This is a genomic window from Pedobacter sp. GSP4 (assembly GCF_051857575.1).
In the GTDB taxonomy this organism is placed as follows: domain Bacteria; phylum Bacteroidota; class Bacteroidia; order Sphingobacteriales; family Sphingobacteriaceae; genus Pedobacter.
This window is the reverse complement of record NZ_JBPZIR010000003.1, coordinates 346,029-461,371: the sequence shown is the minus strand read 5'-3', so window position 1 is coordinate 461,371 and position 115,343 is coordinate 346,029. Positions and strand designations below refer to the sequence as shown.

99 protein-coding genes and 1 riboswitch (2 of these 100 cut by a window edge) are annotated in these 115,343 nt (G+C 38.3%); of the genes, 46 read left to right on the top strand and 53 right to left on the bottom strand.

Features of this window, described 5'->3' with window-relative positions:
• The 8 genes from ACS5PU_RS09175 to ACS5PU_RS09140 all read left to right on the top strand — a co-directional run.
• Nucleotides 1-194: the final stretch of an HYC_CC_PP family protein gene (locus ACS5PU_RS09175; protein ID WP_439458989.1), read on the top strand. 208 nt of this gene lie to the left of the window's left edge; only the last 194 of its 402 coding nucleotides appear in the window; its start codon lies off the left edge, out of view; the stop codon is at nt 192-194.
• A gap of 131 nt (nt 195-325) precedes the next feature.
• Nucleotides 326-862, top strand: coding sequence for a heavy-metal-associated domain-containing protein (locus ACS5PU_RS09170; protein ID WP_439458988.1), 537 nt, complete (start codon nt 326-328; stop codon nt 860-862).
• Between the two features lies 1 nt (nt 863).
• Nucleotides 864-1,676: a hypothetical protein gene (locus tag ACS5PU_RS09165; RefSeq protein ID WP_439458987.1), complete on the top strand. Its 813-nt coding sequence runs from the start codon at nt 864-866 to the stop codon at nt 1,674-1,676.
• Between the two features lie 13 nt (nt 1,677-1,689).
• The gene (locus tag ACS5PU_RS09160; protein WP_439458986.1) at nt 1,690-2,193 is read left to right on the top strand and encodes a DUF3347 domain-containing protein; all 504 of its coding nucleotides are present in this window, start codon (nt 1,690-1,692) and stop codon (nt 2,191-2,193) included.
• Nucleotides 2,193-2,753 carry a helix-turn-helix domain-containing protein gene (locus ACS5PU_RS09155; protein ID WP_439458985.1) on the top strand — a complete coding sequence of 187 codons (561 nt, stop codon included), beginning with the start codon at nt 2,193-2,195 and terminating at the stop codon, nt 2,751-2,753. The genes ACS5PU_RS09160 and ACS5PU_RS09155 overlap by 1 nt, the downstream gene beginning before the upstream one ends.
• Nucleotides 2,754-2,893: 140 nt before the next feature.
• Nucleotides 2,894-3,466, top strand: a complete 573-nt coding sequence (locus ACS5PU_RS09150; protein WP_439458984.1) for a YceI family protein — start codon at nt 2,894-2,896, stop codon at nt 3,464-3,466.
• Nucleotides 3,467-3,558: 92 nt separating this feature from the next.
• Complete coding sequence (gene ygiD / locus ACS5PU_RS09145; RefSeq protein WP_439458983.1) at nt 3,559-4,383, top strand: 4,5-DOPA dioxygenase extradiol; 825 nt, start codon at nt 3,559-3,561, stop codon at nt 4,381-4,383.
• Nucleotides 4,384-4,914: 531 nt separating this feature from the next.
• The gene (locus ACS5PU_RS09140) at nt 4,915-5,634 is read left to right on the top strand and encodes a heavy-metal-associated domain-containing protein (protein WP_439458982.1); all 720 of its coding nucleotides are present in this window, start codon (nt 4,915-4,917) and stop codon (nt 5,632-5,634) included.
• Here the strand turns inward: ACS5PU_RS09140 and ACS5PU_RS09135 are convergent, their stop codons facing one another.
• The 5 genes from ACS5PU_RS09135 to ACS5PU_RS09115 form a co-directional block, all read right to left on the bottom strand.
• The gene (locus ACS5PU_RS09135) at nt 5,635-6,048 is read right to left on the bottom strand and encodes a type II toxin-antitoxin system VapC family toxin (RefSeq protein WP_439458981.1); all 414 of its coding nucleotides are present in this window, start codon (nt 6,046-6,048) and stop codon (nt 5,635-5,637) included.
• Nucleotides 6,045-6,284 carry a DUF6364 family protein gene (locus ACS5PU_RS09130; protein ID WP_439458980.1) on the bottom strand — a complete coding sequence of 80 codons (240 nt, stop codon included), beginning with the start codon at nt 6,282-6,284 and terminating at the stop codon, nt 6,045-6,047. Before ACS5PU_RS09130 ends, ACS5PU_RS09135 begins: the two co-directional genes overlap by 4 nt.
• Nucleotides 6,285-6,352: 68 nt before the next feature.
• Nucleotides 6,353-6,826: a DUF6265 family protein gene (locus ACS5PU_RS09125; protein WP_439458979.1), complete on the bottom strand. Its 474-nt coding sequence runs from the start codon at nt 6,824-6,826 to the stop codon at nt 6,353-6,355.
• On the bottom strand, nt 6,823-7,347 hold the full coding sequence (locus ACS5PU_RS09120; protein ID WP_439458978.1) for a YfiT family bacillithiol transferase: 525 nt from the start codon (nt 7,345-7,347) through the stop codon (nt 6,823-6,825). The genes ACS5PU_RS09125 and ACS5PU_RS09120 overlap by 4 nt, the downstream gene beginning before the upstream one ends.
• A gap of 143 nt (nt 7,348-7,490) precedes the next feature.
• Nucleotides 7,491-8,888 carry an aldehyde dehydrogenase family protein gene (locus ACS5PU_RS09115; protein ID WP_439458977.1) on the bottom strand — a complete coding sequence of 466 codons (1,398 nt, stop codon included), beginning with the start codon at nt 8,886-8,888 and terminating at the stop codon, nt 7,491-7,493.
• Between the two features lie 117 nt (nt 8,889-9,005).
• Here ACS5PU_RS09115 and ACS5PU_RS09110 point away from each other — a divergent pair, with 117 nt between their 5' ends.
• The 5 genes from ACS5PU_RS09110 (at nt 9,006) to ACS5PU_RS09090 (ending at nt 14,232) form a co-directional block, all read left to right on the top strand.
• The gene (locus ACS5PU_RS09110) at nt 9,006-10,196 is read left to right on the top strand and encodes a hypothetical protein (RefSeq protein ID WP_439458976.1); all 1,191 of its coding nucleotides are present in this window, start codon (nt 9,006-9,008) and stop codon (nt 10,194-10,196) included.
• Between the two features lie 150 nt (nt 10,197-10,346).
• On the top strand, nt 10,347-12,731 hold the full coding sequence (locus ACS5PU_RS09105; protein ID WP_439458975.1) for a prolyl oligopeptidase family serine peptidase: 2,385 nt from the start codon (nt 10,347-10,349) through the stop codon (nt 12,729-12,731).
• A 243-nt stretch (nt 12,732-12,974) separates the two neighbouring features.
• Nucleotides 12,975-13,661: a peroxiredoxin gene (locus ACS5PU_RS09100; RefSeq protein WP_439458974.1), complete on the top strand. Its 687-nt coding sequence runs from the start codon at nt 12,975-12,977 to the stop codon at nt 13,659-13,661.
• Between the two features lie 14 nt (nt 13,662-13,675).
• Complete coding sequence (locus ACS5PU_RS09095; protein WP_439458973.1) at nt 13,676-13,984, top strand: thioredoxin family protein; 309 nt, start codon at nt 13,676-13,678, stop codon at nt 13,982-13,984.
• Nucleotides 13,984-14,232, top strand: coding sequence for a DUF6952 family protein (locus ACS5PU_RS09090; protein ID WP_010599336.1), 249 nt, complete (start codon nt 13,984-13,986; stop codon nt 14,230-14,232). Before ACS5PU_RS09095 ends, ACS5PU_RS09090 begins: the two co-directional genes overlap by 1 nt.
• 281 nt (nt 14,233-14,513) lie before the next feature.
• On the opposite strand, the gene ACS5PU_RS09085 is transcribed toward ACS5PU_RS09090, so the two are convergent.
• The 5 genes from ACS5PU_RS09085 to ACS5PU_RS09065 all read right to left on the bottom strand — a co-directional run bounded on the left by ACS5PU_RS09085 (nt 14,514) and on the right by ACS5PU_RS09065 (nt 21,947).
• The gene (locus tag ACS5PU_RS09085) at nt 14,514-17,099 is read right to left on the bottom strand and encodes a phosphoenolpyruvate carboxylase (RefSeq protein WP_439458972.1); all 2,586 of its coding nucleotides are present in this window, start codon (nt 17,097-17,099) and stop codon (nt 14,514-14,516) included.
• A gap of 262 nt (nt 17,100-17,361) precedes the next feature.
• Entirely contained in the window at nt 17,362-18,909 is a 1,548-nt protein-coding gene (locus ACS5PU_RS09080; RefSeq protein WP_439458971.1) for a DHA2 family efflux MFS transporter permease subunit, read from the bottom strand.
• A gap of 7 nt (nt 18,910-18,916) precedes the next feature.
• Nucleotides 18,917-19,996 (bottom strand): HlyD family secretion protein, encoded by a 1,080-nt coding sequence (locus ACS5PU_RS09075; RefSeq protein WP_439458970.1) that lies wholly within the window; start codon nt 19,994-19,996, stop codon nt 18,917-18,919.
• A gap of 8 nt (nt 19,997-20,004) precedes the next feature.
• Nucleotides 20,005-21,324: a TolC family protein gene (locus ACS5PU_RS09070; protein ID WP_439458969.1), complete on the bottom strand. Its 1,320-nt coding sequence runs from the start codon at nt 21,322-21,324 to the stop codon at nt 20,005-20,007.
• Nucleotides 21,321-21,947 carry a TetR/AcrR family transcriptional regulator gene (locus ACS5PU_RS09065; protein ID WP_439458968.1) on the bottom strand — a complete coding sequence of 209 codons (627 nt, stop codon included), beginning with the start codon at nt 21,945-21,947 and terminating at the stop codon, nt 21,321-21,323. The genes ACS5PU_RS09070 and ACS5PU_RS09065 overlap by 4 nt, the downstream gene beginning before the upstream one ends.
• 346 nt (nt 21,948-22,293) lie before the next feature.
• Here ACS5PU_RS09065 and ACS5PU_RS09060 point away from each other — a divergent pair, with 346 nt between their 5' ends.
• Entirely contained in the window at nt 22,294-22,479 is a 186-nt protein-coding gene (locus ACS5PU_RS09060; RefSeq protein WP_124558927.1) for a hypothetical protein, read from the top strand.
• A 53-nt stretch (nt 22,480-22,532) separates the two neighbouring features.
• The gene (locus ACS5PU_RS09055) at nt 22,533-23,117 is read left to right on the top strand and encodes a DUF2911 domain-containing protein (protein WP_439458967.1); all 585 of its coding nucleotides are present in this window, start codon (nt 22,533-22,535) and stop codon (nt 23,115-23,117) included.
• A gap of 53 nt (nt 23,118-23,170) precedes the next feature.
• Here ACS5PU_RS09055 and ACS5PU_RS09050 read toward each other — a convergent pair whose 3' ends face one another.
• From ACS5PU_RS09050 to ACS5PU_RS08955, 20 genes are all read right to left on the bottom strand, one after another.
• Nucleotides 23,171-23,629 (bottom strand): hypothetical protein, encoded by a 459-nt coding sequence (locus ACS5PU_RS09050; RefSeq protein WP_439458966.1) that lies wholly within the window; start codon nt 23,627-23,629, stop codon nt 23,171-23,173.
• Nucleotides 23,630-23,794: 165 nt separating this feature from the next.
• A complete protein-coding gene (locus ACS5PU_RS09045) occupies nt 23,795-25,252 on the bottom strand; it encodes a RagB/SusD family nutrient uptake outer membrane protein (protein WP_439458965.1) in 1,458 nt (485 codons plus the stop codon).
• Nucleotides 25,253-25,263: 11 nt separating this feature from the next.
• On the bottom strand, nt 25,264-28,377 hold the full coding sequence (locus ACS5PU_RS09040; RefSeq protein WP_439458964.1) for a SusC/RagA family TonB-linked outer membrane protein: 3,114 nt from the start codon (nt 28,375-28,377) through the stop codon (nt 25,264-25,266).
• 289 nt (nt 28,378-28,666) lie between these two features.
• Nucleotides 28,667-29,533, bottom strand: coding sequence for a helix-turn-helix transcriptional regulator (locus ACS5PU_RS09035; RefSeq protein ID WP_439458963.1), 867 nt, complete (start codon nt 29,531-29,533; stop codon nt 28,667-28,669).
• Between the two features lie 4 nt (nt 29,534-29,537).
• Nucleotides 29,538-29,903, bottom strand: coding sequence for a VOC family protein (locus ACS5PU_RS09030; protein WP_439458962.1), 366 nt, complete (start codon nt 29,901-29,903; stop codon nt 29,538-29,540).
• 105 nt (nt 29,904-30,008) lie between these two features.
• Nucleotides 30,009-30,635 (bottom strand): response regulator transcription factor, encoded by a 627-nt coding sequence (locus ACS5PU_RS09025; RefSeq protein WP_439458961.1) that lies wholly within the window; start codon nt 30,633-30,635, stop codon nt 30,009-30,011.
• 33 nt (nt 30,636-30,668) lie between these two features.
• On the bottom strand, nt 30,669-33,533 hold the full coding sequence (locus ACS5PU_RS09020) for a ligand-binding sensor domain-containing protein (protein WP_439458960.1): 2,865 nt from the start codon (nt 33,531-33,533) through the stop codon (nt 30,669-30,671).
• Nucleotides 33,534-33,642: 109 nt separating this feature from the next.
• Complete coding sequence (locus tag ACS5PU_RS09015; RefSeq protein WP_439458959.1) at nt 33,643-36,012, bottom strand: phosphocholine-specific phospholipase C; 2,370 nt, start codon at nt 36,010-36,012, stop codon at nt 33,643-33,645.
• A gap of 259 nt (nt 36,013-36,271) precedes the next feature.
• Complete coding sequence (locus ACS5PU_RS09010) at nt 36,272-37,777, bottom strand: glycerophosphodiester phosphodiesterase family protein (RefSeq protein WP_439458958.1); 1,506 nt, start codon at nt 37,775-37,777, stop codon at nt 36,272-36,274.
• A 237-nt stretch (nt 37,778-38,014) separates the two neighbouring features.
• Nucleotides 38,015-38,569: a hypothetical protein gene (locus ACS5PU_RS09005; RefSeq protein ID WP_439458957.1), complete on the bottom strand. Its 555-nt coding sequence runs from the start codon at nt 38,567-38,569 to the stop codon at nt 38,015-38,017.
• Between the two features lie 14 nt (nt 38,570-38,583).
• On the bottom strand, nt 38,584-39,075 hold the full coding sequence (locus ACS5PU_RS09000; RefSeq protein ID WP_439458956.1) for a thioredoxin family protein: 492 nt from the start codon (nt 39,073-39,075) through the stop codon (nt 38,584-38,586).
• A 4-nt stretch (nt 39,076-39,079) separates the two neighbouring features.
• Nucleotides 39,080-40,576: an aspartyl protease family protein gene (locus ACS5PU_RS08995; protein WP_439458955.1), complete on the bottom strand. Its 1,497-nt coding sequence runs from the start codon at nt 40,574-40,576 to the stop codon at nt 39,080-39,082.
• A gap of 19 nt (nt 40,577-40,595) precedes the next feature.
• A complete protein-coding gene (locus ACS5PU_RS08990) occupies nt 40,596-41,777 on the bottom strand; it encodes a TlpA family protein disulfide reductase (protein ID WP_439458954.1) in 1,182 nt (393 codons plus the stop codon).
• A 68-nt stretch (nt 41,778-41,845) separates the two neighbouring features.
• Nucleotides 41,846-43,225, bottom strand: coding sequence for a TlpA family protein disulfide reductase (locus tag ACS5PU_RS08985; protein WP_439458953.1), 1,380 nt, complete (start codon nt 43,223-43,225; stop codon nt 41,846-41,848).
• 41 nt (nt 43,226-43,266) lie between these two features.
• Nucleotides 43,267-44,790 (bottom strand): PKD-like family lipoprotein, encoded by a 1,524-nt coding sequence (locus ACS5PU_RS08980; protein ID WP_439458952.1) that lies wholly within the window; start codon nt 44,788-44,790, stop codon nt 43,267-43,269.
• A gap of 20 nt (nt 44,791-44,810) precedes the next feature.
• The gene (locus tag ACS5PU_RS08975; RefSeq protein WP_439458951.1) at nt 44,811-45,572 is read right to left on the bottom strand and encodes a DUF4843 domain-containing protein; all 762 of its coding nucleotides are present in this window, start codon (nt 45,570-45,572) and stop codon (nt 44,811-44,813) included.
• A 15-nt stretch (nt 45,573-45,587) separates the two neighbouring features.
• Nucleotides 45,588-47,021 carry a RagB/SusD family nutrient uptake outer membrane protein gene (locus ACS5PU_RS08970; RefSeq protein ID WP_439458950.1) on the bottom strand — a complete coding sequence of 478 codons (1,434 nt, stop codon included), beginning with the start codon at nt 47,019-47,021 and terminating at the stop codon, nt 45,588-45,590.
• Nucleotides 47,022-47,031: 10 nt separating this feature from the next.
• Nucleotides 47,032-50,124, bottom strand: a complete 3,093-nt coding sequence (locus tag ACS5PU_RS08965) for a SusC/RagA family TonB-linked outer membrane protein (RefSeq protein WP_439458949.1) — start codon at nt 50,122-50,124, stop codon at nt 47,032-47,034.
• Between the two features lie 40 nt (nt 50,125-50,164).
• Nucleotides 50,165-51,223, bottom strand: coding sequence for a FecR family protein (locus tag ACS5PU_RS08960; protein WP_439458948.1), 1,059 nt, complete (start codon nt 51,221-51,223; stop codon nt 50,165-50,167).
• A 150-nt stretch (nt 51,224-51,373) separates the two neighbouring features.
• Entirely contained in the window at nt 51,374-51,922 is a 549-nt protein-coding gene (locus tag ACS5PU_RS08955; RefSeq protein WP_439458947.1) for a sigma-70 family RNA polymerase sigma factor, read from the bottom strand.
• Between the two features lie 308 nt (nt 51,923-52,230).
• Here ACS5PU_RS08955 and ACS5PU_RS08950 point away from each other — a divergent pair, with 308 nt between their 5' ends.
• From ACS5PU_RS08950 to ACS5PU_RS08925, 6 genes are all read left to right on the top strand, one after another.
• On the top strand, nt 52,231-55,548 hold the full coding sequence (locus ACS5PU_RS08950; protein WP_439458946.1) for a DUF4175 family protein: 3,318 nt from the start codon (nt 52,231-52,233) through the stop codon (nt 55,546-55,548).
• 136 nt (nt 55,549-55,684) lie between these two features.
• Nucleotides 55,685-56,122: an rRNA maturation RNase YbeY gene (gene ybeY, locus ACS5PU_RS08945; protein WP_439458945.1), complete on the top strand. Its 438-nt coding sequence runs from the start codon at nt 55,685-55,687 to the stop codon at nt 56,120-56,122.
• A 359-nt stretch (nt 56,123-56,481) separates the two neighbouring features.
• A complete protein-coding gene (locus ACS5PU_RS08940) occupies nt 56,482-57,114 on the top strand; it encodes a GIN domain-containing protein (protein WP_439458944.1) in 633 nt (210 codons plus the stop codon).
• 242 nt (nt 57,115-57,356) lie between these two features.
• Entirely contained in the window at nt 57,357-59,219 is a 1,863-nt protein-coding gene (locus tag ACS5PU_RS08935) for an ABC-F family ATP-binding cassette domain-containing protein (RefSeq protein ID WP_439458943.1), read from the top strand.
• 179 nt (nt 59,220-59,398) lie between these two features.
• Nucleotides 59,399-61,261: a tRNA uridine-5-carboxymethylaminomethyl(34) synthesis enzyme MnmG gene (gene mnmG, locus ACS5PU_RS08930; protein WP_439458942.1), complete on the top strand. Its 1,863-nt coding sequence runs from the start codon at nt 59,399-59,401 to the stop codon at nt 61,259-61,261.
• 121 nt (nt 61,262-61,382) lie between these two features.
• Nucleotides 61,383-63,023, top strand: a complete 1,641-nt coding sequence (locus ACS5PU_RS08925; protein WP_439458941.1) for an Ig-like domain-containing protein — start codon at nt 61,383-61,385, stop codon at nt 63,021-63,023.
• Nucleotides 63,024-63,149: 126 nt separating this feature from the next.
• Here the strand turns inward: ACS5PU_RS08925 and ACS5PU_RS08920 are convergent, their stop codons facing one another.
• Together ACS5PU_RS08920 and nadB are read right to left on the bottom strand one after the other, a co-directional pair.
• The gene (locus ACS5PU_RS08920; protein ID WP_439458940.1) at nt 63,150-63,662 is read right to left on the bottom strand and encodes a gamma carbonic anhydrase family protein; all 513 of its coding nucleotides are present in this window, start codon (nt 63,660-63,662) and stop codon (nt 63,150-63,152) included.
• A gap of 109 nt (nt 63,663-63,771) precedes the next feature.
• The gene (gene nadB / locus ACS5PU_RS08915) at nt 63,772-65,358 is read right to left on the bottom strand and encodes an L-aspartate oxidase (protein ID WP_439458939.1); all 1,587 of its coding nucleotides are present in this window, start codon (nt 65,356-65,358) and stop codon (nt 63,772-63,774) included.
• Nucleotides 65,359-65,808: 450 nt separating this feature from the next.
• On the opposite strand from nadB, the gene nadA reads away from it, so the two are divergent.
• The 4 genes from nadA (at nt 65,809) to ACS5PU_RS08895 (ending at nt 70,000) form a co-directional block, all read left to right on the top strand.
• Nucleotides 65,809-66,807, top strand: coding sequence for a quinolinate synthase NadA (nadA, locus tag ACS5PU_RS08910; RefSeq protein WP_439458938.1), 999 nt, complete (start codon nt 65,809-65,811; stop codon nt 66,805-66,807).
• A 90-nt stretch (nt 66,808-66,897) separates the two neighbouring features.
• Nucleotides 66,898-68,136: a dicarboxylate/amino acid:cation symporter gene (locus ACS5PU_RS08905; protein ID WP_439458937.1), complete on the top strand. Its 1,239-nt coding sequence runs from the start codon at nt 66,898-66,900 to the stop codon at nt 68,134-68,136.
• Between the two features lie 108 nt (nt 68,137-68,244).
• Entirely contained in the window at nt 68,245-69,285 is a 1,041-nt protein-coding gene (gene thiL, locus ACS5PU_RS08900; protein ID WP_439458936.1) for a thiamine-phosphate kinase, read from the top strand.
• A 76-nt stretch (nt 69,286-69,361) separates the two neighbouring features.
• Complete coding sequence (locus ACS5PU_RS08895) at nt 69,362-70,000, top strand: outer membrane beta-barrel protein (RefSeq protein ID WP_439458935.1); 639 nt, start codon at nt 69,362-69,364, stop codon at nt 69,998-70,000.
• Between the two features lie 156 nt (nt 70,001-70,156).
• Here ACS5PU_RS08895 and ACS5PU_RS08890 read toward each other — a convergent pair whose 3' ends face one another.
• On the bottom strand, nt 70,157-71,530 hold the full coding sequence (locus ACS5PU_RS08890) for a DNA recombination protein RmuC (RefSeq protein WP_439458934.1): 1,374 nt from the start codon (nt 71,528-71,530) through the stop codon (nt 70,157-70,159).
• Nucleotides 71,531-71,648: 118 nt separating this feature from the next.
• Here ACS5PU_RS08890 and purU point away from each other — a divergent pair, with 118 nt between their 5' ends.
• The 3 genes from purU (at nt 71,649) to ACS5PU_RS08875 (ending at nt 74,327) form a co-directional block, all read left to right on the top strand.
• Nucleotides 71,649-72,488, top strand: coding sequence for a formyltetrahydrofolate deformylase (gene purU / locus ACS5PU_RS08885; RefSeq protein ID WP_439458933.1), 840 nt, complete (start codon nt 71,649-71,651; stop codon nt 72,486-72,488).
• Between the two features lie 140 nt (nt 72,489-72,628).
• Nucleotides 72,629-73,447 carry a hypothetical protein gene (locus ACS5PU_RS08880; protein ID WP_439458932.1) on the top strand — a complete coding sequence of 273 codons (819 nt, stop codon included), beginning with the start codon at nt 72,629-72,631 and terminating at the stop codon, nt 73,445-73,447.
• 52 nt (nt 73,448-73,499) lie between these two features.
• Nucleotides 73,500-74,327: a tetratricopeptide repeat protein gene (locus ACS5PU_RS08875; RefSeq protein ID WP_439458931.1), complete on the top strand. Its 828-nt coding sequence runs from the start codon at nt 73,500-73,502 to the stop codon at nt 74,325-74,327.
• Nucleotide 74,328: 1 nt separating this feature from the next.
• On the opposite strand, the gene ACS5PU_RS08870 is transcribed toward ACS5PU_RS08875, so the two are convergent.
• Nucleotides 74,329-75,465: an NAD(P)/FAD-dependent oxidoreductase gene (locus ACS5PU_RS08870; protein WP_439458930.1), complete on the bottom strand. Its 1,137-nt coding sequence runs from the start codon at nt 75,463-75,465 to the stop codon at nt 74,329-74,331.
• An 83-nt stretch (nt 75,466-75,548) separates the two neighbouring features.
• Here ACS5PU_RS08870 and ACS5PU_RS08865 point away from each other — a divergent pair, with 83 nt between their 5' ends.
• A complete protein-coding gene (locus ACS5PU_RS08865) occupies nt 75,549-76,244 on the top strand; it encodes a zinc metallopeptidase (protein WP_439459304.1) in 696 nt (231 codons plus the stop codon).
• A 378-nt stretch (nt 76,245-76,622) separates the two neighbouring features.
• Here ACS5PU_RS08865 and apaG read toward each other — a convergent pair whose 3' ends face one another.
• Complete coding sequence (gene apaG / locus ACS5PU_RS08860) at nt 76,623-77,009, bottom strand: Co2+/Mg2+ efflux protein ApaG (RefSeq protein ID WP_439458929.1); 387 nt, start codon at nt 77,007-77,009, stop codon at nt 76,623-76,625.
• Between the two features lie 36 nt (nt 77,010-77,045).
• A complete protein-coding gene (dusB, locus tag ACS5PU_RS08855) occupies nt 77,046-78,053 on the bottom strand; it encodes a tRNA dihydrouridine synthase DusB (protein ID WP_439458928.1) in 1,008 nt (335 codons plus the stop codon).
• Nucleotides 78,054-78,096: 43 nt separating this feature from the next.
• Here dusB and ACS5PU_RS08850 point away from each other — a divergent pair, with 43 nt between their 5' ends.
• The 5 genes from ACS5PU_RS08850 (at nt 78,097) to darG (ending at nt 81,844) form a co-directional block, all read left to right on the top strand.
• A complete protein-coding gene (locus tag ACS5PU_RS08850) occupies nt 78,097-79,023 on the top strand; it encodes a lysostaphin resistance A-like protein (RefSeq protein ID WP_439458927.1) in 927 nt (308 codons plus the stop codon).
• Nucleotides 79,004-79,210, top strand: coding sequence for a putative signal transducing protein (locus tag ACS5PU_RS08845; RefSeq protein ID WP_439458926.1), 207 nt, complete (start codon nt 79,004-79,006; stop codon nt 79,208-79,210). Before ACS5PU_RS08850 ends, ACS5PU_RS08845 begins: the two co-directional genes overlap by 20 nt.
• A 47-nt stretch (nt 79,211-79,257) precedes the next feature.
• Entirely contained in the window at nt 79,258-80,067 is an 810-nt protein-coding gene (locus tag ACS5PU_RS08840) for a phosphatidate cytidylyltransferase (protein WP_439458925.1), read from the top strand.
• A 115-nt stretch (nt 80,068-80,182) separates the two neighbouring features.
• Nucleotides 80,183-80,806, top strand: coding sequence for a type II toxin-antitoxin system toxin DNA ADP-ribosyl transferase DarT (gene darT / locus ACS5PU_RS08835; protein ID WP_439458924.1), 624 nt, complete (start codon nt 80,183-80,185; stop codon nt 80,804-80,806).
• Between the two features lie 3 nt (nt 80,807-80,809).
• Complete coding sequence (gene darG, locus ACS5PU_RS08830; RefSeq protein WP_439458923.1) at nt 80,810-81,844, top strand: type II toxin-antitoxin system antitoxin DNA ADP-ribosyl glycohydrolase DarG; 1,035 nt, start codon at nt 80,810-80,812, stop codon at nt 81,842-81,844.
• A gap of 17 nt (nt 81,845-81,861) precedes the next feature.
• On the opposite strand, the gene ACS5PU_RS08825 is transcribed toward darG, so the two are convergent.
• The 3 genes from ACS5PU_RS08825 to metE form a co-directional block, all read right to left on the bottom strand.
• Complete coding sequence (locus ACS5PU_RS08825; protein ID WP_439458922.1) at nt 81,862-82,530, bottom strand: class I SAM-dependent methyltransferase; 669 nt, start codon at nt 82,528-82,530, stop codon at nt 81,862-81,864.
• A 61-nt stretch (nt 82,531-82,591) separates the two neighbouring features.
• Nucleotides 82,592-82,978, bottom strand: coding sequence for an acyl-CoA thioesterase (locus ACS5PU_RS08820; protein ID WP_439458921.1), 387 nt, complete (start codon nt 82,976-82,978; stop codon nt 82,592-82,594).
• Nucleotides 82,979-83,066: 88 nt separating this feature from the next.
• The gene (gene metE / locus ACS5PU_RS08815; protein WP_439458920.1) at nt 83,067-85,400 is read right to left on the bottom strand and encodes a 5-methyltetrahydropteroyltriglutamate--homocysteine S-methyltransferase; all 2,334 of its coding nucleotides are present in this window, start codon (nt 85,398-85,400) and stop codon (nt 83,067-83,069) included.
• A 199-nt stretch (nt 85,401-85,599) separates the two neighbouring features.
• Nucleotides 85,600-85,800, bottom strand: a riboswitch (cobalamin riboswitch).
• Nucleotides 85,801-86,009: 209 nt separating this feature from the next.
• Here metE and ACS5PU_RS08810 point away from each other — a divergent pair.
• Together ACS5PU_RS08810 and ACS5PU_RS08805 are read left to right on the top strand one after the other, a co-directional pair.
• Complete coding sequence (locus ACS5PU_RS08810) at nt 86,010-88,706, top strand: M14 family metallopeptidase (protein WP_439458919.1); 2,697 nt, start codon at nt 86,010-86,012, stop codon at nt 88,704-88,706.
• A gap of 92 nt (nt 88,707-88,798) precedes the next feature.
• A complete protein-coding gene (locus tag ACS5PU_RS08805; RefSeq protein WP_439458918.1) occupies nt 88,799-89,515 on the top strand; it encodes a DsbA family oxidoreductase in 717 nt (238 codons plus the stop codon).
• 172 nt (nt 89,516-89,687) lie between these two features.
• Here ACS5PU_RS08805 and ACS5PU_RS08800 read toward each other — a convergent pair whose 3' ends face one another.
• The 3 genes from ACS5PU_RS08800 to mfd all read right to left on the bottom strand — a co-directional run bounded on the left by ACS5PU_RS08800 (nt 89,688) and on the right by mfd (nt 94,474).
• Nucleotides 89,688-89,906, bottom strand: a complete 219-nt coding sequence (locus ACS5PU_RS08800) for a DUF3820 family protein (protein WP_025141651.1) — start codon at nt 89,904-89,906, stop codon at nt 89,688-89,690.
• A complete protein-coding gene (locus tag ACS5PU_RS08795; protein ID WP_439458917.1) occupies nt 89,906-91,042 on the bottom strand; it encodes an ATP-binding protein in 1,137 nt (378 codons plus the stop codon). The genes ACS5PU_RS08800 and ACS5PU_RS08795 overlap by 1 nt, the downstream gene beginning before the upstream one ends.
• A gap of 93 nt (nt 91,043-91,135) precedes the next feature.
• Nucleotides 91,136-94,474, bottom strand: coding sequence for a transcription-repair coupling factor (gene mfd, locus ACS5PU_RS08790; protein ID WP_439458916.1), 3,339 nt, complete (start codon nt 94,472-94,474; stop codon nt 91,136-91,138).
• A gap of 231 nt (nt 94,475-94,705) precedes the next feature.
• On the opposite strand from mfd, the gene ACS5PU_RS08785 reads away from it, so the two are divergent.
• From ACS5PU_RS08785 to ACS5PU_RS08770, 4 genes are all read left to right on the top strand, one after another.
• Nucleotides 94,706-95,008 carry a DUF2752 domain-containing protein gene (locus ACS5PU_RS08785; protein WP_439458915.1) on the top strand — a complete coding sequence of 101 codons (303 nt, stop codon included), beginning with the start codon at nt 94,706-94,708 and terminating at the stop codon, nt 95,006-95,008.
• A gap of 5 nt (nt 95,009-95,013) precedes the next feature.
• Nucleotides 95,014-95,391: a TM2 domain-containing protein gene (locus ACS5PU_RS08780; RefSeq protein WP_439458914.1), complete on the top strand. Its 378-nt coding sequence runs from the start codon at nt 95,014-95,016 to the stop codon at nt 95,389-95,391.
• A 171-nt stretch (nt 95,392-95,562) separates the two neighbouring features.
• Complete coding sequence (locus tag ACS5PU_RS08775; RefSeq protein ID WP_439458913.1) at nt 95,563-96,660, top strand: Nif3-like dinuclear metal center hexameric protein; 1,098 nt, start codon at nt 95,563-95,565, stop codon at nt 96,658-96,660.
• A 111-nt stretch (nt 96,661-96,771) separates the two neighbouring features.
• A complete protein-coding gene (locus tag ACS5PU_RS08770; protein ID WP_439458912.1) occupies nt 96,772-97,980 on the top strand; it encodes a tyrosine-type recombinase/integrase in 1,209 nt (402 codons plus the stop codon).
• 44 nt (nt 97,981-98,024) lie between these two features.
• Here ACS5PU_RS08770 and ACS5PU_RS08765 read toward each other — a convergent pair whose 3' ends face one another.
• The 5 genes from ACS5PU_RS08765 to ACS5PU_RS08745 all read right to left on the bottom strand — a co-directional run bounded on the left by ACS5PU_RS08765 (nt 98,025) and on the right by ACS5PU_RS08745 (nt 103,765).
• Entirely contained in the window at nt 98,025-98,486 is a 462-nt protein-coding gene (locus ACS5PU_RS08765) for a JAB domain-containing protein (protein WP_439458911.1), read from the bottom strand.
• Nucleotides 98,487-98,718: 232 nt separating this feature from the next.
• On the bottom strand, nt 98,719-99,861 hold the full coding sequence (locus ACS5PU_RS08760) for a hypothetical protein (protein ID WP_439458910.1): 1,143 nt from the start codon (nt 99,859-99,861) through the stop codon (nt 98,719-98,721).
• Nucleotides 99,862-99,873: 12 nt separating this feature from the next.
• On the bottom strand, nt 99,874-101,904 hold the full coding sequence (locus tag ACS5PU_RS08755; protein WP_439458909.1) for a hypothetical protein: 2,031 nt from the start codon (nt 101,902-101,904) through the stop codon (nt 99,874-99,876).
• Between the two features lie 232 nt (nt 101,905-102,136).
• Complete coding sequence (locus ACS5PU_RS08750) at nt 102,137-102,826, bottom strand: hypothetical protein (RefSeq protein WP_439458908.1); 690 nt, start codon at nt 102,824-102,826, stop codon at nt 102,137-102,139.
• Entirely contained in the window at nt 102,827-103,765 is a 939-nt protein-coding gene (locus tag ACS5PU_RS08745) for a hypothetical protein (RefSeq protein WP_439458907.1), read from the bottom strand.
• A 292-nt stretch (nt 103,766-104,057) separates the two neighbouring features.
• Between ACS5PU_RS08745 and ACS5PU_RS08740 the strand changes: the two genes are divergently transcribed.
• Nucleotides 104,058-104,681 (top strand): hypothetical protein, encoded by a 624-nt coding sequence (locus tag ACS5PU_RS08740; protein ID WP_439458906.1) that lies wholly within the window; start codon nt 104,058-104,060, stop codon nt 104,679-104,681.
• Nucleotides 104,682-105,239: 558 nt separating this feature from the next.
• A complete protein-coding gene (locus ACS5PU_RS08735) occupies nt 105,240-105,791 on the top strand; it encodes a hypothetical protein (RefSeq protein ID WP_439458905.1) in 552 nt (183 codons plus the stop codon).
• 237 nt (nt 105,792-106,028) lie between these two features.
• Here the strand turns inward: ACS5PU_RS08735 and ACS5PU_RS08730 are convergent, their stop codons facing one another.
• Together ACS5PU_RS08730 and ACS5PU_RS08725 are read right to left on the bottom strand one after the other, a co-directional pair.
• The gene (locus ACS5PU_RS08730; RefSeq protein ID WP_439458904.1) at nt 106,029-106,565 is read right to left on the bottom strand and encodes a hypothetical protein; all 537 of its coding nucleotides are present in this window, start codon (nt 106,563-106,565) and stop codon (nt 106,029-106,031) included.
• 13 nt (nt 106,566-106,578) lie between these two features.
• Nucleotides 106,579-107,649, bottom strand: a complete 1,071-nt coding sequence (locus ACS5PU_RS08725; RefSeq protein WP_439458903.1) for a hypothetical protein — start codon at nt 107,647-107,649, stop codon at nt 106,579-106,581.
• Between the two features lie 121 nt (nt 107,650-107,770).
• Here ACS5PU_RS08725 and ACS5PU_RS08720 point away from each other — a divergent pair, with 121 nt between their 5' ends.
• Nucleotides 107,771-108,019 (top strand): helix-turn-helix domain-containing protein, encoded by a 249-nt coding sequence (locus ACS5PU_RS08720; RefSeq protein ID WP_439458902.1) that lies wholly within the window; start codon nt 107,771-107,773, stop codon nt 108,017-108,019.
• A gap of 88 nt (nt 108,020-108,107) precedes the next feature.
• On the opposite strand, the gene ACS5PU_RS08715 is transcribed toward ACS5PU_RS08720, so the two are convergent.
• The 4 genes from ACS5PU_RS08715 to ACS5PU_RS08700 all read right to left on the bottom strand — a co-directional run bounded on the left by ACS5PU_RS08715 (nt 108,108) and on the right by ACS5PU_RS08700 (nt 112,807).
• On the bottom strand, nt 108,108-108,623 hold the full coding sequence (locus ACS5PU_RS08715; protein WP_439458901.1) for a hypothetical protein: 516 nt from the start codon (nt 108,621-108,623) through the stop codon (nt 108,108-108,110).
• A gap of 609 nt (nt 108,624-109,232) precedes the next feature.
• Complete coding sequence (locus tag ACS5PU_RS08710; protein WP_439458900.1) at nt 109,233-111,077, bottom strand: DEAD/DEAH box helicase family protein; 1,845 nt, start codon at nt 111,075-111,077, stop codon at nt 109,233-109,235.
• Nucleotides 111,078-111,287: 210 nt separating this feature from the next.
• The gene (locus ACS5PU_RS08705; protein WP_439458899.1) at nt 111,288-111,833 is read right to left on the bottom strand and encodes a hypothetical protein; all 546 of its coding nucleotides are present in this window, start codon (nt 111,831-111,833) and stop codon (nt 111,288-111,290) included.
• A 122-nt stretch (nt 111,834-111,955) separates the two neighbouring features.
• On the bottom strand, nt 111,956-112,807 hold the full coding sequence (locus ACS5PU_RS08700) for a hypothetical protein (RefSeq protein WP_439458898.1): 852 nt from the start codon (nt 112,805-112,807) through the stop codon (nt 111,956-111,958).
• A gap of 106 nt (nt 112,808-112,913) precedes the next feature.
• On the opposite strand from ACS5PU_RS08700, the gene ACS5PU_RS08695 reads away from it, so the two are divergent.
• The 3 genes from ACS5PU_RS08695 to ACS5PU_RS08685 all read left to right on the top strand — a co-directional run.
• Nucleotides 112,914-113,240, top strand: coding sequence for a hypothetical protein (locus ACS5PU_RS08695; RefSeq protein WP_439458897.1), 327 nt, complete (start codon nt 112,914-112,916; stop codon nt 113,238-113,240).
• Between the two features lie 158 nt (nt 113,241-113,398).
• Nucleotides 113,399-114,142: a zinc ribbon domain-containing protein gene (locus ACS5PU_RS08690; protein ID WP_439458896.1), complete on the top strand. Its 744-nt coding sequence runs from the start codon at nt 113,399-113,401 to the stop codon at nt 114,140-114,142.
• 157 nt (nt 114,143-114,299) lie between these two features.
• Nucleotides 114,300-115,343, top strand: the 5' portion of a protein-coding gene (locus ACS5PU_RS08685) for a tetratricopeptide repeat protein (RefSeq protein ID WP_439458895.1). Its footprint extends 444 nt past the window's final position; the window shows 1,044 of its 1,488 coding nt (coding positions 1-1,044); it begins with the start codon at nt 114,300-114,302; the stop codon falls past the right edge of the window.

Below are 115,343 nucleotides of genomic sequence, written 5' to 3'. Positions count from 1 at the left end.
TTAAAGATAGTCACCAAACAGAGGCGCAGATACAGCTGCCTAAGTTATTTTCTATCCAGCTTTTTCTTCATCCGCCGGTTTTGGCCTTTTTAACCAACATTACACCTTCGTTTTTTAGTAAAATCCCAAACAGGGCACCGCCACTCTACTCGCGGGTTGCCTTACATGTTTTCAATTGCATTTTTAGGAATTAGGATTTTTTAACTTTTCCGTCAGTCTGTCCCGGAGATCTGGGATCAGGATCTATCTATCCCTAAGCCCAGGTATTAATGGGAAAACTGGGATAGAACGACACTAGTTTAATCTTATTCTAATTCAAAAAATCATGAAAACAATAAAAATATTCAGCATCATTATGCTATTCTTCGCCGCGAATGTTTCGGCACAACAAATATCTTCTGCAGATTTACAGGTAACAGGCCTAACCTGCTCTATGTGTTCGAATGCGACGCAAAAATCTTTAGAAACACTAAACTTCATTAGCAGCGTAAAACCCGATCTAAACAAAAACATCTTTGTGTTAACCTTTAAAAAAGATGCGAACATCAATCTGGACCTAGTACGTAAAAAAGTTCAGGATGCAGGCTTTTCTGTGGGCGGCTTAACGGCAAACTTCAGTTTTAACGATGTAAAAGTGGATGATAAAGGTCAGGCAGTTGTTGATGGCCGCGTTTACCGCTTTGTCAATGCAAAAAGCAAAACATTAAACGGAACGGTAAAAGCCAGTGTTGTAGATAAAGATTTCATTTCCGGATCGGCCTTCAAAAAACAGGCGGCAACAGCCAACTCTGATGCTTATGCAAGCGGAACAGGAATGGTTAACGGCAAAAAAACACGCATTTATCATTTAATCCTTTCTTAAAATGAAGCGTATATTCGTATTGGCGCTGATGCTATTTGGCGTTTATACCAACGGTTTTGGCCAGGAGCTCTATGTATTTACCGAGCCGGCAAGCAATATGCCAACCAAATCAATCGGGGTAAGAATTACCAACGAAGGGATGTTTAACAATCCGGGCTTTGTAAGCAGAACTATACCAGAGGTTATGATCGGATTTAATAAAAACCTGATGGCGCATGCACAGGCTTTCCTTTCGGATATGGACGGAAAGTACCGTTTAGAAGGGGGTAGCATTTATGCCAAATACAGGTTTTTATCCATTGATGAGGCGCACAGCCATTTTAGGGCATCTGCTTTTGGAAGGCTAAGTACAAGTAAACGGCCAACTTACACAAGAGATATTAACCTGGAAGGCGATAACAGCGGGCTGCAGGGCGGACTGATTTTTACGCAGCTTTTGCACAAACTTGCACTATCAGCAACTTTGGGCTATGCACATGCGTTCGAAAACAGCGACAGGCAGATTGCCGGAATGCCCCAGCCTAATAATATGTTGTCGTACAGCCTATCATCCGGTTATTTGGTATTGCCTGTGGTTTACAAAAATTACAAGGAGCCCAACTTTAATGTATATTTAGAGCTACTGGGCAAAACAGACCCAAGCAGCGGCCAATCTTATCTGGATGTGGCCCCGGCCATACAAATGATTTTAAACAGTAAAACCCGTATCGATTTGGGCTATCGTTTTCAGGCTACCGGAAACATGGACAACCGTTACACCAAAAACATGTACCTGCTCCGTGCAGAATTTAATTTCTTTAACGTTTTAAAATAAAAAATATAAACACATGAAAAAAATATTAGGAATAGTTGCCATCATCACAATCGCAACAACAGCTTTCACTTATGCACAAAGTAAAACAGATGCAACCTTAAACCAAGCTTTAACCGCTTATTACGATGTAAAAAATGCGCTGGCTACAGACAAGAAAGATTTAGCTATCGAAAAGGCGAAAGTTTTATCAGCAAAGATCAATGCCGTTAACCACAAAGATTTACCTGCCGATCAGCACAAAATTTTTATGGAGCAGGCTTCAATAATCAAAAGCAAGGCCGCGCAACTTGCCGGTTCAAACGATATTAAAACACAGAGAAAAGCTTTTGAAGGTATTTCTTATGCCATGATCAAAACTTTAAAAGGCTTAAAATTTAACAGCCAAACGGTTTATGTGCAACATTGCCCAATGGCCAAAGCCAGCTGGTTAAATGAAAAAGAAAATATCGAAAATCCATATTACGGCAGCATGATGTTTGATTGTGGGGATGTTTCTGAAACCATAAAATCGAACTAATGAAACTGCATATCAAAAACATGGTATGCAACCGTTGCAAAATGGTGGTTAAGGCTGAGCTGGAAAAGCTTGGCCTTAAACCATTATTGGTTGAACTGGGCGAAGTTACGCTTGCCGAAAAAATTTCTCCGGAGGATAAGGAAAAGATATCGGATAACCTGGGCCATTTTGGCTTTGAATTACTCGAGGATAAGAAAACGCAGGTTGCAGAGCAGATCAAAACTTCGATTATCAACTTGGTTCACTATGCAAAGGAGCCCTTAAAAATTAATCTTTCTGCTTACCTGAGCGAACAGCTTAACCTCGAATATCCACAGCTCAGTTCGTTTTTTTCGGAGGTGGAAAATCAAACTATCGAGAAATATTTTATTGCCCAGAAAATAGAAAAAGCCAAAGAGATGTTAACCTATGGCGAACTCACCCTGAGCGAAATTGCCTATCAACTTAACTACAGCAGCGTAGCCCATCTTTCGGCCCAATTTAAAAAAGTTACCGGCTTAACGCCATCAGCGTATAAAAGCACTTCGGCTGATAGCAGGAAAACGTTGGATGAGGTTTAAGGCCGTGTAAAATGGAAGAAGTAAATCAGTTGGCGGTTTTCAGTTCACAATATAGCCGTTTAATCTCCTAAACATTTCTTATCATACATCAACACCATACACCTGAATGTCAGCGTACTTTTGTTTAAAAAGGACAAGACATGAAAAAATTATTTTTATTTCTGATCGCTACCTCAATTAGTGTGGCATCATTTGCACAAACCAGCTGGAAAATTGATCCAATGCACTCGTTTGTTAATTTTTCGGTTAAACACATGGGCATCTCTTTTGTGGATGGCTCATTCAAAAAATTCGAAGGAACGGTTACCGCGGCCAAACCCGACTTAACTGATGCTAAAATTGCCTTTACAGTTGATGTAAACAGCATTACTACAGGTGTTGATATGAGAGATGGTCATTTAAAAACCGACGATTTCTTTAACGCAGAGAAATTTCCAACCATGAAATTCGAAAGCACTTCTTTCAAAAAATTAAGTGGCAACAATTACGAGTTAAATGGTAAATTAACCATCCGTGATGTAACCAAAGACGTAAAGTTTGCTGTTGTTTATGGTGGTACAGCTAAAGATCAGCAAGGCAATACCAAAGCTGGTTTCGGCGCAACTACAAGCATTAACCGTTTAGATTATAACATTAAATATGATCCAACCGGAGCTGGTGTGGCAAAAGATGTTGCTATTAAATTAAACTTAGAATTTGTTCAAGCAAAATAACAGATAAGCAAGTTAAAATAAACCTATCACGCTGAGCCTATCAAAATACCCAGCGATGCTTCGACAGGCTCAGCATGACAAGCAAAAATACCATGTCAGGATTATCTCAATTTAAAAACTTTACTCAACGTTTGCCACAAACGGATTTAATGCCTGCGTTATTTATTGGCCATGGTTCACCTATGAACGGTATTGAGCACAATGAGTTTAGCCAGAGTTGGGCGGATCTGGCGAGGCACATTCCTGCTCCCAAAGCTGTACTGGTTGTTTCGGCACACTGGTATACGCATGGCACATTTATAACGGCAATGGATTTCCCTTCCACGATACATGATTTTGGAGGCTTCCCACAGGCGCTTTTTGATGTTCAGTACCCAGCACCTGGTGATGCCAAACTTGCGGCAGAAATACTGGGCTTAATCCATTCCACAAATGTTGGTTTAGATCATGATTGGGGTTTGGACCATGGCACCTGGACAGTTGTAAGGCACATGTATCCAAACGCTGATATTCCGGTTTTACAGCTCAGTATCGATTATACCCAATCACCAGAACGGCATTATGAAATTGCCAGAGAAATTTACGCGCTCCGCAAAAAAGGTATACTGGTTATTGGGAGTGGCAATATGGTGCACAACCTGCGGATGTTAAGCTGGGAAATGATTAATGGCGGCGGCTACGATTGGGCCAATGAAATGAATGATAAATTCAAAAGTTTAATTGCCAACGGCGACCATAAACCTTTGATTAATTATAGAAATTTAGGTACTGATGCCATGTTGGCCATTCCTACACCCGAGCATTATTTACCATTGATTTATACTTTAGGCATGAAAAACGATAAGGAGGAAATTTCGTTCTTTAACGATAAGGCAGTTGGTGGTTCATTAACGATGACGTCTGTATTGGTGGGTTAGATCAGAGCAAATCTTAACTTTCTTAATCCTTTAATGGTCAAAAAACAGGCTCAAAAAAAACATTAAGAAATTAAGGTCATTAAGAAACAATGACCCTAACAGATAGAAAAAAAAAATTAACATTCTTAACTCTTTTAATCCCTTAATGGTCAAAAAATAGCTCCAAAAAAACATTAAGAAATTAAGGTCATTAAGAAACAATGCCTAACAGATAAAAAAAATTTAACAATCTTAACTCTCTTAACCCCTTAATGGTCAAAAAATAAGCCAACAAATAACCATTAAGAAATTAGGGTCATTAAGACACAATGCGCCTAACAGATAGAAAAAAAATTAGCCCTCAAATACCTTAACTTTCTTAACCCCTTAATGGTCAAAAAATAAGCCAACAAAGAACCATTAAGCAATTAAGGACATTAAGAAATAACATCTGCCTAACGCTTCGGCTACCTAAAATTCTGTAAAACTTTATGATTATTCTATAACGTTTGTGGGTTTATCAAGCGGTAAATTTGTATAAACATTTTAATCATGACTCATAACTATCAACTTACCGGCATGACCTGTGGCGGTTGCGAAAATAAAGTAAAAAATAACCTGCTCATCTTGCCCGATGTAACCTCTGTTGAGGTTTCGAAAGATACCAATTCTGCCACCATTAGCATGGACAAACACATCAGCTTAGCAACTTTGCAGCAAGCTTTGGGCGGCACCGACAGCAAATACCAAATTTCTGCTGCCCAGCATAGCGAAACACTTGAAGAAGCAAAATCCTGGGCCGAAACTTATAAACCTATCTTGTTAATTTTTGGTTACGTTACCGCCCTATCAATTGTAGTTTCGTGGCAAGGCACTGGCCTAAATTTTATGGTGTTTATGCGCATTTTTATGGCCGGTTTTTTCCTCACCTTCTCTTTCTTCAAAATGCTCAACCTAAAAGCCTTTGCCGAAAGTTATGCTATGTACGATATTGTAGCCAAAAAATTTAGTGCATGGGGTTATATCTATGCTTTTATCGAGCTGGGCCTAGGTTTGTCTTTTGCTCTAAACTTATCTCCCAACATTATTAACTGGATTACGCTGGTTGTAATGACCGTTAGTATACTAGGTGTTTTAGAAAGCGTTCTGAATAAGAAAAAAATTCAATGTGCCTGTTTGGGCGCAGTTTTTAACTTACCCATGAGCACTGTAACCATTGTAGAAGATGCAATTATGATTGCCATGAGCGCAACCATGTTAGTATTGATGTAATTATACTTTTGTTAACAGCTCATCAGGTGGAAAAACTGGAATCTCCGAATCCTTGAAATCTTTAATATTTCTGGTTACAATATAGTCCAGTTTTTCAATATTATAAGCGCAAAGCATTTGCAAGGCATCTTCAAAATCTTTATGTTTTGATTTTAGTCCTTTTTTAATCATATCCTGATCTATTGCAATGATCTGAAGATAGCTCAAAACATTATAAATCACATCTCTTAATTGCTTCTCTTCAAGATATTTCTTCAGCAAATAATGTGTTGTTGCGATTGAGTGTGATGAGGTAAAAAGTTGAATTTCGTTTCGTTCTGATTTTTCGAAAATTTCTATGGCAAATTTGCTGAATGGTTTTCTATCAGCAATTAAATCAACAATGATATTGGTATCGACAAATACCCTTTTCATAAATGCTTATTTTCAAAATAATTACGAAGTTCTGTTTCTTCATCAAAATTATCAGGCAATTTAACTGCTCCAACTATGCTTTTTAATTTTGATGATTTAATGGGCTGCTCATCAAGCGTAATGGTGTCTAAATACGTCTCGACCAACTCAGATAAACTCCTCCCTGTATGCTTTGCAAATGCCTTTGCTCTCTCTATGGTTGATTTTTCTACAGTCAATGTTAGTTTTGTTGTCATAACACGTGTGATATACCCAAATATACGTATCAGGATTTAAACAACAAAATCTCTTTATCTTGATATAGTTATTGCCTTTTATACCTAAACTCCGATTTTCGGCTTTTACCATTAAGCTCGCCTTCTATCCAGGCGAGCATTTCACTTTTGCCTTGGTTTTGGTAAACTATTTTCTGTGGGAAATCGTGCGCCTGATTTTCGAAAACGTAAATCCGGTCTTTTGAAGGCAGCAGTTTAAAACAAACTTCTTTTCCTCCATTTTGCCCAGTTACGGTTGAGCAATAAAAAATATCATCCCCTGTTTTTCTGATCTGTAATGTTTCGGTAAGTAAACTATCGCCTTTGGCATTTATCCGGTAGCTTTTGCCGCTGAGGGTTTTATCGGGGTTTTGAACCCACTGCTCTATAATTTTACCTTTGGCCGTTTGCATTTCCCACGAACCCAGCAGAAATGCAAAGGTTTTGGATGGTTCCTTTTGCGCTTTTGCAACATTGCTAAAGCCTACAATCAAGAAGATTAAGTTGAAGCATATTCTTTTCATTTGGTTACCGTATTTGTAATGTGCGCTAAATGATGTTTTCCGTGCCAGGCGTACATACCCAACATGTTGGCTAGGCTAAGTTCCTTTCCTTGGGCAGGATGTATATATCTGCGTTGATAATCTTCTATTTTTAATGTTTTTAGAAATGCAACCCAGCGCTGATGCAAGGCCGCTAACAGATCGAGTGATAATTTGATATCACCGAACTTTGCTTCTCCGGTTTCCGCCCAGCGCTCCTCGTAATATGGTCTGATTACCGGAATATCTTCGGTAATGGCCTGCTTAAAACGGATGTAGGCATTGATGTGACTATCTGGAACATGGTGCACAACTTGCCTCAAAGTCCATCCTCCAGGTCGGTAAGTTTGGTTTAATTCTTCATCGCTCAGGTTTTCGGTAGCCGTTTTAAGCTGATTGGGCAAAGCCTCAATTTCTGCAACCCATATATCAGCTTGCTTTTGGTCAAAAACTTCGGGCATATAAAATTGTCCAATAGGGTATTTAAGTTGTTCTAAATCCATAAAACCAAAATAAGGAGAATTATCCGGTTTTCTCCAAAGCAACGGCATATTAACCACAGAGCACACTGAGGAATACACAGAGAATACAAAGCCTTCGTGAGCTCGGTGAAAGCTCCTTTTCTCTGTGGTTGAAAATAGTGCTATTACATCAATTTTTTCAACCATTTTAACAAACCCATTTTCTTGCCGTAAGGTGGATAAATCAGTTTGGTTAAACCCAACTTAGACTGAAAAACGACAGCTCTTTCATGCGAAAAGGTTTTGAATCCAAAAATACCATGACAGCTTCCCATGCCGCTGCCATTTACCCCACCAAAAGGTAAATTCGGGTTACTGATATGAACCAGCACATCGTTTACACAGGTTCCACCTGCACTGGTTTCGTTAATGATTTGATTTTGATTCTCCCTGCTTGCCGAAAAAATATAGAGCGCCAGTGGTTTAGCTTTATTATTGATAAAATCAATTGCCTCAGGTAAGTCCGCATAAATAACAACGGGTAAAATTGGCCCAAAAATTTCTGCGCTCATCATTTCACTATCCGGCTCCACCGATGTTAAAATGGCAGGATTGATTGTTAAATCCTTAAAATCAGTTTCTCCGCCCCACTCCAACTTTGCACCCTCATTTACGGCACCTTTTATTAAGCCATTCAGGCGTTCAAACTGTTTTTCATTGATTATTTTCCCATAAACCTGTTTATTTAGGCTACCCTCTGTAAAAAATAGACTTTCAACAGCCGCCTTATAGTGGCTTACAAATGCCTGTTTCAACTCAGTTTTTATTAAAACATAATCTGGCGCAATGCAGGTTTGTCCGGCATTAACCAATTTACCCCAGGCAATTTTTTGAGCAGCTTGTTGCAAATCACAGGTTTCATCAACAACTGCTGGCGATTTGCCGCCGAGCTCTAAAGTAACGGATGTAAGGTTTTTTGCCGCCGCTGCCATCACTATTTTACCAATGGCGGTGCTGCCCGTAAAAAAGATATGATCGAAAGGAAGCTTTAACAGTGCCGTAGAAACTGAAGCGTCGCCCTCAAAACAGGCGATCTCATTGGGCTCAAAAGTATCAGCAATTAATTTACTGATTACCTTAGCGGTTGCACTGCTCAATTCAGACGGCTTAATGATGACGCAGTTTCCAGCAGCAATTGCCGAAACCAAAGGACTCATCACCAATTGCAAAGGATAATTCCAAGGTGCAATAATGAGGCATGTACCCTTAGGCTCATAATAAATTTTGTTCCTGGCAAAAAGGTTGCTCATGGTTCTGCCGGCAGATTTGGGCTTCATCCAACCCTGCAGTTTTTTTATGGCATGATCTATCTCGGCATAGGTAAAAAACAATTCGGTTACAGCAGTCTCGAAACGGTTTTTGCGCAAGTCTTTTTCCAATGCAGCAAATATACTTTCTTCCGCTTTTTCCAAAGCCTGTTTAAGGAGCCTCAGTTTTTTGATACGGGTTTTTGCATCTGTTTTACGCAATTCGAATTTGTGTATCTGCTGTAAACCGAAAATTGATCTGATCTGTTGTTCCATCGTTTCCAAATGTTAACAATTTAAATGAGGTTGTAGGTTAAATTTAGTTAAAATGCCTTCATTTCATTAAAAATTCATTCATTTAAAGCATATTGCAGCAAATTTTAATTTTTAAAGATGAAGAGATTGTTTTTTGTTTTCGCATTCATAATTCCCCTGGTTATCCATGCCCAAACCCTAAAAACAGATGTATTGGTAATTGGTAGTGGCGATGCCGCTTATGCAGCCGCATTTCAATCTTTCCGATCTGGGGTTAAAACCATCCTTCTTACCCAAAAAGTACAATTGAACCTTAAAAACATTTCGGAAACTAAACCCAAACAGGTTAAAGATTTATACCAGGCTTTTCTGAAACGCGAAATAGAAAACGCGAATAGTTTAGCCACGCCCAAGCCAAAAGCAGATAAAAAGGCCTTACCAAAAATCGCAGTTGTTGATAGTACTTTGCTTCTAAATGTAATCAACAATAGCCCATATACCGAAATTAAACGCGCTGGCAGTGGCTGGGAAGTGAAACTTACAAAAGACAAAAGCATTAGGGCAAAATTGCTGGTTATGGCCGATGCTCCTGATAAATTAATAGCCGCATTAAAGATCAGCACCTTAAACGCAACAGCCCCAACACAGCTTAACTATACTGAAAACCTTTACAGAACCACTGTAGCCAGCCTTTCTTCGGGCGGTGCATATTTCATATCCTTATATAACTTACTTATTCCCAACCAGGAAAACCTTTTATGCATTGCTGCAAATCAATTTGAGGCTGGTGCCGCAGCCGGAGCAACCGCAGCTTACGCGGCTTTTTTTGATACCAAAACCAGTTTATCGAACCTAAAAAGGATCCAGGGCGAATTATTGAGCTACAAACATGCGCTCATGCCATTTGAAGATGTAAAAGCAATAGACTCTAACTGGCTGGCGATCCAGAAAATTGGCATAACAGGTATTATTAAAGCCGAAATAAAACAAGATAAAGCCTATTTTAATCCAGAGCAGGAAGTTAGCTATAACGAGATTAAACAGCCCATCAAAGATTATTATTACAAAGCACAGCTCTGGTTTGACGATCATCAGAACATCCCCATCAACCTAGAAAACACAATAGCCATGGTTAGCTATGTGGGCAATAAATCTGTTGAGGCCACCAAGGCCGAACTGCAGAAAAAATGGAACAAAAATTACAGGTTTACCGCTAAATACGACCTTAAAAAAGTGCTGACCAGGCGCGAATTTGCCGTGATCATTAACGAGTATTTAAAACCTTTTGATGATGTTAACGTAGACAAAACCGGAAGGGTAATCAGATAGTTTATAAACCAAGGATAAAATAAATTTTGAACGGTTATCTGTGTTCATCCTATTTATCTGTGGTTACCCCCTACGATGAAGTTGTAACATTTCCATTTCCTTCTTGAAATAGGACGTGCATTGCCTAAATTGCACCCAAACCTAAAATTCATGAAGAAATATTTACTTTTCCTTTTGCTCTGCACAGGAGAATATACTTTTGCACAGCAAATTGCGCCACTTACTGTTGAAAAAATAATGCGCGACCCCAAATGGATGGGTGTTTCGCCAAGCAATTTCCGTTGGACCGCCGACAGCAAAACACTATACTTTAACTGGAATCCAGAAAATAAAGCGAAAGAAGAGCTGTTCAAAGTTTTGGCCACATCTACCAAACCTGTTAAAGCAGCTGAAAAGGAAGATGAAAAATTATTGAGTTTAAACTATACCTATAATACCGACCGCTCTTTGGGTTTAATTGAAAAAAGCGGCGATATTTATTTACAGAATTTTGAAACCAATAAAGAAACACGCCTAACCAGAACACAGGAAAGAGAAAACAGTCCGCTTTTTTTAACCAATGGAAACATTGTATATCAATTGGGCGATAACCTTTTCGAACTCAATTTAAAATCGGCAGAAACCAGGCAGTTAACCAACTTTGTTAAAGGCAAAAAAGCAGGCAGACCAGAAAATAAACCGGCTACCGAACAGGATAAATGGTTAAAAGCCCAGCAAACAGAACTTTTCGATATCATTAAAAAAAGAAATTCCGAAGCCAGAAACAACTCGCGCGGTGGAAGGGGCCGTTTTAATTCGGCAAATGCAGATTCCAAACCCCTAAAAGAGCTTTACACAGAAGATAAGTTTTTAAATGGCGTAACCATTAGTCCAGACGGGCATTTTATCTCCTATAAATTAACTGTACCTGCTCAGAACAACCACGGCACCATTGTTCCAAATTACATTACCTCATCTGGATACACAGAAGATATTCCAGGCAGAACGAAAGTCGGTGAAAACGAAAATACATCACAGGGTTTTATTTATGATACCCAGCGCGATACCGTTTATGCCATTCAAACCTCGACCATTGCAGGCATCAAAGATCTTCCCGATTACCTGAAAGATTATCCAAAGGAACTGGATACCCTTAAAAAGAAAAATGCCGATAGACCCGTTAACTTTTTCGGTCCTCTGTGGAATGATAACGGCAGCACGGCAATTGTTGTTGCAGCCTCTATCGATAACAAAGACCGTTGGATTTTGAAACTGGATGCAACAACAGGTAAATTTTCTTTGATAGACCGCCAGCGGGATGAAGCCTGGATTGGTGGCCCCGGCATTAGCGGCTTTTACCAGGGCAGCACCGGATGGATAGACAATAACCGTTTCTATTACCAGAGCGAGGCCACAGGATATTCGCATCTCTACGTTGCCAACGTGGTTACAGGCGATAAAAAACAACTAACATCTGGAAAATGGGAGGTACAATCGGTACAGCTTTCTAAAGATAGAAGCACCTTTTATTTTAAGGCAAACAAAGAACATCCTGGGATAACCAACTTTTTCAAAATTGGCGTAAATGGCGGGGAGCCGCAGCAGATTACGACCATGAAGGGCCTGAACGACATTACCCTCTCTCCTGACGAGAAGTACATTGCCATCAGTTATTCTTATATGGATAAACCGTCCGAATTATACCTTCAGCCAAATAAAGTTGGAACAAAAGCTGTTCAGGTTACCCAATCTACTTCAGCAGAGTTTAATTCTTATAAATGGCGTCAACCGGATATGGTAAGCTTTAAAAACCGTTATGGTGCCGATGTATATGCAAGAGTGTATAAATCAGACAATCCACATCCTAACCATCCTGCTGTTGTTTTTGTGCATGGTGCTGGTTATCTGCAAAATGTGCATTTCGGCTGGAGTACTTATTTCCGCGAGTTTATGTTCAACAATTTATTGGCCGATAATGGTTATACCGTTATTGATATCGACTACACTGGCAGTTCTGGTTATGGCCGCGATCACCGCACGGGCATTTACCGCCATATGGGCGGAAAAGATTTAACCGATCAGGTAGATGGTGTTAAATTTCTGGTAGAAAAATATGGTGTTAACCCGCAGCATGTTGGTTTGTACGGTGGTTCTTATGGCGGTTTTATTACATTAATGGCCATGTTCAACGAATCGGATGTTTTTGCAAGCGGTGCCGCCTTACGCTCGGTTACCGACTGGGCACATTACAACCATGGTTATACTTCGAACATTTTAAACGAACCTTTTAACGACCCAATTGCCTATAAAAGAAGTTCGCCGATTTACTTTGCAGATAAGTTAAAGGGCAACCTTTTAATGGCCCATGGCATGGTTGATGTGAATGTTCATTTTCAGGATATCGTGCGGATTACCCAACGTTTTATCGAGCTGGGCAAAAACAACTGGGAACTTGCCGTTTACCCTGTAGAGGATCATGGCTTTGTTGAACCAAGCAGTTGGACAGATGAGTACAAACGGATATTTAAACTGTACGAAAATACATTGAAGAAGTAGTTTTTAATAAAAATCCTTCATCTAGACCGGACCCGATAGCTATCGGGTGCAGTGGAGCGGAGAGATCTGTCTCGAGGTAGATTTTGCTTCGCAGAGCACTTACGTGGTTCTCGGCTGCGTTGCTCTCCGCTCGAAATGACGACAAAGCGCAAATAGAATCCCGCTATATTTCATAAAAATAATATAGTTTTCCTCTATATGGCCATCAATAAATACAATTAACAATTAGTTAAACGGGGTTGGTTGGCAATTGATTTAGCCTTACCTTTGTGGCACAAAATTAAAGACAAAAAAATTATGGCAATAGTAGGTAAAAAATTCCCGAGTGTTAGTATTGATGCAATGTCAGACATGGGCGATGACTTGAAAATCAACGTATTTGAAGAAGCTGTAAACAAAAATAGTAAAGTGTTATTATTCTGGTATCCAAAAGATTTTACTTTTGTTTGTCCTACAGAATTACACGCTTTCCAAGCTGCTTTACCTGAGTTTGAAAAAAGAAATACAATTGTAATCGGTGCATCTTGCGATACAAATGAAGTTCACTTCGCATGGTTAAACACACCTAAAGATAACGGTGGTATTGAAGGTGTTACCTATCCAATCTTAGCTGATACACACAGACAATTATCTGGCATATTAGATATTTTAGACCAAGAAGTTAATTACGACGAAGAAGGAAACGAATCATTCTCAGGTTCAAATGTTTCTTTCAGAGCTACTTATTTAATCGACGAAACTGGTAAAGTTTTCCACGAAAGCGTTAACGACATGCCACTGGGTAGAAACGTTAAAGAATATTTACGTTTGATCGATGCTTATGCACACGTTCAAAAACATGGCGAAGTTTGTCCTGCAAACTGGGAAGAAGGAAAAGAAGCAATGAATGCAAACAGAACTGGTGTTGCTGAATATTTAGCCGCTAACTAATAAAATAAAACGTTATGTTTTTAGAATTAACAGAAGATAATCTTCAACAATATTTGGCCGATAACTCAAAGGTTATGGTTCAGTATGCTGCATCTTGGTGCGGAAACTGCCGGATCATGAAACCTAAGTTTAAAAAACTGGCTGCTGAAAATGAAGATGTAGCTTTCTTGATTGTTGATGCCGAAAAACTTCCAAACTCACGCAAATTTGCAAACGTTGATAATTTACCAACTTTCGCAGCTTTTGAAGGTGGCCGCTTGGTAGATCAGGTGCAAACCAACAAAGCAGAAGGTTTATTAGAATTATTTAATAAGATAAAGTAATGAAGATTCCGGTAATAAGACAATTATTTCAAAACACCACTCCGGCACAACTGGAAACAACTTTAGAGGTTTTAGAGGCTTTTTGCGAATTTAGAGGCGTTAGCGAACACGAAGTGGATGTGGCTGGCGAAATGATTACCAATATTTGCGGCGCGCTTGAAGTACACCAAATGGTAAGCGAAGGTGCCGCAGAAAAGGATGCATTAAATGCTTTCGGCCAAAAGGTTATGGGTTCTATTGATCGATAATTGCTTAAAGCTTTAATCCCGCTTTTTCGAAATACAAAATCCTCCGTAGATGTAAATCTGCGGAGGATTTTTAGTTTGTAAACTACTTTTCATTCTGAACGTAGTGAAGAATCCATAAAAAAAACCCGGCGTTTCTCGGCTGCGCTACGCTCCTCACGAGACTGTTAGTCGGGATTATAATCATTACTAAGGAGAAAGAAAAAAGGTCTGTGCGGACACAGACCCTGGAGTATATTTTTAAGCCTCGCACGTTTTTGAAACCTGCGAGGTTTGGCAGAAAGTTAAGCTAAATTCCTCCCTGCATTTACGATACCGAATACGGTTCTTACCGCAAGTTTTTCTAAAGCATGCTGATCTTTTTCGTTCTGATCGTGCTGCAGTTTTTCCAAAGCGAAATGCTGGATCAATACCAAAGGCAAGATGATTTTCTCGCGCGTAGCGATTGATTTTTTATCTACGGGATAATTGGCCATCAAAGTGGGCTGCCCTGAGAGTTTTAAGAGCATCTCTTTGGTTAATTTAAACTCATTGTGTAGTTGAGTCCAAAAGGCGCCAAACTCTTTGTCGTTAGCTAAATGGGCGGTAATTACAAAGTCAGATTTGCTCATACTCATCATACAGTTATCTACTATGGTTTTCAGGTAATCAGACTCGTCGTAAACCTTAACCACTTTATCCCAGTTACCCGCTTTTTCCTGGCTTTTTAACGCAGTTCCCATTCCATAAAAGCCCGGAACGTTTTGCTTTAACATGCTCCATGCAGTAACAAAGCTGATCGCCCTTAAATCTTCGAGCTTCATTTCGCCACCACCATTTCTTTTTACCGGACGGCTACTGATATTAGCCTGCGATAATAATTTTAAAGGAGATAATTTTTCCAAGTAGCTCACAAATAACGGATGCTCGCGTAAATCGACAAAAGCCTTATAGCTTTCTTCAGCCATTTCATCAAGCAAAGCTTTATTATCGGCATCAAGCAAAATGTTGTGCTTTTCTTTCAGGCCAGAAGTAAGTCCGGCGTTAATTAGCTGCTCAATGTTAAACTCAGCGCTTTCTACCGAACCATATTGAGAGCTGATGGTTTGCCCCTGAACGGTTAGCTGCATATTTTTATTGGCAATTTCTTTACCCATAGAAGCATAAAAACGGTGTGTTTTACCTCCACCGCGTGCAGGCGGCCCCCCCCGGCCATCAAAAAATGCCAATTGGATATTGTGTTTTAAAGCCACGGCCGATAATGATGTTTTACCATTAAAAATAGACCAGTTGGCCATCAGGTAACCCCCGTCTTTAGTACTATCAGAATAGCCCAGCATAATGTGCTGTTTGTTGCCACGGTTGGCTAAATGTGCTTTGTAAAAAGGATTACTGTACAGTGTATCCATTATCTCAGCAGCACCTTTTAAATCGTTTACCGTTTCGAAAAGCGGCACAAAATCAATTGTTAAGGCATCTTTGCTCCAACCGTTCCAAAGGAAAAGCTCTATCAATTGCAGAATATCGCTAGCCTGCTGGCAATTGCTGATAATAAAACGGTGACAGGCTTTTTCGCCATTCCTTCTCTGTATGCCTTTAATTTCTTTGATAACCTCGATGGTATCTTTGGTTAGGGCATCAGCCTCATTTGCATAAACGATGGTTGCTTCTTTAAAAGAAATCAGATCCAGCTTTTCAGCTTCGCTAAGCTTGTCGTAATCGGCTGGGTATAATGAAGAAATCGGCTTATTGCTACGGCAGTAAGCATGTACGTTTCTTAGCACGCGGCTATCCTGGCGGATATCCAACGAAGCAAAATAATTACCATACAAATCGACTTTGCGGATCAGATCATTAACCAGATCAACAAACAGTCCATCATGCTCTTCTAAAAGCGTGTCTTTGATCTTGTTCAGGTTTTCTTTCAGCTCTTCCGAAATATCTTCAGGCTCGCAGGTTTGGTCAAAAGCATTGAGGTACAGCACATCATGCAATTTGGCAATGTTCTCTTCAACCCCCCTAAAGGTAATGCGACGTTTAATTACCCTGAAATCGCGGTAATAACAGCGGAAAAGGATCTGGCGCAACATTTTTGACACCTCCAAAGTAGTATCGGCGTGGATATTCGGGTTTCCATCCCTATCTCCTCCCGGCCAGAAACCCAGTTCTAAAATTTTCTTGGTTTCGAGGTTATATTCATCCAGGTTCTGATCTATCTCTTCCTGTATATTGGCCGCAGCAAAATAAAATGTATTTTCTAGGAACCAGGCCAGGTTAAGTGCTTCATCAACTGGTGTTGGCGATTTTTTATTAAAAAACGGCGTTTTACCCAATTGCTGTAACAGCGAATTCATTGAGGTAATATCGTTATCTCTAATGGCTTTGGTTAAATCGGTTATAATGGCCAAAACACTGCCCGGGTAAAACTGCGTAGGGTGAGCGGTTAATACCAAGCGGAGCGAAAGTTCATCAATCAGCTTTTCAATTTTCGACAATACAGGCTTGTTATCGGCATTTTTCTTTAAAATAAAGGCCAATGTACTCTGCTCATCTGTAGTATTCAGCTTGGTAAAGGATGCATCTTCTACGGCATCAAAAAGCACTACCTGGCGCTCTATGTACTGGATAAAACGGAACAACAGGTCAACAATATCCTTTCGGTCGGTATAACTGGTATACTTGGCAAAAAACTCTTCAATAATCTGTGCAGGTTTTTCTCCGTTTGCAATACCTTCTTCACAGCTTTTAAAGAACAGCGGAAGCAGTGTTCCGGTATCTTTAATTTTGTAAAAAGGCAAGGTGAGAAATAAACTGTTAAAGAGTTCAAATTTTGAGATTACCTCATTATTAAAAATAGATTCTCGTTGCGTTGTTAAACGAAGTTTGGGCATAGCTTATGCAATAGTTTTGTATACCGTAATACTACAAAAAATGCATAAGGTATTAAAATTCTAAGGCTTACAATTTGGAAAATTGTAGAATAAATTTTAATTTTAGAATCTTATTTGGCTACTTGGTAGCTAAGTAAGAACATTTGCAATGTTTAAGGGCATTGCATTGATTGTTAATTTTTTGGGTTAAAACAGCCGATGTAATAAAATACACCGGCTGTTTTTGTTTTTTACCATTTTTTAGGCTATTTCTTTGCCAATTTTAGTGCACATCTGTAGGAATGTTTGCATTTTTCTTAAACTTTTGCAAATAAAGCAACGGAATTGAGCACAACATGATCAATCCAGCCACCCAGTATGCATCATTATAGGTAAGCAATAATGTCTGTTTAATTACCGATCCCTCTATCGCTTTCATGGCCATTAATTTGGCATCAATAAATGAAGCTCCTTTTGCCATAAAATTATGCATCAAGCCGTTTAATTTTTGGGTAAATGCCGGGTTGTAATCGTTGATGTTTTCAATTAAGTTGCTTCGGTGAAAACCTTGACGGACGTGGATTAAAGTGGTTAACGCTGCGATCCCGAAAGATCCGCCCAATTGCCTGCTCATGTTGTTTAGTCCAGAGCCCTGTCCAATTTCCGGTCCGGATAAATCCTGCATGGCCAATGTGGTTAGCGGAACAAACAGCAAAGCCATTCCAAATCCTCTAATTACCAATGGCCAAAAGAAATCGCCTGTTCCTGAAGCCAAGGTTGATTTGCTAAGCATCCAACAGAAAACGAAGAATAAAAACATTCCGCCTGTGGCCATAAACTGAGCGGGTACCCCTTTTTTAAGCATAATACCAATAAATGGCATCATCATAATGGTACAGATACCGCCGGCAATAAACAGCTTTCCGGTTTGCAGTGGCGTAAAGCCCAGAAGATTTTGCGCAAAAACCGGGAAAACGAATACAGAGCCATATAAACCGAACCCTAGAACGAATGAAGTAAACATCCCGATAGAGAAGCTTCGTTTTTTCATGATTTTCAGGTTTACAATGGGGTGATCTGTACTGATTTCGCGCCAGATAAATAGCAGCAAACCAAAAACAGATGCCACAGCCAATGCCACAATGTATGGTGTTGCAAACCAATCTTCACTTTCGCCTTTTTCTAAAACCGTTTGTAAACTTCCAACCGCGATGGCCAATAATGCAATCCCCCACCAATCAACAGGTTTGCCCTGCCCATCCTTGGGGGTTTCGCGGATAAAGGTTATGGTACAGTACGCGGCGAGTATCCCGACGGGAATATTTACATAAAAAATCCACGGCCAATCTGCTATCTCTAAAATATAACCTCCAATGGTTGGTCCAACAGTTGGGCCCACAACCGCACCTAAACCAAATAGCGCTGTTGCAATACCTACATCTTCACGGGGCCAGGTTTCGATCAAGATGGCTTGAGCGGTAGAAATTAACCCCCCACCTGCTAAACCCTGTATAACCCTGAATAAAATTAACTCGTTAAGTGATGTTGCGTTTCCGCACAAGAATGAAACGAGTGTAAAAACGATGATGGAGGTTAAGAAATAATTTTTACGGCCGAAACGGCTGCCCAACCAGCCCGACATGGGCAGGATAATCACATTCGCAACGGCGTAACCAGTAGATAACCAGGCCACATCCTCGAGGGTTGCGCCCAGGTTTCCCTGTATTTGAGGAATCGCTACGTTTACAATGGTTGTATCGATCAGCTCCAATAATGAAGCTGTGATTACCGTAAACGTAATGATCCATTTTTTTAAACCTACTTCGGCCATTATAATATTAATTAGTAGAAACTGATGCTTTAACGCTCATTCCTGGACGCAATTTGGCTAACAGCTCTTTTGATGGATGAATTTTAATTTTTACCGGAACACGTTGAACAACTTTTACGAAGTTACCTGTTGCATTATCGGGAGGTAATAAAGATCCTTTTGCACCTGTAATTGGAGAGAAATTGTAAACTTCACCTTCAATTTTTTCATCAGGGTAAGCATCTACTTCGATTTCTACTTTAGAACCGGTTTTGATCTTTTCTAACTGTGTTTCTTTGAAGTTGGCTGTAACATAAATGCTTCCGTCGTTCACTACAGAGAATAATGACTGGCCAGCTTGTACCAACTGTCCTTTTTGCACATTCTTTTTAGAAACAATACCTGTTGCAGGCGATTTGATATCGGTATATGACAATTGAAGTTTTGCAAAATCAATATCGCTTTGGCGCTGACTGATTACCGTGTTGCTAACTGCCAATTGGGACTGTGTAGTACCCACTTGCTTAACCGCAGCATTGTATTGATCTTGTGCACCTTGGTATGCTGCCTGAGCTGCTTGTTTAGCTGCTTCAGCTGCTTCTTTAGATGCTTTTGACTGATCGAAAGCCTGTTGTGTTATCGAACCATCTTTAACCAGGTTGGCGTAACGGTTAAAATCTTTCTGCGCCAAGTTTAATTTAACAATTGCAGCCTGAACATTTGCCCTTGCGGTTTCTACATTTGCCTTTGCAGTACTTGTATTGGCTTGTGTGGCAACAATTTGCGATTGCGCTACACCAACGCCAGCACTTGCTCCTTTTTCTCCAGACTGTGCCTGCTCCAATTTAACCTTATAATCGTTGTCATCAAGCTTAACCAAAATCTGTCCTTCGGTTACATGTGTGTTCTCTTCAAAATTAATATCCTTAACATAACCGCCAACACGGGCAACAACAGGACTGATATCGCCATCAATCTGAGCATCGTCTGTATCTACGTGTTTGCTGTAATAATTCCACTCTACGATACCGAAAACGGCACCTATTACTAGTAAAACACCTAAAATGATGGGTACTACTAAATTCTTTTTTTTCTTTTCAGTTGTCATTGCTGTATTTATTGCGTTATTTTTCCTGTTGATTTTAATAAGGTATAGTAAGCCAGACCAGCGTCTGCTTTTGCTATCTCTAAATTTATTTTTGCTTGGTATAATAATGTTTCGGCGTCGATACGGTCTGTAACAGATGCTACATTGTTTTTATATTTCGAAGCCAATAGTTTATCGTTTTCTGTTGCCTGTGCAATTGAGGTTTCTAAAACCTGGATTTTATTTACCGCAACCTGGTAGCTCTGAAAGTTTTTGTTGATATCTGTTTTTAGCTGATCGGATAAAATATCTTTCTGAATGGTAATTGCACTCTGCTGAATTTTAGCTTCGTTCACTTTATTTTTGTTTGTCCAAAGGTTTCCGAAATTCCAAGAAACCGTTGCGCCCAATGTAATCGGCATTAAGTATTGGTTTGTTGGTGGAATAAAGTTACCGCTTGGGTTAATGTAATATAGGTTTGCCCCTACACCAACTGTAGGTAAAGTATTTGCCTTAATGGTTTTGATGTTGAAACCGGCTACTTTATTCTGTACATCAAGCTGTTTTAATTCTTGGCGGTTAGCCATTGCCAAACCGATATAATCGTTTAAAGAACCAGCTGCTTTTAAACCTGCACTCGGATCGGTAATTTTAACTTCTGTATCTTCTGGTAAGCCTAAAAGGATATCGAGGTTATAGTTAATTACCTTGCGGTTACTCTCAATATCCAGCTGGGTAAGCGTAACATTTGCCTGTTGCAACTGGAAACGCAGCACATCATTTTTGGTAACAATGCCCTGCTCAAAAAAGCGCTGGGCCTGTTTAATCTGTGCAGCAATAGATTCTAAATTCTGATCGACCACTTTCCTGCTCTGCAGTACTTTATACAAAGCGTAATAGGTGTTAATTACCGCGTAGGTAATGTCTTCTTTGCTTTTATCGGCATCTAAACGGGCTACTTCGGCCAATAACTTGGTCGATTCTTTGGCATATTTTAATTTACCGCCTCCGTAAACCAGTTCCTGTACCGCAGCAGTACCTACAAAAGCATCAGCTCTTTTGGGTAAATGTAAAGCTGATCCTCCCCCAGGTAGCTCAAAAGTGCTTGTCGGGATTTCGGCATGGTTGTACATAAAGCTAGCGCTTGCAGTAGGCAGTACATTATCTTTTACGACTTCCAGCTGCGCCACAGCCTGATCAATTTTATTCTGCGAGAGTTTTAAATTTTTACTGTTGGCTATGCCAAGTTCTATTGCTTGATTGATATTTAATTCTTTCGAACTCTGCGCAAACAAAGCCGCCGGAATTAATGATGCCGCAAGCATTAATCTAATTGATTTGGGTATCATTTTTTTGTTGTTAAATAAACTGTTGTTAGGTCTTGTAAGTGAGCAATTGCCCGCTCCTTAATCATTTTTTTATCTTTCGGGTTGTTTAAATCGAAGTTGGAGCACGATATGATCTTGTTCGGCGCAATAACAATATTGGTTATGGTGCCCATAATGGTGGCAATTACCATGCGTACATCAACCTGTTTAAAACTGCCGTCCTCAATGCCACCGGTTATAATGCGGTCGATAAGCTGCATGTTCTGGCTCATGGCATCTTTAATCTTATCGTACATTTCGGGCCTTTGGGTCAGCGAAAGCTCTCTGTGCATCATTTTATGGAATGCAGTGTTGTTGAGAATCCTGTTTACATAACCCTCAATAACCTTGTGGAGTTTCTCTATTGCCGATATCTTATCTTCGTTGATGATTTTTAACTGAGAGGCAAAACCAGCAATCCGCTCGTTCATAATCTCTACAAAAACTCCTTCTTTCGAACCGAAGTAATAATTTATCATTGCCATGTTCGCTCCAGATTCTTTTGCAATCTGGCGGGTAGAAGTACCTTCGTACCCCGTTTCGCAAAACAGCTTTTCTGCTGCTTCGAGTATGGCCTGCCTTTTATCTACTTTTTCTGTTTTCATTTCTTTTTGACAGCACAAAATTAATCAAACGATTGATTAATTTCCAAATGTTTGGATGCTTCTTTTACATTATCTTGATAAAACCCTGTTTTAATTTAAATAATGGCCAAAAATGGTTGTCGAAAAGATTATTATATCAGCTGAAGAAAATATTTTTACTTGTTTTTTCCTTGTTGACCGGCAAATTATAGAAGGCTAAACTTAGCGATGCGCACGCTGTTATTGAGCTTAATGCACCGATTTGTATAACAGATTGACAGAATTGATAATTAATTGGAACATTCGGGCTGAATGACAAATTAAAATTTAAAATAAATATTAACTTTGCCTCCAAATAACAAAAAACATGAGTGTACAAGAAAACAGCAGCAATAATTTTAACTGGTTATATTATGCTTTAGGTTTATTCTTCGGAGTTTTAACTGGAGCAATCATTACGCACAACTATATTTTCGCTTTGTTAGGTGGTGTTTTAGGTTTGTTAACCGCAGGCTTATTTTTAAATGCCATTGTAAAAGGAAGAAAATACTAGTTTCTTTACCATTTATATCCTTATTTAGGGTTAAAAATTTAATTCCACAGCAGATGAAAAACATCTTCATTGTTGTTTTCGCTCTTATATGCTTTGGTGCAAAGGCCCAACAGCCTGCCAGCACAGAGATAAAGTTTCCTGTTGCTGATCCAAGTCCGGCTGATATTGTTTATTTCCCGCTGAATGCCCCAAAGGCAAAAGCTGGAGATTTAACCAAACCGGTGATCAAAATTGTTTACTCCCGTCCACAGAAAAAAGGGCGTGATATTTTTGGTGTATTGGAACAGTTTGGAACGGTTTGGCGTTTTGGCGCCAACGAAAGTACGGAGGTACATTTCTTTAAAAAAGTGAGCATTGGAGGCAAGAAAATCAAAGCGGGTACCTACAGCCTGTTCGCCATCCCGAACAAAGAAACCTGGACCATTATTGTAAATGCCGAAACAGATAAATGGGGTGCTTTTACCTACAACCCCGCAAAAGATGTTGTTAGGGTAAACGTGCCTGTTAAGGCTTTGCCTAAACCGTTAGAGTATTTCTCGTTAACTTTTGTACCGATTAATGGTGGTGCAAACCTGGTTATCGGCTGGGACAGAACATTGGTAGAACTGCCCATTGAATTTAAAGATCCAAATAAATAAAACAACAAATGCCTGGTTTTTACCAGGCATTTGTTGTTTACTGCGGTTGAAATTTAAACCAGTTTTTTAACTTCACTATCGCTGGTAATAAACACTTTATATACTTGAGAAATTTTCCACTCGCCTTCTTTGGTTTTCTCGATGATTACAAAATTTTGTTGGGCACCATCAAATAGTTCGTAATTAATATCTATACGGGCAATCACCAATGCATCTGTTTGCGAAACGATTGTAGAACTGATGTTGCAATCTCTTTGTATAACGCCTTCATTTTTCTTCATTTGGTTTAAAACATCAACAGCTTTATGTTTGATCACCCTTACATCCCTGTTCGATGTAAAAACGGCATCTTCACTTAAAACGGCCTTTAATTTCTTATAGTCAGAATTCATGTAACTGTCCATAAAGTAATTGATAACCGATGTGTGGCTTGCGGTTGGTTTTTCAACAGCCAAAACATTATTTGTGATTGTAATACCTAGTAATAAAATCACCAAAGCTTTTAGTCTCATAACTATCTGTGTTTTTTTATTAAAGATCGAGCAGATTAAAGAATAATAATATGCCGATAACACCATAATTATCAAGTAACTAAAATGTGATAAATAGAAAAAAAGCCCTTTCCAAACCAGTTGAAAAGGGCCGTAAATTCTGAATTAATTCAGCGGGAAAAATAATTAATACCCTGGGTTTTGTTGTGGTTTTAATACCGGATTGGCATCGAGCTCCAATTGCGGGATTGGAGAAACCAACCTATTATCGCCAGACGGGAAATTCACGATTTTCCAATGCACGGTAGACCCTGTTCTGTTCACGCCTTTGTTGGTGCGCAACAGATCAAAAAACTTATGTCCTTCGCCATACAGTTCTTTATTTCGTTCTAACAAAATTTCTTCAATTAAAGCATTACCGGTGTTGGCAGAAACCGCAGTGGCCACACCAGCTCTTTGCTGTATAGCTAGCAGCGCCTGTTTAGCCGCCGGCTCGTTATTAAGCCTTGCCTCAGCTTCTGCTTCGATCAAATACATCTCTGATGAGCGCATCAACACCTGGTTATTCGCAGTAGTTGATGTAAAATCGAATTTATTGATCAAATAACCCTCGCCCCTTCTTCTATAAGCAGCCGTACTCGGTGCTGCAGTTGAACTGCTTTTAACCAAAAACTGTTTTTTACGTTCATCATTGGCGGCAAAAGAATTAAAAAAGTCGTCGGTAACCCTAAAACTAGAATAACCTGAATCGTAAGGGTCATAAAATGATGATACAGCCAAGAAGCCCTGATTATCATCTGTTCTTACACTAATGCCGTAAATCCACTCTGTGGTTGGAGTATTAAATCCGGTTAATAAGGCGGCAGCTGTACTCAACGGTTTTCCGGCACGGGCCAGTTTGGCATAGCGGCTGGCTTCTGCCCAGTTGCCCATATTCAGGTAAACCCTTGCCAACATTCCTTGAATAGCAGCCACATTCATTCTATAAATGTTCGTCCTGCCCGTGGTTGGTAAGTTCACCTCGGCATATTTTAAGTCCTCAATAATGAAAGCATATACATCTTTTACTTTATCCCTTCCAGGAGATGTCTCATCCGGCCCCAACGGTTTCCTTAAAATAGGTACACCGAGTGCTTCAGGATTCACACTATAAGACTGTGCAAACCAACGTACCAACCAAAAGTAAGTATAAGCCCTCAATGCACGGGATTCGGCTAAGTATTCTGTTTTTAAGGCATCGCTTATTGGTGCATCCGGAATATTTACTACAAACTGGTTTGCATTGGAAATTACCTTGTAGCCATACTGCCACCAAGTATAGGCATCGCCATTGTTTACTGTTTCGATAAACTGATACTGGGCTACAAAACGGTTGTAATTTGCGGCACCGCTCACAATCATTACATCGTTTCCTTTAACGTCTGCACTCAATATCATGTTGTTGGTATAGCCCGAAAAGGTAGTTAGGTCGTAAATACCCGTCATTGCAGCCTGTATTTTGGCTGCAGAAGAAAAAGCATCCTTTGCGTTGACCTGCTGCGTTGGCGTTACCTGCAAAAATTCTTTCTTACATGAAGTTGCACCAACTAAAAGCAACAGCACTCCGGTATATATGGCGGTTTTATATGTTTTTATATTTCTCATTTCTTTATCAATTAAAATCCTACATTAAGACCTAGCGTAAATGTTTTAACATTTGGAATATCGTTATCTGTTAAACCGGTAAGTGCCGATTCAGGATCCATTCCTTTATGTTTTGCCAGTGTAAAGGGATTTTCAGCCATCAGATATACCCTTACATTTGATAAATGGATAGATTCTAACCAGTTTCTCTTTAAAGAATAACCCAGTGTGATGTTTTTAACCCGCATAAAAGATCCATCGTAAAGGAAACGTGTTGATTGACTGTTACCTAAATCGGTATTGTTGATTACGAAGCGTGGTACATCAGTAATATCTCCTGGTTTTTGCCAGCTATTGTAATTATCTACTGATAATTGTTTACCAACAGAACCTCCACTATGCATCAGGTTGCCATACAGCGTATCGTAAATTTTAGCTCCTGTAGAAAAATAAGTGAATACGCTCAGGTCAAACTCTTTATATTTCAACGTGTTGTTAAAACCTCCGGTGAATTTTGGCAATGAAGAACCCAAACCGTCATATCTTGTTGCCGTAGACCAGTTTTTAGTGGTAATTTTATTGCCTGTAGCCTGTCCGTTAACAATTTCATCGGTATACCACATTGGCCTGCCATCTGCCGGATCTACACCAGCATATTCGCGCAAGTACCATTGGTATCGATCTTGTCCAACTTTCCATCTTTTCGTACCATCAATCACCTCATTTTGGGTCATTGAATTGATCTTGTTTTTATTTGACGTAATATTGAATGAGATATTCCAATCGAAATCTTTAGTCTTTATCGGGTTTCCGTTCAATAAAATTTCAACACCGTAATTATCCATTGATGCAAGGTTGGTGATCAAATTGTCAAACCCGGTTAATCTGGTAAGTGGTTGATCGAACAATAAACCTTTAGATCCTCTTTTATAATAAGAAGCCTCCCCACTGATTTTACCTTTAAGAAAGGCAAATTCCAAACCAATATCTACGGTTGAGTTTTGTTCCCATCTTAAATTTACATTCTCTAACTGAACATAATTGATGCCTGATTGCCCATCATAGTTTTTACCCAAGCCATATAAGCCCTGAGATGCATAACGGTCAATCCTATCATTGCCCGATGTACCATAACTGGCTCTTAGCTTCAACTCATCAATCCAGTTTACATCTTTCAAGAAATTCTCTTTTCCTATGCGCCATCCGCCGCCAACAGAGTAAAATGTTCCATACTTATTGTCTTTACCAAAAACAGAAGAACCATCTCTTCTTAAACTTCCAGAAAGGTAGTACTTCCCATCATAGTTATATTGTAAACGGGAAAAATATGAAGCAAACCTTTGTTGTGTGTAGTAAGATTCTGTTCTTGATGGCGTTGATGCCGCAATCTGTTCATTTGTACCCGGGAAAGGAAATCCTGTAACCTGCGCATAAGTATAATCACGTTTTGAACGATATGCTTCCTGACCTAATAAAACATCAAAGTTATGTTGATTAAAGGTTCTGTTATAGGTTATTGTATTTTGAAAAGTTACGGTAACATCTTCTTTTGAGTAGCGGTAGGCACGGCCTTTAACACTAAATCCATCGCCATGCTCCATATTGTAGAATTGGCGCTCACGGTTGTTGATATAATCTACCGCAACCATACTTTTTGCCGTAAAATCCCTTAAAAACTTAACTTCTGCAAATGGACTCGTAATTACCCTATTGGTAATGGTATTGTATTCGTTTAATTTGGATAAACCAACTGGATTAAAATCTGGCGTAACTGGATTAATGTAGTTGTAAACCGGATTTCCGGTAGCATCGTATACAATGTTTCCACTCGCATCGCGTACATATAACGGATAAATATTTGCCGTTTGATCGGCAAAGTTTACAGGGTTATCAGAACCTGTGCTTCCTGCCGGGGTATTCTGTTCGGTACGGGCCAAGCTATTGTTGATACCGATTTTTAAGAAATCGGTTACTTCAGAGTTGATATTGAATTTACCAGAATACCGCTTAAAATCTGAACGGATTACGATACCATTTTGTTCAAAATAACCTCCAGAGGTAAAGAATTTTGTTTTATCATTACCACCGCTGGCCGATAGATCTATATTTTTGGTTACCCCTCTGCGCAATACTTCATCGCGCCAATCGGTATCATAAAGTAATGACGCGCCATTAGCCAATACTCCGTTTGCAGTATAAGGATTTGCTGTATTGTAGGGGTTTACCACCAATTTGGCATTGGTTAATCCGTTTGCTGCAGTAGCTGCTGCATCAGGTGTTAAGCCTGCTGCCAAACGCTGTGCATAATAAACATCCCAAAATGTTTTATAGTACTGGGTGGCATCCATTACCTCATGCTTATCAACCGCCTGGTACGAATAGCCGGTGCTTGTGCTTAGGCTTAGTTTGGTTTGCCCTGCTTTACCTTGCTTAGTCGTAATGAGTACAACTCCATTTGCTGCCCTTGATCCGTAAATAGCTGCAGCGGTTGCATCTTTTAATACAGTGATGGAAGCAATATCATTCGGATTAATTGAAGACAGTACATCCGATGTTTGTGCTACATTACTCAAATCTCCGTTGGTAATGGCGATACCATCAACCACATAAAGTGGCGTACTTGAGGCTGTAAAAGAGCCTACCCCACGAATGCGGACAGTAGAAGTTGCACCCGGCTGGCCAGATACACTGGTTACCTGTACACCCGCAGCAGCTCCCTGTAAAGCTTTCTCGAAAGAAGTAATAGGACGGTCTTTCAAAACATCGCCATCAATTACTGATGCTGAACCCGTAAAATTTTCCTTCTTTATCGTTCCATAACCAATAATCATTACATCCTGGAGGTTTTTAGCTGATGATACCAGGCGGATGGTAATTGTTTCGCCGGTAATTTTAACTTCCTGCTCAGTGTAGCCTACGTAACTTAAAATTAAAGCTTCTGCGTTTGCAGGTGCCGAAATGGAAAAGGTTCCCTGCCCTGTGGTTTGGGTTACCTGTGTGGTACCTTTTATTTTAATTGATACGCCTGGCAATGGCAAGCCATCGTCCGCATCAACCACCTTTCCGGTTATGGTCTTATTCTGCGCCAGGGCATTAAAATAAGACAAAACCGTAACCATAAAAATCAATAGTAATTTTTGTTTCATGTTTGGAAATAAATAGTTAGTAATTAATTAGTTCTTTAGTTTTCAGCAAATACGCACGAAACCAAATCAATTAGCAATTTAGGTGCTATGGAAATCCTAAAATGTGCGAAAATCACCATTTTCGATTGTGGAGGGGCTTAAACGCAAAAAAGCAAACGCCAATCCTGGCCGCTTGCTTTTTTAATCATTATTAACCTAAACAGGAAAAAACTTCTACAAATTGTCCTGCAAGAGCTTCAAAAATAGTTTCAACTGCCTACACAAAATATGCAAGAATCACTATTTATCATTAATTCAACCTACTCTTTTTATACTTTAAAGGGGTAATGTTGAATGTGTTTTTAAATAACCTAATGAATGAACTTGGGCACTCAAAACCCACCAAACCCACAATTTCATTCAGCGAATAAGACGTGGTTTGCAGCAGCATTTTAGCGCGGTTTAACCTTAGCTGCATTAAAAACTGATAAGGACTTATTTCGTAGGCCTCTTTAAAGGTTCTGAGCAAATGGTTAACCGATAAACAGGCCTGCTCGGCAATATGCTCTAGGCTGATGTTCTGGTTGTAATTGCTGCTGATGAACTCTTTGGCCAGTGTTAACCTTTTCAAAACCTCTTCACGGGTTTTGGTTTTGATAAAGCTCAGCCTGCCCAGTTTCTGTACTACTTCCTTATCGTAAATTTTATAATAGTTTAAAAGGCAATGGTACATGTACTCGTTAATCAGCATTTCATTGTTTAAGCCCTTATCCAGTTGTTTTTTTAAGTGCAATACGTTAAAGCGCATATCGCCGGTAAAGGGATAAAGCGATTCGATAAACGCAGGTATTTCGCCGGCTTCCTTTCCATCGAGCAGGTTTTCGTCGCTGCTGGAAAAACTATGATGAAAATCTTTAATAAAATTTTCACCAAATGATACTGAAAATGTGTTTACCGGGTTTATAGAATCTATTTTACTGCAAAAGTTGGTGCCGGCATTTACAATGGCAAAGGTATCTGGGTATATGCGAAACTTCCTTTTGTTGATTTCGCAGTTTTCGCTTCCGTTAAAAACAAATTTAATGGTGTAAGCATCGTTCTGTTGCTCGTACAGTGCTTCGCAGGTGCTTTCGCTTACAATCTTATTTCTGTTGCTCAGTTCTTTTACGTACCTCATGGCCTTAATCCTCATTATAGTTACGTTGTTCCAAAATGGTAAAATCGTTGCCGTATGGATCAGAAAATTCGATGCTTAAACCCTCGTTCAGGTAAGATGGTGTTTTTTTAAAAACCACTCCTCTCGATTTTAACCGGCAATAATCTTCTAAGCAATCATCGCTGGTTAATAAAATTTTATTGGTTTGGTTCTGATGTTTGTGTTCGGTTAGGAAAAGATTGGTGTCTTGATCTATTTTAACCAGTATCCCTTTTTCTTTGCCAGAGATGGTGGTGCTTTCAGTAAGCATCCCTAAACAATTGGTGTAGAAAGCATCTGCATCATTTAGTTGCTTAACTTGCACGTAAAAGAATTTTGCAGATTGGCTCATAACCCTGTTTAATTGTATGATGTAAAATTAAACTGAAATTGAGCTGGAAGGATCACCCAAAAAGGGTGATTTTAGCATTATTTTTTACCGAAAATGTGTTATTGCTTAAATAAAGCGTTTTTCTTTTGCGGTTTTTATGGCATCCGATTTAGAATTTACATCGAGTTTGATGTAAATATTTTTAACATGGCTCCTTACGGTTTCCTGATCGATAAAAAGATCGTTCGCTATCTGCGATTTCGTTTGCCCATTTGCAATCCGGTCCAATATTTCGGTTTCGCGTTTGGTTAATGGCGAATCGAGGTTTTTCTGAAAAGAATGCATCACAATCCTCGCCACATTGGTACTCATTGCACCGCCTCCGGTACTTACTTCTTTAACGGCATCGATAATTTTAGCCGCACTCGAATTTTTGGTCAGGTAACCGCCTGCGCCCATGGTTAAAGCTTCAAAAACAAGTTCTGGCGAATCGAAAACGGTTAAAATAATAATATTGGTATGCGGAAGGGCTTTCTTAATGAATGGCAGGGCCTGCAGACCGTTTGTACCGGGCATTTGTATATCCAGTAAAATTACATCGGGCTGGTCGGCCGTTAACTGTTTCTTGGCCAGATCGTAAGATGCGTACGAATTCACGACCGAAAATTCTGCAACATCGGTTAACAACGATTCATAGCCCATCCTTAAAATGTCGTCATCTTCTATCAAAACAATTCGTAAATGCTGGCTCATAAGTGTCAATTTTATTATTAGATGGTTTTTGTGCTATTTTGTAACAGGAATCCGCGTAGAAATTGTTGTTGTGGTACCTTTTCCTTTTATTGATGAGATTTCGAAGGTAGATTTTATGCGCTTGCACCTGGTTTGGATGTTGTTTAAGCCCCTTCCCCTTTCTACAGATTCGAGATCGAAGCCTTCACCATCATCCGAGGTTAAGATATTAATGGTATTATGCTCGGTTTCTATCACCATAATCAGTACCTGTTTCGCTTTGGCATGTTTTAAAACATTGTTGAGCATTTCTTTAAAAATAAGGGTTAAGTTGCGGTTAAACTCCATTGATAAATGCAGTTTCTGGTATTTGCTCAATACCCCTTCCATTTTAAATTCAATACCGGTATTCTGAAAAAGGTCTATTCCGAAATTTTTAATGTGCACCAAAATTTCAAACAGGTTATCGCTGTGCGGATCTAGAGCCCAAAGGATATCTTTTGTTCCGGTATAAAGCAGTCCGGCATTTTCCCTGATCAGTCGGATCAGCTCTTTCTGCTCAGTTGCCGATCCATCTACTTTTTTATCCAAAATCTCTGATAATACATTAATCCGCGTTAGCTTGTTGCCAATATCATCGTGAAAATCTTCTGCGGTTTGCTTCCTGATTTTTTCCTGTTCTTTCAGTTTTAGTTTTTCATAACGGTGCTTTTTGCGTTCTCTGGTTTTAAAAATCAGGTAAAAAATCAGCCAGATTAGGAAAATGATGACCAAAAATGCAAAAACCTTAAATAAAACAGTATCGTAATACGGCGGAACAATGGTAAAACTAAACTGTTCTATATTGGATTGTTGGCCATTGGCAATGGCATACACCTGAAAAGTATAACTTCCGGGCCTAATGGCCGAATATTCGATTTCAGTATTGGGCACAGGCTTGCTAAAATCGTTATCCGCACCCACTAGCTTATACCGATATTGTACACTTTCGGGATTGGTAAGATAAACGCCCTTAAAGCTAATGGAAATGTGGTTTTGACTGTAGTTAAGTTTATAAAACCGGTCGCCCCTTCCGTTCAGATTTATGGCAAGATCTTTAGTCCGGTCATTTCTATGAAAAACATTTACCTGCTGGATGTGGATAAACGGATTCTTTTTGTTTTCGCCCGGCACATTGGTTTTGCACTGGATCAAGCCCGTAATCGTGCCCACTAATATGCTGTTTCTGTAATTTATAATGGCGTTCTGGTTGCACTCAACAATTAGGGGGTGATCTCTAAAAACCACATAACTTTTTTGCTTTGCATCATAAGTAAGTTTATTAATGCCACGGCCCGTACCTGCCCAAAGGTTATTCTGGTTATCGGCCGCTAAGCTGTAAATATCGTTAGAGTTTAAGCCGTTGGCCACAACATAACGTTTAATGGCCTTGGTTTTTATGTTCCAGGTTACAATTCCATCGCCCAATGTAGCAAAAACCAGGTTTTCGCCATGTTTAACAATGCTTAACACAAATACATTGCTAAGTGAAGGGATTTTAAAGCTCCTATCTACTTTTTTATTTTTGATGAGCGTAATGCCATTTGATGTACCCAGCAGAAGGCTATCTTTACTTAAAGGATATACACAGGACGAATACCCGTCAAAACCAGTAATTCTTTCTGTTTTTCCATCTTTTAAATAGGTCGAATAAATTGGCCCGTTTATCCATATCCCGCCTTCGGCATCCTCTACAATCGAACTGTTATCGTAACGGTCGGGCTTTAAAACCTGCGTAAACGCCCTGCCATTATACTTCCATATGCCATTTCCGTAAACCGAAATCCAGATGTTTTTTGCCCTATCGGCGTACACAAAGTAGATTTTTTTATCGGCAATGGCCGGCAGGTTAATGTGTGTTACATTTTTGCCATCGTATTTAAAAACACCCTTATTGAAAGTTCCAAACCAGAGGTTATCGTTTTTATCGGCCGCAATACCACTTATGGAGAAAGCGATATTCTGCTTTTTAAATTTATTGTACCGGATAAAAGCGTCACCCTCATACTTGTAAATGCCATCGCTAAAGCAAGATAACCAGATGTTATTCTCCGCATCGCTGAAAATTTCATCCACCTGGTTATCACTTAAACCATTTTCGCCGTTGAGGTTAATAATGGTACCGTTTTTATTGATGAGATAAGCGCCCTTTTCGCTACCCACCCACATATTCCCTTTACTATCCTGTTCTATGGAATAGTAGGTATCAATGTCCGGATTTTGAAAAAACAAGGTTGCTTTGTGGCCTTCCAGTACATAAACGCCACTGCGGTAGGTTAACAGATAAATTTTACCGGCAACGGTTTTATCAAAAAGAATTTCCTTAATGGATAGGTTATTGAGCGGATTGGGCAGTGCGTGGTAAAGCGACCATTGGTTATTTTTGAGCTGATAAATCCCCTTTCCAAATACCAGGGCATAAAGGTTTCCGTGGTGATCGGCTTTTAAGGTGTAGATGCTTTTATTTTCGAAAGGGTAAAAAACCAGTTTACCCTTTTCAATTTTAAAAAGCTTGCGCGAAGTTAGGCCCCAAACGGTTCCTTTTTTATCTTTAACCAGATGTGTTACCTCCCGACCTGAAAACAGGGTGCTGATTTTGCCTTTTTTTAGCACATTGATACCCATTTCGGTACCGAAAAGCATCTGGCCATCGTTATCTTCTACAATACTGTTTACCGAGTTAGAACCTAAACCGTCGGCCTTACTGTAAGAGGTAAATTCTTTTCCGTCGAAATTGCTCACCCCACCAAAAGTTCCAAGCCAAAGCGTTCTGTCTTTTGCCTGATAAATGACCATTACCTGTGATTGTGGCAGGCCGTCTTTTAAACTGTAATTGGTGAAGTTATAGCTCTGGGCAGATAGCCTGAGGCTAAAAAGCAAAATGAAAGAAATTATGAAATTTATCCTGATTATAGACAGTTTACTGCACATGTAATACAAAATAAGCATAATTTCTTTCAAAAACGATCCCCCTTTTGGGGGGATATTTTTATGCGTTGCCCATATATGGATCGGTTTGGGTAATTTCTCCGGTTTCTATTTTGCCGGCATAATGGTGCCTAAAATCAGTTTTGCTTGTTTGCACCACACTGAAATCGTACCAGTTTGCATTTTTAGCCAGGTTCAATACCACAGTAGTACTTGATTTGGGTTTTACACTTACCGTTTTAGGAGCAGATTTGTATTTATTGTCAACAATCTGAAGGCTAACCGCAGCTGTTCCGGTATTTTCGATGGCCAATACCAGATTGCCACTCAGCTTTTTGGTTACCAGCCCAGTTTGTTCCGGATAAGCTTTTACATTCACCTGCGGATTTCTTTTGCTGCCTGTAAAGTGCCTGTAAAAACCATTCGGACCGCTTATTGCCAGGTCGTAAACCTCGTTGTCAAAATCTGCAATATTGATCTGGTCTTTTACAACATCGCCGGCTTTAACGGCATAGGCCCATGTTTTGCCCACAACGCCTTTAAACTTGGCTATGGTGTTCATATTAAATGGCGCCCCCACAGTTTCGGTAGCATTGCCGAACAATGTTTTTGCCGATTGAAAAATTAGCTCAATCTGGTTGTTTTCCAACTTTGCATCAACCATTAAATGATAAGGCAAAGCTGAGGCAGGTTTGGTACCGCGCTCTTGTTTTGGGGCATGTGCCGAAGTTTGGGCCGAAAAATTTTCGAAATTATTGATTTTAGCCACCTCGGCTTTGTTTAGTGCAGTTGGCCCAACCTGCGCGGGTTTGTTTTTCGCATTACCGATATTGGTTACAACAGCTTCCCTTTTTAACGGATCGGGAGATTTAATTTCCTCGCCATTGTAAGGCCTGAATACTGAGGTTAAATCGCCACAGATATTTCTCCTCCAGTCGCTAATGTTGTTGCTTTTGATGTTTTTACCCGTTTTCTTGGTTAGCCATTTTTCCATAAACATGATGGAAGAGGTGTGATCAAAAACCTGCGAGTTAACAAAACCACCTTTACTCCATGGTGAGGCTACCACCAATGGAACACGGTAGCCCAAACCGATCGGACTGCCTTTTCGGCCTTCAAAATCAGTAGCATAGTTTATTCCTGCAGATACCTTTCCGCTTGATGGATCATCAGGATTAGGCACCACAAATGGAGGTTGGTGATCGAAATAACCGTCGTTTTCATCGTAGGTTAAAATGAAAATTGTTTTTTTCCATACCTCCGGGTTCTTCGTTAAAATATCTAAAGCCTCGCTTACATACCAAGTACCATACAAAGGCGAGCTGGTATGGTCGGAAAAGCGCTGTGGCGCCACCAACCACGATACGGCTGGTAGTTTTCCGCTGTCTACGTCTTTTCTAAACTGATGAAAAATATCGCCTTTCGGGATATTGATTGTTTCTGATTGACCTTGGTCGTTTTTAAAGGTAAAAGGAGCCAGGTCTAGATAATCCTTTTGCGAAATATTGGTGGTAAAAGCTTTATCAATAAGGTTTTTTTCCTTTTGAGACAGTTTATCGTATTTTTCCTGAACTTCTTTGGCTGTTAAGGCCGGCTTTACGGTATTGTCGCCATTTTTTCTGAAATAAGCCGATAGTTTAACATTATGCCTGCTGATATATTCTACCGGATTATCGCCATAATTTCCCAACCAATCATCTATTTCTCCTTCCGGAAGTTTTGACGTCCAGAGTTCGTTTTGGTATATGCGCCAATCGATGCCATTATCTTCCAGTGTTTCCTGAAATGTTGGCCAATCTACAAATACATTGTTCTGCGATTCGGCCTGATCGTTGTTTACTACGGCAACACGGTTTTCGCTCTTTTCGCCGCGTACAGTACCTGTAAAAAAGAACAGCCTATTTGGGGTGGTACCGGTTAAAGATGAGCAAAAATGCTGATCGCAGATTGTAAAAGCATCAGCCATGGCATAATAGAAAGGAATATCGTTCCTATCGTAATAGGCCAAAGTCATTGGGGTTTTAACAGGCAGCCATTTATCGTAACGGCCACCATTACGTGCCGCAACCTGATCGTTCCACGAATGTGGTAATCCGCCCTGCCAGGTAATTTTGGTTTTGTTAATGTCTACATGGAAGGGAGCATAGGTATAACCTTGACCATCCTTTTGCAGCCAAACTTTGTTGCCATCTGGTTGGATATGTGGGTGCGGGTCATTAAATCCGCGTACACCCTTAATTTTACCAAACATATGATCGAAAGATCTATTTTCCTGCATTAAGAAAACAATATGTTCCGCATCATAAAAGGTACTGCCAGGCTCAGGGTTAATGGCCATAGCTTTCAATACCGAACTGGGCAGGGTATTGGCCACGCCGGTGGCTCCGGCAAACAAGGCCGCTTTTTTTAGAAATTCTCTACGTGAGTCCATAAATTATACAATATAGCTTAGATACCGCAAGTTATTGTTTTCAGTTGGCAATTTTCAGCAAGCAGTTTGTAATTTTCGGTTTACCAATCTTCTATTCAAAGCCTTCGTTATAGTGTTTAAGGCCGAATAAGCCGTTCATCACAACAATTAAATAGTTTTCAATTGGCAATTGACAGTACTTGGTTAACCAGTTTCAACAATTAAGCGGTTAACCCAGGCAATAAAACAATCTGACGATGAATTTCGGAACTAAACTGTCTTACTTTTGGTAAACCCTTACATAATCAACCTTCATGGTTGCCGGGAAAATAGTATCGTCTACTCCTTTTTTTCCGCCCCAGCCACCACCTACAGCTACATTTAAAATTACATGGAAGTTTTGGTCGAATGGCCAGTCGCCAGCCCCCTTTTTGGTATTGCTAAAAGTGAGGTATTTTTGATCGTCGATAAAGAAATCGATACGGTCTGCAAACCATTCTATTGCATAAACGTGGTATTCGGTATAAGGGTTATCTACCTTTAAAGCTTTGCCTACCTGTGTTTTAATTACGTGGTTAAATTTTTCGGTATGCACCGTTCCGTGTACACTGTCAGGATCGTAGCCTACGTGCTCCATAATATCTATTTCACCGCTTTTCGGCCAGTTTCCGTATTTCCAATCAGTTGGTAGTGCCCATATGGCCGGCCATAAGCCCCTTCCCTTTGGTAACATGGCCCTAACCTCAACCCTACCATATTTAAAATCGAATTTATTTTTGGTAACGAGTCTTGCCGAGGTGTAGTGGTTGTTCTCTTTATCGGCTTTTACTGCGGTTATGTTTAAGTTGCCTTTTTTAACCAGGGCATTGGTACTATCAGCATCGGTATAATATTGCAGTTCTTTATTTCCCCAGCCTTTTCCGCCCACATCATAACTCCAGTTTTTGGTTAAGGGTAATCCTGTGTCATTAAATTCATCGTTCCATTTAAGTTTCCAACCATTTGCCACAGGTGTTTTTTTAAGCTCCTCGAACAGCAGTTCGGGCTCGTTGGTGGTAATGTATTCTACCTGGTGGGCCAATAGCCATTGCATTTCGGGTGCGGTATTTACAGTCCAGGCGTTTACGGTTAAACCCAGTTTCTGTGCGTTTTCTATCCAATTGTCTTTTTGGTAAACGCTGTAATGGTAATCAACACCAGTTAATTTATCTGTTTTCATCTGTTCGGCACTGATATCGCCTTTTAAGTAGGCCACTTTTGCTTTGGGCAACAGTGCTAAAATTCGCTTGCAATAGTCGTAGTCGAAACTGATATATTCTGTCCAGTCTATCACTTTTAGTTTCTGAACCATTTCTACGCATTTGTTGGTTACATCAATTCCACGTTCCTTGCTGATCAGTGAGGGTTTGATCTCTAAAATGAGTTTGGTGGTTTTCTGTCTTTTACCTGCAAGTAAATAGGCTTCTAAAGTTGGTATTTTCTCGCCATTGCTCATGGTTTTTGTGAGCAGATCGGCGTATTTTACCTTTTCGATGGTTAAACCCTGAAATTCGGGATCGTGGTTTACAACCAGCACATTATCGGCCGTCATCCACACATCGAACTCTGAACCATAGCAGCCCAGTTTTACGGCTTCGTTAAGGGAAGCGATCGAATTTTGAGGGAAATTATTTTTTTTCCATGCTCCACGGTGTGCAATTACCTGGTTTTTATTCCAGTTAAATTTTTGAGCAAAAGCGGTTGTAAAAATGAAAACCATAAAGGCCGAAATAAGTACTCGTTTCATATTTGGATTGGTTACGAAAAATCAAAAGTAGATTATTTGATCGAAAACAAATTAAAGTTAATGTAACCATTCTATAAATAAAAGTAAAAAAGCTTACCCATCCGGATAAGCTTTTTCATCATTAACTATTAAACATTCCACCACTTCTACATGATGTAATTTCTTATCATTTCGAGCCGGCACTTTCGGCAAGGCCCGCAGTCATTTGATACCTGTTGGCATAGGCTGCAGCCATTTTTACAAACCTGTTGTAGCCAGCCTCATCCCTGCTTTCTGGTGTATTTCTGCAGCGGTTTTCATAAATTCCAATCCGCTATTTTCGGTTATTATGGCATTGGCCCATTGGCAAAAAAGTTGCATTACCTGTGGTGTAAACCCTTTTTTAGCCACCAGGGTGCTGTAAAGGGCATTGAAATGGTATTGGTATAAAACCGGGTTCTTTATAGAAAACTTTAGGAAACCAACTGTATCCTTTTTCATAGCCAGATAGTATCGGCTACCGAGGGTTTGAAGGCATATTTTCCATGTTTTATCGGAGAAATATTTTTGCTGAGCAGCCACAAAATCATCAAAAGCAACTTGATCTGATGTTGTTTTTAAGGCTTTGCCCAACTTTTGGTTTATCCCATAATCTACCACTGGCTGTAATACATCTTCGCCATAAAGAGATGCAAAACCGTTATAATCAGCAAAAATCGTTTCGATTGCCTTTTCATCTGCCGATCTGCTAACCAGATAAGGCAACAAAGCGTTTTCGGCCCTAAAGTTTTTTACCGAATCGCTATAGGCCACCAGTGTTTCGCCGGTTATCCCTTTTCGGGTTTTACAGAATTCGACGTAAAATGCCGGATATTTTTTTCGTTGTAGCTGGTAGAAAAACCCGACAAAAATTTATGCTGCCCAGCTTTTTGGCGGGCATCGGCAAACAGAGCGATCAGGTTTCCGGGATCTTTATATCCAGATGAAGAACTGATCAGTTTTCCATCGCCGTTTAACACCAAAAACGTAGGGAAACCATTTAAAATGTGCTGCACTTTTAAAGTATCTCCCAATTTATCTTTAAAGATATCGACTTTAAGCATCAGGAAGTTTTTATCCATTTCAGCTTTAACCAATGCATTGGGAAAAACATTTTCGTCCATTTGCGCACAAGGAATGCAACCAGTGAAATAACAATCGACAAAAATGAGCTTATTCTCTTTCTTCGCCTGTTTCAATACGTTGTTAAATGATTGATTTTGTGCCAAGCAGCTCATGGCCGTTAACATTAGGCAAAGGGTATGGATTATTTTTTTCATAAATCTATTTTTTGGTAATGGAAATATTTTGTTTTGTACCGTTTGTGGTATAGGTTATTTTGAAAGTTTTACCCGCGGGAGCATTTAAAACCGCCAGCATTTTCTTGCTGTCTTTAAGTAAAGCCGGGGCGGCAACGCCATCAATACTTTCAATCAGCTGGCCAGCTTTTATGGTTTCGTCTTCTACCGGCGCCACAACACTCTGCAGCTTTAATTTCCCTTCCTGATCAAAACCAAAGAGGTAGGCGCCCAATACAAAATCGTGAGGAAAGTTTATGGTGTGGTTGGGCACAAAATGGATTTCCTTTTTTTGCATGTTAATGGTAAAGTTGTAACGTCCAATTGTCCTGATGCCGATTGAACCGTCGAAACCAGGGTTCCAGTTTTCGCTCTGCCCGCCACCGGCCATCAACGTAATGGGGAAATTGCTCAGTTTGGGCATTTTGGCAAAAGAAAATGCGGCAGCCCTTCCGCTATAGGTGGGCGTACTCATTCCCATGCTGGTTGTAGTGCCATTGTATTCGGGTTTGAAACCGCTCACCAATAGTTTATTTTTTTTTACGAAAGGCCTAAAGCAGATCAGGTTGTAAGATGCACCGGTATCGAAAACAAATTCGCCGGTATTGGTCTGCCCGGGCGTTACGCTAACTTCGCCGGGAATAATGAACAGGCCTGCGGGCAGTGTTACGGGAACAGAAATCCCTTGATCTTCATATTGGTAATCGCCGAAACTATATAACGAAAGCTCTTTTTTATCAAAATCTACCTTGGTGATGTAACTTTTGGCAATGCTGTTGCCAATAATCCCGTCGCTGCCTTTGTGCATTTCGGGAAAAAGTGCAAAGCTTTGGTTCTTCAAAACAAATGTGTCCAGCTTAATGGTATTTCCTTCCGAAACGGATATCTGCATATTACCCCCCACAACAGAAGTGTTTTGCTGGCGGCTTGCTTTGATGCCTACCGAATCGGCCAGGGTTTTGGTAATGGCCATACCATCGGCGCCGGTATCAAAAAGCAGTTTGAGCGGCCTATCGCTGGCATTTACTTTGACGGTCAAAATAATTGAGCCATCTTGTACCTCGAAAGGGATTTTAGCTACCATTACCGATTTTTTATAGCGGTTCATCCCATACAGCTGGTCGAAAAGATCTACATACAGCAGTTTGTAGGCATCATCAGTATAAATATTACTGGCCTTTCCGGCTTTTCCTTTGTTAAATGGAATTACGGTAAGCTGGATCATCCCATTTTCTTTTACCTCGTCTTTAAGTTGGATCGAATCGCAGGCATAACGGTCTATTATTGTTTTTAACATCCTATCAGTCGAAGGCCGGGTGTAAGCTGCGATAGAAAAGCTGCCACTTAAATTTGCCATAACCGGATCGGCCGATTTTTGGGCAAACATTTGGTTCATGCTTTCAATTACACCTTTGGCGTGCTGCGCCCGAACTTGGAGCGATAAGAACAGCACCCCTAAAAATAATATTGCTTTAGTTTTCATTTTATCTGAGTAGCTGGATTTAAAATCCATAAATTTTTTCGAGCGCCCGGTCAATGTCGTCAGTAGCGCTCGAGGTAATGCGCATTAATATTTTTCCCTCGTTACTAAGCAGGATTTTGGTTGGAAAGGCCATAATGTTATAGTCTTTTACCAGATTTTGCTTGTCCATGTTTTCATTATTGAGCACATTGATATAAGGCAGGGCATCTTCTTCTATGGCTTTAAGCCAAAGGCCCCTTGCCTCTTCCAGGTTCTTTTTCTGCTCTTGCGCAATGGCTATAATTTCGAAACCTTTGGATTGGTACTTTGCATATAAGGCCTTTAAATGCGGATTACTGGCGCGGCAAGGCCCGCACCAGCTGCCCCAAAAATCGAGCAGTACGGTTTTCCCTTTAAAATCGGCCAGATTGATGGTTTTGCCGTGGTTATCGGTTTTCTGAAAACCAATGGCATCCGATCCCTCGGGTGTAGCACTTATTTTTTTGATATATGTCTTAATTCGCTCCGAAATGGGATGGTTTTTATATTTGGGCGATAAACTGTTCCACGTGGAAATAAAATCGCCAGCTGTATACAGGTTTTGCATCCGGGTTAATAAAAACACAGAAGCAAAGGCCTCGGGATGGTTTTTAACAAAATCGCGCTTTACATTAACCAGCTTTCTGTTTATTGCGGTGGCCTCTGCACCAAGCACCTTTCCTTGCGCCACATTTGCATTTTTCTCTTGATTAAAAAGCAGCTGCATAATTTCATAATTACGCATTTCTTCTTTTTTTACCAGCTGTTTATAGATGTCAAAAACATTGTTTTCTTCATCGCCGCTTACTTTTGCAAACTGAACCAATAAGGCATCGCCTGCAATCTGGATATCTTTATTAAAAACAAACAGATCGAGTACCGGCGCGGGATTGGAAACTGTTGTACCATTTGCCGTGGCGCTGAGGCTACGGGATATGGAAACATCGAAACGGGCAATAGCAGGCGTTTGCAGGCGCGGAACTTTTAATAAAAAGACGTCGCTGTGTGCATTTGCCTTATAGCTTCTGGATAGACCGGCATTATCTGCAAAGGAAATCCATACCGACTTATTGCCAAGCCCTTTTAAGCGCCCAGAAATTTGGATGCTATCGTTCTGGCAAAAGGCTTTAGGTAAAAAAAAATGCAAAACCGTGGCTATAAACAATGCTTTCATTGTTTTCATATCGGGTAGTTTTTAACTTGAAATTAGCTCCGGCTATGGATTAAATAGCCAGAGCAATAGGGGGACGTCTAGTTAGCTAATGTTTTTTGTAATAGTGTTTTTAACTCCGGGTTAGATGGTCGGGGCGAATCAACCGTAACAATTTTTCCTTGTTTATCGAAGACCAAAAAACGTGGAATTGTATTTACCTTATAATATTTTGAAAATTCATTCTCCGGCCCTCCGGCAAAAAGCTGTAAACCGCCCAGGTTCTCATCCTTAATCATTTTCAACCATTTCTCCTTATCCTTAACGGCATCAGTAGATAGGCTGATAATCTGAACGTCAGTGCCTTTCATTTCTTCTTCTAGTTTTTTCAGATAAGGGATTTCGGCCCTGCATGGCCCGCACCAGGTTGCCCAAACATCTACCAATACAACCTTACCTTTTAAACTGGCCATAGAAACCTGCTTTCCATCCTTATCTTCATAAGCAAAGTTAAATGCGTTGGTACCTGGTTTGTACGTTAATAGAGGATTCATAATGGCAGCACTTCGCTCTGCTTGTCTTTTGGTAAGGATGTATTTTTCACGGCCTTTTATTAAAGCTTCGTACTCTGTAATCGTTTTATAATTTGCTGCATTATCCAAAATCATATCACCCTTTAAGGTATCGTTCGGAACAAAAGATGTCATTAAATCTACTCCCTCCGGGCCACGTTTATAAGCCTTTGCCTCTTGGCGCATATTGAGGCTAATCAGCCCTGATAAAGTTCTAAAACCATAAGGATAGCGGTAAACATTTGCTGTTGTTTTTGCAAAATCGCCAGTTTTAAGCGTGCTGTAAAAATTACTGTATTCTTCTACCGAAGGATGTGCACTTCTTGGCGTATTTAGAAAATTAGTGGCGTATGATGCTAAATCCCAAGCCATAATGGATTTAACTTCCTTATCAAATTTCGCGTTTCCTGTTGTTTTTCCGTTCAAGAAAGTTTTGCTCTTGGCTACAATTTCTTCCTGCTCAGGGAAATAATCAACAAAAGTGCTCTGCACCTTCATAAAATTAACAGCCTTCTGCTCAAGTGGAAAAGTTAAGTCGTGCCATTGGGTAAGCACCATATTTTCTTTCGAATTATTTTTACCTGTTAATACATAGCTCGAATCTAAGAGGCTTACAGAAAGTTCTTCGCCACCTTTAAAATAAAATTTATAGTTGTCGTTCGGGCTTCCTTCATTTCCTGTACCGATTATATATAAACCTTCGTATTCTGGATAGAAAAGAAATCCAAACTGTCCTTTCTCTGCAGGTGTTGCATTGGCAATTTCTACCGCTTTACCGTCTTTTACTTTAAAAAGTTTAACAGCTGAGAGGCGTTTTTTCTTTAACAACCCCTTTACCTCTACCGGCAATTGTGCCATTGTTGTTAGAGAGGCCAGGCACAAAAGTCCGGCGCTTAATAATTTTTTCATTTTCATTGGTTTTTATTTGTATGTTTTCTTGAAGATTATGTTTAACGTTCTCTGTAAGTAAGGCTTTTCACTTTTCCGAAGCCAGAAAAACTTTTAGCCAAAACCAAATCGCCCATAACCGGTGGCACAACGTAGGTATTAATGCTTCCGTTCGTACCCTCGGGCAATGCCGGATCGTAGAAAGCCACCATTAAATTATTGGTATCCTTATATTTGGTTGTATTTTTAAAATCGTAGAACTGGATGAGCGAGATTTTCTTGCTGCCTAAATCAACAACCTGTTTGGTTGTTTTCAAAGACATATCGTACTCGTAAACTTTACTTCCAACACTGTAAACGATATAACCCAAGGCAGGACTCACGGCATAAAACTCTGCGTTGGCAAAATTGGTGGCAGTTATCTCATCATAATAACTTTGTACAAGCGAGGCACTGTTAAACCTGGCCAGGAATCTTTTGGTTGAATTTGGATCTTTTAAAATACTAAAAACTTCACCGCCATTGTAAGGAACCCAGGCCATGTACAATAAATCCATTCCAGTACTGAAACTGAACTTTCTTTGTGCTGCGTCTGGGTCAGGTAAGGTGGTACAGGTAGAATTCGATCCGGTATGTTTTACAAAACGTCTGTTTGTTCTATCATAAAAAATGGCATGTGGGGTAGCTGAAGAATTTTTGTCGCCGCCAACAAATGGAGCCACTTTAAACTCCTTTTGTTCAGCAGCAATGTAGCTAATTGGAGAAGAAAAGTAAATATTTTGAACCCGCTCGTAATAGTATGCACCTTCTTTTCCGATCATGTATGCAGAGCTGCTTCCTCTTTGTTGGATTACATCGGCATAAAAACCCGCTGGTGTACTGCCAAACATTTCGTAAGTCAGGTTCATCGTTGGTGTCCATTTAAAAGTATTGGGCTCTACCTTTGTTGTAAATTGATCTGTGCCCAGGTATATCCCAAAACTTATTTTATCTGGTCCGATTAATAGCCCGGTATTGTAATTGTAAACCATAACGGGTTTTCCAGAAAGCTTAAGTTCTGATCCGGTGCTGGCAAGTAAATCGTTAATTACGTCGAAACTTCCGGTTGTGTTAAGCGATAGCATATCAACCCTAGCCTGGCTGTTTACATCACACATTAACATCCAGCCCTCATTAATTTCGTTAACAACTTTTAAAGTAAAGCCAACTTTGTATTTAACACCACTGGCCTTATCCGTTATAGCGTAATATGCTTGGTAAGAGCCCGCTACAACGCGCATTACCTGCTCTAAATTGCGGTTTTGATCTAAAATAAAGAGTTTGGTTCCGCCTAAACCATTTGGCCCGATGTAACTCCATTCATAAGTATATTTAGATTCATCAAAGCTTGGATCAAGGCTAAATTTGGTAACCGGTTTAACAGAAATCGATTTGCCATAAGTGGCCACAACTTCGCTCGGTAAATCGGCAATGGTTTCTAATTTATTAATCTCATTGTAATCATAATTTCCAAGGTCTTTTTTACAAGCACTCATGGTAATGATTAGTAGCACAATAAAAAGGGAACTGTATTGTTTAAGTTTCATTTTATTTCCTTTTAAAATTATTATTGAACAGATGGGCCCATTATCATTATGCTTCCATCATCTTCCAGAATGGTATTGCCCAGCAATTTTTGATCATTAAGATACCTTTGCATATATTTTGCATAAGCAACCATTTCCGCAATGGATACCGAGGTGTCTAAATAGGCAGGGTCCACATCGAGTATGGATACCATAAGAAATAACTTTTTCCGGGTAAACGTACCCATGTAAGTATCCAACCATCTGGCTGGCCGTTTAATAATATCGTTTACGTACCACCTGTAATTAATGTATGATATCTTTTTTCCTGTGGTTTGGTTGGTAACCTTATTGTTCATTGCCGTTATAAAATTCTCGTTATCCAGCAAATCGAAGCTCAATAAGAACGTGTTCGTTTGCATATCCGTTTTTCTCAAAAATTTTATCTTTACGGTATCCTTTAACTGATCTTTTTTAATGGAAAAAGATTTATTTAAAATTTCAAAATGAACCCCTTCTTTAGCCGTAGAAGAAGCATTAACACTTAATCGGTATGGTCTATCTTGCGAAGATTTTCCACCTGTAGTACCGATTACCATATTCACAATCGAATCCTGCGATTTAGCCAGACTGAAAGAAACAATTGTTGAATCTTTAATGACCTCTCCCGAAAACAGCGGTAATCTGGCGGCATCATTAAAATATATTGCGTCTTTAGAATTGTAGGTATTGAGTGGCTTTTCACACGAAAGCATAATCATAGTAATAATAATTGCTATGATTGATATGATGTTTCTTTTCATATTTATAAAGTCATGTTAACGATATTGAGATTCAGAAAGCGGCAGCGGAATGGCATAGTTTACCGTAATATTCGATGTACTTGCTCCGTTTGGAATTGAGGTAACATTACGGCGCTTGTAGTAATAAAACAGCTGACCTTCGCCGTAAAATTCCTTCTGATATTCTTTCTGCAATTCTGTATTGATATTTACCGTGGTGGCCAGGTTGGTAAGTCCACGGTTAAATCGGACAACATTTAAATAGTTATTAATCCCATCTACAGCGTTTGGTTCGGACTCTGCAGCGATATAATATAATTCGCTGATTTTGATGAGGGGAATTGTAAACCGGAATAGTTTATTTTTATCAACCACATCAGCATATTTTAAAAATGTTTTGTATGGTTTAAGCCCCGTTGAAGGTGCCTGCCAGTTTAAATTATACCGATAGTCATTCTCATTATTTTCGAATACAGCTGCAAGCCTTGCCGGAAGTGGGGCCAAAATATTTGGATCTGTATTGGATGGATCAAAAATAGAAGTATAGGTGTTGTAGAGCTGCGTATTCAAAACGCCAAATACCATTTCAGTAGAAAATATCCGGTCAGGGTTTATTTTTTCAGAAAGCGCATTGGTTACTGTTGTCCACGGAAAGAAGCTAGCCTTTTCAATTACTGATTTGGCCGCTGCCAATGCAGAAACCTTATCTCCCCGGTATAAAAATACCCTAGCCTGCAGGGCTTTTACCGCGTAATAATTAAGGCGGTAGTTTCTATTGTTTTTTAAGAAATCGGCCGTTTGCGTGTTCGCCACCAAATTGACTCCCGATGTAATAACCACATCCCCTTTAAGCAGCTCTTCTGCTTTCTTTAAATCGATGATGACCTTGTTCATAAATTCGTTTGCAGGCAATAATGGATTGATGGAAATCTTTGTCGCATCATAATAAGGCAAACTCTGTTTGGTAGAATCGACAGTGCTGTACCGAGGACCAAATAGACGCAGTAAATCAAAGTGCAGGTAAGCCCTTATCGCTAAGGCTTCTCCTTTGTATATCGATTCGGTATTCTGATCAACAACACCTTTATACTTTTCCAGATTCTCTAAAAAGCTGTTTACATTCAGTATACCTGCATAAGCATCAACCCAGGCGGCGTCTAATTTTGTTGTTGCTGGTACATCTGTATAAGCATAATTGGCTATTTTAGTCAGGCTATGTGTAGATGGAATGTTATAGCGTTGCGCCAGTACTTCTGTGGTATTTAGTGTTAGGTTTGCGCCATATAAATTACTACCGGCCAAAGAGATATAAATTCCGTTCAGAACAGATTCTATCCCCTTCTTGGTAGAAAAGAGTTGCGTTTCCATCACTTTGTCCTCAGGCTGCACCTGCAAAAATTTCTTACAGGCCCCAAGTGTAATCACCACGGCTAGAGAACATGCAATTAGTTTGAAATAATTCGTTTTCATATCTAAAAGATTAAAATGAGGCTTTAAGTGAAAAGGCTAATGTTCTGGCATAAGGATAATCGATACCCCTTTCTCTCCGCACGGTTGATAGGTAGAAAAGATCGTTGGTTTGTAAGTTGAGACTCAGGTTGGTCAATCCGGCGGGTTTTAGCCATTTTGCCCCATCAAACATATACCCAAAATTTAACGACTCGCTGGTAAACGAGTTTTCTGTTTGAACAAACCTTGATGATTGCTGGGTAGTAGCGGTTTGTGAAATTCCCTTGAACTGTGCTACATCTCCAGGGCTTTTCCAACGGTCGTAAAGCGCTCTCTTATCCTGGTTTAAAGCAGCATCGGCAAATGAAATGTTCTCAACTTTGTTAAATAAGGCCCAGTTATAAATGTCGCCGCCTAACTTATACCTGAAGCTTGCGCCCAGGCTGAAATTTTTATACCTTAAATTGGTAGAAACAACACCTTCTACTACCGATACCGTATTACCTACGTTTGTAATATCAGCCACATTATAATCGAAGGTATATTGGCCATCTTTTGTCAGAAAAATTTCTCTGCCCGTAGCAGGATCAATTCCGAGCGATCTTACTGCCCAAATAGCCTCTGCACTGTTCCCATCATTATACCTGATTAATGAATTAATGCCTTCCTGTTTTTCCTGTTGCTTATTAAGTGTATTCAAGGTATTGCCGAAACCACTATATCTGCTTTTATATGATGAACCAGTTACACCTATGCTCCACGTGAAACGTTTAGCCAGGTTATAAATCGGAAAGAAAGTTAGTTTGGTTTCTAAACCATTATAGGTGAGCGCCCCAATATTGTAAGGAAAAGCAACAACACCAGTGGATGATGGTAAATCGACAGGAACAACCAATGGATCTGTTTTCTTATTGTATGCATTAACATAACCTGTAAAACGGTTATTGAATAAGGCAAAATCGATTGATGTACTGATTTGTCTGGTTTTCTGTGCTGCCAGGTTAGGATTTCCCAATGTACTTAAAGTAACTCCCTGGCCAAATTGATTGTAATTCGTATTGGTATTGTAATCATAGATGGAAACAGAACTTGTATTACCATAATTCTGGTTACCTGTTATACCCAAATTTGCGGTTAGCCGCAAGGAGTTTATCCATGCACTACCTTTTACAAAGCTTTCATTGTGAACATTCCATCCTAAACCAAAGGCATAGTAAGGCGAAAACTGTTTATTGCTACCATACGCTGTCGATCCATCCAGCCTGTATACCGCATCCGCTAAATATCTGTTATCATAAGAATAGTTGGCAGATACTGTAGAGTTTAGCGTTCTGTAAATGCGGTTACTTGCCGAAGGAGCCTCATCTAACTGATAACTATAGGCAAAGCGTGGATTTCCTAAATTTCCGGCAGGAAAGCCCTCTGCAACACTGCCATAACTACTATTATTTTCTTCCGAAACAGTATTTCTCCAGTTTGCGTTGATAACGTGTTTCGCGGCAATTACCGTATGATAAACAAGCATTAAATTGGCTTGATAAGAAAAATTCTCTCCGCGGTAGTCGGTATATTTACCTTTTCTTAAATTCGGTGTATTCAGAAATTCTGACATTTCAGACGACCTATAATCCTTATTTACCGAAGTTCCCTTTGTAATTTGTAATCCACCGTTCAATCGGAAGGTTTTACTTAGATCATAATTCAAATTCAGATTGTTTTGAACCTCAAAGCCCTTTTTTGTACTGTATTGGGGCTGTATCGCATCAAACAAGGGGTTGGTTACATAAAGTTCTGTTCCATTAGAAGTTCTTGAAACCTCTAAATATCTGTTTTCATTGCTCTTTTCAAAATAAGGATTGGCATTAACGAAGTTAGAAAACGATCCATACGGCGAATCGCTACTGGAATTTCCCCTTACGTAGGTAATGTTGTTAACGTTAAATCTTGAGGTCCTATAGGTAAGGTTAATGGTACCACTGTAACTATCTCTTCCAGAACCCTTCATTGCACCTTTGCCGGTTCTGTAGTTCATTCCTAAATTATAAACAAAAGTGTTATCACCCCCAGATGCATTGATTGAATTGTTGGTAGAGTAGCCGGTTTGTATGGGCTCGCTTAACCAATAGCTATCTACTCCCCTCTGTACATTTGCTAAGTGCGAATTGTAAAGTGCGTCTAAATAAACAAGTTGAGTAGGATTTGACTCTGCAGTGGCGTATCGGCCAGATAAACGTTCAAATTCCAATTTCTCTGCTGCATTCATCATGTTGTAAGCAGAAAGATCTGGTAATTCTACCCTAAAATCCTGAACATAACTGAACCTTAGTTCGCCAGGAACAGGTTTAACGGTTTCAATTACAATTACCCCGTTCGAGGCCTGTGCCCCATATAATGCTGTTGATGCTGCATCTTTCAGAATCGTAACAGAAGCCACCCTGTTCATATCCAGATCTACAATGGTTTGAAGCGTAGTTGGAAATCCGTCTAAAATAAATAGCGGTTGGTTAGGATCCTGCCCAAACTGATCTTTTAATGTGGTGCTTGGAATACTACTTTTACCACGCACCTCAATAACAGGTAAAACATTCGGATTGGAACCAGCCGCAACATTTTCCATAACCAGAAATGAGGGATCTAAAGTTCTTAAACTCTGGATAAGATTGTTATTGCTTACGCCTTTTAAGTCGGCCCCGCTAAAAACTGCGGTTGTACCTGTAAAACTATCTCTTCTTCTATTAATTCCCGTACCCGTAATTACCACCTCTTTATCCAAACTGGTATTACTTTCGGTTAAAATGACCGAAAGGGAAAAGGTTCCTCCATCCTTAATCTGCCCCGTAATGGTTTTCGATTCGTAACCAATAAAATTGATGGTAAATTTATAGGCTCCAGCTGCTAATTTAGGAAAACTGAAAACCCCATTTTTATCGGAAGATGTTGTTGTTTTAGCACCTGTTTGCACATTTTGTGCAATAATGGTTGCCCCAACAATAGTTTCTTTGGCATCTTTAACCACTCCCTTAACTGCTGGGCTTTGTGCATAGGCCGTTACCCCAAGGTAAAGACAAAGCAGTAGCAGTAAGGTGCGTTTTGGAACGCTCCATTTAGTAAAAATTTTAATCATGAAGTTAGTTTGTTTGGTTTAGTTGTACTCTGGTTTTTGTTTACTTCTTCTTTATCGTATATCCCGCTTCTGTTTGACCTACAGTCAGATTATTTAGCGAACAAAGCATATTTAAAAAAGCATCAATGTCATCGCGTCCGAATTCATATTGCCCTGTAAATACCTTTTTATTAAGCTGACTTGTAGTGTATTCTATTTTTATGTTCAATTTAGTTTCGAGCGCATTAAATACCCCGGCCAGTGGTTCATTGTCGAAAACAATAGCCGCTTCGGTTACCGTAGCCTTTCCAAGGTCAAGCGTTTCCAATTTTTTAGGTGCTACAACATTAAATGGCTTCACACCGGCCACATAGGTTTGCATATTTACCGTAAATACCTTTCCAGGCAATAAATACACCGTTTTTACCCCTGCAGATAATAGCTTGTTTTGAGGTTTAACCACCACCTTTCCTTCAATTAATCTCACTTTGGTATACAGATCCTTTTTAAAGGCGGTAATTTTAAAAACTGTTCCCAAAGCGGTGGTAGCCAGGTTATTGGCAAATACTGTAAAAGGTTTGGTTTTATCTTTGTGTACCCTGAATAAAGCCTGCCCTATTAAATTCACATCCCGTTTTCCTTGGTCAAACGGAAAATAGCTCACTTCACTTCTAGGGTCAAGCTCAACAATGGTCCCATCAGGTAAGGTGTACGTTTGTTTAATTGCAGAAGTATTGGTAATAAATTTTTCGACCCTCGCAGCTGGCCTTTGTTGGTTTGCAGACAAATATTGGCGTTTAACCACGCTATTACTGCTCAGTTTGTAAATTAACAGCCCCAGTGTAGCAATTAAGGCAACTGATGCCGCATAGCCCAAATACCTAAAACGGATACGTTTAGCCTCTTGTTTATGGTGGATCTGATCCAGTACATTTACATATATCCGATCCGTAACCTGCTTATCAACCCTTTCTGCTGGTTGAAAATCCTCCCACTCCGCACTGTTAAGGTAAATTTCACGATTGTGGTCCTCGGCTAAAAATTTACTTACCATGCGGGCTTCTTCGGCTGTACACTGGCCGGCAAAGAATTTCTCAACAAGCTTTTGGTTGATTTGCATAACTACATTACGTTTTTGAAAATGCTTAACCCCTATCCGGGCGAAAATATTTTATAAAAATTATAAAAACATGGATTGAGACAGCATTTTAGCAACAAATATGGATAGATTAAAGATCATTAACCTACAACAACTAAAAATTTAAGGATATTATTTATTAATTATGGCCGACATGATTATGGCCAATGAAATAATAGAAGAAAATGCAGCCCTAAGCTGTTTAAGGGCCTGAGAAATATGATTTTCTACGGTTTTTGGGGAAATTGAGAGCATTTCTGCTATTTCTTTGTAAGAATAGCCCTCTACTTTACTCAATTTGAAAACTTTTTTCCTAACCGGAGCCATTTGTTCTATCGCCTGTTCCAAGGCATGCAGCATTTCGGGTTGGTCTACTTCATTTCTTAAAGCATAATCATTTTCTACAACCGTTAAATGTTTTTTGCCTACAGCATCTTTTCTCAACTCGTCGATAAGGATGGTACCCGCAATGCGGAAAATCTGTGCCGATAAACTATGCACTGATGAAAGATTTTCGCGTTTTTCCCAAAGCCTGATAAAAGTTAACTGCACCACCTCTTCGGCCATGTAAGCTGAATTTGTTTTTTTCAGTACATATGCATAAAGTTTTTGGTTGTACAAACTATAAACAGTTTGAAAAGTTTGTAAACAACCCAACGCTAAATTGGCAACATGGTCCATTAATGGGATTAACTAAGAAAAAAAAGGGCGATTTTAATAGTTTTTTCGAGCGGTTGATAAACCAAAGATATTTTTTCATTAACTAAGAATCAAATCATCGTTAATTTTTTAACAATTGACTCGCCAAAAAGTCCGTTTTAAAGCCAAAACAAACGTTTGTCTTATTTTTCAGAAAAACAGCCGAAATTGGCTATTTAGGTGTAAAAACGGTAAAACAAGCAAAACAGATAATCGATTTGTAATAAACACGTTAAGCTATTTTCTAATTTCTTTCAATTGATTGTAACTATTTTTACATTTACAGTGATATGGTGAGCAATAACTACAACGATTTATTAAAAAAGATAGATGAGTTTATCCGCAAATTTTATTTAAATAAGATTTTGCGCGGAAGTATTTATGCTGCAGCCACCTTATTAGGCCTGTACCTATTGGTATTTTTGAGCCTTTACTACCTAAATCCAACGGCTGGGTTTAAAACCTTTATTTTTTTCGCTTATTTATTAACCGGACTACTGCTGGTAGGATTTTTAATCATTAAACCCCTGCTTTCCATGCTGAAGCTGGGCAAACACCTTTCTTTTGATGAAGCATCGGTCATTATCGGAAACCATTTTTCTGATATAAAAGATAAATTGCTCAATACGCTGCAGCTCCACCGCCTATCACAAAATCTGCCCGAAAATAACCGGCTGATTATGGCCAGTATCGATCAAAAAATATTGGAGCTTAAGCCTGTGCCATTTTACACCGCCATTAGCATTAACGACAACCGCAAATACCTCAAGTATCTTTTCGTTCCGCTTTCTATCATTATCCTCATCGGATTAATTGCTCCTGCCATTTTACGCGAGGGAACCAATAGTTTCTTCAAGTACAACGAATACATTGCGCCAAAAGCACCCTTCAGTTTTACCATTTTAAATAAAAGCCTAACCGTTACACAGGGTGATGATATTACGCTGAAGCTAAAGTTAACAGGCGATGCCCTGCCCGCAGAAGTTTATGTAGAGGATGGCAAAAACACCTATAAAGTTGAAAAAGAAAGTACTAGCGCCTTTAATTATAGCATCAAAAACATTCAGGGAGATAAAAAACTGATTTTTAAAGGAGGTGGTTTTAGCTCTTCGGCATTTACAATTACCGTAAAACCGCGTCCTGAGCTGTTAAATACCAGTGCAACCCTAATTTACCCTGCTTATTTGGGCAAAAAGCAAGAAATAATAGCCAATGTTGGCGATATGCTACTGCCAGAAGGAACAAAAGTAACCTGGAGTTTCAAAACAGAACAGAGCGATGCCCTTATTTTCGTTTTAAATGGCGTAAAAAACGTTTTAAAAATTGAAGATAATGAATCTGGATTCAATACAACCATCAGAAACAATTCCAAATACAGCATTACCCCAAAAAATGAATATGTTACCCTTACCGATTCGCTTTCTCATCAGATTACAGTCGTTAAAGATCAATCTCCAGCAATCATTGTTCAAGAAAAACCAGATTCGGTAAGCAATAAGGCCCTGTATTTTAGTGGTCAGGTTACCGACGATTATGGTTTTAGCCGACTAAGTTTTAAGTACAACATCAAAGAAAATAACAGGATTATCTCTACTGTAACTAAAAACATCCCGATTAGAAGCAATACTACCGAAAATAACTTCTTTTACTTTTGGGATATTAAAACGGCTACCGCAAAACCTGGTCAGGAAATAGAATATTACTTCGAAGTAGCCGATAATGATGGGGTTAACGGAGCAAAAATTACCCGTTCAGATGTAAAAACCTTTAAACAACCGACCAAAAAAGAAACTGCCGAACAGGTAAGCGCTAACAACCAGGCCTTAAAGCAAAAAATGCAATCGGCCATCCGCCTGGCCAACACCATCGAAAAAGAAAGTAAAAAAGTTGCCGAAAGCCTGATTGATAAGAAACAGATTTCATTTGAAGATAAAAAACAGATTGAGGCCCTGCTCGATAAACAAAAACAGTTGGATGAGGCTGTAAAGGAAATCAAAGAGCAGAATGAAAAAAATATCCAGCAGCAGGAAGACCAAAAACAAACTGAAGAACTGCTCGAAAAACAAAAACAGATTAAGGACCTGTTTGATAATGTGCTCGATGAAAAAACGAAAGAGCTTTTACAGAAACTGCAGAATCTGATTAACGAAAAAAACAAAGATCAAACGCAGAACGAGCTCTCAAAGATGCAGTTGGATAATAAAACACTGAAGAACGAGCTGGATAGAATTTTAGAACTCTACAAACAACTGGAATTTGAGCAGAATCTCCAAAATGATATCGATCGCTTAAATGAATTGGCAAAAGAACAAAAAGAGCTTGCGGCGCAAACAAAAGATAAAAAACAGGATAATGAATCGTTAAAGCAAAAACAGGATGCGCTTAACAAAGAAATGAAAGACCTGAAAGACGATTTAAAAAAACTAGAAGAAAAAAATAAATCGCTCGATCGGCCAAACCCATTTGAAAATCCGGAGAAAGACGTAGAAGATATCCAAAAAGAGCAACAGGACAGTAAAGATGCTTTAGATAAAAAAGATTCGAAAAATGCCAGCCAGAAACAGCAAAAAGCTGGCGAACAGATGGAAAAGCTATCCAAAAAGATGAGCGATATGCAGCAACAGGGTGAAGAAATGGAAAACAACCTAAATGCCAAAGAACTGCGCCGTTTGTTAGAAAACCTGTTAACTACCTCTTTCGACCAGGAAAAGGTAATGTTGGCCCTGAAAAGAATGCCAGCTGCAGACCCATCGTACACCACCAACGTGCAAAAACAAAGGAGCATTAAGGATAACCTGAAAACCATTGCTGATAGCTTATACAGTCTGAGCAAACGTGTACCTCAGATTGAATCGACGGTTAACGAGGAAATGAATAAAATCAACTTCAACCTGGATAAGAGTTTAGAAAATCTGGGCGACAGGAGAACTGCGGAAGCCAACCGTTTTCAGCAGTTTACCATGACTTCGATCAATAACCTTACCTTAATGCTGAGCGAAGCACTCAGTCAGCTGCAGAATATGCAGAAAAACGCCAAAGGAGGTAGTGGAAAAAAACAAAAACAGGGCATGAAACAACTTTCTCAGATGCAGGACCAGTTGAATAAAAGCATGCAAAAAGCCCGGGAGCAGATGCAAAAATCAGGCGGTAACCAAGGTACCGTAGGCAAGGGCCCAATGAGTCAGGAATTTGGTAAAATGGCCCAGCAACAGCAGATGATCCGTCAGGCGCTGGAAAAAATTAACCGAGAAGAAAATAAAGATGGTACCGGAAAAATGGGCAACCTAAACGAAGCCATTAAGGAAATGAAACAGACTGAGAGCGACCTGGTAAATAAACGTTTGCAGCAAGAAACTTTAAACCGACAGAAAGACCTGTTAACCAAGTTATTAGAGGCAGAAAAAGCAGAACGCGATCAGGAAGAAGATTCAAAAAGAGAGAGCAAAGCCGCTAAAGAGTTCCCTCCTTCTTACCAGAAAATGCTTAAAGATTATCAGAAGCAACAGCAAAACGGAAGCGATATGCTTCAGAAATTGCCACCAAGCTTAAATTATTATTATAAAAATAAAATTGCCGAATATTTAAAATCTTTGAATATGGTACAGTAGCCATCATTCCCAACTCGATCCATTAGTTATCGGATAGGAATCGTGATACTACAAATAGCTTTAAGATTCCTACCTGCGCGGGAAATGACGACGGCTATAGGAATATTTCCTAAATTTGCAGCATAAAAACAACATTATGCCTGCAATATCCTTTTTTACCGAATCTGTTAGCTATAACCTTCCCCAAAAACTTAAAATTAAGAAATGGATTAAGGCTACTATCGAAAAAGAAGGTTTTAAGTTGCAGGAACTTAACTTCATTTTCTGCAGCGACGAATACTTACTAGGCATTAATCAGCAATACCTCAACCACGATACTTATACGGATATCATCACATTTGATAATTCCGATGAGGAAAAACAGATTGTAAGTGATATTTTCATCAGTATTGAGCGTGTTAAAGAAAATGCAAAAACCTTTAAAACGGTAGAGTTTGATGAGGTTTGCCGCATAATGATACATGGAACCCTACATTTACTTGGGTATAAAGATAAAGGCAAAGCCGCCAAAGCCTTAATGACCCAAAAAGAAGATGAACATTTAGCGTACAGAACAGAAGTTGGATTGGTTTAACCTTTCCTGTTATTCAGAGCGCCGCGAAGAATCTAACTTTTTCATTTAACCTTTTCTCCATTAAGACCTTGAAACAAGTTCAGGGTGACGTTGTGCTTTATAACTATCTAAAAAGCTTAGCTGAGCGCTGCACTTCTCCTTTCATGACAATCCCATTACCATAACTCACTAAATAAAAGCCAAATACCTCCTATTTCTTTTATTTTTTTATTGGCGTTCGTCTAAATCTTACTGGCGTTCGTCGACAATTACTCACTACTGGTATAATACAGCTTATGCTGCTGCAACTTTTCCTGTTTATCTCAGTCTTATATTCGAAAAAACACAAAAAAGATTTAAAAAAATTAAAATATAAAGTCATGAGAACTTCTATTAAAAACTTATTCGCAGCAGCCTTAACAACAATCATTTTAGGTACTGCAAGTGTAGCAGCCAATGCAAATGAGAACAACAGCCACTACACCAACATTACATCGGTTAAAAACATCACTAAAATTAAAGTAAGTGGCAATGTGAAAGTAATTTTAGTGCAGGATGCTAAAGAAAGCGTTCAGGTTTACGACAACTATTACGCTAAAAATGCACTTGTTCAGCAACAAGATGGCGAACTGAGGGTAAGTTCGTTCACCAAAGAGCCTTTAACAGTTATTGCCCATGTAAATAACATTACAGCCATTGAAGCTTCTAATAATTCTTCAGTTGTAACATCAGGTAACTTCTCTCTACTAAACCTGAACGTGGTATTGAATGATAATGCGCTAGCCGAGATTAAAGCAAATACATTGAATTTAACGACCAGCATTAATGGTTCTTCAAATTTGGTACTAAGTGGTGCAACCGAAAACTACACTGCTGTTTTGAGTACATCTGCCAAAGTAGAAATGAACAATTTTGCTGCTGATGATAGCCATGTTAGCGTTGCACCTGTTGCTGTATATGCAAATAATAGATATGATGATATAAAAGCTGATGTGCTAGAATCTATTTTCTAAGCAGATCACAGAAGATAAAGTTTAGTTTTAGTTAATGATTGAAGCAGCGGTGGAGCGAGTCCAACCGCTGTTTTGTTTTATACTATTTTACTAATTACAAATGAACCAACGAACGAATAGCATCAAGTTTCTGCCATTTTTAACCTGATACAGAAGTCCTTTCAACATAGAATATCCCGTTCCAAGTAATTTATACTTACCTTTGTACTAATTTTCCTTTATAAATCCGAAATACAAAAAAATTGAGCACATTAATTGCGGCAGAAGGCTTGGGTCATGGTTATCATGATGAGTGGCTATTTAAGAATTTAACCTTGGGTATTAACACTGGGCAGCGCGTAGCGTTGGTTGGAATTAACGGCGCAGGTAAGAGTACATTATTGAAATTACTTGCCGAAAGATTCCCTCCGCTTGAAGGTAAAATTGTAAAAAATAAAGCTGTGAAAATTGGTTTTTTAGATCAGGAACCCCAGTTTACAGAAGGTTTTTCTATTAGCGACCACATATTTTCATTAGAAAATAAACAGCAACAGCTTATTAAGGAGTATGAAGAATTAATTGAAGACCCTAACCCCGATGAAAAAACACTTAACCGTTTATACGAAGAGTTAAGTGAACACAATGCCTGGGAATACGAGCATGAGATAAAAACCATTTTAAACAGAATGGGGATTACTCACTTACAGCAAAAAATAGCTACCCTATCCGGTGGACAGAAGAAACGTTTGGCTTTAGCGAAACTATTAATTGAAGATCCGGAAATTTTAGTGCTTGATGAGCCAACCAACCATTTGGACATTGATACCATTGAATGGTTGGAGAAATTATTGACCACTGGACAAAAAACAATTTTATTGGTAACGCACGATAGGTACTTTTTAGATAATGTTTGCAATACCATAGTTGAACTGGATAGAGGAAAGATTTTTAACTACAGCGGAAATTACGCTTACTTCTTAGAAAAGAAAGCCGAAAGAGAAGCGCTAGATGCAACGGTTTTACACAAGAACCAACAGTTATTAAAGAAAGAATTAGATTGGATTAGGCGCATGCCACAGGCCCGTGCAACAAAATCACAGGCCAGGATTGATGCTTTTTACGATTTAGAAGAAAAAACCAAGAAAAAGTCTGACAATCAAAGTGTTACCTTAAAAATGAAGATGTCTCGCCAGGGAGGCAAAATTATCGAGTTAGAACACGTAAAACAGAGCTTTGATGGCCGTCCGATTATAAACGATTTCAGTTATACCTTTAAAAAAGGAGATAGAATTGGCTTGGCCGGTAAAAATGGAACAGGAAAATCTACTTTATTGAATATTATCACCAGCAACCTAAAACCCGAAGGTGGTAAAGTTGATACCGGTGAAACCACTGTATTTGGATATTACAAACAGGGAGGTTTAACCTTCGATCCGAAAGAACGTGTGATTGATATTGTAAAATCAGACGCCGAATATATTAAGATGGCCGATGGTTCAGTAATCACCGCCTCTGCCCTATTAACACTTTTTCTCTTCCCACCAAAGAAACAACACGGCATGGTAGAGAAACTGAGCGGTGGTGAGAAGAAGCGTTTAAACCTGATGAAGGTATTGATGCAAAATCCAAACTTCCTGATTTTGGATGAGCCAACAAACGATCTTGATATTGATACGCTAAATGTACTGGAAGAATTTTTAGAGAACTTTCCGGGCATCTTGATGTTGGTTTCACACGATAGATACCTGCTCGATAAAATGAGCGACCAACTCTTTATCATGGAAGGCGAAGGTGTTGTTAAAATTTACAATGGTAATTATTCTGAATACCGCTTAAGTTTGGAGCAACCAAAGGTTAAAACAGAAACCAAGAAAAGCCCTGCTCCCGTTGTAGAACAAGCGCCGGTTAAAGCAGTAAAAAAACTAAGTTTCAAAGAGCAAAAAGAATTAGAAGATAGCGAAAAAGGAATGGAAGAAACAGAAACAAAAATAGCTGATCTTACCAAAACCCTAAATAGTATTGATGCAACAGACTACGTGAAGATTCAAGAAATTTCGAACGAAATAGAAAACCTTCAATCTAAACTAGACGAATATACCATGCGCTGGTTAGAGCTTTCAGAATAATTTTAAAAGCAATTCTGCGCAGGTTTAAACGTTATGTTTCACGTGGAACATCATACAAAGCTAAAAAATTTCAACCCAAAAGTTGAGAAAAGATTAAAACCAGAATACTAGTCCTCGACTAATAATAATATTAAAAAATTAATGTTCCACGTGGAACATTAAAAGAAATAAGGAATAAAATGTTTTCAAAATACGATTTGATTGTTGTTGGTGCTGGGCACGCAGGCTGTGAAGCTGCTGCTGCTGCTGCCAACTTGGGGTCATCTGTTCTATTAATTACAATGAACATGGGTACTATTGCCCAGATGAGTTGTAACCCTGCAATGGGTGGTGTAGCCAAAGGACAGATTGTTCGGGAAGTTGATGCTATGGGTGGATATTCGGGTATCATATCTGATAAATCAACCATTCAGTTTAGAATGCTCAACAAATCAAAGGGCCCTGCCATGTGGAGTCCAAGAGCACAAATAGACCGGATGCGCTTTGCAGAAGAATGGCGTTTAGCTTTAGAGAGAACACCTAACCTAGATATGTGGCAGGATAGCGTAGTAGGTTTATTGGTTAAAGACAATACTGTTTACGGCGTAAAAACATCACTAGGTATTGAGATAGAAAGTAAAGCTGTGGTACTAACTAATGGCACCTTTCTGAATGGGATTATCCATATTGGTGAAAAGAAATTCGGTGGTGGTAGAACTGCAGAAAAATCATCTACAGGTATCACGGAGCAACTGGTGGAATTAGGTATGGAAGCAGGCCGGATGAAAACAGGGACCCCACCCCGTGTGGATGGAAGAAGTTTAGATTATACCAAAATGGAAGAGCAATGGGGTGATGAAAATCCGAGTAAATTTTCTTACACCGACACCGAAGTTTCTACCGATCAACGTTGCTGTTGGATTACCTATACCAATAGCGAAGTACACGAAACACTAAAAGAAGGTTTCGAAAAATCGCCAATGTTTACAGGCCGGATTAAAGGTTTAGGCCCGAGGTACTGCCCTTCTATTGAAGATAAAATAAACAGGTTTGCAGAACGCGACAGACATCAGATTTTTGTTGAACCTGAAGGCTGGAATACTTGCGAAATTTATGTTAATGGTTTTTCAACCTCTCTTCCGGAGGACGTACAATTTAAAGCATTGAGATTAATACCCGGTTTTGAACAAGCTAAAATGTTCAGACCAGGCTATGCCATCGAATACGATTTCTTCCCACCTACCCAATTATCTTTAACATTAGAAACAAAATTAATCAGTAATTTATTTTTAGCGGGACAGATCAACGGAACTACAGGATATGAGGAAGCAGCATGTCAAGGTTTCATGGCCGGTATAAATGCGCATCAAAAAATCAATGATAAACATGAGCTGATTATGAAAAGATCGGAAAGTTATATCGGTGTTTTAATAGATGATCTGGTAACCAAAGGAACCGAAGAACCTTATCGCATGTTTACTTCAAGAGCTGAACACCGTTTGTTATTGAGGCAAGATAATGCTGATATCCGCTTATCTCCTATTGGGCATGAGCTCGGTTTAATTTCGGATGAGCGTTTAGCCAAGGTAAATAAAAAAATAGCTGATGCTGATGCATTGGTTAAATTTACGAGAAACCAAGGTATAGAAATGGCAGATGCAAATCCGATGCTCGAAAGTTTAGGATCGAGTGCTTTAAATCAAAATGTAAAAATACACAGCTTGGTTGGAAGGCCACATGTTGGTTTGCCTGATTTAATTAAAGTGAGCAAGCCACTTGCCGAAGCAACCAAAGAATTAGATAACGAAACCATTGAACAGGCCGAAATCAAAATCAAATACGAAAGTTACTTTGAAAAGGAAAATGAGATTGTGGCTAAAATGCTAAAAATGGAAGACAAAGAAATTAAGCCAGATTTTGACTATAATAAAATTGTATCCATCTCGAAAGAAGCACGCGAAAAATTATTTAAGATAAAACCGCGTACTTTAGGCCAAGCTTCCCGAATTTCAGGTGTTTCTCCTTCAGATATATCAGTTTTAATGGTTTATATTAATAAGTAACTGATAATCAGTATTTTAACTAAAATAAAACAGACTTAAAATAAAGCGATTTAAGCTAAAAAAAATATTTTTTAATATTAGAGTTCCAAAAAATATAAAAATTCGTCAGATCGATTAAAATATGCCAAATTTAAAAGACCAATATTTTAACCTTAAAAATTTTGCGGTTGTACTAGCCTTGCTCCTATTTTTTGGTTGTGCCAGTATACAAACGCCACAAGGCGGACCAAAAGATACACAGCCGCCAAAAGTTTTGAGCATGACCCCAAAAAATCAAACAAGGAATTTTAATACTAAAAAAATTGTAATCGAGTTCGACGAATATTTTAACCTTAAGGATGAGTTTAAAGAATTCTCTATTTCGCCGGATCAGGAGAAACTTCCGGAGCTTAAGAAAAAAGGGAAAAAATTAGAAATTAATCTTTTAGATTCTTTAGAGAAAAATACGACCTACACTTTAAATTTTGGAAAATCGGTAGCCGATGTGAATGAGGGCAACGTAGTCAAAAATTTATCTTACGTTTTTTCTACTGGACCAGAAATTGATTCATTATCTATAAACGGTAAAGTAATTAATGCTTTAACCGATGAACCGGAAAAAGAAGTTACCGTATTTATTCTGCCTTTAGAAAGAGATACCATTTTTGGAAAAAAGCGTCCTTCAATTTATACGACTACGGATAGTGCCGGTACCTATAAACTGAACAACTTAAGAAAAGGTACCTATAAGGTTTATGCCGTAAAGGAAAGTAGCGGAGGTGGCGATAAAATATATCAGCAGATATCGGATGAAATTGGCTTTATTAAAGAACCCATCGTGGTGGATAAAAACCTCGACAATATTAACCTACAGATTTTTAAAGAGCTGGCACCCGAATTCAGGGTTTTAGAACGCAAACTGAACAATGATGGGAGTATACTCATTACGTTCAACCAGCAGCTTAAAAACCCTAAAATAACGGTAACTGATCCACCTGCATTGGATGTAAGTAAGAAAGTTTATTTCAATAAAACGAACGATACAACCAAAATATGGTTAAATGATATGGGTTTCGACTCTGTAAAAGTGGCTATTCAAGACGAAGGAAAACTTTTACAGACCTTAAATTTTACACGTGGAAAGAAAGATACCTATACGCGTGATGTGCTTATTGGTGATAATCTTTCAGGCGGAAAACTCAATCCATATCAACAACTTACCTTAACCTTTCCTTTTCCAGTTACAGCTGCCGATGCCGGTAAAATTACGTTACTGGAGGATTCGGTAAAACGTACCAATTTTGAATTGACCAAGGACAGCGTAGATTTTCTAAAATACTATCTAAAATACCCTTGGAAAACCAAAAAGACTTACGATTTAAAGCTTGGTGCAGGCGCTTTTACAGCAATTTTTAATGCCAAGAACAAGGAAATAAGCAAAAGGTTTACTTTAGAGAGCGCAGATAGCTATACTACACTGGTTTTAAACGTAACTGTACCCGATACCAGCAAAAGATACGTAGTTCAGTTCCTAAACGAAAAGAAAGATATTATCAAATCATTCCCAATAAGTAAAAATGGCAAAATCACTTTTTCTAAATATCCTGCCGGAAAATATATGCTCCGTGTAGTGTATGATGAAAACAAAAACGGTATTTGGGATACGGGTAATGTTAAACAGGGATATCAGCCAGAAAAGGTATGGTACTTAAAAGCTTTAATGGATTTAAAACCCAATTGGGAAAGGGAAGATCCATTGGTGATACCTGCTGCAACACCTTAAAAATATCCGTCATCTCGACTGGAGCCAACCGGTTTTCCCCAGTGGCAAAATGGAGAAATCTAATTTTAAAGATTTCTCGACTCCGTTGTACCCGATAGCTATCGGGTCCGCTCGAAATGACGCATATCACGGGGTAAACCAACCCGAATACATGATATAATTATCCGGTAATTTATTTAATAAAGCCCTTTGCTCTTCAGTAATGGGCTTTATTTTTTTTGCAGGCGTACCAGCGTATAAATAACCGGTTTCGCAAATGGTATTTTCCAATACTACAGAACCTGCCGCAATGATGCAATATTCTTCAATAACCGCATGATCCATTACAATAGCACCCATTCCAATTAAAACATGATCTTGAACGGTGCAGCCGTGTACAATCGCATTGTGTCCTACTGATACCCTATTGCCAATGTGTGTTGATGCTTTTAAGTACGTGGCATGAATTACCGCACCATCCTGAATGTTTGTCTCATTACCAATGGTTATGGCGTTTACATCGCCTCTAATCACCGCATTAAACCAAACCGAACATTTATAGCCCATAACCACATCGCCTACGATAGTGGCATTCTCAGCAATAAAATTATCAGCTCCGATTTCAGGAAATTTATCTTTTACAGGTAGTATTAAAGGCATGATAAGAATGTAAAATGGTAAATGTAAGATGAAAATAAAAAAAAATTGTTGTGTTAAGCTTGTCGAAGCACACTATAAGAGCGATCAGATATGATCAGATTGATTGCAGTTAAAAAACTGTATCAACCAGCTCCTTGGCATGATTAGGGTAATCGGTAGTAAAATGCAATCCCCTACTCTCTTTTCGCTGCATAGCAGATTTTATTACCAGATAAGCCGTTTGGATAACATTTCTCAACTCGCACAGCTTAACCGAAACTTTGTTCTTTTTATAAAATTCTTCAGTTTCCTGGTAAATTAAGAATAAGCGGCGGTGAGCCCTTTCCAAACGGAAATCAGAACGTACAATGCCCACATAATCGCCCATTACTTTTTGCAGCTCTCTTAAATTATGTGTTACCAAAACATCTTCATTGCTCTGAGTTACGCCTTTTGAATCCCATTCTGGAATATGATCTGGAATAATGTTATTCTTAAAGTTTTCGATGGCATCCTGATAAATGCGGTGTGCAAAAACAGTTGCCTCCAGTAAAGAGTTAGATGCCAAACGGTTAGCACCGTGCAAACCAGTTGAAGAGCATTCGCCACAGGCATATAAATTTTTAATAGATGAACGTCCATATTCATCAACCAAAATACCACCGCACATGTAATGAGAAGCAGGCGTAACAGGTATATAATCTTTGGTCATATCAATACCGATAGATAAACACTTGGCATATATGTTAGGAAAATGCTTCAGTATATCCGCTTTCTTACGCATGGTAATATCCAGGTACACAAAATCATCACCCGATTTCTTCATTTCATTATCTACCGCACGGGCCACAATATCACGTGGTGCCAACGATTTACGCTCGTCATATTCCTGCATAAATTCTTCACCATTTTTACGGCGTAAAACCCCACCAAAACCCCTAACAGCTTCCGAAATTAAGAAAGAAGGATACTCGCCAGGATGGTACAAAGCGGTTGGATGGAACTGGATAAATTCCATATTCCTCACTTTTCCCTTTGCGCGGTAAACCATTGCCATACCATCGCCTGTTGCAATAACGGGATTTGTAGTAGCAGAATACACATGTCCGGCTCCCCCAGAAGCCATTACTGTAACGTTTGCCACAATCTTTTCCACATCGTTAAGCTCTGTGTTAAAGGCATATATACCGTAACAGTTAATATCTTCGGTACGTTTATCCACAAACTCACCCAGGTGGTGCTGGGTAATTAACTCCAGTGCAAAGTAATGTGTTAATATCTCTATGTTCGGGTTGGCATGAATTTCATTCAATAATACCCGCTCAATTTCATAGCCGGTGATGTCTTTATAGTGCAAAACACGGTGCTCTGAGTGGCCCCCTTCTTTGGCCAGATCGTAAAAGCCAGCGTTATCTTTATCGAAGTTTATACCATAGTCTATAATCTCCTGAATCCGCTGAGGCCCCTCTTTTACAACGATTTCCACAATTTTTTCGTCGCATAATCCGTCGCCCGCAATCAAAGTATCTTCTATATGTTTTTCAAAAGAATCACCTTTATCCACAACAACTGCAACACCGCCCTGAGCGTATTTTGTATTCGATTCGTCTTCGTTTGATTTGGTCACAATCAAAACCTTTCCAAATTTTGCCGCCTTAAGTGCAAAACTCAAACCCGCTATACCAGAGCCGATTACCAGAAAATCTACTTTCCTCATTAATAAAAACATTTACTTTATCCACGATGTTAATAACTATTGAATAAGTGTTAACTCTGTGTCTAAATTATCCTAACAAATAAATTTGAATGTTTAAAGCTACTCTAAAAACACAATTTGCCACAATCTTTTGAGTAATTTTTAAGCACCTTTCTACAAGTAATTAACTTTTTACCCACTTATAAACAATTAACATTCCAGTATTGATAAAAATTGAGCGACTTTTCGATAGTGCTGAAAATCAAACTTATGATATTAGAAAAATGTAATCTAAATGTTAGTAAACGATTAACAACTTATAATAAAGAAAGAATTTCCTGAACTTGCCAACATTATTAACACACTAATAAACAAACAAGATTTATTTATTTAAAATAACTTATTAATTATTGAGACGTGGAAAGCTTTATCTTTGACCAACGTCAAAATTCAAAAAAGGAAAATTTAATAATGAACATAGATGTCTTAGAAGAAATCAATAAAAAAGGTTTCGCAGAAGAAGAAATTGATCCTACGCTCGATCTCTTTGCCGAGATTGAGAAATTGAAAAAGGAAAAGAATGCCATAATTCTTGCTCACTATTATCAAGAACCTGACATTCAGGATATTGCAGATTATATTGGCGATAGTTTGGGACTTTCGCAAGAGGCTGCCAAAACAGATGCCGATGTAATTGTATTTGCAGGTGTGCATTTTATGGCCGAAACGGCGAAGATTTTATCGCCTAACAAAACCGTTTTATTACCTGATGTGAAGGCAGGTTGCTCGTTAGCAGATAGTTGCCCACCCCACTTGTTTAAGAAGTTTAAAGAAAAATATCCCGATCACCTGGTAATCACTTATGTAAACTGCACGGCCGAATTAAAAGCTTTAAGTGATATTGTTTGCACGAGTACAAATGCGGTTCAGATTGTAGAGAGTTTGCCGAAAGATCAAAAAATAATTTTCGGACCTGATCGTAACCTGGGTGCTTATGTGGCAAAGAAAACAGGCAGGGATTTGGTGCTGTGGAACGGTGCCTGTATGGTTCATGAAATTTTTTCGCAGGAAAAAATTACAAAATTAAAAGAACGTCATCCTAATGCTAAATTTATTGCCCATCCAGAATGTGAGGAAGTGGTTTTGAAAATGGCAGATTATGTTGGATCTACTACAGGACTTTTAAAATATACGATTTCGAACCCGGCTACCGAATTTATTGTAGCTACCGAAAGTGGTATTATCCACCAGATGGAGAAGGCAAATCCAACAAAAACATTTATTCCGGCACCACCGAATAACAGCTGCGCCTGTAACGACTGCCCGTATATGAAAAGAAATACTTTAGAAAAACTATATTTATGTATTAAGAACGGTTTGCCAGAAGTAACTGTACCTGAACACATTATAGAGCAGGCGCGTAAACCTATTCAAAGAATGCTTGATATTTCGGCAGAGCTGGGCTTGTAACGCCCAAAGACATCCGAAGTTTCCAAAAGCCCAAAGGCCAGCAAAACTTCGGATGTCTAATTTAAAACCTGATAGGTTTATTTAAACAATATGGAAAAAAACAACATCCTTAAAAATTATTCAGGCCTGTTATGGTTACTGGCAGGTATTACTGTTGGAAGCATAGTGGGTTTAATTTTTGGGAAAAGCGTTGAAAGTATAAAGCCTTTGGGCGATATATTTTTAAACTTGTTGTTTACCGCTGTTATTCCATTGGTATTTTTTGCAGTTTCATCGGCGATAGCAAATATAGACCGGACTAAAAAATTAGGAAGATTATTAACCATTATGGTTTTGGTATTTCTGGCTACGGTTTTAATTTCTGCTGTTTTAACACTGGTGGCAACCTGGGTTTTTCCTATACATCAACAGCTAGCAAATACACCCTTACCTACAGAACCGGAAAAAATTCAATCGTTTGGCGAACAGATGACCCAACTTTTAACCGTTGGCGAATTTTTCGAGATTGGCAGTAGGAAAAATATGCTTGCGCTCATTATTTTTTCGGTATTGGTTGGTTTTTCTACCCTCTATGCAGAAAAAGAAGGCGAAGGTTTTAAAAAATTCCTGGTTTCTGGTAACGAAGTGATGAAAAAACTCATCATTTTAATCATGAAATTGGGTCCGATAGGTTTAGGTGCTTATTTTGCTTACCAGGTAGGTGTTTTTGGACCGCAATTGTTTGGCACTTATGCTAAAGCTCTGGGTTTATATTATGGAGTTGGGGCATTTTACTTTATTGTTTTTTTTACTTTATACGCCTTTATAGCCGGTGGATTTAAGGCCATAAAAGTGTTTTGGAAAAACAACATTGTTCCATCTTTAACCTCAATAGGAACCTGCAGCAGTATAGCAACTATACCGGCAAATTTAGAAGGAACAACCAAAATGGGCGTGCCTGCCTACATTACCAATGTAACCATTCCGCTTGGTTCTACCCTGCATAAAGATGGTTCGAGTATCAGTTCAATTATAAAGATTGCGGTTGTATTTGCCATTTTTGGTAAAGATCTGGTTCATGTTGATACGATTATTCTGGCTTTGGGAATTACTGTTTTGGTGAGCATTGTTGAGGGTGGTATACCAAATGGTGGGTATATTGGAGAATTATTGATGATTTCGGCCTATCAGTTACCGCCAGAGGCTTTACCACCGGCCATGATTATCGGTACTTTGGTCGATCCGATGGCTACTTTGCTAAATGCTACTGGAGATAATGTTGCGGCCATGTTAATCGCCAGGTTTACCGAGGGTAAAAATTGGATGGAAAATAAAGATTTGTCATCCTGACGAAGGAAGGATCTGCCTAATGGGATTAAAGATTTCGCTGCACTCAGAATGACAAATAATTTTTTTAAAAAATAAAAATTTGGGGCTTTTGCCCCTTAACTATTGCATATGTTTGAAAATAAAGAGCGTACAGATATTAATGAGTTGGGAGAGTTTGGTTTAATCAAACACTTAACTACAAATTTTAAAATCAGAAATGATTATTCGGTAAAAGGTATTGGCGATGATGCTGCAGTGTTGGATGCAAAAGGAAAACAGACCTTAATTTCTACAGATTTATTGCTGGAAGGCATACATTTCGATCTGGCTTATGTGCCATTAATACATTTGGGCTATAAAGCGGTGCAGGTAAATCTGAGCGATATTTATGCCATGAACGGTAAAGCCAGCCAAATTACGGTATCTATCGGTGTTTCGAGTAAATTTCCTTTAGAGGCTGTTGAAGAAATTTATAAAGGCATTGAACTGGCCTGCAATAAATATAATATCGATTTAATTGGAGGCGATACTTCATCCAGCAAACAGGGTTTGGTAATCAGTATTACCAGTATCGGCTATGCAGATGCGGATAAGGTGGTATACAGAAACGGTGCTCAGGAAAATGATCTGCTCTGTGTTTCGGGCGATTTGGGCGGAGCGTATATGGGCCTTCAGATTTTAGAACGTGAAAAACTGATTTACCTGGAAAACCCTCAGATTCAGCCTGATTTGGAAGGGAAAGATTATATCATAGAAAGACAATTGAAACCAGAAGCAAGAATGGATATTGTTGCACTATTGGAAGAAATGGATATTAAACCCACTTCGATGATTGATATTTCGGATGGTTTGGCCTCAGAAATTCTGCACTTGGCAACTGAGAGTGACAAAGGGATTACCATTTACGAAGAGAAAATACCTTTAGATCCGATGACTTATGAAACTGCCCGTGAACTGGGGATTGATCCAACGGTTTGTGCTTTAAGTGGTGGCGAAGATTACGAGTTGCTTTTCACCATCAGCCAGGAAGATTATAAAAAACTTAAACACGATGTAGATATCACCGTGATTGGCCATGTTACTGATAAAAATTCGGGATGTAAAATGGTTTCCAAATCAAATAATGTACATGAGCTGAAAGCCCAAGGCTGGAATGCTTTTAATAAATAAAACAAAGGGTTGTCGATTTTTAATGTCTTTGGGCAAAAAGTTGACAACCCTTTTCTCCTCTCATTTTTAACGCCTCATGAAAAAAATAATAACGCTCGTATTTATTTTCTTTTCACTTGCCTCCCATGCTCAAAATAATACGGAAATTATAGCTGTAAAAGTTGGATACAGCTCTACGAACGTAATTATTAAAGAAGCCAATAGTCCAGATTTAAATTTATTCGTATTTAGCTTTTTCAGCGGAAATACTTTTGTTGGAGAAGGCCTTGAAGTGGGAATTTCAAAATCAATTAATCCAAATGTATTTATTGAATTGGGATATTCTAATTTCAAAGGTGGTGATTTAAGATATAAAATTAATAGCTACGAACGCAGTTATACACTTAATGGTTTTCAGGTACCTATTTCTATAAATTATCTTTTTAGGAAAGAGGAAAAGAAATTACGTTTTAATTTAGGCGCTGGATTGCAGTATTTTGAATCGACATTAAATGAATTTGAAAGCTATAACAACACCAGTAATGTTCCCGAAGAAAATCAATTTCCAACTATTAATATTTCAGAAGTACATTTTTTGATCAGACCTGGTGTACAATATAGATTATTGAGGAATTTAACAGCAGCTTTTGTGGTTAAGGTTTCATTATCTCCTAAAGGCAGATATACAGATAACCCTGCTATATCAGTTAAATATGCTTTAACAAGAAAAGGTTAAGTGATTTAAAATCAAAAACTTATTCAGAAAAGGAAAAATTAAAAAAAAATCGTTTAAAAGGATTAAAATAAAAATTACTAATTTAACAGGTTTTTCATTATTCTTTTTAAAAGGTTAAAAATCAAATAAATTTACCTCTTTGTTCTAAAATCTAGACTATTCAGTTGCATCTAAATACTTGGTATCAATCTGTTTAGTTGCTTTTGCACCCAGTTTCTTTATCTTTTCTGAAGCATTAACCAAATTGCCCGATCCTTCAGATAGTTTATTCAAAGCTTTATCGTAGGCATCTTGTCCATTTTTAATGTGTTTTCCGATATTTTCCATATCAGCAATAAAGCCTACAAATTTATCGTACATGTTACCACTTAAACGGGCAATCTCCATTACATTACGGTTTTGGCGCTCTTGTTTCCACATACTGGCAATGGTGCGCAAAGTAGCCAGCAGTGTAGATGGACTTACAATTACCACTCTCCTATCCCAGGCAAAATTGAAAAGTTCGGCATCTTTTTGAACGGCGATACTGAAAGAAGATTCGATGGGTACAAACAGCAAAACAAAATCGGGCGAATTGATTTTATATAAATCCTGATAATTTTTAGCCGATAGTTCTTGGATATGATTCTTGATAGAGGCTAAGTGCTGTTTTACGTAGCCTTCACGCTCTTCATCGCTCTCTGCCGATACAGAGCGTTCATAAGCAATCAAGCTTACCTTAGCGTCAACTACAAGATGTTTATCGTCGGGTAAATCGATTACCACGTCGGGCTGGTAACGGCTCCCGTCCGCTGATACATGCGAGGCCTGAATGCGGTATTCCTGATCGCGTACCAAACCCGAGCGTTCCAATACCTTTTCTAAAATAACCTCGCCCCAGTTCCCCTGTTTCTTACTGTCGCCTTTTAAAGCTTTGGTTAAATTATTCGCATCTTCCTGTATCTGCTTGCTCTGGTCCATTAGCAAGGAAATTACCCCTTTCAAAGTATTTCTCTCGTCCGATTCGGCTTTGTAAACTTTTTCAACCTTATCTTCAAACGCTTTAATATTTTCTTTTAAGGGGTTAAGGATAATATCCAGGTTGGTGCGGTTCTGCTCAATAAATTTGGTTGATTTTTCTTCCAGTATTTTATTGGCTATTAACTCAAAGTCCTTATTCAGCTTGTTTTGCGATTGCTCAAAACTCAATTTTTGTTCGGCGAGTTTTTCTTTTTCGGCCAGGTAAAAAGATCTGGTACTTTCTAGCTCGCGGTTGGCATCTGCAAGCCTGTCGCGTTCTGCCTGTAATTCATCAATTAGGCGTTGTTGCTCCTGCTTTAACAACAAAGTAATGTGCTCTTTTTCTGCGGTAAGGTTAGCTACGCGTTCATCGGCTTTGGCCAAATTGATTTTTAATATTTCGTTATCTTGTTTAACCCGTTCAAAATCATCAACTGATATTACAGAAAGCGCTGCCTGTGGTTTTTTTAAGAATAAAAGTACCAAGACAATTAAAATAACAATTAGCAAAGCAATACCGGCAATCTCCATGATGATAAAAATTTTAGCAAAAATGAAGATTTAAAATAGATATACCAAAAAATTTTAGTCAATATGAACAGAGCATAACCGAAAAATTTTTTTATAATTGGGCATTAGTATTTTATAAATGAACGCATTAACAGTCCTTATCTCCTGCCCCGATCAAGTTGGTTTAGTAACAGATATTACCCAGGTGCTGGCCGCTCATCAGCTCAATATTATCGCCATGCGCGAATTTGTAGATGAGGCCAATAAATCTTTCTTTACACGCATTGCCTGTACCGGTAACCTGGATGATGCCGATGAACTAAAAGAAAAACTTTTAGAAAAACTCCCAACTACTGCCGAGGTAAATTTAATTACCCAGCAGGAAAAACAGATTACGGTTTTGGTAACCAAAGAGTACCATTGCTTAGCTGAGATATTGATCAAAAACCAGTTTAAAACGCTTGGTGCCAATGTGAAGTGCGTAATTGGTAATTATGAAGCACTAAGGGATTTTACCGAAAAGCTTGGCATTCCGTTTTTTTATGTAGACCATGCAGATAAAGATAAAAATAGCTTTGAAGGCGAAATTAAGGCCATTATCAATCAGTTTGATGTAGATTATCTGGTATTGGCCAAGTTTATGCGGATTTTATCGGCCGATTTTGTGGAAGAATATGCAGGTAAAATTATCAATATACACCATTCCTTTTTACCGGCTTTTATTGGCGCAAACCCATACCGGCAGGCTTTTGAGCGGGGTGTAAAAATTATTGGGGCCACGGCGCATTTTGTAACTGACAATTTAGACGAAGGGCCGATTATTACCCAGCATACCACACATGTTGATCACAATTTTGGGGTTAAAGAAATGGTGAGGGCCGGTAAGGAAATAGAAAAGAAAGTTTTGTTGGAAGCTTTGGAGCTTATTTTTGAAGACCGGGTTTTTGTAAGTGGAAATAAAACGGTTGTGTTTAAGTAGTAAGCTATGGAATTGTAAAATGGCATACAATTTTTTGCTTAATTGCTCATAATGTGTGTTTTGTGGTAAAATATGGGATAGATTAGCTTGCCTGGTTTTAAATAAATTTCTATATTTAAGTACACACAAATTACTTGAAAATGAAATACTTATTTATCCTACTATTGCTATGCACCTTCGATGCCAAAGCCCAGCATGGGCTAACTTTCGACAAAAGATTATTGGATTGCGAAAACAAGTGGATAGCCATTGCGCTTGATAGTGGCAGCAAGTACGCTTTTGGCTATGTATATCTCGACAATTCAGCCGGCCTTACCTTTAACCTAAAAGGAGCTTTCACCATTGAAAACGATACTTATAAAGCTAAAAATGTAATAGAGGTAAAACATAGAATTACCCCTACAGATGTTAAGGTAGCCATTATCCCTGCCGAAAAATTAAAACAGCTTAACGTTGAGGCCCAACCTTTAGCCTACACCAGCTATATTGGCAGTAACAACAAAAACGACCGTTATTTTAAGCTGGGCCAAACTTACAATAATTGGAAAGCCTATAAAATGGCCTGGAAAAGCCTAAACGCAATCAGTTGCGATCCTTACATCTATCCAAATTTTGGCTTAGAAGAACTGGTTTCAGAAAATAGAGAAAACGCCAAGCAGGTAAATACAGCATTTAGGGTTTACAATACCAATTATAATGAAGTGTATAAACGGGATATATTTTGGATGGCGCAGGCCAATAAAATGAAAATTGCTGAAGAGACTTATTTAGAAGCCATTCGGTATTGCACCGACGAATTTGCTAAAGCAGATATGGCCTACAATATTGCTTACCAATACTTTAAAACATCGAACACTGAAAAATTTAACATCTGGTGTAAAGAAGTAAACAGGTGGATTACCCCAAATGCCAATTACGCCGAAAAAATTGAAAAAATGCAGCGCGTAATGGGCAAATAGTGATGTGTGTTTTAAATGCACCAAGGTACTTTACCCATTTAAATATCTATAGATGAAACGCTTACTTATAATCATGATGTTTTGTGCTTTGAAAACCTTCGCGCAAACAGAATTAAAATTCGACCAGAAAATTATCGATTGCGAAGACAGGTGGATCGCTATACCAGCTGAAAAAGGGTATGCATATGGCTTTGTCTATTTGGATAACTCAGCAGGCTTAACCTTTTTCATGAACGGAACTTTTAGTATTACAGATCACAATACCTTTGTTCCCATCGATAGCGAAAAAACAATTATCAGGGTATTGGTGAATACGGCAAAATTTGCGCTAATCCCCAAAGAAAAATTTGCAGAACTTAAGATAGAGGGTACACCACGCTGGCTAGCTTTTTACCGCACAGATGATCAAAATGTAGACCGGCTTTTCAGGCTGGGCTATGTTTATAATCGGTGCAATGAAACAGAGAAAGCACTTGAATACTTAAATGCAGTCCGGAAAATAGATCCAAAATATCCAGACCTTTTTTATGAATACGAAACAGTTTACCGAAAAATGCAAAAATTTGGAAAAGCTGAAATCTCTTATTACCGCGGGTTAAAGGCCGCTCCACAGAGGCCCAATTGGGATAAAAGTAAAAATGATATTTTTATGCTTACAAAAGCAGGTGAAATGAAAAAAGCAGAAGACATTTACCTCTTTGCTTTAAGAAATTGTGCTGATGAAGCCATAAAGGCTGATATGGCTTATAATATCGCCTTTCAATATTATAAATTAAAGAATAAAATGAAGTTTAAACGCTGGCAGAATGAAGTTAACCGGTGGATTATACCTTTTGATCTTTATACGGATAAGATGAAGATGATGGCTACCAAGCTTTAATTTACCAACTACTCAGGAGAAGGTTTGCAACATCTTCTCCTGTTTGCGAACCAATAGCTATGCCCATGCCATTGCACCTTGTAGCACAAAAAACATTGGGCTTAATTTCTGCAATAAATGGCTCGAGCTTTTTTCCAAAAGCCATAATGCCGCTCCACTGTTGGTCTATTACAAAATTCTGTCCGGGTAGAATTACCGTTCCCAATAAATCTTCAAGGGCATGCTGCACTGGTTCTGTTGTACCGAATTCGCTTGTTGTTTCTGCATTAAAATCAATGTTTCTGCCTCCCCCAAGTAAAAGCCGGCCATTAATGTTCCTGAAATAGTAATAACCCTTATCATAGTGGAAAGTACCTTTAACTTTTAAACCGCTGATGGGCTTGGTAATCAAAACCTGTCCCCTGCCTGGGTTTATTTTTATATCGGGCAGTAAGTCCTTTATAAATGCGTTGGTGGTTACCATTACTTTTTCGCAGAAAAATATGCCGTTCTTTGTAGGTAGGCTTAATCCGGTTGCTTCTTCATTCAATTTTAAAACCCTGCAGTTATTGTAAATGCATATCCCTAGCTGCTGCGCGTATTGAAGAAGTGCGAACATCATCTTACCACTATCAATCTGTGCTTCGTACTGGTTTTCTATCAGCGTTTCGATTTGGGCAAAACCAAAAGAATCTATCTTTTTTGTATTCAGGGCAAAAGCATCCTTCCCAACAATATCGCTGGTAAGGAGGTTAAAATGTTCAATTTTAGATACACAGGTATTGGCCAATAGATTGTCATCTTTTTTAAACATTTCGAAACCGCCTAAGCATTGGTAATCAATGGCTTTATCGCCCAGTAAGGCACGGAGTTTAAGTAAACCTTTCCAACGCTTTTCTATCAGCAATGCAAGCCCATCTATGCCTGCGCTGTTTTCTTGCTCTATGAGTTCAGAAATGCTCCCAAAGCATGCAAAACCCGCATTTTTCGTGCTTGCACCGGTAGGTAAAAATCCCGCTTCAAGCACGGCAATTTTTAATGATGGACAATTTTTTTTGAGGTGTATGGCGGCATTGAGGCCAACTATTCCGCTGCCGATAACAATGGCATCAAACTTAAAAAACGATTCTTTTTCCCAGTATGAAAGTTCGTTTGGCATAATATAAATGTACTATTTTTTAGTATTTAAATAATATGGGAACGCTTTTTGATATAAGCTGAATGAAAAACATACATAAGAAAATGGGAGTTTATTTAATATTAATCATCCCGGTATTATTGTTGAGCATGTTTGTACAATGGCGTTTTAGGAACAAGTTTTCCAGATATGCCGAAATGCAATTAAGCTCTGGTTTATCGGGCAAGGAGGTGGCGGAAAGGATGCTGCATGATAACGGGATTTACGATGTGAAGGTGATGAGTACCGAAGGGCAATTAACTGATCATTACAACCCAACAGATAAAACTGTAAATTTAAGTACAGATGTTTACTATAGCCGCAGTGTAGCGGCAGCAGCGGTTGCTGCACACGAATGTGGCCACGCCGTACAACAGGCAAAATCGTACAATTGGTTGCAATTGAGAAGCAGCATGGTACCGGTAGTAAGCATTTCATCTAACCTTTTACAGTGGGTTTTATTGATAGGTGTAATATTGATCGGTTTTACCGGTAACCCAATTGTTTTGGCCATTGGTGTTGTTGGTTTAGCGCTGGTTACCATATTTAGTATCATAACATTACCGGTTGAATTTGATGCCAGTAACCGTGCATTGGCCTGGTTAAGGAACAATAGTGGTGTAATGCAAACACAAGAAGAAAACGCACAGGCTAAAGATGCACTTTGGTGGGCCGCTATGACCTATGTAGTTGCTGCCGTTGGAGCCCTGGCCAATTTACTTTATTATGCCTCAATGCTTTTTGGAAGAAGCAGAGATTAAGATACAGCTACAATGAAAAACACAGCGCGGCCGGGAGTATATCCTGGCCGTTTTTGTAATAATACAATTATTATCCGCCCTTACAGTTTGGGTTAAAAGCATAATAAACAAAAATCACGAAAGATTTTTTTTTGGAAAGCAAATTTGTGGGGATTAGGCTGGTTCCAGTCCCACTCTCTGTTCCTTCCGATGAAAAATCGGAACCACGCTGATCGGGTTTAGATGGCAAGTTGGGTTATACTATTTTGGGTTGCAGGGTGCAGAAAAGGTTTAGGCCTAAAGCTGTTAGCCTTTAGTAGCACTTGGCGCAAAAAGCAGGAACAATAATTAATATCAAATTGGTTTTATACCGGTATGGATAATGAAATAAGGTAAGGATTAATTCAGTTTATAAGGTGCAATTAACTGAAATTCCGGAATATCAACTTCAAATTCAGATCCATCAATATCGCGTTTCATTAAGTATGCACCTTTCATGCTGCCCATATCAGTTTTTAGGTTGCATCCAGAAACATATACATGTGTTTCGCCGGGCTGGATAATAGGCTGTAGGCCTACAACCCCCTCGCCTTCAACTTCTCTGCGGCTACTGTTCGAATCGAAAATAAACCATTGGCGGCGCATCAGCTGTACAGCGTAATCTGAAAGGTTGGATATTTCTACACGATAAGCGAACATAAAATGTTCATTGGCCGGATTTGAATATTCCGGCTGGTATACTGTTTCAACTGAAACCTTAACCCCGTCTGTAATAGCTGTAACCATGATGATTTACGAATGTATAAAAAAAGCTTTCAAAAATCAAGCCAGTACTTTAGTTGCATCGTAGTGGGCAAATTTTTCTGCCACTTCTGCTAAAATGCTGTAAATGTTGTTGATATCTGGCTCGGCCACCAAACGCATACGGTAAGGTTTAAAGTCTGGTAAGCCCTTAAAATAATTGGCATAATGCCGGCGCATTTCGAAAATACCGGTTTTTGGTCCCTTCCACTCCAACGATTTATCTAAGTGGGTTCGGCACACATTAATTCTTTCTTCTATGGTTGGGCCAGGCAGATGCTCGCCGGTTTTAAAAAAGTGTTTAACCTCGCGGAAAATCCATGGGTAACCAATGGCTGCACGGCCAATCATGATACCATCTACCTCATATTCTATGCGCCAGTTAGCAGCCTTTTCGGGACTATCCACGTCGCCATTTCCAAAAATCGGGATCTTAATCCTTGGATTACGCTTAATCTCCCTAATTAAAGACCAATCGGCCTCGCCCTTATATAGTTGTGCCCTTGTTCTGCCATGGATGGTAAGCGCTTGTATACCTACATCCTGGAGTCTTTCGGCCACTTCATAAACGTTTTTGGTGTTATCATCCCAACCTAAGCGGGTTTTAACCGTAACCGGTAAATGAGAAGCTTTAACAACGGCCTCAGTCATTTTCACCATTTTATCAATATCCTGTAGCAAGCTGGAGCCCGCTCCTTTACAAACCACATTTTTTACAGGGCAACCATAATTAATATCAACCAGATCTGGCCCTGCAGCCGATGCAATTTCTGAAGCTTCGCGCATGTGCTCTATATCGCCACCAAAAATCTGTATACCGATGGGCCTTTCATATTCAAAAATATCCAGTTTTTGTATGCTTTTTGCTGCATCACGGATTAAGCCTTCCGAAGAAATAAACTCTGTATACATCATATCAGCCCCGTTTTGCTTGCAAACGTAACGGAACGGCGGATCGCTTACATCCTCCATTGGAGCCAACAGTAACGGGAACTCTCCTAAATCTATATTTCCTATCTTAACAGACATTTTCTATCTTCATCGATTAATAAAACATACAAAGGTACAAATAATGAATTTTGTAATACCTAACAAGGAGGAAATCAATCCTTTCTTACAATTACTTTTACTTTTATTTTACGCAGTTGCGGGTGGATTGGTATTCGGAATCTTAGCCCTTGTAATTTGTATGCTGATGTACGGCATGGGGCTGGTTAGTAATTTCGACCTGCTGATCTCTGGCGAAGCTCAATATATTTCTGGTTTTAAAGTAATACAGATATTCAGTTCGATAGGAACATTTATTTTACCTCCCATTGCCCTGGCTTTAACAGAAAGGCGAAAAGTTACCAGCTTTTACAGCTTTAAACAGCCAAAATTCGTATTGCTCGTGATGGTATTGGTGATTATGATTGTGAGCATGCCCTTTATGGAATGGACAGTTATATGGAATCAAAAAATGGTTTTGCCCAAGTTTTTGCGTTACGTAGAGGCCTGGATGAAAGAAAAGGAAGCGCTGGGAATGAAAATAACAATGCAGTTAATCACCGTCCGAAGCAATCTCGATTTTATTGTAAACCTGATTATGATTGCCGTTTTACCTGCAATTGGCGAAGAACTGATGTTCCGCGGAGGTGTTCAGCGTTCGTTAAACAGGGCTTTTAATAATCCACATGCAGCCATTTGGATTTCGGCAATTATTTTTAGTGCCATACACCTTCAGTTTTACGGTTTTGTGCCCCGCATGCTTTTAGGGGCCGGCTTTGGCTATTTATATTACTACAGTGGAAGCATCTGGTATGCCATATTGGCCCACTTTTTAAATAATGCCTATGCAGTTTGTGCTGCATACTACATGCAGTTGCACCATATGCCGCTTAATAAAGCAGATGAACCGATTGGTTTTCCTTGGTATGGCTATTTAATAAGTGCAATAATTACCATAGCTTTGTTTAAAATTTTTAAAAATAGCGCAGAACGTGAGCGAAAATTGGGTTAAAGTGTACATCACCAGCAATACTTTTGCTGCAGAAGTATTAAAACAGGGATTAACAGAAGCTGGAATTCCGGCAGTTACGATAAATAAGCAGCTGTCTGCCTATCACATTGGCGAAATAAATGTATTGGTTAACAAGGTAGATTTTGATAAGGCTATAGAATATATTGTTGAAAACGAAATCGAATAACAGGCTAAACCTTATCCATTTTACATCTCACATTTTACCTCTTTAGCATGAAAACCAGGGCAATAACCGCTTTCTTTTTTACCATTGTAATGCTTGGCTCTATCCTTTTGGGGAGCTATACATTTTCTATTTTCTACCTTGTTCTGAGTGTTTTAGCTTTATTCGAATTTTATAAGCTGATAAAAAACTCGGGTATCAGGCCACATCGGAATATTGGCTTGGCGGCTGGCGTTTTAATCTTTTTGATGGCTGCAGGCCTGCATTATCTTAAATATGATGTTAAATACCTATTGCTTTGTATCCCTTTAATTTTTTCGGTTTTTATTACTGAACTCTACAAAAAAAATAAAATTCCTTTCGCCAATATTTCTTACACTTTTGTTGGGTTTGTTTATGTAACCATTCCCTTTTGCTTTTTTCATGCGCTGGGGTTTTTAAAAAACTGGAACGAATATAACTTTCATTTTCCGCTGGCATTTTTGCTGATGCTTTGGGCCAATGATACAGGGGCTTACCTTTTTGGCGTAAAATATGGTAAGCGCAAGCTGTTTGAGCGCCACTCGCCAAAGAAAAGCTGGGAAGGCTTTTTTGGCGGCATGTTTACCAGCGTTCTGGTTGCTTTTGGTTTATCGTTCTGGTTTACAGAAAACCCGGCTTGGGTTTGGGCAGGAATGGCATTGCTCATTGCAAGTTTTGGTACGTTGGGCGATTTAGTAGAATCGATGCTTAAACGCAGTTTAGATACGAAAGATAGTGGTGGCTTATTGCCAGGGCATGGCGGTTTGTTAGACCGCTTTGATGGCTTATTATTGGCTGCACCAGTGGTTTACGCGTATCTTTACCTGATTTTGTATTAAGGGCTAGATCAATAACGTGTTGTGTGGATTTGTTTAGTGCAAACGTCAAAAGGAAAAAAGAATATTTATTAAACGAATTTCATGATATCAAAGGAGTAAAAAGTATTTTTGTTTAATGCCTGATTTAAATAAAATATATTTGTTCAGAATGACGCACATAGAGAATATTCTACATATTCTTAAACATGGCATCACACATGCTACTTCAGAACTTGCTAATGAAAACTTTAGGCCAATTGGTGATGGTAGTTTAATAGCTACAAGAAATAATTATTTATTGGATAATGGAAGGCAATTGGGTGAATATATTCCATTTTATTTTGGAGCCAGAACACCAATGCTATATGTAATTCAGAATGGGTTTAATATGGTTGCTCCAACCCCTGCAGAACAGATTGTTTATTGTGTAACTTCTGTGAAGAAAATCATCGAGCATGAGCTGGATTTTGTATTTACTGATGGGCATGCAGTTGATGGTTTTAGTACACAGTATTCGAGCACGGATATCCATAATATTGATGATATTTTAGATAAAGAAGCCATTAATGCAAAATATTGGATAGATGAAAATGACTTGGACAGAAAACGCAGAAAAGAGGCAGAATTTTTGATATTAGGTGATATAAGCATTAATGCTATATTGGGATTCTTAGTTTATAATGAAAACGCAAAAAATAAAATTATAGAGTTTGGAACAGATTCTGAGAAAGTTCACATTAGATCAGATTTTTACTTTTAGGCTATGGTATACTATAAAATAGGTAATTTATTGGACAGTGATGCCGAAGCTTTAGTCAATACAGTAAATACTGTTGGGGTTATGGGTAAAGGCATTGCCCTACAATTTAAAAAAATGTTTCCCAATAATTTTAAGTTGTACTCAAGTGCCTGTAAAAATCATGAACTAAAAGTTGGCAAGCTCTTGGTATCAGAAGAAGAATCTTTGTTGGGTGGAAAAAAAATAATCATAAATTTTCCGACAAAAACAACTTGGCGCTTGCCATCTGAATATGAGTACATTGAAGAAGGGCTGGCAGAATTGAGAAAACTGATTAAAGCGAAGAAAATTAAATCAATTGCTATACCACCATTAGGTTCAGGAAATGGAGGGTTGGACTGGACAAGAGTTAAACAGATTATGGAAGAATATTTAACAGATGTTGACTGTAATATTTATGTTTACGAACCCAATGCATCTGTACAGGAAGTATTAAGAAAAGAGCGGGTTAAACTTACTCCAGCAAGAGCAATGCTATTATCGGTGTTGTATGAATTGGTTAGAAACGGTGAATTTGTCTCTGAGTTTTCTTCAGAAAAAATCGCCTACTTTTTGCAGCGTTTCGGTGCAAAAAATGCCTTTAAATTATACTTTCATCCCAATTTTTACGGGCCATATTCAGGAAAGGTAAAACATGTGTTGTATTATTTAAACGGTAGTTATATCATGGGTTACAGTTCCAAGGATAAGAAACCATTTGAAGAACTTGATTTAGTTTTTGATGCTGAAAATGAGGTAAATGAATATTTAGATAAAGAAGAAAACGCTATTTACAAAACAACTGTTAAGAAAACTAAAAACTTTCTTGCTGGATTTTATTCTCCTTTTGGATTGGAACTACTTTCAACTATTGATTTCATTATTACTGAAAAGAAAGCAAATGATGAGGAAGCAATTATCAGGGAAATAGAAAATTGGAGTGATAGAAAAAAAACTTTGTTTACCAATACAAGATTTATTCAAATTGCGATCAAAAACTTAAGAGTACATTTGAATTAAACGAATTATAGCTAAATTTAATTTTCGGAAGCAACTACAATATAATATTTTCTTTCTACCCGTTCGCCGGTTTTGCTTTGTACCTGCTCCAATTTTTCGATGGTGTTTTCAGTTTTGAAACCTGCACTTTCCAACAGCGATTTCACTGTTTTTGGGGTATAAAGTGTAAATCCGTAAGGCGTAAACGGCAGTTTTTCCATAAAAGTTTTAGCTGCGAAACATAATACAAATAATCCGTTTGGTTTTAACACATCCTTAATCTGTTTAAGGTATTGAATAGGAGCTGACCAGAAATAGATGGTATTTACCGTAAAAATTTTATCGAACTGATTATCATCAAACGGAAGGTTATTTCCATCTGTTAATGCGAACTCAACTTTTCCATGGCTGATGAAATCATGGTTAATTTTTTCAGCTTCGGCAATAATGGTTATAGAAATATCGGCACCGAAGTATTTTAGGTTTTCGGCTTTTGATAAGAGCTGAGCAATGTGCCCGCCATTACCATGACCTATTTCTAAAACGGTATCGTTATTTTTAAGGCATAAAGCTTCAATGGCTGCGCTGGTCATACCAATGTTACTGGCATGCATCATCTCTCCGGTTTTAATGCCATGTTCGCCTTCCGGGCAGGCCAGCTGTTTGGCAATACTTTTTAATTCTTCTTCCGGGTGTTGCTGTTCCATAACCAAAGCTAAAGATTTACGGCTACAGATTTTTACATCTTTTAGGGCAAAAGTTACAAGATTATTTAATTACCTGAACTGGCTTTTTATTTTCATCTATGGCAACAAAAGTAAAATCGCCGTGTACGGCAAGTTCACGTCCTTCGGCATACATCTGTTCGATGTAAATTTCTACATTAACCTTTAAACTGGTATTGCCCACATGGCTTACCTGGCCAATAAGCTCTATAATGGTGCCGGCAGGGATTGGCTTTTTAAAATCTATCCTATCGCTGCTTACGGTTACCATAATCTGCCTGCTAAAACGGGTTGCGGTAATAAAGGCAACTTCATCCATCAAATGCATGGCCGTGCCGCCGAAAAGGGTATCGTAATGGTTGGTTGTGTTTGGAAAAACGGCTTTAAAAATACTGGTTTTAGAGTTTTCTATTCTTTCTTCTAAGGTCATGCTTAAAGTTTAAAATTAGCCACGGAAACACAGCTACGCACAGAATATTTTAGTTCTTCAGTGGTTCTGGGCTTCCGTGGCAAAAGTATTAATTTACCTGGAGATCTTCAGCCAGCACTTCTTCTGTTTTACGCATCTCTTTTGCGGCTTCTACCATTTCTATCAAAGCCTTTTTGGTTTCGTCCCAGCCACGGGTTTTTAAACCGCAATCGGGATTAACCCAAAGCTGCGCGGAAGGAATAACAGCTTTTGCTTTTTTCAACAGCTGAACCATTTCTTCGCGCTTCGGAACCCTTGGAGAGTGGATATCGTATACCCCAGGACCAATTTCGTTCGGATATTTAAAATCGGCAAAAGCATCTAACAGTTCCATTTGCGAACGCGAGGTTTCGATGGTAATTACATCGGCGTCCATATCGGCAATATTCTGGATAATATCGTTAAACTCCGAGTAGCACATATGTGTATGGATCTGTGTATCATCTTTAACACCGCTTGCCGAAATTTTGAAGGCTTTAACTGCCCAGTTTAAATAGTTTTGCCAATCTGCCTTGCGCAGCGGTAAACCCTCCCTAATGGCTGGCTCGTCTATCTGGATAATTTTTATCTCAGCCTGTTCCAGATCGCAAACTTCATCGCGGATGGCCAATGCAATTTGGGTACAGGTTTCTGACCGGGGCTGATCGTTACGCACAAACGACCACTGTAATATGGTTACAGGGCCCGTTAACATGCCTTTCATGTGTTTATCGGTAAGTGATTGTGCGTAAGCTGTCCATTTTACCGTCATAGGCTCTGGACGGGAAACATCGCCAAAAATAATAGGCGGTTTCACGCAGCGCGAGCCATAACTTTGTACCCACCCATTTTTAGAGAAGGCAAAACCAGCTAACTGCTCACCAAAGTACTCCACCATATCGTTGCGTTCAAATTCGCCATGAACCAGTACATCCAGATCGATTTCTTCCTGCCATTTTACTGCTTTTGCAGTTTCTTCGGCTATTAAGCTGTTGTACTCATCTTCGGTAAAAGTTCCGTTCTTGAGTTTAGCCCTCCAACTCCGTACTTCTGCTGTTTGCGGAAACGAACCGATAGTAGTTGTGGCGTAACTTGGCAGATTGAGTTCCTGCTGTTTAATTTTTCGGGTAGAAAATGCACTTAAGCGCTCAGCATCGTCGGATTTTAGTGCCAAAACACGTGCTTTAACCTCAGGATTATGAATGATTTTGGAAACTTTACGGTTGCTGATGGCAAGCTTGTTTTCTTCCAGTTTTTGCAGGGTAGATGCAGGGCTTTCGTTTGTGATCAGTTTTTTTAAGGTGGCCAGTTCGGCAATTTTTTGCTTTGCATAGGCGAGCCATTGTTTAATTTCTGCTGAGAGATTTTGCTCGTTGGTTTCGTTGTCTAAATCAACAGGCGAATGGATTAAAGAGCAGGATGGCGCAATCCAGATTTTATCCCGACCTCTTTTTTCGATAGCCTGGTTAATGATGGAAACCGATTTTTCAAAATCATTTTTCCAGATATTTCTGCCATCTACCAAGCCCAGCGAAAGGATGGTCTCTTCTTTTAAAGCAGCCAGCACATCCGTTAACTGATCTTCAGCACGTACGAGGTCGATGTGCAGTACATTTACAGGTAAAGCAGCCGCAAGCGCAAGATTATTGCCCAGGCCTTCAAAATAAGTAGCCAATACAATTTTTAATTGTGGAAAAGCCTTCCTGATTTCTTTGTAGGCATATTGGTAGGCTTTTTGATCTTTTTCGGTTAAATCTAAAGTTAAAAATGGCTCGTCGAATTGTATATACTCGGCTCCCAAAGCGTCCAATCGGGATAGTATATCGATGTAAACCGGAAGAAGGTTCTTGATCAGATCTATTTTTTCGAAACCGGCTTCTTTTTCCTTACCCAGTAAAAGATAGGAAACAGGACCGATCAAAACCGGCTTAGTGGTTAGCCCAAATTGTTTAGCCTCATAAAACTCGTCGATAATTTTAGTCGAGAACAGTTTAAAAGGCTGATCTTTATAGAATTCTGGAACAATGTAGTGATAGTTGGTATCGAACCATTTGGTCATTTCCATGGCTACAACATCTAATCCATCTTTTTGATAACCCCTAGCCATGGCAAAATAAAGGTCCAGTTCGGCGTTTCCTTTTTTCAAGATTACTTCATTGTACCTTTTCGGAATGGCGCCGAAAGTTAAGGAATGATCCAATACATGATCGTAAAAAGAAAAATCGTTTGATGGAATAATATCTATCCCAGCTTCTTTTTGAAGTTTCCAGTTTTCGTGGCGGATGTTTTTCCCCACCTGAAGTACATTTTTGTACCCAGTTTTATCTGCCCAGTAATTTTCGCAGATTTTCTTTAATTCCCTTTGGCTACCTATTCGCGGATAGCCCAGATTTTGCGTTAGCATCTCTTTTAAAGATTAAGTAAATAAATCGTTTAAAAGCCCTTTAAGCAATATTTTATGATGCTTTTGGTTAAAATGAAAAGGAAAGGTTAGGGCGCAAAAAACCTACTTATCAGCCAGAAGCTTAAAGCAAAATTTAATAAAATGGTTAATTCTATCATGAACCTATCAGACCTGACCAATTGCTTTATAACGCGAAAGCACCGTCAATTCGATATCGGTAGGTCTCCTGACTTATTCCCGATTTTATCGCCTTCCCATACCGATAAATCGGCACAGTGGCATATTGATAAAACCGTTGTTTCGTTTAAAAACAGAATTTACAGTTGCGCGACAGCTCGTGATTTGCACACGATTCCCTTTTAATCTACAGCTAAGTAAAGCCAATATCGGTTGATGAAAAAATAAAGTTAAGAACTTACATCAAAGGCAAATGTAGAGATTAAGATGGAGGATTTTTTAAATTTTTAATGTTTTTTGCACCGCATGAGATAAAATAAAGGCTTTTTGAGCTATATAATTCTGTCAAAACCTGCACTGTAACAAATTTGGCGCATGTAAAATCGCTACATTTTCTCTATTATATTTGATTATCCAACAAACAACCCGATTATGATAAAAAACTACTTCAAAAATACCTGTTTTGCTTTTTTGATAATTTCGTGCTGTGCGGTTCAGGCACAGGAAGTGCCCACGCCAAAAACGCATTTTGGTTTCGATATCGGTGATAACTACCAGCTAGCCAATTATACCCAAACGGAGGCTTATTTTAAAAAACTGGCCGAAACATCAAAGCGTGTCAAGCTCGTAGATATAGGTAAAACCGAAGAAGGAAGAAGCCAGTACATGTTAATTGTTTCTTCGCCAGAAAATTTAAAGAAATTGGATCGGTATAAAGAAATTTCGCAGCAGCTTGCACATGCCGAAATTAATGCCGAACAGGCTAAGGCCTTGGCACAGGAAGGAAAAGCGGTAGTTTGGATTGATGGCGGGCTGCATGCAAACGAAGTGGTTGGCGCACATCAACTGATACAGACGGCCTATGAATTTGCTTCTAAAAGCGATCCGGAAACCTTGCGCATTTTGGATAATGTAATTATTCTTTTTACACATGCTAACCCCGATGGCCAGGAACTGGTAAGCAATTGGTACATGAGGGAAAAAGACCAGAATAAAAGAACAACTTCGGGCCTGCCGGTACTGTATGAAAAATATGCTGGACACGATAATAACCGCGATTTCTTTATGTTAAACCTTAAAGAAACACAGAACATAGGGCGTCAGCTTTTTGTAGAATGGATTCCGCAGATTATGTACAACCATCACCAGGCTGGCCCTGCCGGAACAGTAGTGGCCGGACCTCCTTACCGCGATCCTTTTAATTATGTATTCGACCCCATGGTGCTAACCAGTTTGGATGCTGTTGGTGCGGCCATGCACAATAGAATGAATGTAGAAAATAAGCCTGGCTACACCCAGCGGGGCGGTTCGGTTTATTCTACCTGGTATAATGGCGGGTTAAGAACAACAACTTATTTCCATAACATGATCGGGCTGTTAACCGAGATTATCGGTAACCCCACCCCATCAGAAATTCCACTGGTTCCATCGCGTTTATTGCCAAACGGCGATTCGCCAAACCCGATTACTCCGCGCAAATGGTATTTTAAAAACTCAATTGATTATTCTGTATCCCTAAATTATGCTGTTTTAAGTTATGCCCAGCGCTACCGTGATGAACTGCTGTTCAACATTTATCAAATGGGCAGAAATTCTATTGAGCGCGGTAAAAAAGATACCTGGTCGTTTTCCCCGAAAAAAATAGAAGCCATTAACAATGCCGCGAAAAACGACAAAGGTGCAGCGGTTGCAGGTGGAGATGCTGATTTTGGACCGAGACGGCAGTTGAGTATTAAAGCACTCGATACCGTGATGAAAGCACCAGCGAACCGCGATCCAAGAGGTTATATTTTATCTGCAGATCAACCTGATTTTAATTCGGCCATTAAATTTTTAAATGCTTTGATCAGAACGGGTATTGTGGTTCAAAAGGCAAGTTCGGCATTTACAGTAGCGGGCAAAAATTATCCTGCCGGAAGTTATGTGGTAAAAACCGATCAGGCTTTCCGTCCGCATGTTTTGGACATGTTCGAACCACAAGACCATCCAAACGATTTTAAATATGAGGGAGGCGCACCAATTCCCCCATACGATGCTGCCGGATGGACTTTGGCCTATTTAATGGATGTAAAGTTCGACCGCATTTTGGATGATTTTACCGGCCCTTTTGAGAAAAATCCTTACGGAGCATTATTAAAATCTGAAAATAAACTGCCAAGTGGATCAGGCTATGTATTAAGTGCGGCACAAAACGATTCTTACACAGCAGTAAATGATCTGTTGAAGAATAAAGTTGCTGTTTACCGCTCTACCGAAAACGGCGATTTTTATGTTTCATCCACAGGGAAATCGATACTGGAAAAAGCAAATGTGAAACTTAAAAGTGCCCCGGCCCCAAAAAACAAAGTTGAAATTTCAGCTGGCCGTATTGCTTTATGGGATACTTACGGAGGCTCTATGGCCTCGGGATGGGTAAGGTTTTTAATGGAGCAGTATCACTATAATGCAACTGTAATTTATCCTCAGGATATTGATGCCGGAAATTTAAAATCCAAGTATGATGTAATTATTTTTGTAGGAGGAGCAATTCCATCTGTTCAGAGCGGAGGTGCTGGAAACAGATCATTTGGTCCGAAGGCAGAAGAAATTCCTGAAGCTTACAGAAACCGTTTGGGAAGAATTACCGCTGATAAATCAATCCCTGAATTAAAGAAGTTTTTAGAAGCCGGTGGAAACATTGTAACCATAGGCAGCAGTACCAATTTAGCTTTCCACTTAAAGTTACCTGTTCGCAATGCAATGGTGGAAATTGTAAACGGTGAGGAAAAACGTTTGCCTGCAGAGAAGTATTACGTTCCCGGAAGCGTTTTAAATGTAGGCGTTGATACTTCATTGCCAACAAACTGGGGTATGGAAAAAGAAGCAGATGTGTATTTTGATAACAGTCCGGTTTTTAAACTTACAGGCGATGCCATCGCATCAGGAAAGATTAAGCCTTTAATGTGGTTTGAAACAGCTGCGCCGTTGCGCAGTGGCTGGGCCTGGGGCCAAGCTTACCTGCAGGATGGTGTAACCGCTTTTGAGGCAAAGGTTGGCAAGGGAAAACTGCTGGCTTTCGGACCTGAAATAGCTTTTAGGGCACAAACGCACGGAACTTTTAAGTTAATATTTAATCAGCTGTATAAATAAATGCTGTGATTTAAGAAGCCACTATACTTAACGATAGTGGCTTTTTACTTTGGCTTTACTTTCCCCATTTATAATCAATTTACTTTTGTGTCATGAAAGTAGAAATCTGGTCGGATGTAATGTGTCCGTTTTGCTATATCGGAAAAAGGCATTTTGAACAAGCTATGGAAAAGCTGCCTTTTAAAAATGAAATTGAAGTGGATTGGAAGAGTTTTCAGCTCAATCCGGAATACCATAACACCAATAACGAAACAGTTTACGATTACCTTTCGAGAAGCAAGGGAATGCCTGTTGAACAGGCTAAACAGATGACCAAACAGGTTGTTGATATGGCTGCAAATGCGGGCTTAACGATCGATTTTGATACTAATATTCCGGCCAATACCTTTAATGCACACCGCCTGATCCATTTGGCAGCACAACATAACCTACAGGATTTAGCTGAAGAAAAGCTTTTTGAAGCCCATTTTGTTAAATCAAAAAATATCGGCGAAAGCAGTGTTTTGATTGATCTTGCGGTAGAAATCGGTTTAAATAAAGAAGAAGCAGAAGCGGTTTTAAGTAGCGATCAATTTGCCGAAGCTGTTCGTTACGATATTTACGAAAGCCAGAATTTGGGTATCAGGGGCGTACCTTATTTTGTTATGGACCGTAAATATGGTGTTTCGGGCGCTCAGCCCGTTCAGGCTTTTACCGATGCACTTACCCAAAGTTTTACAGAGTGGAAAGAAGCTCAGCCAAAAACTACACTGACCTCATTAAATAAAAATAATGATGCGGTTTGTGATGAAAATGGCTGTGAGATATAGGGTTGTTTCCCGCAGATTACGCTAGCATTAACAAAACCTATTAAATTTTCGTCATTGCGAGGAGGAACGACGAGGCAATCTTTTACGCCATTAACTCTTTCTAGAAAGATTGCTTCGTCGGCTGAAAAAGCCTTCTCGCAATGACGATTTTTTATGGTAGTACTCGAAAGATTTACCGCTGGTTCTTCAACGGGGTTAAGAGGTATTCCAGTCCATTAACGCGTATTTCGAACATGGTAGCCATTAAATCGCCTAATTTTCCCTTTGGGAAACCTTTATCTTTATACCACAGCAAATAACTTTCGGGAATATTACAGATTAGATAACCTTTATATTTTCCGTAAGGCATTTGCATTTTCACTAAATCGAGCAACAAGGTTGGGTCTAACATTACAATATAAAATCTAAGTAATTCTCTTTGTTAATAATTGAAAAAGTGGCTTTGGGATAATTTTTAGCGAAAAAACCAGGTATTTTCTTTTTCTGACCACCCCACTTGAAATCGACCGCTAAAATTTCCCCATTTTTAACTTCGATAAGGTCGATTTCCTGTTGATCGTAAGTTCTCCAAAAATAGTGAGTAGCATTTTGTTGTTCGTATTCTACTTTCTTAATACGTTCGCTAAAGCAATAGTTTTCCCATAAAATACCCTGATCATTACGTAGCGCTAACAGTCTGAAATCATTAATAATTGCATTTCTGATACCGTTATCGTAAAAATACCATTTTGACGATTTTGTAACTTCCTTACGTAGATTATTGCTGTATCCGCCGACTTTGTAAATAATAAAAACTTTGGCAAGCAAATCGAGATAACGATCTACTGTATTTTTACTAAGGCCCAGCGTGCGGGAAATTTCATCAATTGAAACCTCTGAGCCTACTTGGTATGCAATAAGTTTTAATAGTTCCAAAAGTTTCGCGCTATTCTGTATGTTTTCATACATCAGGATATCTTTTAATAAATAAGATTTAACAAGCTCTGTTAAATACTGCGCTTTTTCGGCTAATGAATCCAAGTGGAATAGTTCGGGATATGAACCAAAGATTAGCCTTTCTTCTAGGTTCTGAGTTGTTTGTAAAGCATTTTCCCTTTTATCCAGCTCAAGCTGTGCTATTGGGTAAAGATAATAGGTTAAACTTCGGCCGGTTAATGGTTCGCCTGTTTGGTTTGAAAGATCAAAGGTAGAGGAGCCACTCGCAATTATGGTTAAATCTTTGAAAGTATCAATCAACAGTTTTAATATCTTTCCTATTTCAGGAATAACCTGTGCCTCATCAATAATAAGCAGCTTAGCTTCTCCCAAAATTCTTTTATAGTTAGCCGCAGTTCGCGTAGATAATAGTGCCTGTACATCCTGATCCTCGCCATTTAAAGAAAGATGGTTAATGTTGGCATCTTTTATGATATTTTCTACCAACCAGGTTTTTCCTACTCTTCGGGTTCCAAATATTAAGATAACCTTATTTTTCCCAATTTTATTGAGGATTATAGGTTGTAAGGATCTGGTAATTTGACTTTCCATTTAAGCCAAATATAGTAAAAAACGTTAATTCAGTCAATAGACTGACTCAATTAACGTTAATTCAGTCAACAGACTGACTGAATTAACGTTTTTTTAATCAATCAGCTCTAAAGTTTCAATAGCTTCTTCAACGGTATTAATGTTATCAAAAGCAATTCTTAAGGTATTTTTAACCTCTTTTAAATTGCACATGCGCGGGTGGTTTTGTGCAAAAGTTAAAATTTTGGTAAAGGTATTCGAATCGAAATATTTCGATTGTTTATCGCTTAAAAAGTAGCCACGCAAGCTGTTTTTCTTGAAACTGATTTTTTCGAAGCCGAGTTTTTTGCCCAACCACTGCAAACGTACCACACTGAGCATGGTTTTTACCTGTGGTGGAACCGGTCCGAAACGATCGGCCAAATGTTTTTCAAAAATCGCTAGTTCGGCTTCGTTATCGAGTTTAGAGAGTTCGGTATATAAGTTGTACCGTTCTGTAATATTGGTAATATAGGCATCCGGAATATAGAGTTCCAGGTCGGTATCAACCTGCGTAAAGCCAACAAAGGGCCGTTCAGGTTCATTCTCGAAAAGGCCTTTAAACTCAGCTTCTTTTAACTCCTGAATGGCTTCATCTAATATTTTGTGGTACATTTCGAACCCGATTTCTGCAATAAACCCGCTTTGCTCTGCCCCCAATAAGTTTCCACTTCCGCGGATGTCCAAATCGCGCATGGCTACATTAAAACCACTGCCGAGGTCAGAAAATTCTTCAATGGCGCTTAAGCGCTTACGTGCTTCGGATGTTAAGGTTGATAAAGGCGGCGATAATAAATAACAGAAAGCCTTTTTGTTACTCCGGCCTACCCTGCCCCGCATTTGGTGCAGATCGCTCAGGCCAAACATATGGGCATGGTTGATGATAATGGTATTGGCATTCGGAATATCCAAACCAGCTTCGATAATGGTGGTGGCTACCAGCACATCTTTTTCACCGTTAATAAAATCGAGCATTACATCTTCTAGCGCATCGCCATCTAACTGGCCGTGCGCAATCCCTATCCTGGCTTTAGGTACGAGCTTTTGTATCAATCCACCTAGTTGCATCAGGTCATTTACCCGGTTATGGATAAAGAAAACCTGGCCCCCGCGGTCCAGTTCAAACTGAACAGCTTCCTGGATCAGCTTATCATTAAAAACATGTAACTCTGTACTAACCGGTTGGCGGTTGGGTGGTGGTGTGCTGATAATGGATAAATCGCGGGCCCCCATTAACGAAAAATGCAATGTCCTAGGGATAGGTGTTGCGGTTAAAGTTAACGTATCAACATTTACCCGTACCGCTTTTAACCTTTCTTTTGCGGTAACACCAAATTTCTGCTCCTCATCAATAATCATGATGCCCAGATCTTTGAACTTTACATCCTTGCTCAGTAAGCGGTGGGTACCGATTAAAATATCAACTTTACCTGCTGCAGCTTCGGCCAGGGTATCTTTAATCTGTTTATTGGTTTTAAAACGGTTAATATAATCAACCGTAACCGGGAAATCTTTTAGGCGCGAAGAGAAGGTTTTAAAATGTTGTAGCGCCAAGATGGTGGTAGGCACTAAAACGGCAGCCTGTTTGCCTTCTGCTACAGCTTTAAATGCAGCACGCACGGCAATTTCGGTTTTTCCGAAGCCTACATCACCGCAAACCAAACGGTCCATTGGGTGTGGCGACTCCATGTCTTTTTTTACATCCTGTGTGGCCTTTAACTGATCGGGGGTATCTTCGTAAATAAAAGATGCCTCCAATTCGGTCTGCAGATAGCTATCTGGCGAAAAAGCCGTTCCGGCCTGGGTTTTACGCAAAGCATAAAGCTTAATCAGGTCGCGGGCAATATCTTTAACTTTTTTTTTAGTAGTTTTTTTTAGCTTATCCCAGGCATCTGTACCCAGTTTATTCATTTTGGGCACACCGCTTTCCTTGCCACTGTATTTGGCAATTCGGTTTAGTGAGTTGATGTTTACATAAAGCAGGTCGTTGTCTGCATAAATCAAACGGATCATTTCCTGGGTTTTGCCATTTACTTCAACTTTCTCTAGGCCGGCATATTTGCCAATTCCATGATCGATGTGTGTAACGTAATCGCCAGATTTGAGTTCCCGCAGATCTTTCAGGGTAATGGCCTGGCTTTTTTGATAACCTTTTTTAAGCTTGTATTTATAGTAACGGTCAAAAATCTGATGATCGGTGTAAAAAGCCGTTTGGATTTTCGGATCAACAAAACCTTCGCGCAGCATACTGTTGATCGGTGTAAATTTAGCCGTTTTATCAATGTCCTCTAAAATGGCGTACAAACGCTCAATCTGTTTTGGCGAATCGGTAAAAATAAAGTTGATAATGCCTTCCTTTTCATTCTCCTTCAGGTTGTGGATAAGCAGATTGAAATCCTTATTGAACGAAGGCTGCGGCTTGGTTTCGAACTCAAAGCGGTCGTCGGTTTTATAAAAGAACTGTTTACCAAATTCCACAAGCGGAAAATCGTGAAGATGATCGCCCAGTAATTTTTCGTCGGTAAAAGCAAATTTAGGGTCGATCCACTCCGGATTCTGTGTTTTATCGGCAGCTGGCAGGGCTTTCCACAGCTCAACGGCCTTTTTAAACCCGGCTTTAACAATATCGAGGGTAAATTCTACATCTTTAAACCAAAGCTGGGTATCCTGATCGATATAATCGAGGATGCTGATATTGCTTTCGGTTAAAAACTTGGCCTGAACGTTAGGCACAATGGTTAACGATTTAACATCGGCAACCGAAAGCTGGCTTTCAATTTCAAAACTCCTGATACTCTCTACCTCATCGCCAAAAAATTCTATACGGTAGGGCAGATCTGAAGAGAACGAAAAAATATCTACAATACCCCCGCGGATAGAAAACTGGCCGGGCTCGTAAACAAAATCGCGCCTGTCGAAATCATAATCGATTAAAAATTCATTAATAAAATCAATTCCCAGTTTCGCCCCTAAACTAATTTCTAGCGTATTTTTTTCCAGTGCAGAACGGTCTATCACCTTTTCGGCAATGGCTTCTGGATACGAAACTACAATTTTACCATATTCAGAATCGTGGTTCAGCTCGTTTAAAACCTCTGCACGGGCCAACACATTGGCGGTATCTACCTGGGTAAAATCAAAAGATTTTCGGTAAGAGGAAGGAAAAAGCAAAACCTGCTTATCCAGTACACTTTCCAGGTCAGATTGAAAATAGGCCGCCTCTTCCCTATCCGGCAAAACGAATAATAGGGGCTTGTGCAGCAGAAAATAAGAAGAAAGTGCAACTATAGCATCGGCCGAACCCACCAATCCCTTTAATTGTATCTTGGGGCTTTTGGTGCTGTTCAACGCCTTGGTAAATTGGGTTACCCTATCGTCGGTTTTGTATCTGTTTATTAAATCGCGGATGTTCAAGGCACAAAAATAAGCTTATCTTTTAATATTAACCCTCAATTTGTGTAAAGGTTTTTTTAACTATTTTTGGCAGGGTTGTGCTATCCTAAATCAAACAGGGGGAAGAAATATTTCTTTTTCTTAGATGCGATAGCTTGTTTGGTCGAAATATATCCCCCTTTCGTCGATTAAGGGCAAATTGATGTAACAAAGGTTGCTGTATAACCTCTAATTTGTATAAAAAGTGAAACAATGAAATACATTAAAAGCTTTCCAATAGAACTTGTTTTCTGGGTAATGGCTTTAGTATTGTTGGCAACAGCAAATGGCCACGATCATCACTTTACACTTTGCCCGCTGGCTAATTTAGGTTATGGGGGCTGGTGTCCGGGATGTGGTATCGGAAGGTCGATAAGCCATATTTTTCATGGTGAGTTTGCCGAAAGCTTTGCTGAGCATTGGTTCGGGTTTCCGGCACTTTTAATTATACTTTACAGAATTTATACACTAACAAAAAAGATAATAGAATTTAAAATTTTAACCACAAACAGATAAGCACCATGGATATATTTCAATCACCTCTGATGTCGTTACCAGGTATAACACCAGAAGAATACGCATACTTACAACAAGCAACAACGGGTTTAAACGAGCAGCAGCTGCGCAACTTTTTAATGATTTACAGCAGCAGGAGAAAACAGCCGTCGGAAATTTTATTGCTCAGCTTGATCGGGTTTTTAGGCTTCGCAGGGATCCACAGGTTTGTAATTGGCCAGATTGGTATGGGTATTCTGTATTTCTTTACAGGCGGTTTATGTGCCATTGGTACAATTGTCGATATCATTAACCACAAAAGCCTAACATTCGAGTATAACCAGAAAATGGTTTTCGAAAGCTTACAGATGGTAAGAATGGGTGGTGGATTTCAATCCGCTTAATCCCTCATCATTAAGAGCTGTACAGTTTTAATTTCGTCCGGTTCAATATACATGTCCGTTCCAGGTAAAAAGCCTGGGCGGACTTTTTGTTTTCGCTGCCGTTGGTAAATTTCCCCGCTTTCCATATAAAAAATTGTAAAACGGAAATCCCAAAATTTATATCTTTATCAAATGAAATTAGCCGAAATAACCAATTATCTCGAAAGCATAGCACCGCTTAATTATCAGGAAGATTATGATAATTCGGGCTTAATTGTTGGCGACCCGAATATGGAAATCAGGGCTGCCCTGGTGGCGCTCGATTGTGTAGAAAAAATTATAGATGAGGCAATTTCAACAGGCTGTAACCTGATCATTACCCATCATCCCATTGTTTTTAAAGGATTAAAAAAACTCAATGGCAAAAACTATGTAGAGCGGGTTGTGCTAAAAGCGATCAAAAACAATATTGCGCTATATGCCATCCATACCAATTTAGACAGCATCCATACCGGGGTAAACGCAAGAATATGCGAAAGGTTGGGCTTAACCGGAACCAAGGTGCTTTCGCCAAAAACCGGGCTTTTGAAAAAGCTGGTTACCTATTGTCCGCAGGCGCAGGCAGAGCAGCTGCGTTCGGCCCTGTTTTATGCCGGTGCCGGTAATATTGGCAATTACAGCGAGTGCAGCTTTAACGCCGATGGTTTTGGAACCTTTAAGGGGAATGAAAATTCAGACCCATTTGTTGGCGAAAGGGGCGTTCGCCACCGCGAAGCAGAAGTGTGCATCGAAATGGTTTACCCTACGCAGGCTGAGCGGAAAATTTTGGTTGCCCTGTTCGAAAACCATCCTTATGAAGAGGTGGCCTACGATATTTATAAATTGGAAAATAAACACGAGCTTGTTGGATCGGGCATGGTGGGTTGGCTCGAATACGATATGGATGGCTACGATTTTCTGCACCTGGTAAAAGATAGGATGCAGGCCAAAGTGGTTAGGCATACCGAAGTTTTTAATAAAAGAATCAAAAAAGTGGCTGTTTGCGGTGGATCGGGAAGTTTTCTGTTAAAAGAAGCAATAGCCGCAGGGGCCGATGCTTTTATCACCGCAGATTTTAAATACCATGAGTTTTTTGATGCAGAGGAAAAACTGATCATTGCAGACATCGGACACTTTGAAACTGAACAATTTACCTCAAATTTATTGCTTGAAATTATTCAAAAAAAATTTACTAACTTTGCAATCCGTTTAACGGAGCAAAATACAAACCCCATAAATTACTTGTTTTAATTGACCGCCTCTGTATCGCTTTAAACGCATTTCAATCAACATAAATCTTCGTATTTAGCCCCAAAAAGTCCCAAATATAGTCCCAATTTATTATCTTTGTTTATAGAATTTATGGAACAAAGAAGCATAATAAATCCGCACTGTAGCGAGCCGAAATTATTAAAGGATAAATTCCGTTGGAGCATCCGTTTCTATTTTAAAGTTGAGGGGGAAACCAAGACGAGAAAGAAGGATTATGGACTTAATGGCTCAGAATTCCTAAAGAAAGATAAAGGTGTCATTAAAGCAGTAAACAAATCAGATCGGATTATGTATGCTGCCGAACTTCTTAAGGCCGAAATTATTCGTTTGAATTCCATGTACTTTAATCCATTTACTAAGGAATTCGAATCGTTGGATAAGTCAGACCAATCCTTTATTTCCTTGCTTGCAGATTATTTGGATTACTCCCCTAATAAAGTAAGGAGAGAAAGTACAAAAGCTATTTATAAATCATATAACAACCGCATTAAAGATGTTCTTGCGGAGTTAGGCTCTCAAGATGCCGCTCTCAATGAAGTTGATCGTTCGGTTGTTGAAGCACTATTGGCAAAGATTCAAAGTAAATCATCTAAAGCACAGCGTGATCATTATCTAAGGTATCTTAAAGGCTTCTTTACGTATTGTGTAGATCATTTAGAGATAATCACTAAAAGCCCGATTAAAACTTTAAAGAACATCAATAACGAAGATACTCAGACAAATAAGGCCTATTCTTCTGAGCTTCAGCAAAAGGTCTTAGATGAGGCTAAAAGACTTGATCCCCACTTCCATTTGCTGCTTAGATTGCTCATAATCACTTTGAGGCGACCTGATGAATTACTTCGTTTACAGTTAAAAGATTTCGACTTTAAGACTGGAAGTGTCACGTTTAGCAGGGATAAGATTAAAACCGATAGAGCACAGATAGCATTTCTTTCTGAAGATCTTGTTGCTGAATTAAAGTGTATGATGGATGGAAAGTATGCCCAAACGGATTATTTCTTAGGTCATGCTGTAAAAGAATCTAAAGCTAGAACAGAGAAATCAATTTTTGCTCCGGTCAAAACCTCATTTGTTCACTTTCAAGATAAGTTTAAGACCGTTCAAAAGAGGTTAGGGCTTGAAAAGGGTTATACCATCTATTCTTTTAAACATACTAGTATTAATAATCTTATCGATAAGCATGGTTGGTCAAAAGAAAAAGTTATTAAGTTAACAGGCCACACTAATACCAGTATTTTAGATACCTATACTAAAGACGGTAAACGAGAGAGAATTGAGTACCCAGATATAATCTAGTTATAACTGCCCTAGTTGATCTTCTCAACCAGGGCAGTTATATTTTACATCAGAAATTCATCAGCAAAACTAAAATAATTGTGATTGGTAACTATGATGTGATCACACACCTCAATATCTAGTAGCTTTCCTCCCTCTTTTAATTTCTGCGTTAATCTCTTATCAGCTTCACTAGGTACTAGATTTCCGCTCGGGTGGTTATGGGAAAGTATGATCTTGCTTGAATTCGATTTTAATGCAACTGCAAAGATGATCTTCGGATCAGCCATAGTTCCTTGTACTCCACCAACTGATATATCAACTATTCCTAAAACTCGGTTATTCGTATTCAGTAGAATCACTTTAAATTCTTCTATAAACTCAATCTTTCCCAAATGCCAATGCTGTATCAATAAGCTATAAGCATCCTTTGCACAATTGATTTTTGGTCTCTCTGTAATGTTGTAATTTGATTTGTAGCTGATCTCAACTTCTGAGACTTTAAACGAGGTTTGTTCTTGTACCATATGATTTTAATTAATTATGGTACAATGGCAAGCTTTAATCAATCAAGTCCAAGAAGCAAACGAATAAATTGCCTGTGTGTAAGGATCGAGCGTTTATGCGGGAAGTTCTTGGATGCTTCAGCAGATTAAAGCTTAAATTTGTTTAGTGATTATTTATATATAATGGTAATTCAGCCCTTTAGGACAATAAATTTTTATTGTATAACCCTTAATAAAATGTGTCCTGACAAAATTATTCTTCTTTTAATTCCAAACAAATGAGGCGAAGTGCTGAATAATACTCAATATCATTCCAAAGGTGTGCTTCCATGTGATCCATTTCTTCCATTACAACCTTGTTATCTGCACATTTTCTTCTTAGAATGCCGCCAAAAAATTCGAAGTCTCTTGGGTCTCTTTTGGTAGCAAGCTTTCCAATTTCATAATGATAGCTCTCTTTTATAGGCGCTTTATTAATGGCATCCTCGCCTGCTTTTACAAAAACTATTTCTATTTTTGGTAAGTCAGGCGAATCTATCATGCTTTCTGGCTTTTCGAGAAATATTTCTTGGGCAAAGTTTTTCTTTTCATCTATCGATTCTTTTAAATCTTGAATAAACCTGTTGATAAGATTTAGATATCGAAAATGTTCTTCTTTTCGGTTATAAATTTTTAATAGTGATTCTTCATTATATAAAAAATCCGAACCAAAAATATCCTCAAAATACACTCTTGTAAGCTTTAGAATATTTTGAAAATCACCCTTTTCAAGCACCATTTCCAGATTCCCTAATTCCTTAATATATCTATTAACAACAGTCTTTAGCTTGCTTAAAATTATAGTAAAATACTTTTCAAGAAACAACCTATGCCTGTTTTGGATATCAAGAATCCGAAAAGACATTATTTCAAACTTAAAATTATTGTCTTTGTGGTACCGTAGATACTGTAATTTAGTGGCACTCGTTTCGTAGCTAAAAAGGGTTGATGAAATAAATTTTCCCTGAAGCTTCCTAATAGGATGTCCGACAATTTCATTTCTTACATTTCTGTTAGTACTGTACAGAGGATCATCTTTTAGGTGCATTTTATTATATTTCGTTTGAAACAAACTCAACATTTCTTCAACAAAATCTTGCTGTACATAAAGTGCTTGCAAAAAGCTAATTGTAAATGCGAATTTTTCTTCAAATGAGGAAACTTTCGGCTTGGTAACAAATACGATGTCGACAACATCACTGAAATATCCTAAAATATCCCCGAAATAATTTGTTTCAATTGCATCCTTTAAATTTAATTTGTCAGAACAGCATTTATACTTTAAAATGTAGTAATTCCATATATCTGATATTTGCCCTAATTGAAATTGGAATGTTTCATTCATAAAATCTTTCATTGAAACTATTGGCTATCGATTTTTTATCGATTCAATTTCGGATTGTAACTTTTCGATGGCTTCTTCATTATCATTTAATTTCTGTAAGTCAAAGTTAAATTCTTTATAAATTTCAGTATAGTAGTTTTCTTTTTTGATTTTTAGATATTTAAGAGGATTTATTGTCTGCTCAGTTATCATAAAATATATGAACGAAACTATAATTGGTATTAAACCGAGAATGAAAGTATACTGCTCCACTATATTCCATGAAAAATAGAAAACTGAGGAAATTAAAATGACATAATAAACGACAATTATTGTCCCGATTAAAATTTTTAGGATGTTATATTTCCGTCTCGCTTTTGCATCAAGGGGTTTCTGCTGCCTTTCGAGTATTGTTTTGATATTGATCTTATCCTGAAGCAAATCGTCTTTCGCTGCTAACAACTGTTTTTCCACATCTTTCTTCACTTCAAGTTCTTTCTGTAGTTTTACGTTATCCTCTTGTTGTTGCTCGGACTTGACTTTTAAGTGTGCTTGTTCTTGAATGAATTTCTCTAAGTTATCTTCCGTGATTGTATTAAGTACGTCATTTACAATGTCATTTTTTATTTCTTCAGGTCTCCGAACTTGATTTCTAAGATCAATAATTCTAGCTTTTGCTTGGTCCTCAGTTAACTTTCCGCTACTATAATCTTTCTGAAGCTCGGTATATTTTTCGCCCACACTGTCATTTAAAACTTTCGATAATACAATCTGTGATTTAGTAATTATATCAAAAGTGGTTGGTAACGAATTTTTGCCAAATCCCTTATTAAGCTTAAACCAAAATTTGTTAGTTAGAAAACTTAAATGTGTCGCCAAAGGAACGAAACCCTGCTCTTTCATGAGGTCGTTCCATGCAACCTTTATTGTTGTCGAGTTGCCAGTCAGAAGTATGTAGCCGATATTTTCAAAATTTTTGGAATTCGCTTCACGTCTACGAATAGATACAAAATTTAAGAATCTTAAAAATGGTTCGGCATCTCTATCTATTTCCTTACTTACAGAATCAATTATATCTTGGCTAACAATATTGTATATATGATTATCCGCGCTAAAATATTCATTAAAGTTGTCGTGTTCAATACTGTAAGATTTCAGTAAAGTGTAGAAATCCGATTTTTTTCCTAAAACATCTCCAGCTGTTTGACATCCGTTTACAATTGAAACCATTGCTGTGATATTCGGATATGGTTTTTCATTACCTTCAATTAAGTATCTCGCTTTAGTAAAAAAACCTTCAATATCATCTTTTACTTCATCAAAATATTTTAGTTTAATAAGTTTTTTTTGAGCTTTTAAATTTATTTCGCGAACATAATTTAAAAAATCGACAGCAAGTTTCTGATAAAGTTCGCCATTAAATCCAGCGATATGGAATAAAATTTCCGTATCTATAAATATCGTTATCTCGGTTCTCCAATTTCCAAAATCATTAATATTATTATTATATTTTATACCAGTATATAGTATTACTCCTTCTCTGATTAGATTTAATTGACGCTTAAATTCAAAATCAGCTTCCTTTTTAAGGATATAAGAGGTTATATATTCAATAAATTCATCCCCATTATTTATATCAAGTAAGAAGCAACAAAATGAATGAGAAACTTTTTCTTTTTCTTTATCTGTCAGAATTAGTTTCTTTTCATTCTCAATAAACTTGAACACATCTTCAATAATGTTTTCATTATTGGATTGAATAGTTTGTCTTTTGTCATCAAATACTTGTGTATTAATGTTTGATCTATCTGTAACAATATAACTGCCTTGCTTTTTCTCTAAATAGGGAAGTCGACCAAGTGACGTTTTGACTGCTGCATCTGGTATTTCAAACTCAAAAGTGGTATTAAGTTTAGCTGTTATTTCAGCAGCACTGAAGCTGTATAAGTTATCATTTTTTATGATGTCAGCTAGAAATACGGCAATAACACCATAAACATCCTTTTCGGAATTGTATAGTTCTCTAAAAACAGCAAGTGATGCGAGCACTCTATTTTCATCTTTTAATTGAGGCATATTTTTTTAGTGCGTTAAAATTATAGATTAACATCTTTAAATTGAAAGTAGAAAGACAAATAGGAATCGTCAATATCTGATGCGCTTTTTCGTTAAAATCTTTTAATCAAGGTGAGCATCTGAATAATTATTTCAAACTATCACAGAATATGATAAAATATTACCAGATTACAAATTGTAATTAGCTATCAATCAAAATCATCTGAATGTGTCAGAATAAATATTTCTTTGTCTAATTCTGATAAATTAATCTGATTTCTTCAATTACTTGCTTGGAAATTATTGAGATATCATTTTTTGATATAGGAAAGACACTAAAATATGCTGAACAAAGATATTCGAGGGGGGTTATGCGTTTTTTAAATGCATTATATAGATCCCAATTCAAATCGGGATACTTAACCATCACCTTGCTTTGTGCCCAATGATCAATATTTACATCAACTTTACTTTCATCCCATTCGGACAATTCCAAAATCGTAGAATCTATGTCAATCATTCCACCTTGAAGTGTGTTGAGACAAAACCCAACACAGGTTCCAAATTCTGGTAATCCTTGTTTACTTGCAAAGTCCCCTGCTTGGTTATATGAAGAGCCATCCGCTATATATGAATAGGTAATACTTGAATTTTTACAAACTCTTCTGCAGTATTGAAGAAAAGATGCTATATCTGAAGCGTCATTAAAATTAAATGAATCTACTATCTTATAAATATACCAACCAGATTCATTGAAACCATCTTCAACTAATGGGGGACTGCCCCCAGGATAATGATGAAGATAATTTACAGAATTATATCTTATTAATATTCCAGCATGTTTGGGTTCATAATCCGTAGGATCGATCTGTACAGCAATAGATACGAAATTTTTAGGTAGATCGTGATCATTAAATCTTGAAAGAGAGTCGTGAATTTGCATCTATATTCGATTATTTAAACTTTCTGCTCTAAGCGTAGCGGATAAACTTTCATAACTTCTCATTAACCCTTTTAACTCTTTAGTCTTTATATATGGCTTTAATGTCATTAATACTGTCCTTAAAATTCCGCGTTCTGTAAAGGGGTTATTAAATATGTTAATCAGATATTTAATGGCTTTAATATCCCGATACTCAAGCAAAGTTTGTAGTTTATCGTAAATTGAATCATATTTACTAAGACTATCATCTTTCACAATTGATTTATAAAAATTCTCAATGCTTAATTGCTCTTTTGAGCTTAAGTAGTAATCTATTAATGTATAAGATGGTCTTTGGTTAAATTTGGTTGTTTTGATTGCAGAAATATGAATAACACTATACATGAATTGATTTATCTCCAATATTTCTTCCCGTGAACATCCAATTGTGAATTCTTCATTATTGGCCTCAATGTGAAGATTAGATATAGTCTTTCCACCTGCATCAAACAACCCCCCTTTCAAAAATACTATCTCAGATGAGTTCACATTCTTATGTCTTTTATAAGGAAAGTTCGAGCCTTTAAATACTTGTGTTAAGTCACTAGTTTTATTGTTGATTTTCCAAAATACTTCATAGTCTAGTCCATTTTTCTTAATCTTATCCTGTATTGATCGAAAGGCTTTAATTTTATTGACATCTGCTAGTTTGCCATCTATAATATCTTTGATGTCTTGACTAAATTCTTTACTATTAGTTGGAGCTATAAAATTACTTTCAACAGAACCCTCAGTAATAGACACTTTAAAGTCTGATGGATTATCATATAGATTAGCCAATGTGGTAAATGAGTCAAGGAATATTTTGAGTGACTCCACAGCCTCAATTGGAATAGAAGCTAAAGAAAGCTTATTTCCCTTTGAGTCCTTTACTATTCTGATTTTTAGTTCATTAGCCATTAGTGATTGATGTAGTCTTCGCGATTAGATAAGAATTTAACATATTGTATCGTATTGATAACGAACTGCTAATGAATAATAAGACATTGTATGTACATAGATGAGAGTGTATGTATTCGAGTTGTAAAAATCTAAGTTATAGACTTATTTCAACAAATCAAAACCAATAATTGAAAGATTTCTAAATAAAGAAACTTAAATTTCGCATTTATGCTTTTTAACTGCTTTAATACGCATTTAGGTCGTGAAGCGTATTTATTATATCTTTAAATCAATTATATCTTTAAATCATATGTTTGATAGACAACCGTCACCAATTTCATACTTAGATGAAAGTATTCATATTCTAAACGTAATTAATGACAAACTCAATGATTACTTTGAAGCGCTAACTAAGTTGGCGTTGTATAAGGTTCCATTAGACGTAGTTAGCCCTTTACACCAATTAACCTATGAGCACGGAGTAATTTTAATAAATAGCTATTTGGACGAACTTCATAATTACTTTAATCCATCATTATCTAATCAGGAGAGTAAAGCATTTAATTCGTATTATAAATTGATCAAGAAGGAAATCAATAGATTTTCAGATATAAAGAATTACAGGAATAACGTTTGTGCTCATAATCTTCGAAATGATGACAGAAGTGTTTATTTATATGGCAACTTACGAAAGTACAAAGTACCCCAAAACATCGCTGAATTCAAGTTTGCAAAGGATTGTATTAACTTAATGACACAAGTCGTTAATATGATTTTTCCTATTTCTTGCAGTAACGTTAAAGCAGTATTGGACACTAGAATTAAAAATGATAAGACACCATATATTACCAGCCTGCCAAAGGATAAGTTAGAAACACTCACGTCAGACTTATTAAACAAATTACGGATTATTGAGAGAAAAAATAAGCAGTAGCATAAAGGCTCGCATAGGAATGCGAAACGTTGCGAACTAAGAAAATGTGTGAGAATCAGCAGTTGCACCGCAACGGGATTCGATCTATGTTTTAACACAAGCGATTGGCGAGATACTTGAATCAAGTATCGTGACGATCGTGCAGCATTTTCGATTGCGCAGGTGAGCTGAAAAGTGGAATGCGATTGGATTTATCCAGGATGAAGCGAAGCAAAATCCTAGATAAAGATAGAGAAAGCATTCATGAAGCACTCCGCTTGCTCAAAATAAAAACCATGACAAAGCGCAGCGATGGCGTGCTGTTTTTCGTGAGCTTAGACAGTGCGGAATACCGATCTTCCTAATAATGTGAGCACTGCCTTAGCCGATAAACCACTGGCTAAAAGTAAAGCAGAAACTTAAAAGAAAGCCAATCATTGCCTTAGCACCTAACCGAATGACTAAAGGAATCCATTCCTCACTTAAGCCACTTTTTGAGTGAATGGATGGCTGCAAGGAATGATTGAATGTTAATAAATAGCATTTAAATAGTATGATAGGTTTCGTATTTTTAGCTCTATGGATAATAGCAAGGATTATATTATATCCCTTTTAAAAGATAAGTATGATTATGAGCAAAAACGCAAGGATGACTTCGAAAGCTCCTTGGGTACTCCTATCACGGTTTTATCGGCTTTATTTGCTGGGTCATACTTCGTTGTCAGCGACCCCAGTTTAAACGGTATTAATTGTTCATTAGTAACGATTAAATGGATTCTAGTTATTCTTTTAATGTCTGCTCTAATTATAACCCTTATCTTTCTATTCATTGTTTATTTTGGCTTCAAAAGGCGTTATTGTTCTTTTCCAGATAGTAATACAGTCTATAATGGTGATTTTAAATCACTTGAACAATATACCAAAGAGCATTATCCTGAAACCTATGAAGAGGTGTTAATGGATAGTCTAAAAGATAGAGCAATACAATGGTATTTAGACTGTAATAATAACAATACCTCAGTTAACGATACTCGTGGGAATTCTCTATTCCGTGCAAAACTTTCAATCTGTATATCTCTGGGTATTGGCTTGGCTCTTTTAATCTTAATTTGTTTCATAAAATCAATGTAATATGGCTAAAACTCCGCCACCACCACCTCCTCCCGCAAGTCCAGTAAGAAGGGAAAGAAATCTTCCAACAACTAGACCAACATCACCACCAATAAAACCAACTAAATAATATGGCTAAAGATCAAAAACCTAAACCACCACCTCCGCCACCATCACCGGTTCGGAGGGAGAAACAGGAACAATTTCCTATTAAAACCAAGTAATAATAAAGAGCCATAATTACGGCTCTTTATTGTTTTAGGCACGAACACCTCCACATGCTTTTAGAATTGTTGATGTGTATTTGCTTTCATTCTCCTGCCTAAACTCGCCATAAGATGACAGTAATATGCGTTTGTAAATAGCATTCTCCTGATCATATACTATAACATAGTTCCTTAAAATTCCAGAATCAGTACAGCCATGACCCACGCCATTTTTTACTTTAGATTGCATTAGATCATCAATCATAATCTGTGTAATTGGATTTCTTCTTCTGAGGAATTTAAACCATGGCTTAACTTCAACACAGTTATTTAGATTCTCAAACAGATCATTGGCACTCATTATTCCACAATCCGAGCTTGTAAATTGCTGGTATTCCTCAGTAAATTTATAATTAACGCTGAATTCATTCCAATTGCTGTTATTCTGATATTGGTAATCCTCTGATCTTCTGTATTTGTATTTTCTGCCTTTAGGATCAATAAAAAAACCGTAATGTTCATGTTCCCATGCCATATTTCTATAATCGCTTTGGTATAGAAATGGTAATTGTTTAATCTCAAATTTCATATCTCCAAACCAATTAGTTTCTATTCAGACTATAAATGTAATGATCACCATAGGTTAGCGGTTTCTGTGCATCGAGGTCAAGATTATTAGGAACATTACCATTATAAGCTGTTTTGTACGCATTTCTAACCAAGCTTATTTTGTTGCCATTAATTACACCCTTGTAAATCATTGCGTTATCCCGCTCTTCGTCATTGGGTGTTAGAGGATTCCAATTGCCATATTCTTTAGCTATAACATTATGTAAAAGATTCCCTGTAGCCAATCTGCTTTGTTTTTGATTTGAACTTGCTTGTGCATCAAAATCTTGAAGTGCGATTGTAATCCTAACTAGTATTTCACTATCAAAATCTAAGTAAATGTAATTGATTGGAAAGTGGTAAAAGTTGTAATTGCCGACATCATCAACCTGACAGGTGATCAGATTTTGGTTCTGGAAATCAGTACTATTATAGCTAATATTTGCAATGCCTTTTATTTGCTCTAAACTTGCCCCTAATTTGAACTTCCCCCATCCGTTCTCCTTATCAAGCTTTGAGTTTGACCTTGATATGATATTTTGCGGTTGAGCAGTATTTATATCTGTAAGTTCAGTTGTAGTTCGTTGCGTTTCTGTATTTGAGGACTCGAAGTTTTTCAGCAATGTAAAAATCTGGTACTGGCTGTGCCAAGATTGGAAATCTGCGTATTTCATAGCTTCTGATGCTTTCCATGATCCAATAACAATCCAATTGTCCAGTGAATCCTTGCCATATATGTCTTTATATAGATACCTAACCTTAATCAAAACATCATCGGAAGCTGGCTTACCACTAAGTTTTGATAATAGGCTTTTATTGGTTAGTTGGTTGTAAATGTCTTCATCTAATTGGTCAAAAGAAAAATCATTTGGATAGCTTATGCTGTTAAATCCAGTAATGCCTTTCCTTGGTAGTGGGAACTTGTCTATCAGTATTTCAGATTGTTCTTTAGAATAAGTTAATGATGTTTCGCTTTTGCTTTTTTCCTTGCAAGATGAGGTTATCAAAAGGACTATGAGGATTAGAGAGTAACCAATCGTTCTTTTATTGGTTTTAAGTTGCATTTTTAATTGAGTAGTTCGTATATAGACCATTTTATGAGTGTTAATTAATTACCATTGTAAAAGTAGTAAATACTTAGTAATAGCTAAGTAGACGCTTTTAAATTAATTTCTTCTTTCGTGTGTGGCTAAAGAAGTGTTAAAATCAGAGATTGAACTGTTTGTAATCAGCAAGGCAAAAGCATTGAGAGAACAAGCTAATCTTAGCCAATCTGAACTTGCTTTCAGGCTTGATGTTTCTAATGGATTCATTGGACAGGTTGAAAGTCCTAACTCTCCATCTAAATACAATTTAGATCATATAGATAAGCTTGCGGTAATATTCAACTGTTCTCCTAAAGACTTTCTTCCCGAAACCAACATTAACAAATAACCGATTTGTATAAAGCTATTTTATCGACTTCATATTATTATACGGGAAACCATAGAGAGATAAATTAAGGGCATATCTGCCCCTAATTTTAGGATTCTAACTTATCAACTGTTGCTATTGAAACGTAGTTGTTCTCTCCCTCAGCCACTCTCCTGTAAAAGAAGTTATGATGTTGATCTGCCTCTTTAAAGTTAACCCTAAGTGCATATTCAATCCCTCCTGTATTATCATGTGATTGAGTAATCTCATATGCTTTACGAAGAAAAATATTCGTCAAACCTGAGCCAAAACGCTCTAAAGCTTCAGAACCTAAGTCTATAAAAATAAATGAACGTCCATCCTTGCTATTGGATAAAGTAATGTTCCAGAAGTAGTTTAGATGCTCTGAAATCATGTTGCTTTTATATTCATTTTTCAAATGGTTAACAGTTGCAAAAGTTCTGTATTTGGCTAGATCGAACTTTCTTAGTTGTTCTGTTGCAGCATCAACGATTAGGTTATATGCTTTTTGTACTTCTGTGTTTACTAAAACCTGTTGTTCGTTAATAACAACAAATTGTGTTTGCGGTAGTGCTGCTTTTGCAGTCTTTGTTCTTGCTTGCATCTTAATAGAATTTTAAATGTAAAACTTGGATTAAATGAAAAATGCATCCGATTGGAAGCATCTGTTTGTAGATGGGTATATAATAGAAATGCACCGTTTTTAGGCGGTGCATTGTGATTTTACTGGTTTTGATAGTTAGGGTGGGTGAACCAAATGGACTGATTTCAGCCTTTCTAAAGTTGTTTAGGTTGGATTTGTCGAGGTTGGTTAACTGTATGAATTTCGATTTTGTCGCTTTTGACTTTAGTCTTTTAAATTTGAAAGTCGGTATTTCAGACAGGCTCTTTGTTTAATTCTCAGAGTGAATTTTAATGGTTAAATGCAATAAATCTTTTTAAGTTCACATCAGATCAATAGCGGGGGTTTGATATGATATAGGGTACTTGCGAAGAACACACAGATCCATCAAATCAATTGTAAAATCAAAAAAAAATTTTTTTTGAGAAGAGCTTTAGCATTAGTTTTAAGGGGCTGTGGCTAGAGATTCTAATTTAGTTTAATAAGAATGTCGCTTATCAACTTATCAGTAACCTATTCCAGTATTTAAAAAGATTCTTGCATAACCTTTATATAAGGAGTAGCATGACTTATACTGGAAATTGGAAATTATCATTTATCATCTATTCTCCAGACGTTTTCCCCTTGTTTGTTCTTTGTTTGTGTGACTTTATTAAATAGGCTTTTCAGTTTAGTAGCAGATGCTTTAATTGGTATTATTGGAACTCCTTTCCCCTTAATGATTGAATGTATCGTATAGCATTGCTGTAGATATAGTGATGCCTCTTTAGTCGACACCTCGTTATTCCCATATTTTAAAAAGTAGTCTTCTGCAACAAGTTTCATTCCTTTGATGTTCCTGGATTTCCGATATTCTTCTCTTAAGATAGTAGGTTCAAAATTGCAACTCTTCATTAACTCAAATCCAAGTTCTGTATAGTATTGGATAATGTCTTCGAAGTCCACCTTTAGTTCCGCTAAAATAAAACGGTAATCGTCTTCCTGAACTTTTGAATTATGTATATCATCTAGATATTTAGCAATTAGCATTATCTTGTGGGTTACTTTCATCCGTTTGTCAATCTCTGGAATTTCAGGAACATGGGATCGACGTATAATAACTTTATAATGTGATTGTTGCCATGCTTGGCTTATATAGTTAAGATGATTATATTCTTGATCGCAGTAATCCCTGTTAACAATGCGATCAACTTTGAAGTGATTTAATGTTATTTCATCTCTGCTTTTTATTCTGTCAGCATATTTAATTGGTGATCTGTAAATATCTTCATCGGGCTTGCATGCGTTCATTTTACAATCTTCAATATGGTCATTATAGCTTTTAATCGTTGATTCAGCAGTTTTAAAAGTTCTATCAGCAATTGATTTAAAAGATTCAAAATGAACCGTATTTCTGTCATTTGTAAGATGTATAAGTCTATTTGATTTTTTGCGGTTCCTTCCCATTGCCTGTATACACTTATTTGAAACACCTGTTCTTAAAGTTATATTATGAATGTCCGATACAACAATGGTTGTCGCATTGGCATCGTGTAAATCCCAACCCTCGAAATATTTGGTAGTATAAAAGTTAAACTTAGAGAATGTTGTGTCCTGTGGAATATCTTTAAAGTAAACCTGTAGTTCCTCCAGTGTTTCCCTATTCTCTTTGTCATCTTTACAGAAGATGCTGCAGTCTTTAAGATTTGCCATTTTTATTATATCGGTAATACCTTTCACAGCATTAAGGAATATGTGTACTCTATGAGGAAATTGTTGTAATTCTTTAAGGTATTGATACAGCTTTGTAATAACATTAGCAGTTGAGACAACCTCAACATTATTAATTGCCGTTGTAAAGCCGATTGTATACGTGTCAAAAAATTGGATTTGTGGTATAGAGAAATCATATGGTGTTGCACTAATCATCGCCTTGTTTCTGAAATTAAAGAAGAAGTTAAATGCATCTAGCATATTCTTTCTATAAGCGTCTGTAATCGTAGCATGTGCTTCGTCGAATAAGATGAACCAATCTCTATATAGCTCATCTGTTGGAAATCCACATGTTATAATTTTTCTCAACGATTCAGGTGTACAGAATACCTTTTTAAACTTAGAGTTATCTAGCATGAATTCTCGTAATTCAGTAAAATTAAAATCCCGTGTCTTACCTCTTGCAACGAAATAGCTATCTTTAAGATTTCCATTACTGTCATAACACTTATTATCTATTATTGCATTTGTAGGCACGATTATTATAGAGTTCCGTTTAGCGATAACCACTTCCAGATAAGTACCACCGATTCCGCATCTCCCTTTATTAATTATTGCATTTGAAGGAAGAATATCAAAGACCTTTTCAAGTGTATCGTTCGGATCAATCTCAAATGTATATTCTGTTCTGATAGGCGTTTTAAGAATTGTAACAGGCTCGATTATGTGTGTTCCTTGTATCATTTTAAGAAATTGTACCAGACTTTAGCGTCTTGTCGATACAAAGGTTCATTGTATTTTGGGGTGATTTCGAATAGGCCAGCTGCCGTATTTAAATCAATTTTATATCGCTGATCTATAGTTAATTAGAGTCTATTATTGCTTATGGGGTAATGAGAAAGGAGACAGCCATATGATTGTCTCCTAGGTTTAGATAAGTATTTCTGAATGCAGTTATGAATCACTATCGTCAATTGATAAATCGCTCTCACTGCTTATGACTTCAACAAGCTGTTCGTCGTCTGCTAACGACACATTCACCAAGTTAGCATCAAAGTCATCTTGCAAAGCTTCGTCTGAAAGTATGCTGTTGTGAAGTTCTAAGATTTCCATTTCTTGTAAATGAAAATCACAATCAATCGCACTCAGTTCATCGAACATCTCTCTATAATTCTGTTCATCTAGAAGCTCCCAGACAGCACAATGGTGCGGTTTATGTGGCTCTATCTCATTTGGTATGATAAGAAGATTTTGGACGTGAAGAATATACTTTTTTAAATCATTGTAAGGTATGTGTTTTGGTCCATCTGATTTCGGGTTGTAAAGTGATCCTAGTCTCACTTTGGTAGTTTGTTTCTCATAAAGCATACTTTTCTCACCTTTAAAAAGAACGTTTGCTATAGGATATTCTTTACCATTGTGGTATGTTTCCAAGTATGTTTCTAATACTTGATACAGACCTTTTCTTAAGCTAATTGCTTTCATGTCGATTGTATTCATGTTATATAATTAATTGTTGTGCGCCCTGTGGCATAGCACAAAATTGACCATAACAATTAACCCAAATCGAGTAGAGAAGCTCGCTAATAATTAATTATAATATATCACTAGAAGACAGTTGTTTATAGCAGTACTGTGTTTAACGAAGTTAGATGAGTAGAGTTTGTAATAACAGATCTTATATAGTTTATTTTCTCAATATCCATCTCATGTGGTAGATTGATTAATCCATGCAGTTTACAGGTTTCATAAATTACTCTTGCTTGGTCATTTGTTAGTGTGGCAGTTGGATGTCTCAAGGGTGAGTAGGTGTTCAGATAATTGCGAAGTGTTTTACAGATGGTATAAAGCATCTGGCTATTAAAAGCCTTGTTAGTGATAACAATAAGCTTTCTATTTAATGCCGTAATATCATCTAAGCTTGGTTTAAGATTCTTCACTTCCTCAATTAAACTAAACGGTACTAAATGTTCATCACGTTTTATTGCGGAAATTAAAGCGCCAATTGTGCCCTGTAATGCTGCTGATATTAATTCTTCATCACGTAGCTTGGTATATTCCTCAAACTCTTTGCCGACTAAATTGTCAGTTATCTCTAAGCTGATTTTTCCAGTGCATTTCTGAAGCTTTATTAGATTAGTAAGTAAACTTAGATTTGAACTAAGGATTTTATAACTAGTAGATTCCTCTAAAATGAAGTTCCCCTCAATTGACTTTAAGTAAATGGTAATGTATGCTAGGTGGCCAATATGTAAATGAACCCCAAGATCAGCTAGTTTTTCAGCATGAGCAATAAATATCGCTTTAGCTTCTTCTTCATTCTCAGCCTCTAGCAGCACTTGAAATTCATAATCTTCTTCTAATGATTGTCCTTTAGATTTTCTAATGTTGTAAACTCCTTCGGCAGCGGTATGAAAGTCTTTTAGTATTTCATAAGTAATTTGACTTCCTCCTGTAACTAAAACTTGTGGCATAGAATATTTAGATCGGTTATGTTCAGTCAGTAAATGTAAGGAGCTTCAACTCAATAATTAAAAAGATCGCTGATTCTAATCTAAAACAATCATTATCTTTACAACAATGAAAAATTCAATCAAGAACTATCATAGAGAAGAGTTGCTCAATCTTGCGTATGAGATGGGAATTCCTATCAGATCAACCGAAGATTTGAAGCAGTTCGAATTTGAACTTGTTATAAATGGTGATTTGCCTGAAGCAGTGTACGATCAGAGCAAAAATGAGATTAATCCCCATTCAAATGATATCAAGAAGATACTGGAATTGGTAACTAAGATGGATAGTTCAATAAATCCTGAACCGTCACCCTATCAATCTAAGAAAGAATTAATTAGTGCTCGTGCAAAGGCTGATATAAAAAGAGATAGTATTACTAATAAGAGAAAATAATCCTTATCTTTGCAAGCTTTAACAAAGGGCTGTTAGACAAACTTTAATAGCAATTTGCGATTAGATCAGTCCCAAATATAGCCCCAAAGTTAAGAAAATCAGACGTAAGTCGTTGATTAATAGAGTTAAAATACAAACCCCATAAATTACTTGTTTTAATGGAACAAACCGTAGAACAAAAGCTAAAGGCTTTATACGAATTACAAAATATCCACACAAAAATTGATAAAATCCGCCAGGTACGTGGCGAGTTACCAATGGAAGTTGCCGATCTTGAGGATGACGTTTTAGGATTAGAAACCAGAATTTCAAAAATCAAAGGCGATCTTGATGATCTGGAGGATTCGATCGTAACCCGTAAAAATACAATCAAAGATGCACAAGCTGCAATCAAAAGATACGATTCTCAATTAAAAGAAGTTAAAAACAACCGTGAATACGATGCTTTAACTAAAGAAATTGAGATTCAAGGTTTAGATATCCAGGTGTCTGAAAAGAAAATTAAAGAGCACGGTTTTGAAATCACTTCTAAAACTGAAGTTTACGAGGCCGCTAAAGCCGAACTAGATGGCAGAAAGAAAGATTTAGAAGTTAAAAAAGCAGAGCTTGACGTAATTACTGCAGAAACTGAAAAAGAAGAGCAGGATTTACAAAAGAAAGCAGATAAAGCTGAGCCTCAAATCGAAGAGCGTTTATTGGTTGCTTACAAACGTTTACGCAAAAATGCTGTTAACGGTTTAGCCGTAGTAACAATCGATCGTGATTCTTGCTCAGGTTGTTTCAACCAAATTCCACCTCAACGCCAGTTAGATATCCGTCAACGTAAAAAAATTATCGTTTGCGAGCACTGTGGCCGTATTTTGGTTGATGAAGCTTTAACCCACGAGGTAGCAGAAGCTTAATCAGCATCATAAATTATTGAAAACGTCCCGATCTAAAATCGGGACGTTTTTTGTTTAGGGCAAAACAACAGTGGCACTTTAACGTTAAATGTAGATATTTGTTAACAGGTGAAAGCCCTTGCCTACGGGGAATACCAAAAGAAAATACCATTTCCATATGACCAAAAGCTTGCGTTCCGTTGTCTTTGCCATTCTATTACTATTTCCATCTGCTTTATTTGCCAATTTCGATTACAATGCCAATTGCTTAAACGCCTATAAAAGTATATTTGAACTGAAACTCGGTAACGCCAAGGCCTATATTTCTACTGAAAAAAAGCAAAGGCCCAACAATTCCATCATTCTGCTTTTAGAAAACTATGTAGATTATTTTACCTTGATTACATCTGAAAGCAAGGCCGATTTTGACCGGTTGAAGGGGAATAAATCTGCACGGTTAGACCGCATTGCAGATGATGATAAAAATTCTCCCTATTATTTATATGCCCAGGCCGAAATTAACCTGCAATGGGCCTTAATTCATGGCCGTTTTGGTGAGTTTTTTAATGCGGCAATGGAAATTAAGCGGGCCAACAGCCTGCTGCAGGAAAACAGCAAGAAATTTCCAAACTTTCCATTAAACGCCAAGGGTTTGGGTTTGGTAAATGCTGTTTTGGGCAATTTGCCCGATGGCGCTTTGAAAAGCACGCTGGCCACTTTCGGCATTAAGGGCAATCTTCAGAACGGGTTGAACCTATTCGAAAAACTGGCCGAGGGTTTACCAAAATCATCATACGAGCCGTTTTATGAAGAAGTTGTTTTTTATTACGCCTACGTACTTACTGATGTAGCGCACAGTCCCTCGGCTTATGCCAAAACAATGAAATATACTGAACGCATTGCAGATACAAGCCTATTAAAGAGCTACCTGCAAAGCTACGTTTGCATTAAAACCGGGCATAATGAAGAAGCGATACAGATTTTGGCCAAAAAACCCGAAAGCCCCGTTTACCAACCTTTTCCTTACCTCGATTATTTGGAAGGCGTGGCACACCTCAATAAACTGGATTTAAATGCAGCCACCTATTTTAACCGCTTTTTGCAAACCAATAAGGGGGTAAATTATATTCGCGACACTAATATGCACCTGGCTTGGATTTCGCTCTTAAAAGGGGATAAAAATGGCTATACGGCCTATGCCAATAAAGCTGTTAACACCGGA

Excerpts from the sequence above, each read along its gene's own strand:
- ACS5PU_RS09170 (WP_439458988.1), top strand. The coding sequence starts at position 326 with ATGAAAACAATAAAAATATTCAGCATCATTATGCTATTCTTCGCCGCG.
- ACS5PU_RS09165 (WP_439458987.1), top strand. The coding sequence starts at position 864 with ATGAAGCGTATATTCGTATTGGCGCTGATGCTATTTGGCGTTTATACC.
- ACS5PU_RS09160 (WP_439458986.1), top strand. The coding sequence starts at position 1,690 with ATGAAAAAAATATTAGGAATAGTTGCCATCATCACAATCGCAACAACA.
- ACS5PU_RS09155 (WP_439458985.1), top strand. The coding sequence starts at position 2,193 with ATGAAACTGCATATCAAAAACATGGTATGCAACCGTTGCAAAATGGTG.
- ACS5PU_RS09150 (WP_439458984.1), top strand. The coding sequence starts at position 2,894 with ATGAAAAAATTATTTTTATTTCTGATCGCTACCTCAATTAGTGTGGCA.
- ygiD (WP_439458983.1), top strand. The coding sequence starts at position 3,559 with ATGTCAGGATTATCTCAATTTAAAAACTTTACTCAACGTTTGCCACAA.
- ACS5PU_RS09140 (WP_439458982.1), top strand. The coding sequence starts at position 4,915 with ATGACTCATAACTATCAACTTACCGGCATGACCTGTGGCGGTTGCGAA.
- ACS5PU_RS09135 (WP_439458981.1), bottom strand. The coding sequence starts at position 6,048 with ATGAAAAGGGTATTTGTCGATACCAATATCATTGTTGATTTAATTGCT.
- ACS5PU_RS09130 (WP_439458980.1), bottom strand. The coding sequence starts at position 6,284 with ATGACAACAAAACTAACATTGACTGTAGAAAAATCAACCATAGAGAGA.
- ACS5PU_RS09125 (WP_439458979.1), bottom strand. The coding sequence starts at position 6,826 with ATGAAAAGAATATGCTTCAACTTAATCTTCTTGATTGTAGGCTTTAGC.
- ACS5PU_RS09120 (WP_439458978.1), bottom strand. The coding sequence starts at position 7,347 with ATGGATTTAGAACAACTTAAATACCCTATTGGACAATTTTATATGCCC.
- ACS5PU_RS09115 (WP_439458977.1), bottom strand. The coding sequence starts at position 8,888 with ATGGAACAACAGATCAGATCAATTTTCGGTTTACAGCAGATACACAAA.
- ACS5PU_RS09110 (WP_439458976.1), top strand. The coding sequence starts at position 9,006 with ATGAAGAGATTGTTTTTTGTTTTCGCATTCATAATTCCCCTGGTTATC.
- ACS5PU_RS09105 (WP_439458975.1), top strand. The coding sequence starts at position 10,347 with ATGAAGAAATATTTACTTTTCCTTTTGCTCTGCACAGGAGAATATACT.
- ACS5PU_RS09095 (WP_439458973.1), top strand. The coding sequence starts at position 13,676 with ATGTTTTTAGAATTAACAGAAGATAATCTTCAACAATATTTGGCCGAT.
- ACS5PU_RS09090 (WP_010599336.1), top strand. The coding sequence starts at position 13,984 with ATGAAGATTCCGGTAATAAGACAATTATTTCAAAACACCACTCCGGCA.
- ACS5PU_RS09085 (WP_439458972.1), bottom strand. The coding sequence starts at position 17,099 with ATGCCCAAACTTCGTTTAACAACGCAACGAGAATCTATTTTTAATAAT.
- ACS5PU_RS09080 (WP_439458971.1), bottom strand. The coding sequence starts at position 18,909 with ATGGCCGAAGTAGGTTTAAAAAAATGGATCATTACGTTTACGGTAATC.
- ACS5PU_RS09075 (WP_439458970.1), bottom strand. The coding sequence starts at position 19,996 with ATGACAACTGAAAAGAAAAAAAAGAATTTAGTAGTACCCATCATTTTA.
- ACS5PU_RS09070 (WP_439458969.1), bottom strand. The coding sequence starts at position 21,324 with ATGATACCCAAATCAATTAGATTAATGCTTGCGGCATCATTAATTCCG.
- ACS5PU_RS09065 (WP_439458968.1), bottom strand. The coding sequence starts at position 21,947 with ATGAAAACAGAAAAAGTAGATAAAAGGCAGGCCATACTCGAAGCAGCA.
- ACS5PU_RS09060 (WP_124558927.1), top strand. The coding sequence starts at position 22,294 with ATGAGTGTACAAGAAAACAGCAGCAATAATTTTAACTGGTTATATTAT.
- ACS5PU_RS09055 (WP_439458967.1), top strand. The coding sequence starts at position 22,533 with ATGAAAAACATCTTCATTGTTGTTTTCGCTCTTATATGCTTTGGTGCA.
- ACS5PU_RS09050 (WP_439458966.1), bottom strand. The coding sequence starts at position 23,629 with ATGAGACTAAAAGCTTTGGTGATTTTATTACTAGGTATTACAATCACA.
- ACS5PU_RS09045 (WP_439458965.1), bottom strand. The coding sequence starts at position 25,252 with ATGAGAAATATAAAAACATATAAAACCGCCATATATACCGGAGTGCTG.
- ACS5PU_RS09040 (WP_439458964.1), bottom strand. The coding sequence starts at position 28,377 with ATGAAACAAAAATTACTATTGATTTTTATGGTTACGGTTTTGTCTTAT.
- ACS5PU_RS09035 (WP_439458963.1), bottom strand. The coding sequence starts at position 29,533 with ATGAGGTACGTAAAAGAACTGAGCAACAGAAATAAGATTGTAAGCGAA.
- ACS5PU_RS09030 (WP_439458962.1), bottom strand. The coding sequence starts at position 29,903 with ATGAGCCAATCTGCAAAATTCTTTTACGTGCAAGTTAAGCAACTAAAT.
- ACS5PU_RS09025 (WP_439458961.1), bottom strand. The coding sequence starts at position 30,635 with ATGAGCCAGCATTTACGAATTGTTTTGATAGAAGATGACGACATTTTA.
- ACS5PU_RS09015 (WP_439458959.1), bottom strand. The coding sequence starts at position 36,012 with ATGGACTCACGTAGAGAATTTCTAAAAAAAGCGGCCTTGTTTGCCGGA.
- ACS5PU_RS09010 (WP_439458958.1), bottom strand. The coding sequence starts at position 37,777 with ATGAAACGAGTACTTATTTCGGCCTTTATGGTTTTCATTTTTACAACC.
- ACS5PU_RS09000 (WP_439458956.1), bottom strand. The coding sequence starts at position 39,075 with ATGAAAAAAATAATCCATACCCTTTGCCTAATGTTAACGGCCATGAGC.
- ACS5PU_RS08995 (WP_439458955.1), bottom strand. The coding sequence starts at position 40,576 with ATGAAAACTAAAGCAATATTATTTTTAGGGGTGCTGTTCTTATCGCTC.
- ACS5PU_RS08990 (WP_439458954.1), bottom strand. The coding sequence starts at position 41,777 with ATGAAAACAATGAAAGCATTGTTTATAGCCACGGTTTTGCATTTTTTT.
- ACS5PU_RS08985 (WP_439458953.1), bottom strand. The coding sequence starts at position 43,225 with ATGAAAAAATTATTAAGCGCCGGACTTTTGTGCCTGGCCTCTCTAACA.
- ACS5PU_RS08980 (WP_439458952.1), bottom strand. The coding sequence starts at position 44,790 with ATGAAACTTAAACAATACAGTTCCCTTTTTATTGTGCTACTAATCATT.
- ACS5PU_RS08975 (WP_439458951.1), bottom strand. The coding sequence starts at position 45,572 with ATGAAAAGAAACATCATATCAATCATAGCAATTATTATTACTATGATT.
- ACS5PU_RS08970 (WP_439458950.1), bottom strand. The coding sequence starts at position 47,021 with ATGAAAACGAATTATTTCAAACTAATTGCATGTTCTCTAGCCGTGGTG.
- ACS5PU_RS08965 (WP_439458949.1), bottom strand. The coding sequence starts at position 50,124 with ATGATTAAAATTTTTACTAAATGGAGCGTTCCAAAACGCACCTTACTG.
- ACS5PU_RS08960 (WP_439458948.1), bottom strand. The coding sequence starts at position 51,223 with ATGCAAATCAACCAAAAGCTTGTTGAGAAATTCTTTGCCGGCCAGTGT.
- ACS5PU_RS08955 (WP_439458947.1), bottom strand. The coding sequence starts at position 51,922 with ATGGACCATGTTGCCAATTTAGCGTTGGGTTGTTTACAAACTTTTCAA.
- ACS5PU_RS08950 (WP_439458946.1), top strand. The coding sequence starts at position 52,231 with ATGGTGAGCAATAACTACAACGATTTATTAAAAAAGATAGATGAGTTT.
- ybeY (WP_439458945.1), top strand. The coding sequence starts at position 55,685 with ATGCCTGCAATATCCTTTTTTACCGAATCTGTTAGCTATAACCTTCCC.
- ACS5PU_RS08940 (WP_439458944.1), top strand. The coding sequence starts at position 56,482 with ATGAGAACTTCTATTAAAAACTTATTCGCAGCAGCCTTAACAACAATC.
- mnmG (WP_439458942.1), top strand. The coding sequence starts at position 59,399 with ATGTTTTCAAAATACGATTTGATTGTTGTTGGTGCTGGGCACGCAGGC.
- ACS5PU_RS08925 (WP_439458941.1), top strand. The coding sequence starts at position 61,383 with ATGCCAAATTTAAAAGACCAATATTTTAACCTTAAAAATTTTGCGGTT.
- ACS5PU_RS08920 (WP_439458940.1), bottom strand. The coding sequence starts at position 63,662 with ATGCCTTTAATACTACCTGTAAAAGATAAATTTCCTGAAATCGGAGCT.
- nadB (WP_439458939.1), bottom strand. The coding sequence starts at position 65,358 with ATGAGGAAAGTAGATTTTCTGGTAATCGGCTCTGGTATAGCGGGTTTG.
- nadA (WP_439458938.1), top strand. The coding sequence starts at position 65,809 with ATGAACATAGATGTCTTAGAAGAAATCAATAAAAAAGGTTTCGCAGAA.
- ACS5PU_RS08905 (WP_439458937.1), top strand. The coding sequence starts at position 66,898 with ATGGAAAAAAACAACATCCTTAAAAATTATTCAGGCCTGTTATGGTTA.
- thiL (WP_439458936.1), top strand. The coding sequence starts at position 68,245 with ATGTTTGAAAATAAAGAGCGTACAGATATTAATGAGTTGGGAGAGTTT.
- ACS5PU_RS08895 (WP_439458935.1), top strand. The coding sequence starts at position 69,362 with ATGAAAAAAATAATAACGCTCGTATTTATTTTCTTTTCACTTGCCTCC.
- ACS5PU_RS08890 (WP_439458934.1), bottom strand. The coding sequence starts at position 71,530 with ATGGAGATTGCCGGTATTGCTTTGCTAATTGTTATTTTAATTGTCTTG.
- purU (WP_439458933.1), top strand. The coding sequence starts at position 71,649 with ATGAACGCATTAACAGTCCTTATCTCCTGCCCCGATCAAGTTGGTTTA.
- ACS5PU_RS08880 (WP_439458932.1), top strand. The coding sequence starts at position 72,629 with ATGAAATACTTATTTATCCTACTATTGCTATGCACCTTCGATGCCAAA.
- ACS5PU_RS08875 (WP_439458931.1), top strand. The coding sequence starts at position 73,500 with ATGAAACGCTTACTTATAATCATGATGTTTTGTGCTTTGAAAACCTTC.
- ACS5PU_RS08870 (WP_439458930.1), bottom strand. The coding sequence starts at position 75,465 with ATGCCAAACGAACTTTCATACTGGGAAAAAGAATCGTTTTTTAAGTTT.
- ACS5PU_RS08865 (WP_439459304.1), top strand. The coding sequence starts at position 75,549 with ATGGGAGTTTATTTAATATTAATCATCCCGGTATTATTGTTGAGCATG.
- apaG (WP_439458929.1), bottom strand. The coding sequence starts at position 77,009 with ATGGTTACAGCTATTACAGACGGGGTTAAGGTTTCAGTTGAAACAGTA.
- dusB (WP_439458928.1), bottom strand. The coding sequence starts at position 78,053 with ATGTCTGTTAAGATAGGAAATATAGATTTAGGAGAGTTCCCGTTACTG.
- ACS5PU_RS08850 (WP_439458927.1), top strand. The coding sequence starts at position 78,097 with ATGAATTTTGTAATACCTAACAAGGAGGAAATCAATCCTTTCTTACAA.
- ACS5PU_RS08840 (WP_439458925.1), top strand. The coding sequence starts at position 79,258 with ATGAAAACCAGGGCAATAACCGCTTTCTTTTTTACCATTGTAATGCTT.
- darT (WP_439458924.1), top strand. The coding sequence starts at position 80,183 with ATGCCTGATTTAAATAAAATATATTTGTTCAGAATGACGCACATAGAG.
- darG (WP_439458923.1), top strand. The coding sequence starts at position 80,810 with ATGGTATACTATAAAATAGGTAATTTATTGGACAGTGATGCCGAAGCT.
- ACS5PU_RS08825 (WP_439458922.1), bottom strand. The coding sequence starts at position 82,530 with ATGGAACAGCAACACCCGGAAGAAGAATTAAAAAGTATTGCCAAACAG.
- ACS5PU_RS08820 (WP_439458921.1), bottom strand. The coding sequence starts at position 82,978 with ATGACCTTAGAAGAAAGAATAGAAAACTCTAAAACCAGTATTTTTAAA.
- metE (WP_439458920.1), bottom strand. The coding sequence starts at position 85,400 with ATGCTAACGCAAAATCTGGGCTATCCGCGAATAGGTAGCCAAAGGGAA.
- ACS5PU_RS08810 (WP_439458919.1), top strand. The coding sequence starts at position 86,010 with ATGATAAAAAACTACTTCAAAAATACCTGTTTTGCTTTTTTGATAATT.
- ACS5PU_RS08805 (WP_439458918.1), top strand. The coding sequence starts at position 88,799 with ATGAAAGTAGAAATCTGGTCGGATGTAATGTGTCCGTTTTGCTATATC.
- ACS5PU_RS08800 (WP_025141651.1), bottom strand. The coding sequence starts at position 89,906 with ATGTTAGACCCAACCTTGTTGCTCGATTTAGTGAAAATGCAAATGCCT.
- ACS5PU_RS08795 (WP_439458917.1), bottom strand. The coding sequence starts at position 91,042 with ATGGAAAGTCAAATTACCAGATCCTTACAACCTATAATCCTCAATAAA.
- ACS5PU_RS08785 (WP_439458915.1), top strand. The coding sequence starts at position 94,706 with ATGAAATACATTAAAAGCTTTCCAATAGAACTTGTTTTCTGGGTAATG.
- ACS5PU_RS08780 (WP_439458914.1), top strand. The coding sequence starts at position 95,014 with ATGGATATATTTCAATCACCTCTGATGTCGTTACCAGGTATAACACCA.
- ACS5PU_RS08775 (WP_439458913.1), top strand. The coding sequence starts at position 95,563 with ATGAAATTAGCCGAAATAACCAATTATCTCGAAAGCATAGCACCGCTT.
- ACS5PU_RS08770 (WP_439458912.1), top strand. The coding sequence starts at position 96,772 with ATGGAACAAAGAAGCATAATAAATCCGCACTGTAGCGAGCCGAAATTA.
- ACS5PU_RS08765 (WP_439458911.1), bottom strand. The coding sequence starts at position 98,486 with ATGGTACAAGAACAAACCTCGTTTAAAGTCTCAGAAGTTGAGATCAGC.
- ACS5PU_RS08760 (WP_439458910.1), bottom strand. The coding sequence starts at position 99,861 with ATGAAAGATTTTATGAATGAAACATTCCAATTTCAATTAGGGCAAATA.
- ACS5PU_RS08755 (WP_439458909.1), bottom strand. The coding sequence starts at position 101,904 with ATGCCTCAATTAAAAGATGAAAATAGAGTGCTCGCATCACTTGCTGTT.
- ACS5PU_RS08750 (WP_439458908.1), bottom strand. The coding sequence starts at position 102,826 with ATGCAAATTCACGACTCTCTTTCAAGATTTAATGATCACGATCTACCT.
- ACS5PU_RS08745 (WP_439458907.1), bottom strand. The coding sequence starts at position 103,765 with ATGGCTAATGAACTAAAAATCAGAATAGTAAAGGACTCAAAGGGAAAT.
- ACS5PU_RS08740 (WP_439458906.1), top strand. The coding sequence starts at position 104,058 with ATGTTTGATAGACAACCGTCACCAATTTCATACTTAGATGAAAGTATT.
- ACS5PU_RS08735 (WP_439458905.1), top strand. The coding sequence starts at position 105,240 with ATGGATAATAGCAAGGATTATATTATATCCCTTTTAAAAGATAAGTAT.
- ACS5PU_RS08730 (WP_439458904.1), bottom strand. The coding sequence starts at position 106,565 with ATGAAATTTGAGATTAAACAATTACCATTTCTATACCAAAGCGATTAT.
- ACS5PU_RS08725 (WP_439458903.1), bottom strand. The coding sequence starts at position 107,649 with ATGCAACTTAAAACCAATAAAAGAACGATTGGTTACTCTCTAATCCTC.
- ACS5PU_RS08715 (WP_439458901.1), bottom strand. The coding sequence starts at position 108,623 with ATGCAAGCAAGAACAAAGACTGCAAAAGCAGCACTACCGCAAACACAA.
- ACS5PU_RS08710 (WP_439458900.1), bottom strand. The coding sequence starts at position 111,077 with ATGATACAAGGAACACACATAATCGAGCCTGTTACAATTCTTAAAACG.
- ACS5PU_RS08705 (WP_439458899.1), bottom strand. The coding sequence starts at position 111,833 with ATGAATACAATCGACATGAAAGCAATTAGCTTAAGAAAAGGTCTGTAT.
- ACS5PU_RS08700 (WP_439458898.1), bottom strand. The coding sequence starts at position 112,807 with ATGCCACAAGTTTTAGTTACAGGAGGAAGTCAAATTACTTATGAAATA.
- ACS5PU_RS08695 (WP_439458897.1), top strand. The coding sequence starts at position 112,914 with ATGAAAAATTCAATCAAGAACTATCATAGAGAAGAGTTGCTCAATCTT.
- ACS5PU_RS08690 (WP_439458896.1), top strand. The coding sequence starts at position 113,399 with ATGGAACAAACCGTAGAACAAAAGCTAAAGGCTTTATACGAATTACAA.